Source organism: Campylobacter sp. JH23 (assembly GCF_017846595.1).
In the GTDB taxonomy this organism is placed as follows: domain Bacteria; phylum Campylobacterota; class Campylobacteria; order Campylobacterales; family Campylobacteraceae; genus Campylobacter_D; species Campylobacter_D coli.
In genome coordinates, this window is sequence record NZ_JAEQBP010000001.1 from 115,343 (window position 1) to 230,685 (window position 115,343).

Consider the following 115,343-nt stretch of genomic DNA (forward strand, 5'->3'; position numbering starts at 1 on the left):
CTTAGCACAAATCATTGCCGCAAAAATAAAACCTCTGCTTTCAGTTCCTGCTATAAAATCTAAATTCATAGTTTGATAACGCTTACTTAAATGATCCAGTAAAAAAGATAAGGCTTTTTGATTGTTAAGTAGAGTTGTAATATCTCGAAAGATAATACCTTCTTTTGGAAAATTTGGAATAACGCGTATGCTTTCTGATAAAAATTGCTGTTCGTTTTGTGTAAGTTTTGTCATAATAATGCCTCGATTTTTGCTTCTAGCTCTTTAATTCTTTGTCTTAGTTTATCATTTTCTAAACGGTATTGAGAATTTCTTGTTCTTAGAGAAGTTAAATCCGCTTTTATTTTATTGAGCTCTTCGGTTAAAATATCGATATTCCCAAGACTGCGTTGAAGTTGAATTTGTAGTTTTCTAATGACTATTTCAGTATCATCAAGATTGTTTTTTATAAAATCTTTTGAAGTTTTTTCTTTATTAAGCAGGGTTTTATAATAAAACAACATAACAACTAGATAAATAGTAGCACAAATAAGTGCAGTTAAAATAAACCAATTTGCAAACATTAACAATCTACCTCAATTTTTTGAATTCTTTTTACATGTCTACCTTGATCAAAAGGGGTTTGAATAAAATTTTCTATCATATCGATAGCTGCATCAATGCCTATTAATCTACCTCCAAAAGCTAAAACATTTGCATCATTGTGTTTTCTAGCAAGTTTAGCACTAAGGCTTTCATTACATAAGGCACAGCGAATGTTTTTATGACGATTAGCAGCGATGGAAATTCCTATCCCTGAACCACAAATTAAAATTCCAAAGCTTTGTTCATCTATTTTAGAAGCTAACAAATGTGCATAATCTGGATAATCACAACTAGTAGGATCATTTGTCCCAAGATCATCAAAAGGAATTTGCTTTTCTTTAAGAAAGGTACAAATTTTTTCTTTAAGCATAAAACCCGCATGATCGCTAGCAATATAAATTTTTTTTCTAAGCATAAAAAATCCAAAATTTAAAAATTAAAGCATCTATATTAACATAACAAATCATAAAAAAAGCTTTTTGTTTTCAAAATAAATTTAAAACTAAGCTTTATTTTTTGTATATATGTTACAATATACATTTTAAGAATTTTAATCCATTTTAACAAATAGAAGGAAAATTAAATGAAACTCCTATTGATAGGATCATCTACCGGAGGCCCTAATCAGCTGAAGTTTTTATTAAAAGATGTGGATATAAAAAATACTTGCGTAGTTATAGCTCAACATATGAGTGCAAGTTTTATACCTTCTTTTGTAAATCAGTTTAATAAAGAAGCCTTAAGCGAAGTAAGTCTTTTAAACGACAAAGAGGTTTTGGCAAATAAAATTTATATTTGTCAAAAAAATACTATTTTATCAGGAAATTTAAATCTTATGGCAAACTGGAAAGAAGTTGTCACAAGCTTTAAACCAAATGTAGATTTGTTGTTTCACTCAGCTGTACCTTTGGTAAAGACAAACAAAATTTTAGCTGTAATACTAACAGGCATGGGAGATGATGGGGCTAAGGGATTGTTTGAATTGTATAAAGTAGGAGTTAAATGTTTGTGTGAAAATGAGGCTGATAGTATTGTATATGGTATGCCAAAAAAAGCAAAAGATATAAATCCAAAACTAAGGCCTATGAGTTTAAAAGAAATTAAACAAGAAATTTTAAATTTTATAAATGAAGAATGAGGGTTTAAATTTATGGAAGAAAAAATTAATCCTAGCGAATTAGAGCTTAATGAATTTATTAAGATTATTAATGAAATCAGCGGTATAGATTTAAATGAAAAAAGAAATATTTTAGTTTTAAAATTATCAAAATTTGTTTCAAGTACGGGTGTAAAAACCTTTGCTGAATTTTTAAGCAAACTTCAAATAAATAGACAGCTTAGACAAGATACTTTAGATTTTGTTACTATAGGGGAAACATACTTTTTAAGAGAATTGTCGCAATTAAAAGAAATTATTTTTTATGCTAAAAGTCTTGAAAAAACAGTAAATATTTTAAGTGCTCCTTGTTCTAGTGGCGAAGAGGTGTATTCTATGGCGATTTTGGGAGCTCAAAATTTCCTTAAGGATATGATGATCTTAGGAATTGATATAAATTCAAATGTCATCGAAAAAGCAAAGGTGGGTAAATATCAAGGTAGAACTTTACAGCGTTTAAGCGAAAGTGAAAAAAGAAGATTTTTCACAGATATTGGAGAGCAAACATTTAGCATTAATAAAAGCGAGCTTTGCACATGTAGATTTGAATTATGTAATGTTTTTGAAGATAAATTTTTAAGACTGGGTAAATTTGATATTATTGTCTCTAGGAACATGATGATTTATTTTGACTATGATTCTAGAATTAAATTAATGGAGCGTTTTTATCAAATTTTAGCTGATAACGGTAGGTTGTATGTGGGCAATGCCGATTTGATTCCTGAAACCACATTTTTTAAGAAAGTTTTTTCACCTCGAGGTGTGTACTATGAAAAAATTTGATTATATTTTCTTAAATTTTACAAAAAGTTACACTTTTTTATATCTTCGCTAAAATAAAGTTACTATTTTTAGCTTAAATTTTGATTTTGGTGCTATAATATTGTCAATATAATAAACCCTTGTTATTATTAATTTTTAAGTTTAATCAAAAAAGGAAAGATTTTGATAGAGTTAAGAAATGTAAATAAATATTATGGAACCCATCATGTTCTTAAAAATATTAACCTTTGTGTTAAAGAAGGTGAAAAACTTGTTATCATAGGCCCTAGCGGAAGTGGAAAAAGTACTACTATTCGCTGCATGAATGGACTTGAAGAGGTGAGTTCGGGTGAAGTTGTTGTAAATAATCTTGTTTTAAATCATAAAAATAAGATTGAAATTTGTAGGAAATATTGTGCTATGGTTTTTCAACATTTCAATCTTTATCCTCATATGACTGTTTTGCAAAATTTAACTTTAGCTCCTATGAAACTTCAAAAAAAATTACGCCAAGAAGCCGAAGAAACAGCCTATCAATATCTTAAGGTGGTTGGACTTGTAGACAAGGCAAATGTTTATCCAGCCACGCTTTCAGGTGGTCAGCAACAACGTGTTGCTATCGCAAGAGCGCTATGTACTAAAAAACCTTATATCTTGTTTGATGAACCTACTTCAGCACTTGATCCTGAGACTATACAAGAAGTTTTAGATGTAATGAAAGAAATTTCTACACAAAGAAATACAACTATGGTTGTGGTAACTCATGAAATGGGTTTTGCTAAAGAAGTTGCCGATAGAATTATTTTCATGGAAGATGGTGCTATTGTGGAAGAAAATGTTCCTAGTGAGTTTTTTTCCAATCCTAAAACTGAAAGAGCAAGACTCTTTTTAGGAAAAATTCTTAAAAATTAAACCAAATTTTAAAAGGAGAGAACAATGGTTTTTAGAAATTCTTTATTAAAATTAGCAGCACTTGCTTTAGGAGCTTGTATGGCTTTTACTAGTGCAAATGCAGCTGAAGGAAAACTTGAAGCTATCAAGGCTAAAGGAGAGTTGGTTATAGGTGTAAAAAATGATGTACCACACTATGCTTTACTTGATCAAGCTACAGGCGAAATTAAAGGCTTTGAAGTTGATGTTGCTAAAATGCTTGCTAAGAGTATTTTAGGAGATGAAAATAAAGTTAAACTTATAGCAGTAAATGCTAAAACAAGAGGTCCATTACTTGATAATGGTAGCGTTGATGCGGTTATAGCAACTTTTACTATCACTCCAGAGAGAAAAAGAGTGTATAATTTTTCAGAGCCGTATTATCAAGATGCTGTAGGGCTTTTAGTTTTAAAAGAGAAAAATTATAAATCTTTAGCAGATATGAATGGTGCTACTATAGGGGTAGCTCAAGCAGCAACTACTAAAAAAGTTATCAATACTGCGGCTAAAAAAATAGGTGTTAAAGTAAAATTCAGCGAATTTCCTGATTATCCTAGCATAAAAGCAGCTTTAGATGCAAAAAGAATTGATGCGTTTTCAGTTGATAAATCTATTTTACTAGGTTATAAAGATGAGAATAATGAAATTTTACCTGATAGTTTCGATCCTCAAAGTTATGGCATAGTTACAAAAAAAGATGATGCAAATTTTTCAAATTATGTCAATGATTTTGTAAAACAAAACAAAACTGAAATCGACGCTTTAGCTAAAAAATGGGGTTTATAAAATGAATGAGAGTGTAGGCTTTGTGGATAAATTAAGGCAACTCCTTAGTTCTTGGGGTTTGTATGATGAAAGTAGTACAAATCCTTTTGCAATTTGGAAATTTCTAGACGCTTTGGACAATGGAGATGCTTTTATTAGCGGTTTTATTTATACTTTAGAAGTGAGCATTCTTGCATTACTTATAGCGATTGTTTTTGGAACTATAGGTGGTGTGATGGCCACAAGTAAAATTAAAATCCTAAGAGCCTACACTCGAGTGTATGTTGAGCTTTTTCAAAATATTCCCTTGGTAATACAAATTTTCTTTTTATATTTTGCTTTGCCTGGCTTAGGAATTCATCTTGATATTTTTACCATCGGTGTTTTGGGTATAGGTGCTTATCATGGTGCTTATGTAAGTGAGGTAGTTAGAAGTGGAATTTTATCTGTTCCTAGGGGACAATTCGAAGCTTCAGCCTCTCAAGGTTTTACCTATGTACAGCAAATGCGTTATATTATAGTTCCACAAACTATAAAAATTATCCTGCCGCCTATGACAAATCAAATGGTAAATTTGATTAAAAATACTTCTGTATTATTGATTATAGGTGGAGCAGAGCTTATGCATTCTGCAGATAGTTATGCTGCTGACTATGGAAATTACGCACCTGCATATATTTTTGCGGCGATTTTATATTTTATCATTTGTTATCCTTTGGCATATTTTGCAAAAGTTTACGAAGACAAGCTTAAGAAAGCTCATTTAACAAGATAAGGGGTTTGGTATGGAAAATGTTTTTAATGCTCAAAATATTGAATTTTTAATGCAAGGTCTAGTCCTTACCCTTAAAATTGCCTTGGCGACTTGTATTATATCTATCATTTTTGGAACTTTTTTAGCTATTACTAAAAATTATGGAGATAGATTCAGCAGGTTATTAGCAACTTGTTACATTGATATATTTAGAAATACTCCATTGCTTTTATGGATGCTTGCTGCTTGTTTTGTTTTGCCATCATTTTTTCCACAAATGCCACAAGCTTTTTGGGGAACTATAGGATTTTCGCTATACACAAGTTCAGTTATGGCTGAGATTATACGTGGTGGTTTAAATTCTATTCCAAAAGGACAATTTGAAGCAGCTTATTCTCAAGGATTTAGTAAATTTTTTACTCTTTTTTATATTATTTTACCTCAAACTTTTAGAAAGGTTGTTCCGTCTTTGCTTTCTCAAATTGTTACCACTGTAAAAGATACGGCCTATTTGGCGGGTTTACAAATAGCAGAACTGACTTATAATTCTAAAAATATTTTGGCTAGACTTACGAGTTTTGATGAAATTTTAGCTACTATAGGTTTTGTTGCTGTGATTTATTTTGCTATATGCTTTTCATTATCCATGCTTGTAAGATATTATGCTAAAAAAACCGCTTATGTTTCTTAGAAAATATGTATTTTAATTAAAAGAGAATGGAATTTACAGCATTTTTTAAATTTTATTTTATTAAAATCTTATTTTAATATTATTTAGTAAAAGGTCTTTTATGCGCGGTTATAAAATTTTTTCAGGTTCGGCTAATGTAGAATTTGCAAAACAGATTTCTAAATATCTTTCTTTGCCTTTAAGTGATGCTGGAGTAAAGCGTTTTAGCGATGGAGAAATTAGCGTTCAAATTGATGAAAGCGTACGTGGTAAAGATGTTTTCATTATCCAAAGCACCTGTGTACCTACCAATGATAATTTAATGGAGCTTTTAATCTTAACAGATGCTTTGCGACGCTCAAGTGCAAATTCTATTACAGCTATTATTCCTTATTTTGGTTATGCAAGACAAGATAGAAAAGCAAATCCAAGGGTACCTATTACTGCTAAACTTGTTGCCAATTTAATCGAAGCAGCAGGGATTGATCGTGTGGCTACTATCGATCTACACGCGGGGCAAATTCAAGGTTTTTTTGATATACCTGTTGATAATCTTTATGGAAGTATAGTATTTAATGATTATATCAAAACCAAGCATTTTAAAAATGCAATTGTTGGAAGTCCTGATATAGGGGGTGTAGCAAGAGCTAGAAGTGTGGCTAAAAATTTAGGACTTGATATAGTGATAGTAGATAAAAGACGCGAAAAAGCTAATGAGAGCGAAGTTATGAATATTATCGGAGATGTTAAAGATAAAGAGGTGATTTTAGTCGATGATATTATTGATACTGCAGGTACTATTGTAAAGGCTGCTGAAGCTTTAAAAAACAAAGGTGCAAAATCCGTTATGGCTTGTTGTACTCACGCGGTTTTAAGTGGTAAAGCTTATGAAAGAATTGCTTCAGGGGCGCTCGATGAGCTTGTAGTTACTGATACCATTCCTTTAAGAGAGCAATTGCCTAATATAAAAGTTTTAAGCGTAGCTCCTGTATTTGCTGAAGTAATACGCCGCGTTTACCACAATGAAAGTGTAAATTCTCTTTTTATTTAATTTTCTATATTTTTTTAAATATCTTATATTAATATAAAATAAATCAGAACTATCTCTTTGATAGTTCTATGATTTTTTTACTTTTACTAATGACAAAAAATATTTGATAGTGCATCTTTAAATATAATAACGACTTAAAAAATAAAAGCAAACTTTTAACAAAATAAAGCAACATTCTATAAATATTTTTAACTTTAATAAAACTTGTCTTAAAAATAGTCATAAAAAATAATACAAGATTGCATGTTTATTTTTTTTGAAAATGTCACTTAAAGAAACAAAAAGAATATTTTTTTATACGATGTAAAAAAACTAAACAAACATTTTATTAAATTTATTTATAAATTTGGTATCCTTTGAAATATTTTTATTATTTTAGGAGAACTATGGCTCGTTTTGGAACTAAAATTTTATGGTTGTTTGTCGCAGCTTTAGGTGCTATTTGTTTTGCTCATTTAGCTTTACAAAATGGCGAGAGTGTATCAGCAATTTATCTAGTAGTTGCTGCTGTGTGTATCTATATGATAGGATATAGATTTTATGGACGCTTTGTAGCGTATAAGGTTTTAGAACTTGACAAAAATCGTGCTACACCTGCAGTTTTAGAAAATGATGGACGCGATTTTGTTCCTACAAATAGAACAGTTTTGTTTGGACATCATTTTGCTGCTATTGCAGGTGCTGGTCCTTTAGTGGGTCCTATTTTGGCTGCTCAGATGGGATATTTACCTTCTATGCTTTGGATTTTAGTGGGAGGTGTTTTAGCAGGTGCGGTTCATGACTTTGTTGTGCTTTTTATATCCACTCGTAGAAGAGGTAGAAGTTTAGGCGAAATTATCAAAGATGAAATGGGTAAATTTACCGGTGGTGTTGCAATGGTAGCAATTTTTGGTATCATGCTTATTATCATCGCTATTTTAGCTATGGTAGTTGTAAAAGCTCTCGCAGAGTCACCTTGGGGATTATTTACCATTGCAATGACTATTCCTATAGCAATTTTTATGGGAGTATATATGCGCTTTATTCGTCCAGGTAGAGTAGGTGAGGCTTCAGTTATAGGTTTTATACTTTTGATTCTAGCGATTCATTATGGTAGTGTTATAGCTTCTGATCCTTATTGGGCGAAAATATTCACATTAGAAGCTCCAACTTTGGCAATTATTATGATGGCTTATGGCTTTATCGCAGCTGTTTTACCTGTATGGTTTTTATTGGCTCCAAGAGATTATCTTTCTACTTTCTTAAAGATTGGTGTTATTGTTGTAATGGCTGTAGCTATTATTATCGTTGCACCTGATTTGCAAATGCCAAAAGCAAATACTCAGTATTTTGATGGAACAGGTCCTGTATTTGCGGGTGCTATTTTTCCATTTTTGTTTATAACCATTGCTTGTGGTGCTATTAGTGGTTTTCATGCTCTTATTTCAAGTGGAACTACTCCAAAAATGCTTGAAAATGAAACTCATGCTTTGCCTGTTGGATATGGCTCTATGCTTGCAGAAAGTGCTGTAGCAATTATGGCTTTAATTTGTGCTTGTATTTTACATCCTGGACTTTATTTTGCTATAAATTCAAGTTCTGCTTTAATAGGATCTGATGTTGCAAGTGCGGCGCAAGCTATTTCAAGTTGGGGATTTAGTATCACTCCTGAAGAAATTTCTACTTTAACTGCAAATATAGGAGAATACACTATACTTTCTAGAACAGGTGGGGCTCCAACTTTTGCTATAGGTGTAGCTTTAATTTTACATGAGCTTTTTGGTGGTATTGATCTAATGGCTTTTTGGTATCATTTTGCTATATTGTTTGAAGCTTTATTTATCTTAACAGCTGTGGATGCTGGAACTAGAGCTTGCCGTTTTATGGTGCAAGATATCTTAGGTAATGTCTATAAACCTTTGGGAAATATTCATAATTATCCAGCTGGACTTTTAGCAACCGCATTGAGTGTTGCAGGATGGGGATATTTTCTTTATCAAGGTGCGATTGATCCTAAAGGCGGTATTTATACCCTTTGGCCTCTCTTTGGTGTAAGCAATCAAATGCTTGCAGGTATGGCTTTACTTCTTGCTACAGCCATACTTGTAAAAATGGGCAAGGCAAAATACACTTGGGTAACTTTAATTCCTGCTACATTTGTTTTGGTAGCAACCCTATATGGAGGAATACAAAAAGTTATGCCTTACGAAGAAGGAAATAAAGTAGGAAATGCTGTAAGCCATGTGGCAGCAGTTACTATACAAAGTCAAAAAATTCAAGATTTAGAATTGAAATTAAACAATGCCAAAGATGAAAATGAAATTGCAGCAATTGAAAAAGAAATTTCCGTAGCTACTCAAAGTAAGATCGGAAATTTAATCAATGCCATTCTTTGTGTGTTTTTCATGTTGGCCACATTGCTTGTCATACTCTCTTGCATAGGAATTTGCCTAGGTAAGATTAAAATTCCACTAAAAGAAACCAAATATATTAAACTTGATGAATTTCAAAAAGTTTAAACACTACTATGAAAAAGCCGAAAGGTTTTTTCATCCCTTAGTGGGACTTTCGAGTTATGATAAGTATTTAGAACACATGAAACACAAACATCCTGAAAAAACCCCAAAAACTAGAGGAGAATTTTTCAAGGAATGTTTAGATAAAAAATATAACAGCGGCGGTTTAAATAAATGCTGATAAGCTTAACAAGGATAAAGTTTTTATCATACAAAAAATTAAGCTTTAAGTATTTGTAAATCCATGAATTTTCTTTAATTCTTCACTAATAGGCTTTTTCTTTCCTTCTCTTGTAACGCTAACATAAGTAACTAAGGCAGAGGTTACGTTTATGCAAGAAGTACAGCCTTGTGAATCCACTCTTTGAGCACTAACTTCTACTTCTACACCTATAGAAGTCTTTCCTACGCTAACAATCTTAGAATAGCAAGAAATTATATCACCTATAAAAACAGGCTCTTTAAAAACTACCTTATCCATAGATATAGTTACGACGCGTTCAGGAGAAAGTTCTCTAGCTGCTATTGCGCCTGCTAAATCAATTTGTGAAAGTATCCATCCACCAAAAATATTACCTGCGGGATTGGTATCACTTGGCATTGCAACAATTTTTAATTTTGGTTCTCCCATATCTCTCATTTTTTACTCCTTATTTTAAAAAATGAATTATAATTCAATAAAGTTAAAAAAGGAGAATAAAAGTATGAATAATTTCAAAGAATTAGCAAAACTTGTAAAAAATCGTAAAGAAAATATCAATCTTTTTTATGATCTTTTAGATTCTGAGCAATGGGGCGAGTATTTTGAGAGACTTTTAACTCTTAGTGAGTTGAAAAGAGATAAAACAACTCTTTTGGCTATATTAAGACGCTTAGTAGATCTTAAAGAGGAAAATTTGATACAGGAGTGGAAAAAAAATAATTTCAAAGAAGAAAAAATTACCAAGCTTAAGCATAAATTCTATGAAGAGATAAGAAAATTTTATGAAAAAGAGCATCAAGAGCTAATCTATGAGATCAAAGAAAGAAAAATCGTAAATGATTTTTATCAAGTTCTTATCCAAGGAGTGCATAATATAGGCTTAGTTATCAATGCTTTTGAAGTTTCTTGGACTAAAGAGATTATAGAAAAAAACAATAAAATTTTAGCAACTCAATTTCCAAATTTAAACGATGCGATGGAATTTTTACGAAAAAATCAACTCTATCAAACAACTCCAAAGGGTGATATTTGCGAAAGAAGCTATGGTGTTTTGGTAAGAATAGGAAATATGTGGAAATTTGTTCCTTATGCAAGATTTTTTGAAGATGAAATTTTAAAACTTGAATTTGCTTTTGATGATATGATTGATAAATTAAAACAAATAGCTAAAAATGAAGATGAGTTAGCTTATATAGAGTATTTTCAAAAGCTAAAACTAGCTTTTTGTGAAAAGGAAGAAGAAAAGGTTATAGGAGCGTGGCAAGAGGCTGAATTTGCATGGATGAAAGTCAAATCTCCATTACAAGTAGGTCATCCTTTAGAATACTATGAAGATAATTACACTCATGCTGTAGCTTTAGAGTGGGATATAAGAATAGAAGATGAGAGTGATTTTGATGCCTTGAAATTTTCAAAAGATATCAAGCAAAGCTTTATGCGCGTATATGAAAATATCGGAAGTCAAGATGAGCAACTTAAAAATGAAGTTTTGCATAATATTGATAAAACACAGCTTTATGTTTGCGCACCGATGATTTATTATGGAGCTGAGCTTAAGGGTTTGTTTTCTGCGCAAGTTGTTCCTAATGATGAATTTGTAAGTTCTATTGCAGGCAAAAAAATCTTTGCTTTTTTAAATTTTGTCTATGAAAATGCTAAAACAAAACCTTTTATGAGAATTGCTAGTGAAATTTTTAATAAAGATTTTTTGGATTATGGAAGAGATATTTTATTTTTCAAAGAAAAAATTTGGAAAAGAGTTTATGAGGTTTCTACTATAGGACATGAATTTGGTCATATATTTTTTATCGCTAAAGACAGTGAAAAACTTATGAATCAAAGTGGTTTTTTTAAAAATATCGAAGAATATAAGGCAACAAGTGGCGGACTTGTTAATTTCTTTTATCATGAACAAGAGGATTTGAAATTACCTGTTTTTCATGAACTTATTAAAAGAGCTGTATCTTTGATAGCTTGGCAAAGAGTTGAAGAGGTTAAGCCTTATTATACAGAAGGACTTATTCATTTATCACTATTATTTCAAAGTGGAGTTTTGAAATTTGAAAACAATAGATTAAATGTTAATTTTAATCTGGAATATTATGAAAATTTTAAAGATGCAACTTTAAAAAATTATCATGATTTAGCTAAACATTATGCTTTAAAGCTTGATGCTAAAGAATTTTTAAATCGTTTTTGTGCTTTAAAAAACGATATTTTTATGCCTCTTCATCCAGAATGCAAAGAATTTGTTCAATTCTACTATGATCTATATGAAAAAATAGGCAATGAAATTGACAATAGTGGGGAATTTGAGCGCTATAAAATGCAAAAAAAATCCTAAAAAACATGTTTTTACTTGATATTGTTTTCTAAATATGCTAGAATTAGGCGTTTCAATATAAAACAAAGGAGCTTTTATGACTAAAGCAGATTTCATTTCGCAAGTTGCTCAAACTGCTGGGCTAACAAAAAAAGATGCTACTGCTGCTACTGATGCAGTTATTTCTACTATCACTGATGTATTGGCTAAAGGTGATAGCGTTAGCTTTATAGGTTTTGGTACTTTCTCAACAGCCGAAAGAGCCGCAAGAGAAGCAAGAGTGCCAAGTACTGGTAAAACCATTAAGGTTCCTGCAACAAGAGTTGCTAAATTTAAAGTGGGTAAAAACCTTAAAGACGCTGTTGCAAAAGCTAAAAAGAAAAAATAATATTAAGGCTAGAAATTTTTCTAGCCCTGCTTAAATAAAAAATTTAAATTAATCCGACAATTTATATCCTTTATTTACTTTATTTTTATAAACTTACTTGAAGCTAAATTTTTGAAAGGTTGGTTTTATGAGAGTTTATAAAAAAGTAAATGAACTTATAGGCAATACTCCTATAATACAATTAGAGAAATTTGGTGCAAATCTTTTTGCTAAATGCGAATTTTTAAATCCAAGTCATTCAATTAAAGACAGAGCAGCTTTTGCAATGATCCAAAGCGCTTTAAATGAGGGCAAAATCGATTCTAAGACTGTTATAGTCGAAGCTACAAGCGGAAATACAGGTATTGCATTAGCAATGATTTGTGCAGATTTAGGACTTCAATTTGTTGCCACTATGCCAGAATCTATGAGTATAGAAAGACGCAAAATGATAACTCTTTTTGGAGCACAACTTGAACTAACTCCTGCAAGTTTAGGTATGAAAGGTGCAGTGGATAAAGCTAATGAAATTTTAAAAAATACCCCAAATTCTTTTATGCCATCGCAGTTTGACAATTTGGCCAATAAAAATGCACACCGCAAAACTACTGCCTTAGAAATATTAAAAGATTTGGATAATGATCTTGATATTTTTGTAGCGGGTTTTGGAACAGGTGGAACTATCAGTGGAGTTGGTGAAATTTTAAAAGAAAAATTAGGAAAAATTCATGTCGTTGCTGTAGAACCTTTAGCCTCTCCGCTACTTAGTAAGGGTGAAGCTGGAAGTCATAAGATACAAGGTATAGGTGCAAATTTTATCCCTGCTATCTTAAATAAAGATGTTATAGATGAAATCATCACAGTTAGCAATGAAGATGCTATAAATACAGCTAAAGAGCTTGCTAAAAACGGTCTTATGGTAGGAATTTCAAGTGGTGCAAATGTGTTTGCAGCAAGTGTTTTGGCTAAAAAATTTCCAGATAAAAAAATTCTTACTATGCTAAATGATACAGCTGAAAGATATCTTTCAACCGATCTTTTTGCTTAAAAATTTTATTTAGAGCTTAGAAAATTTTTAAGCTCTTTTGCAACTTCTTCAGGATTCAAATCTCTAATGATCTTTTGTAGCTTTCCGTTTTCATCGATGAGAAAAATTTCGCTACTATGCGCAACGGAATATTTCATCACAGAATCATTGATATCTATTTTTTGATATTGAACTCCATAATTTTTAGCCACTTTCTTTAAAACGCTATCATTTTTTGCAATAAGAGCGTCCGCATTGGGATAAAAATATCTTAACCATTCGTTAGTTGAAGTTAAATTACCATCTCTAGAAATATCTAAAGAAATAAAAAGAACATGAGCTTTTGGATCTTTAAGGGCTTTTAAATTTTTACCGATTAAAGAGAGAGTAGAGGGGCAAATATCAGGACAAAAAGTATAACCAAAATAAACTATAAGTTTCTTGCCCTTAAAATCCTCTAAAGTAGTTTGCTCTTTAAAGGCAGATCTTAGATTAAAGTCGTATTGGTTTTTATTTATCAAACAAAAAGCTAGTATACCCATCGCAACAAAGGCGACTGCAAATAAAAAAACCTTTTTCATCTTTTTAGATCAAAATCAAAATGAAAACCTATAGGTTTATCATCTTCAAAAACTTCAGCTCTAAAACGCATAACTTCAAGAACACATGCAGCTAAAACCAATCTTGACTCATAATCTGTTTCATTTATTTTAGTAACTCTAGGCATTATATCTCCCATAAACATATTTAAGCCATAAATTTTAATTTTTAAATTTTTATAATTTCCTAAATTTTTAATTTTTAAATTGGTGATTTCTAAGGATTGGAGAGGTTTTGGATCCATAGAAATCAAAACCTCTCTATCCTTAAAACTATAAGTGCAATTTTCGATATTTAAATCACAGCTTAGAGGTGATAAAACCTCAGTTTGACTTAAAGTCGTTCTATCTTTTAAAACATAAAAATCAAATATGATATAAAGAATTAAAAGAGATAGGCCTGAGGCCAAAATAAAAAATATTTTTTTCATTATCTATAACTTTTTTGATCCTATGTCACGAACTTCTAAACTTTGATTATTGTCAAAAGTTAAAGTCAAATTCGCTTTAGTATTTTCATCAATAGCTTGATTAAGCTTAAAAAGCATAATATGATAACTTCCAGGTTTTAACTCGGTACTAGAATGTGCTTTAACAGGTATCTCAGGAATTTGTATCATAGCTTTCATACCATGTTTATGTTCATGAGTGTGTAATTCGCTCACTTGATTGATATCAGTTTTTGCATCTATTAAAGAGATGTCCTTATCGGTATTGTTAACAATGGTAAGAAATATAGCACTATTAACAGCATTAGGTGGAGTTTGTTTAATAAATGCATCTTTGATTTCTATATCTTTAGCATAAAGACTTAATGCAAGCAAAGCGCTTAAAGTGATAATTTTTTTCATATTTTATCCTTATTATTTTAGTATTAAATAATTATTAATTATATCAAAACAAAAGAAAATAATCAATTATTTTTTTAAAAAATGAAATTTTTTATTAAATTTAATTTTGAGGCAAGATTGCACTATTGTATATTTTTTGCAAAGTAACATCAAAATCAAAGAAAAAGCCTATGGGTTTATCATTGTTTAAAAACTCAACCCTAAAGCGAGAATCATCTGTAACACTTTTTCCTGTAAAATTTATAATAATTGAATCCTTTGTGTTTGTAAATTGTGGGATAATGTTTCCTATATATGAGTTTAAACTATAAATTTTAATTTTTAAATTTGGATCAAAGGGAAAATTACTTACTTTAATGGCGGTATTTTTAAAGATTTTTATAGGTTTAGGATAAGCAGATACCAAAATTTATTTTCCTTTAAACAAAAAGGTGCAATCTTGAGAATTTAAATCACATTTTAATGGAAGGCAGGTATTGAGTTTAAACACATTATCCTTTTTTTTATCATATAAAATATAAAAGGTTAATGAAAATATAATCAGAAATATTGCTGCTATAAAAAATTTTTCATGATAATAAAACAATGCCTTTAAAATTGATTTTTTCGTGATTTGGGATATTCTACAATTATAGCATAATAAAATTTAATATAATTAATATTTTTTAAGAAAAAAAATAATATAATCACAGACATTTTTGTCAAAAAATATTATAAATACAGTTTTAAGGAAAAGCATTGCTTAAAAAGATTTTAGCATTTTACTTTATATGCATTTCAGCTCTTGGGGCTTCTGATTTGGTAAAAATTTATTTAAATCAGGGTTTAGATGCTGTAGGTGTAGCAATTGAAAAAGAATTAACAAATAAAGATTTTTGGTTAGATGAAATAGGCGATAGAAATATCTCTTTAGGATATTACAATGATGATGTTGCTATTGTGCTTACAAATAAGACAGATAAAATTCTCCGTGTTTATTCTTATAGTGATGGGAAGATTAAACAAGACTTTGAACAAAAAGCTATCATTACAGGACTTATGGGGGATAAACAAGTTGAGGGGGATTTAAAAACTCCAGTAGGCTTTTATGAACTTGGACGCAAATTTAATCCAGGGGATCCTTATTATGGTCCTTTTGCGTTTGCAACAACTTATCCTAATTTACTTGATAAAGTTCAAGGCAAAACAGGCGGAGGGATTTGGATACATGGCTATCCTTTAGATGGAACAAGATTGGATGAATTTAAAACGCGTGGTTGCATAGCCTTATTTAATGAAAATCTTGAAGAATTTGCAAAAGTAGTACAAGATAAAAAAGTATTTGCTATGACAGAGGAAAAAGAAAAAGTAAGAGCCAAAAAAGAAGATATAGCTGCTTTACTTGCAGATCTTTTTGCTTGGAAGCTAGCTTGGACAGATAGCGATATAAATACTTATTTAAATTTCTACGATGAGAAACAATTTAAGCGTTTTGATAAAATGAAATTTGAACAATTTGCTTCTATGAAAAAGTCTATTTTTTCTAGAAAAGAAGACAAAAAGATTAAATTTTCGGATATAAATATCAGCCCTTATCCGAATGTAGAAAATGAGACTATGTATAGAATTTCATTTTATGAGGATTATTATACTAAAAACTATCAATTTAAAGGGGATAAAATCTTATATGTTAAAATTGATAGCAAGGGAAAAATGAAAATCTTAGCAGAACAATAATGTCTTTAATTAAAATCAATCAAAAAGCTTATGAAAGCAATTTAAAAATTATAGCTGAAAAAATAGGTAGCTTTTCAAGATTGATTTGCGTTTTTAAAGATAATGCTTATGGGCATGGAGCAAAAATTTTAGCTCCGATTGCTAGTACTTTGGGCGTTAATTTTGTAGCAGTTAAAAATGAAAAAGAAGCTTATGAGCTCGAAGATTTTTTTGATAATATTTTAATTCTTTCTCACCATCCACATGGCAAAGAAAATTCTAAATTTATTTATGCTCTAAATGATATAGATAAAATCAATGCTTATCAAAACGATACAAGAATACATCTTAAAATAGACACAGGAATGCATCGCAATGGAGTTTGCGTTGAGGATTTAAATGAAGCTTTGTTGAAAATCAAATGTTCTGCATTGAAGCTAGAGGGTATATTTACACATTTTGCAGGTGCAGATGAAATGGATGCAAGTTTTTTTATTCAAAGGGAAAAATTTTCTAAAGCTAAAGATATTGCTAAACAAATTTATAAAAATTTGATATTTCACTCGCATAATTCCCCGGCTTTATTTAGAGCTGTAAAAATACCCGAAGATGAGCTTTGTAGAACAGGCTTAGCGCAATTTGGTTATGGTGATGAAAGTCTAAAAAAAGTTTTAAGTTTATATGCTCATAGATTAAGTCATAGAGAATTACAAATAGGTCAAAGTGTAGGTTATGGTGGAGCTTTTAGTGCGACAGAAAAAATCAAAATAGCTACCTATGATTTGGGTTATGCAGATGGTTTGTTTCGTTATGATGGCAAGGGAGATTTATTGCTAGCCAATAAACAAAAAATTTTAGGTAAAATTTCAATGGATAGTTTTTCTTGTCAAGATTTTGGAAAGGAAATATGTGTGTTTGATAATGCAGATGTTTGGGCAGATTTTTTCAATACTATCAATTATGAAATTTTAGTAAAACTCCATCCTGATATCCCAAGAGTATTGGTGTAAATATGTTTAATATTGTTTTAGTTCATCCTAGAATTCCTCAAAATACTGGCAGTATAGGTAGAATGTGTTTTAATGCGGGTTTTAAATTGCATATTGTCAAACCCATAGTTTTTGATATTTCTCAAAAAGCAGTGCGTAGAGCAGGGCTTGATTATTGGGAAAAGCTTGAGCCTGTAATTTGGGAAAGTTTAGATATCTTTCTTGAACACAATCTCATTTACAAAGATCGTTTTTTCTTTGCGACAACAAAAAGTAATAAATTTTATTTTCAAGCCAAATTTCAAGAAAATGATTTTTTATTTTTTGGTAGCGAGAGCTATGGTTTACCGATGGAATTAATGCAGCTTAACTGGGATAATGCCATTACAATCCCTATGAAAGCTTGTGGTAGAAGTTTAAATTTGGCCACAAGTGTCGGCATTGTTTCTTATGAAGCCTTGCGTCAAAATTTTGATCGTTTTAGTTTATAATCTTACTTAACTTTATATTTTTTTAAATATTTTGTAAATTATCAATATTTTTTCATAAAAAATATGCTAAAGTTGTAGCGAATTTTACTTTTTTAAAGGAGAAATATGGGTGAGCAAAATTTAACTTTAAACCCCTCAGTTCCATTCGATGAAAAGATATTAAAAATTCTCGAATATGTTCTGCCATATACTGATACTATAATGGTAGTTTTACTTATAATCTGCGGAATTTACTATAGTTTCTTAACTAGATTTGTACAATTTCGCATGTTAAAATCCGTTTTTAAAATTCTAACTGAAAGAAATGAAAACCATACCAAAGAGCACATATCTCCTTTTCAAGCTTTGATGATATCAACAGCTTCTAGGGTAGGTATAGGAAATATTGCAGGCATCTCTATCGCGATCGCTGCAGGAGGAGCGGGTGCTTTATTTTGGATGTGGTTTATGGCGTTTTTTGGTGGTGCTTCAGCTTTTGCAGAAAGCACTTTAGCACAAATTTACAAGTCTAAAGATAATACAGGAGGATTTAAAGGTGGTCCTGCTTATTATATAAAAAAAGCTTTAGGTTCTCATTTTTTTGGAGCTTTTTTTGCTTTTATTCTTATTATTACTTATGCTTATGGATTTAACGGACTTCAAAGTCAAACTATGACTTCGGCTTTTAAAGTTTATTATGATATGTTTAATCCTAATGCTACAACAGATTTTGCTTCAAGTTCTTGGCCTATGATTATTGGTATTATTTTAACCCTTTTTGGAATTTGGATGTTTTTTTCACATCATACAAAAATAGGTAAAGTAAGCTCTTTAATCGTCCCTTTTATGGCATTAGCTTATATCTTACTTGCCTTTATAGCTGTTTTGATTAATTTTGAAAAAATTCCTTCTGTAATAGTGCTTATATTTGAAAGTGCTTTTGATTTTAAAGCGATTTTGGGTGGATTTGCTGGTTCTGCTTTGGTTATAGGAATTAAAAGAGGACTCTTTTCAAATGAGGCGGGCATGGGTTCTGCTCCAAATGCTGCCGCTGCTGCTCTTACAAGTCACCCTGCAAAACAAGGTATTATACAAGCGTTTTCGGTTTTGATTGATGTTATTGTTTGTACAAGTTCAGGATTTTTGGTTCTTTTTTCTATGGCATATTTTAATGTTGGAGCCGATGGAAAACCTCTTTTAACCGCAATGCCTTTAGTACAAGAAGCAATGCGTGAATATTATGGCGGTTTTGGAGTCCATTTTATTACTATAGCTATTGTTTTATTTGCTATCACTTCTTTGATAGGGAATTACTATTATGCCCAAGCTAATGTAAAATATCTTACAAATTCCAAATTAGTCATGAATTTGTTTAGAATTACTGCTGTAGCAATGATTTTTATAGGTTCTCAAATGAATTTAAAACTTGCTTGGAGTTTAGCGGATTTAACTATGGCGTTTATGGCAGTTACAAATATTGTTTCTTTACTTCTTTTAGGGGGTATAGTCAATAAAGTATTGAAAGATTTCAACACCCAACAAGACTCTAAAATAAATCCAAAATTCAGCGCTTCAAAACTAGGTATTAAAAATGCTGAATGCTGGGACTGATTAAAAAGCCTTAATTTTAAGGCTTTTTAGTGATTTAAAACCTTATTTAAAAATTCTTTCAATCTTTCATTTTTTGGATTTTCAAATACTTCTTTAGGGCTTGCATCCACTGCAAGTTCTCCTTTATTCATGAAAAAAATGCGATTAGCGACATTTCTGGCAAAACCCATTTCATGAGTAACTACTATCATAGTAAGCCCTTCAGCGGCCAAATCCTTCATGATACTTAAAACTTCTCCTATCATTTCAGGATCAAGTGCTGAAGTAGGCTCATCAAATAAAATTACATCAGGATTCATCATCAAACTTCTTGCTATGGCAATGCGTTGCTTTTGTCCGCCTGAAAGTTTGTGCGGTATTACCTCTTTTTTATCGGATAATCCTACTTTTTTAAGTAAAATTTCAGCTTTATTTATAGCTTCATCTTCGCTTAAGATTCCTGTTTTTACTGGGGCTAAGCATAAGTTTTGCAATACATTTTTATTGGCAAAAAGATTAAAATGTTGAAATACCATGCTGACTTTTTGACGAATTTTATTAATATCAGTTTGTTCATCTAAGATATTGCGTCCTTTGATAAGAATTTCTCCACTGTCTGCAAGTTCCAAGCGGTTAATACAACGCAAAAAAGTACTTTTTCCACCCCCACTTGGACCTATGATGGATATAATATCGCCTTTGGAAATTTTGGTGCTGATATTTTTAATAACTTCTAAATTTCCATATTTTTTATTTAAATTTTTAATCTCAATCATTTTTGCTCATCCTTAACTCAAGTTTTTTAGCAAAATAACTAAAAATTTTTACACTTACATAATACACAAGTCCTGTAAAAATAAGAGGTTTTGGATTGTATAATACCGCTTGAAGGCTTTGGCTTTGCATAGTAATATCAATAACGCTTATAAATCCAACCACGGAAGTTTCTTTAAACAAAGAAATAAATTCATTAGCCAAAGCGGGTAAAATGTTTTTGGTCGCTTGTGGTAATATAATTTCTTTCATTGAAGTTTTATAATCAAGCCCCATAGCACGCGCTGCTTCCATTTGTCCTTTATCGACACTATTAATCCCGCTTCTTACGATTTCTGCTATATAAGCAGAGCTATTAAGCCCTAGGGCAAATATTGCTGCATAAAGATTATCAATAAAAGTAAAAATTACAAAAGCAAAAATCATAAGTTGTAATATTACAGGGGTTCCTCTTATAATATCAATATATTCATCTATGATAAAATTTAAGACTTTAATTTTAGAAAAGCGCAAGATAGCAAGACTAAAACCAACAACTACACCAATAATTGCCGAGCAAGCAGTAAGTAAAAGAGTGATAAAATAACTTTTTATGTAAGCTTGCGCATTTGGAGTGTATCCGTAATTTATAGCCCCATCCGCTTCTTTAATTTGTAAAATTTCAATAGGAAAAGAAAAATATCCCCAAAAAAGAATGATGGCGAAAAATACAAATATTCTTATATTTTTTTGATTCAAATCTTAACCTTTATTCAAAAATTTTTAACTTAAATTCTATAAAATTATCGTTTGATTTTTCTTTAAAGATTTGTAATAATATGATAGAATTTTAAAAAAGGTTTTGCGATATGATAGTTTTAGATTTTATTTTAATCGTAGCTTTTGTGCTTTTTATGATATTTTTGATAGTGGGATTTAACTATCAAATGAATGAAAAAGCTAAAATTCGGGAAGAAAAATTTAAAAATAAGGAGAGAAAAAAATGAGTAAAAAAGTATTGATTCCTTTGGCTCAAGGATTTGAAGAAGCTGAGTTTATAGGTATAGCAGATGTATTAAAAAGAGCTGCGGAATTAAGTGGGAATTTGGAAGTTATTATCGCTTCTTTGGATAATGAACTTTTGGTAAAAGGTGCAAATGGGATCAGCATAAAAGCGGATTGTTCTTTAGAAGCTGTAGACACTAAAAATCTCGATGCAATAGCCTTGGCGGGTGGTTTTGATGGTATGAATAATCTTAAAAATTCAAATGAAATTTTAAGTATTATTAAAAAACTACACAGTGAAGGCAAGATTGTTTCTGCAATTTGTGCTTCTCCTATAGTATTAAATGCTGCTGGAGTTTTAGAGGGTGAATTTACTTGCTATCCAAGTTGCGAAACAGGTCTTCAAGGAAATAGAGTGAATAAAGCTGTAGTTGTAAATAAAAATGTTATTACAAGTGCAGGTCCTGCAACGGCTATTTTATTTGGATTAGAGCTTGCAAAGCAACTATGCGGTGATGAAATTTATAATTCATTATATGAAGGTTTGCTTATTCCTTTAACAAAATAAGCATTTTGTTATGATAGTGTAAAAAACACTATCATAAATTAAAATAAAGCTTGAGGATTTTCATTCTCATCTTTTTCTTTAGGAAGTCTAAAGCCACCCAACATATGAAAATGTAGATGAAAAACTTCTTGACCGCTGTTTTTGCCACAATTTGTTACCAAGCGATATCCACTTTTATCCACTCCTAAAAGTACAGCCAATTCTTGTATAAAACTTGTCATTTTTTCCATAAGCTTAGGATCAAATTCTTGAAAATCTTTAAAATGTTTTTTCGGGATAATAAGTATATGAATGGGCGCCTTAGGAGCTATATCATGAAAAGCTAAAAAATCATTATTTTCAAGTACTTTATTGCAAGGAATTTTTCCTTCAACAATGAGTTCAAAAACAGTTTTTTCTTTCATTATTTATCCTTCTTTAGTGTTAATTTTATACAATTATATCTTTAAACTTTAGTTTTTATGCTGAATTTAAAATAGTTTTTAATAAAATTAAAACTAAAAATAACTTATTAAGGTAGAAAATTGCAAAATTTTATCGAACAAATTCAAGAATGTAAAAATTTAAATGACTTAGAGGCTCTTCGAGTTGCTGTCCTTGGAAAAAAAGGTATCTTAACAGAGAGTTTTGCAAAACTAAAAGATTTAGCGGGCGAAGAAAAGAAAGAATTTGCAGCTAAATTAAATTCTCAAAAAGATGCTTTTAATGAGGCTTATTTATCAAAATTTAAAATTTTGGAAAATCTTGCTTTAGAAGAAAAAATGAAGCAAGATGCTCTTGATTTTAACTATTTTGATGAAAGTCCTACAAATGGTGCTTTACATCCTGTTATGAGTACTATGGATAGAATTATAGAGTATTTTGTAAATTTAAATTTTAGCATAGAAAAAGGCCCTTTAATAGAAGATGATTTTCATAATTTTGAAGCTTTAAATTTACCAAAATCTCATCCGGCAAGAGATATGCAAGATACTTTTTATTTTGACGATAAAAGACTTTTAAGAACTCAAACTTCTCCTGTGCAGATTCGAACCATGCTTGCACAAAAACCACCCATTAGAATGATAGCTCCAGGAGCAGTTTTTAGAAGAGATTTTGATATCACCCATACTCCTATGTTTCATCAAGTAGAAGGGCTTGTAGTAGAAGAAGGGCAAAGAGTAAGTTTTGCAAATTTAAAAAGTATTTTAGAGGACTTTTTGCGTTATATGTTTGGAGATGTAAAAGTGCGTTTTCGTCCTAGTTTTTTCCCATTTACAGAACCATCAGCAGAAGTTGATATTTCGTGTGTATTTTGCAAGGGTTGTGGATGTAGGGTTTGTAAGCAAACGGGTTGGCTTGAGGTTTTAGGATGCGGGGTTGTAGATCCTAATGTATTTAATTTTGTAGGTTATAAAGATGTAAGTGGCTATGCTTTTGGTCTTGGTGTAGAACGCTTTGCAATGCTTTTACATCAAATTCCTGATCTAAGATCTTTATTTGAAGGTGATTTAAGACTATTGGAGCAATTTAGATGATAATTACTAAAAGTTGGTTAAATGATTGGTTAGATTTTGAAGATAAAAGTTTAGATGATATAGCGCATACATTAAATTCTATAGGTATAGAAGTAGATAAAATTTGCACCTTAAAAGTGCCGGATAAAATCGTAGTGGGTTTTGTCAAAGAAAAAGTAAAGCATGAAAATTCTGACAAATTAAGCATTTGTCAAGTTGATGTTGGAAATGAAATCTTGCAAATAGTTTGCGGAGCCCAAAATGTCGCACAAGGGCAATTTGTCGCAGTGGCCTTAAAAGGTGCTTTAATGCCAAATGGTATGGAGATCAAAGAGGCTAAATTACGAGGAGTAGATTCTTGCGGTATGCTTTGTTCTAGCACAGAATTAGGCTTTGAAAAAATCAATGATGGCATTATGCTTTTAGACGATAGTATAGGCAAATTAGAGCTTGGAAAAGCTTTAAATTCCTATGAAATTTTTAATGATGGTTTGATCGAAGTTGAATTAACTCCAAATAGGGGAGATTGTCTTAGTATTTATGGTATAGCACGCGATTTAGCAGTGGCTTTGAATTTAAACTTAAAAGAAAAACCACCTTTTAAAGAAGGGGAAAATGTTTTAGGCATAGGTCGTATTTTACGCTTGAGTGCTGAAAAAGAATTAAACAGTCTTTATAATTACAGAGCTATAGAATTAAAAGAAAAAATTCAAACCAATCTACTCATTAGTTTAAGATTGGCACAAATAGAAAATTTTGGAAAAAACCCTATAGAAAATTTATTAAATTACGCAACACACTCTACGGGTGTACTCTTTAATGCTTATGATCTCAATTCTTTTTATAAGGAAAATGAAGAATTTACTTTTAGCTTAGTCAAAGAAACACGGGGTGAGACTAAAATTTCTTACCAAGATGAACTTCTTAGTGTAAGCGGAATTTACCAAGAAGAAAAATTTAAATGCAAAGAAGATTCTAAGATAATCATCATCGAGGCAAATTATACTGATCCAATGATTATTGCAGATGCAAAAATGGCTTATAAAAAGCAAGATGAGCAAACTATTTATAGAAGTTTTAGAGGAAGTGAGCCTAAATTGAATTTAGGTATGGATTTTTTATTGAGCGTTTTAGAAAAAAATCCAAATTTGATTATTTATAGCTCCTCACAACAAATTATAACAAATAAGGAATTGTCTAACATAGCAATCAGTATTGAAAGCATTAATAAGACTATAGGTCAAGAAATCGATAAGGATGAAGTTTTAAAAATTCTTAAAAAACTAGGTTTTGAACTTATAATTTCCGCTGATGGACTTGTTAATGTTAAAGCCCCTATGCATCGCCCTGATATAAAAAATCTAGCTGATATTTGTGAAGAAGTAGTGCGTATTATAGGTATTGATAATATCGCTTCAAAAGGTTTGGAATTTGTAGAAAAAAATCGTTTAAATTCCACTTATAAAAATTATAAAGAGCTAGTAGAACTTAGAAAAAAAGCGGTAGCTAACGGATATTTTGAAAGTTTGCATTATGTTTTAGATAATGAAGAGGAGCTAAAATCTCTTGGTTTTAATCCTATAAAATTAAAACTTATCAATCCAATTACTGCAGAGTTAAACACTCTAAGAACAACGCTTTTAAACCATCTTTTAAACGCAGCAAGTTTAAATGCGAAAAATTCTAAAAAGATTATTAAGCTTTTTGAACTTGGAGTAGTTTTTGGAACTAATAATGAAGAACTCAATCATATAGCTTTTGTACATTCAGGCTATCAGGAAGAGCCTAAAATTTCGAATAAAGCAAAGCCTGAATTGGTAAATTTTTATGATTTTCTTTTAGATCTTAAAAATATCATAGGAGATTTTAAATTAAAAGCTTCAAAGCATGATATTTTAAGTCCTTACGAGCAAGCTGATATTTACTTAAAAGATTTAAAAATAGGTTTTGCAGGTCGCTTGCATTTAAAAATAGAAAACGAAAGAGATTTGCTAAAAACATATATTTGCGAACTTGATTTAAATTTGATTAAACATCATTTTAAATTGGCTAAACCTTATTCTAAATTCCCAAGCATTAGCAGAGATCTTAGCATACTTATACCTAAGGGTTTTGAATATGAAAAAATTAAAAATTGCATAGAAGAATTAGATTTAGAAAATTTAGAAAATTTCCGCTTGGTTGATTTGTATAGCGACGCAAACCTTGAAAATTCTTATAGTTTAACTCTTAAATTTGTTTTTAGAGATATGAATAAAACCTTAGAAGAGGCTCAAGTTGCAGAACATATGGATAAAATTTTACAAAGCTTTAAAGAAATGGGGCTTGAATTAAGATGAAAATAAATGCCTTAGAATCTTTTAATACTGAAATTTCTGATATAGCAGCAGATAAAAGCATATCTCATCGTTTTGCTATTTTTTCACTTTTAACCCAAAGTGAAAATAGGGCTAAAAATTATCTTTTAGCTGAAGATACTTTAAATACTCTGAAAATAATAGAAAATTTAGGAGCTAAAGTAAAGCGAGAAGGTTCTAGTGTAAGTATTATGCCGCCTAGTGAGATACTTTCTCCTAATTGTGTTTTAGAATGCGGAAATTCAGGCACTGCAATGCGTTTGATGATAGGATTTTTAGCGGGTGTTTCAGGCTTTTTTGTTTTAAGTGGCGATAAATATCTTAACAATCGCCCCATGAAAAGAATTTGTAAACCTTTAAGTGAAATTGGTGCAAAAATTTACGGCAGAGAACAAGCAAATTTAGCTCCACTTTGTATAGAAGGACAAAAACTAAAAGCTTTTGATTATAAAAGTGAAATTTCTTCAGCTCAAGTTAAAACAGCTATGATTTTATCTGCTTTTAGAGCGGATAAAACTTCCAAATTTAGCGAGATATCTTTAAGTAGAAATCATAGTGAAAACATGCTAAAAGCTATGAATGCACCTTTAAAAATCAGTGATGATTATTTAAGCCTTGAAATTTCTCCTTTAAATCAAGCTTTAAAAGCTCAAGATATTCTTATACCTAACGATCCTTCTTCGGCTTTTTATTTTGCTTTAGCTGCGATTATTTTACCTAATTCTAAAGTAGTTTTAAAAAATATTTTACTCAATCCTACACGTATTGAGGCTTACAAAATTTTGCAAAAAATGGGTGCAAAACTTGAAATAAAAATTACACAAAATGATTTTGAAACCATAGGCGAAATTCATGCAAGCTCAAGCGAGTTAAAAGCAGTAGAAGTTAAAGAAAATATAGCTTGGCTTATAGATGAAGCACCCGCTTTAGCTATAGCATTTGCTTTAGCAAAGGGTAAATCTAAACTCATCAATGCTAAAGAACTTCGGGTAAAAGAAAGCGATAGAATTGCTGCTACGGTTGAAAATTTAAAACTTTGTGGAGTAAATGCTAAAGAACTTGAAGATGGTTTTGAAATCGAAGGCTCTCAAATCAAAAAAGCTAAAATAAAAAGCTATGGGGATCACCGTATTGCCATGAGTTTTGCGATTTTAGGCTTACTTTGCGGAATGGAGATTGATGAAAGTGAGTGTATTAAAACTTCTTTTCCTAACTTTATGGATATTCTTACAAAAATAGGAGCTAGGATTGATTATTGAATTAGCTAAAAATTATGGCTTTTGTTTTGGTGTAAAAAGAGCAATTAAAAAAGCTGAACAAATTAAAGATGCGGCAACCATAGGGCCGCTTATCCATAATAATGAAGAAATTGCTCGCTTGCAAAAGAATTTCAATGTTAAAACCTTAGAGAACATAAGAGCTTTAAGTGATGAAAAAAAAGCCATTATAAGAACACATGGAATTACTAAGCAAGATTTAGAAGAGCTTAAAAAGAAAGATATTGAAATTTTTGATGCAACTTGTCCTTTTGTAACCAAACCACAGCAAATTTGTGAACAAATGAGTGCAGAAGGCTACGATGTGGTAATTTTTGGCGATGAAAATCATCCTGAAGTTAAGGGTGTAAGAAGCTATGTAGCCACAAAAGCTTATGTAGTTTTAGATAAAAAAGATCTTGAAAATATTAAATTACCTAATAAAATAGCAGTTGTAAGTCAAACGACTAAAAAACCTGAACATTTTATGGAAATAGTTAATTTTTTAATTCTTAGGGTTAAAGAAGTAAGAGTTTTTAATACAATTTGTGACGCAACTTTTAAAAATCAAGATGCTATTAAAGAACTTTCTGTCAAAAGTGATGTGATGGTAGTTGTCGGAGGTAAAAATTCAGCCAATACCAAACAACTTTTTTTAATAGCTAAGGCAAACTGCGAAGATAGCTATTTGATCGAAACCGAAGAAGAATTGCAAAAAGAATGGTTTTTAAATAAAACACATTGCGGAATTAGCGCTGGAGCTAGTACGCCTGATTGGATTATTAAAAAAGTTATAGCCAAAATAGAATCGTTTAAGTGCTAAAATTGTGATATTTTATTTTTTCAAAAAGTAAATAAAACTACAATTTAAAAAAAATTAATAAAAATTAAAATTCTTAACACTAATTAAAGAAAAATAAGGTAAAATCAGTCAAATTTTAATTTTTTTTCAAAAGGACCATGATGAGCGAGGTGAACAAAAAAGTTCAAAACAATTTAGAGGACTATCTTGAAGATGAAGACTTTGGGCAGCTTTTAGAAGCTTTTGACAAGTCAAGAGAAGAAACTATAACTGAAGGTGTAATCGTAGAGATTAAAAATGATGAAGTCTATGTAGATATAGGCAGAAAATCAGAAGGTATTTTAGCATTAAATGAAATTCAAGATGAAAATGCTAATTTGTTATTTAAAGTAGGTGATAGCATTAAAGTTGCTGTTGTAGGCTCTCGTGGTGGTAGATCTTTACTTTCTCACAAAAAAGCTTTAAGAAAAGAAAAAGTTATCGATTTTATTCAAAATTATAAAGAAGATGATGAGTATATTTTTGAAGTAAAAGTAGTAGGAAAGAATAAAGGCGGACTTGTTGTTGTAAATGATGATGATGTAGAATTTTTCTTACCAAAATCACAATACGGCTTCAAAGAAAATAACAATCTTATAGGTAAAACTTTTAAGGTTAAAATCATCAAAGTTGATAAAGAAGAGCAAAGCATTATTGTATCTAGAAAGAAAACTTTAGATGATGAAAGAAAAAAACGCAAAGAACTTATTAATAATATCGCTCAGCAAGAAGGGCTTATCGAAGGTGTTGTAAAAAAAATTACAACTTATGGTATGTTTGTTGATGTGGGTGGTGTTGATGGACTTGTTCACTATAGTGAAATTTCATATAAAGGACCTGTAAATCCTAGTATTTTATACAAAGAAGGAGATAAAGTTCCTGTCAAAGTAGTAAAATATGACAAAGATCGCAAACATTTATCCCTTTCTATCAAAGCGGCTTTACCTGATCCTTGGGGAGAAATTAAAGACAGCTTAGAAGTGGGTGATACCATTAAGGTTATTGTTTCAAATATAGAGCCATATGGTGCTTTTGTTGATTTGGGTAACGATATAGAAGGATTTTTGCATATTAGCGAAATTTCTTGGGATAAAAATATAAAAAATCCAAAAGATTATATTAGCAAGGGTCAAGAAATCGATGTTGAAGTTATTGAAATCAATTCAGATGAAAGACGCTTAAGAGTATCTTTAAGAAATTTACTTTCTAAACCTTTTGACGAATTTATGAAAAATCACAAAATTGGTGATGTGATAGAAGGAGAAGTTACTTCAACGACTTCTTTTGGTGCTTTTGTAAAAATTGGTTCTGTAGAGGGTCTTTTGCATAATGAAGATGCATCTTGGGACAGAAATGAAAAATGTAAAGATAAATTTAACAATGGTGATATTATCAAAGTTAAGATTATCAAAATCGACGAAGAGGGTCAAAAAATTTCTTTAAGCATTAAAGAACTTAGCGAATCACCTGTTCAAGAATATGCTAAAAATCATAAAGTAGGCGATATCGTTAAAGGAAAAATTAGAGATATCAAAGATTTTGGAGTATTTGTAGAACTCAATAAAAATGTAGATGCGCTTATTCATAAAGAAGATATTAGTGCTTCAACTCTTGAGAATTTAAAAATTGGTGATGAAATTGAAGCTGCAATTGCATTTATCGATGAAAAGAAAAACAGAATTCGCCTAAGTGTTAAGAATTTGGTTAGAATTAAAGAGCGAGAAGTATTAAATGAAATCAATAGCGACGATAAAGTAACTTTAGGTGATATCATTAAAGATCAGTTAGCTTAATGATGAAAAAATATGCAACTATAAGCATTTTGAGTATTTTATTACTCATCTTGCTTATTGTCGTTTTTGTACTGCTTTGGAAATTTAAAGCAAATTCTAACTTTATTCCCGAATTTGCTAAAGATACAAATACGCATCAGATTGAAGAAAGGCAAACCCAAGAACTCACTTGGCGAGAAGAATTAGCCAAATGGCCTAGTAAAGATTTTACTCCAGCCGTAGAGCAATTTACTCTACATTTTGATGCAGATACTAGTGAGCTTAAAGAAAAAAACAAATACTATCAACTTGTTGTTAATAAGCATGATATTTACTCCATGTTTTGTTTAAGACAGACTTTAAATTCTTTTAACGTGAAGTATTTTTTATTAAAATCCGGCGAAAGTCCTGAAATCTTTTTAGATACGGGCAATAAAAATTTAATTGATGATATTATCAAAGAACTTAAAAAATATAAAATTAACACAGAAGCGAAGGAGATTTGGTTATGAAAAAAAAGATTATTGTTTGTGATGCAATTTTAGATAAGGGTGTAGAGCTTTTAAGAAAAGCTGAGGATATTGAGCTTATAGAAGCTGCTAAAGTTCCAAAGAATGAGTTAATGGATATGCTTGCAGATGTAGAAGTCGCTATTACTAGAAGTTCTACTGATGTAGATGTCAATTTTTTAAATCATGCTAAAAAACTCAAAGCTCTTATACGCGCAGGAGTAGGGGTGGATAATGTTGATATCCCTGAATGTTCCAAACGCGGTGTTATAGTAATGAATGTCCCAACTGCTAATACCATTGCTGCAGTAGAGCTTACTATGGCTCATCTTCTAAGTTCTGCTAGAAGTTTTGTTAATGCACATAATTTTTTAAAGAATGAAAGAAAATGGGAAAGAGAAAAGTGGTATGGCGTAGAGCTCATGGGTAAAACCTTGGGTGTTATCGGTTTTGGAAATATAGGTTCGCGTGTAGCCATCCGTGCCAAAGCTTTTGGTATGAAAATTCTAGCCTACGATCCATATATTTCAGCTTCTAAAATCACAGACTTAGATATGGAGCAAGCAAAAAGTTTGGATGAAATTCTTACTCAAAGCGATTTTATCACCATCCATACGCCAAAAACTAAAGAAACTGATGGTATGATTGGTGCTAATGAAATCGCAAAAATGAAAGATGGTATAAGACTTATTAATTGTGCTCGCGGGGGCTTATATACAGAAGAAGCTCTATGCGAAGGCTTAAAAAGTGGTAAAATAGCTTGGCTTGGTATCGATGTTTTCAAAAAAGAACCTGCTACCAACCATCCTCTTTTAGATTTTGAAAATGTTTCAGTAACCTCTCATCTTGGAGCTAATACTCTAGAAAGTCAAGACAATATTGCAAGAGAAGCTTGTGAACAAGCCCTAAATGCGGCTAGAGGTGTGGCATATCCTAATGCTCTTAATTTACCTATTAAAACTGAGGATTTACCACCTTTTGTAGCACCTTACATCGAGCTTGTTTCTAAGATGGCATTTTTAGCAGTTCAAATTGATAAAAATCCTATAAAAAGTATTAAATTAGAAGCAGAAGGGGTGATAGGCGAATATGCTACTTCAATGCTTACATTTGCTGCTGTAGGAGCTTTAAGTGGAATTTTAGGTGAAAAAATAAATTATGTTAATGCTGAATTTGTTGCCAAAGAAAAAGGTGTAGATTTATCTTGCGAAACCCTTCCAAATAGCGGTTATAACAACAAACTTAGTGTTAAAATCATCACAGAGAATTCAAATATTAATGTTTCAGGAACTGTATTTAATGAAAATGAACAACGCATAGTTGGATTAAATGGCTTTCAAACTGATTTCAAGCCAAAAGGAAAAATGATTATTTTCAAAAATAAAGATATCCCAGGGGTTATTGCTAAAATCAGCTCTGTCTTAGCATCTAAAAATATCAATATCGCTGATTTTAGATTGGGTAGAGATGGTTTTGGATATGCTTTAGCAGTGGTATTGATCGACGAAAAAGTGCAAAAAGAAGTTTTAGAAGAATTAAGACAACTAGAGGCGTGTATATTTGTACAATATGTCGAAATCTAAAATTCTTATCATAGAAGATGATATAGATTTAAATGATTTGCTTAGTTTAAGACTTAAGGCTTGCGATTATCAAATTTTTTCCTTGTTAGATTTTAAAGGAGTTGAAGATTTGCTAGATAGTGAGCAAATCGATCTTTTGATAGTTGATAGAAATCTTCCAAGCGGGGATTCTTTAGATAGGATTAAAGAGCTAAGAAAGCAAGGTTATAAAGAAGCGGTGATTTTTCTAACCGCTAAAACCTTGCATCAAGATTTACTTGAAGGTTTTGAGAGTGGCTGCGATGATTATATGTGCAAACCTTTTGATTTTAATGAATTGTTACTTCGTATTAAAGCTATTTTAAAACGCCACAAAAGAGAAGAAGAAAAGCTAGTTTTTAAAGATTTTTCTTTGGATTTGATCAATTATGAATTTTTCTACAAGAATGAGAAATTAGATGTTTCAAATTTGGAATATGAGCTTTTAAAATGTTTTTTTGAAAATCCCAATACTTTATTGACACGACAATTTTTAAGTGAAAATGTATGGAAAGATGATACCACAAGTGACAAGACGATCAATATAGCATTAACAAGACTAAGAAACAAATTTCCAAAGCTTAAAGAGCATATTATAAGCGTTAGGGGCATTGGTTATAAGATATGTTGAAAACTAAAAATATTTTTATAACTTTTTTTGTTTTGTTGATTTTGTGTTTTGGTGTGATATTTTATACGCTTACAAATTCTTATTTGAATTTTTTACTCTTAAAACAATACGAACAAAAAATCAAAAGCCTTGATGATGTTTTAAAATTTTCTCTTTTAGAAGATTTAAATTCTAACAATATCAAAGAATTTGCACAAGATACAAGGGCGGATTTTATTATTTTGAAAGATGATTTTGAGATTTCTTCGGTTTTAAATGCGGATTTATTTTTAAATTTAGAAGAAAACAAAATTTATGATTTAAATTCAAAAAGAGTTCTTGTAAAAAAATTTACCTATAAAGACTATAAATATATGATCATTGTTTATCCAAGATTTTTAAATTTGCAAATTTTTTGGCTAAAAATCAGCATAAGTTTTGGGATTTATTTCATGCTTGTTTTTATTTTAGTATTTTTTATGGGAAGAAAACTAGCAAAAAGTTTTAAAAAAATTTTAGAATTTTTAAATTTTATCAACGATTCAAAACCCATTATTTTAGAAAAGAGTATTTTTAAAGAGCTAAATTTACTAAACAAAAAACTTTTAAAAACAAAGGAAAAAATCTTAAAAAATACTCAAAAAAACAAAAAACAAAGTGATAAGATTTCTCTTAAAAATACTCAATTAGCAAGTGTTATTTCTGCTATCTCTCATGAGCTTAAAAATCCTTTAAGTGTGATTGATCTTAGCTTAGAAATGCTTAAGGATGAGAATTTAAAAGATGAAAAACTCAAAAACGAATTACTAGAAAAAATTTCACGCCAAAGCCTAAAGTTGAATGCTTTAACACATAAGCTTAATTTTGTTTTTAATCTCAACCACGAAGCCTTGCAAATGCAAGAATTTGATCTTTTTACTTTGTGTGAAAAAATTGTTAAAAACCCAGGTTTTGAAAGAGTGATTTTACGCGGAAAAAGCACTAGAGTAAAAGCGGATGAGTTTTTAATCGAGCAAGTGATTATTAACTTACTTTCTAATGCTCTAAAATACAGCCAAAAAGAGGTTATTTTGATTGCGCAAGATCAAAAGATTAGTGTTTTGGATTTTGGCAAGGGTATAGAAAAGAATCAATTAAAATTTATTACGAAAAAATTTTATAAAATTGACACTAAGAGCAATAATTCTTTTGGACTTGGGCTTTTTTTGGTAAAAAAAATTTTAAGCATACATAAAAGCTATTTAGAAATTTCTAGCACTGTATCGCAGGGTTCTAAATTCAGTTTTAAACTTCATTAAGGAAAAAAATGGCACTTATTGATTTAATTGACGCTTCAAAAAAATTTGGGGAAAAAATTGTTTTAAATGAGGCAAATTTTAGCGCTAATGAAGGCGAAAAAATAGCCATCATAGGAAAAAATGGAGAAGGAAAATCAAGTCTTTTAAAAGCACTTTTAGGCACTCTAGCTCTAGATAGCGGCAGAGTGGTAAGGCAAAATGGAAAAAGTATAGCCATGCTTTCGCAAACCGTTGATTTTAACGCAAATTTAAGCGTTAAAGAAGCCATAAAAATCGAACTTGAAGAAATTTATAATACTTTAAAAGAATATGAAGCATCGCAAAGCAAACTCGAAAAAGAGCCTACAAACAAAGAGTATTTAAAACAGATGGATGATTTAATTGCTTTAATCGATAGTAAAGATGCTTGGAATATCGAAGCTAAAATCACGCGTGTTTTAAAAGAATTCAGCCTATTAGATTACTCTGATCGTTTGGTTTGCACTTTAAGCGGTGGTGAAATTCGCAGAGTAGGTCTTTGTATACTTTTACTTAAAAATCCTGATATTTTATTGCTTGATGAGCCTACAAACCACCTTGATGTTTATATGACAAGCTTTTTGGAGGATTTGTTAAAAAATTCAAAAATGTGTGTGATTTTTATCTCGCATGATAGATATTTCATCGATGCAATTGCGCATAAATGTGTAGAAGTTGATCAAGGTAAACTTAGTGTGTTTAAGGGTGGTTATACGAATTACCTAGAGAAAAAAACTCAAATTTTAGAAAGTTTAGCTAAAAGCCATGAAACACTTTTAAAGCATTTAAAAAGCGAGGAAGAATGGCTTAGAAGAGGTGTTAAAGCAAGACTTAAAAGAAATGAAGGGCGCAAGGAGCGTATTTTTAAAATGCGTGAAGAAGCTAAAAAAAATCCTGGTGCCATCAAGCGTTTAAAGCTTGAAATTTCAAGGGCAGCTTTAAATTTTACAGGAGAAAAAATTCCTAATCATAAAAAAATGCTTTTTGAGCTTAAAAATGTAAGTAAAAATTTAGGAGAAAAAGCTCTTTTTGCAGATTTTTCAAGTCGTATTTTACAAGGTGAACGCATTGCTATAGTAGGCAAAAATGGTTGTGGAAAGTCTACTTTTTTAAAAATGCTTTTAGGAGAATTAAAGCAAGATAGTGGAGAGATCAAGCGTGGAGAGATTAAAATAGGGTATTTTGATCAAGCTAGAAGTCTTGTAAATTCAGATAAAACCTTGCTTGAAATTTTTTGCCCTAATGGAGGCGACAGGGTTGAAGTACGCGGAAAAAATATGCATGTTTATGGGTATTTAAAAAATTTCTTATTTCCTAAAGAATTTTTAGATAAAAGCGTTTCCATTTTAAGTGGCGGAGAAAAAAATCGCGTTGCTTTGGCTTTACTTTTTACAGAAGAATATGATGTTTTAATCCTAGATGAGCCTACAAATGATCTTGATATAGCGACTATTAATATTTTAGAAGAGTACTTGCTTAGCTTTGAAGGAGCCATTTTGCTAGTATCTCATGATAGATATTTTGTAGATAAAATTGCTACCAAACTTTATGCTTTTGAGAACGGCGCTAAGATCAATATTTTGCATACGCTTTATACTGAATATCTTGAAAATGAAAAAGAAATGCAAGAATTTGATGATTATGTTTCAAGTCTTGATTTGCAAGAGCAAACTCGTATGCAAAAAGAAAAAAGTAGCAAAAAACTAAGCTATAAAGAAAATGAAATTTTAAAAAATCATCCCGAAAAAATCGAAATGCTTGAAAAACAAATTTCTAAACTCAATAGTGATCTTTCAAACCCAAGCGTATATCAAGAAATAGGCATAAACACTCTTTATGAAGAGCTAGAACAAGCACAAAAAGAATTAGAAAAATTAGAAAGCGAATATTTTGAAGTTTTGGAAAAAAGTGAAAATCTATAAATTTTTATCAATAAAATATGAAATTTATTGACAAAAATTATTAAAATTTATTATAATTTGACTTCAAATTGCGGGAATAGCTCAGGGGTAGAGCACAACCTTGCCAAGGTTGGGGTCGCGAGTTCGAATCTCGTTTCCCGCTCCATACTTCACAAATTTATTTTTCTTTTCATTTATCTAAAATATCTTTTAAAATAAATCCACTTTTTAAAATAACCATCTTAATATATTAAAGTTTAAAAAGCATGATTCTTTCATCTTTTTGAAAATCTACTTTTTCTTCTTCACTGATGAGTAAAAATTCGCTTTGAATCAGAGGCAGTATCATCCCTGAACCAAATTTATTATCATTAAAAGGATAAAAAATACCCTTTTCTAAATTCCCTAAGATAAGATTATTTCTTCCACTTTTTACTTTTAAATCACTCCCCATAAAAGCTTGAATTTGTAAAGGATTTTCTAAATTCCCGTAAAGTAAAGCGATGATTTTTCTAGCAAAGATAAAAGCAGAAAGATAAGCTGCCATAGGATTTCCTGGTAAAATCAATACTAAAGTTTTATCTTTTTGATAAAGCTTAGTTGGTCTTGCAGGGCGTGCTTTTAAACCCTTAAAAAGTGGAGTAAAGCCTAATTCATTTAAAGCCTTTTCCATAAAATCAGCTTCTCCTACACTCGCACCACCTGAAGTGATTAAAAGATCAAAATTAGCATTTTCTAAAGCTTTTTTAGTTGCATTAAAATCATCTTTAATAATACCAAGATAACTTGTAGCGCAATCTTTAAATAAAGCAAGCAAAGGCAAAGCATTAGCATTATAGATATTTTCCTCATCACAATCTTGCCAAGGTTCTTTTAACTCATCTCCACTTGAAAAAATTCCAATACGAATTTTTCTTACAACTTCTATTTTATAAAGCCCTTGAGAGGAGAGCAGAGCGATATGTCTAGCATTAAGCCTTGTGCCTTTTTTTAGCAAAAGCTCATCTTTTTTTAATTCTTCGCCCTTATAACGATAAGCGTTGTATTGTTTAGGTGGCTTTTTGATGACAAGCTTGCCTTCTTCTATACACTCATCTTCTATCATTAAAATAGTATCGGCATTTTTGGGCATTTTTGCACCTGTCATGATCTTAAAACACTCATTTTTATAGATCTCATAAGTGTTTTTATCTCCAGCTAAAATCGTACCTTTTATATCTAAAGCTTGATTTACATCCGCATAATTAAAAGCATAGCCATCAAGCGCAGCATTATCAAAGCTAGGTAAATTTTTTACAGCATAGAGATCTTTAGCCAAAACCCTATCTTTAGCTTCTTCAAGACTGATTAATTCAAACTCATTAAGAGCCTTAATTTGATCTTGTAAATGCGCTAAAGTTTGAAAAATGTTTTTCATTCTTCAAGCCTTGTGATTTTAGCGCCTAAGGCTTTAAATTTTTCTTCTAATTTTTCATAACCACGATCAAGATGATAAATTCTATGTATTCTACTTGTGCCCTTAGCCACAAGTGCTGCTAAAATCAAAGCCGAAGAAGCACGCAAATCCGTAGCCATAACATCTGCAGCATTTAATTCTTTACCACCCACTATAGTAGCAATATGCCCATTTAATTTAATATCCGCACCCATTCTTAAAAGCTCGCTTACATGCATAAAGCGATTTTCAAAAAGTCTTTCATCGATGATGCTTGTACCCTTTGCCATTAGGGCTAAAGCCATAAATTGTGCTTGCATATCGGTTGGAAAACCAGGATATTCACTAGTCATGATCTCCGTAGCTTTGATTTCTTTTGCAGGAAATAAGGTGATATTATCATTGTCTACCAAAGTTTCAAAACCCATTTGATGGAGTTTTGCTAAAACCGCTCCTAAATGCTCGGCATTTACTTTTTTAAGTGTGATTTTAGAATTTGTAATAGCTCCTGCACACAAATAAGTTCCCGCTTCAATCCTATCAGGAATCACACTAAATTCTTTAAAATCCAAAAGTTCTTTATCTGTGCCATAAATTTCAAGCTCATCTGTGCCTATGCCTTTTATATCAAGCCCAGCCTTGGCTAAAACTTCACAAAGCTGCACGACTTCAGGCTCTTTGGCAACATTTACAAGCTTAGTTTTTCCCTTAGCTAAAGCTGCTGCCATAATGATATTTTCGCTGCCTGTAACGGTAATTTTATCAAAAAGAATTTGAGCTCCTTTTAAATTCCCACTTGCTACGACATAACCTTGTTTTATTTCTATATTTGCACCCATTTTTTCTAAAGCACTTAGGTGTAAATCGATAGGTCTTTGTCCTATAGCACATCCTCCAGGCAATGAAACTTCACAATGATTAAAACGAGCAAGCAAGGGTCCTAAAGTAAGGATAGAAGCGCGCATTTTACGCACGATATCATATTTGGCCACGGTTTTATCAAGTGTTGATGTATCTAAATATGCTGTATTTTCTTTAAAGTCAGTTTTTGCGCCTAAATTTTCAAGCAAAGAAATGAGTGTTTTAATGTCTGCAACATTAGGAACATTATTTATTTTAACTTCATTTTTTGCAAGTATACTAGAAGCGATTAGGGGTAAAGCGGCATTTTTTGCACCACTTATTATAACTTCACCTTGAAGTTTTTGGGAGCCTTGTATTTCTAAATAAGTCATTATGATAAACCTTATTTTAAATTTCAAAGCTTAATTATACCTTTTTAAACTTTGTAAAAGTTTATTGCTTGGGCTTTTCGTTTTGAAATTTGTGATTTATTTGGAGCTTAAATTTTTCCGAGTTTGATGATTTTTATTGTATTATTTTAAATTTAAAAAGTAATGATAAATATTTTATTTTTCAAGGTGATATCATGGGTGTTTTTCTGGTTTTACTGGGTGGAATTTTTTGGGCTATAAGTGGAGTTTTGGCTGAGTATTTGTTTAAAAATAATTATGGGGTAGATTGGGTAAGTTTTTATAGATTGTTTTGTACAGGTATAGTGCTTATTTTATATAGCTTAAAGAAAATAAAAATATTTCAATTTAAAAAAGATGAGCTTTTATCCTTTTTGATTTTTGCTTTCTTTGGTTTATTGATGACTCAATATGGATATTTTAAAGCTATTTTTTATACCGATGCGGGTACTGCTACTATGATACAATACTGTGCTCCTTTGCTTATCATGATTTATGTATGTTTAAAAGATAAAAAAATGCCTAAAATTTTTGAAAGTATGGCTTTAATTTTTATAATTCTAGCTCTATTTTTGCTTGCAAGTGGTGGAGATATAAGCAATTTAAACCTAAATTTATGGGGAATTTTTTGGGCTATTTTAGGAGCTTTTGGGGTTGCTTTTTATTCTTTAGGTGCAAGAAAAATCATTGCAAAATATGGAATTTTCTTTGTTATGGGTTGGTCTAGTTTAATCGCTTCTTTTATACTTTTTGGGATACTTGAATTTAAAGAAGGTTTAGCGCATTATGATTTTGCTCTTAATTTGTATTTAGCCCAAGCAGGTATAATATTTATAGGAACTATAGGGGCTTTTTGTCTATATCTTAAAGGGGTTGAATACATAGGAGCTTTAAGAGCAAGCATGATAGCATGTATCGAGCCTGTAGCAGCTGCTTTTATGAGCTTTTTATTTTTAGGAACAAGATACAGCTTTTTAGATCTTTTTGCCTTTGCTTTAATTATCTTAAGCGTGATTTTAAATGCTAAAAAAAGTTAAATTTTCATAAAATTTTTAAGTAATTTTTTGCCATTTTGGCTTAAAATTGCTTCGGGGTGAAATTGCACCCCATAAATCTCGTATTTTTTATGCTTGATTGCCATGATGATATTTTTATCATTTAAAGCCAAAATTTCACAGCTTTTTGGCATTTTGCTAATATGTAAAGAATGATACAAACAAATTTTACTTTTATTTTTAATACCTTTAAAAAGCAGGCTTTTTTTAGCATTTTTCTTAAGATGCAATCTTGAAATTTTACCTTGCATAGGGTAGGGCATCGGAGTGATTTTTCCACCAAAAATCTCGCCTATACACTGATGTCCTAAACAAATTCCTAGTATTTTTTTATCTTTTTTAAAGTATTGAATTGCTTTTAAACTTAATTTTGATTCAGTAGGAGAATTTGGACCTGGAGAGATGATAAGATGAGAAAAATCAAAGCGAGCTAAATCTTTAGCTTTTTTAAATTCATCATTTTTTATAATTTTACATTGATAGCCCAATTCTTTAAGATAAAAAACTATAGTATAGCTGAAAGAATCATAATTATCTATGAGTAAAATTTTTTTCATTTTACACTCACTTTTTGCAATCCTCTAACCGAATTGATACAATAAATCTCATCTGCATTTAACAAATCCTCTTTAAAAAGTTTTTTTTCTTTTATAAGTCCTAAATCAAGCAAAAATTGCCTATAAATTCCATTTAAAAGTCCACTTTGTAGGGTAGGGGTATAAAGGACTTTATCTTTTTTAATGATGATATTACTTCTTGAACCTTCGCATAATTCATTTTTTTCATTAAAAAAAGCTATATCAAAGCATTGATTTTCTTTCCATAAAAAAGCTTTTTGATCATAAATTTGTCTTAAAGAACTTTTATGATATAAAGAATCGCTTTGTGAATTTAAGGGTTTATCACTTAAAAGCAAGATATTATTATCACTTGTTTTGATATGATTTTCTAAGATAGTATAGTTGCCATCTTTTTGCAAGATAAGTTTAAAAATAGCCTGTTTGTGATGACTTTTAATGATGCTTGGATAAAAAAAGCTATGATTTTTATGAAAAAGTTTTTCATTTAAAGCTTGGATATTGAAATTTTTAAATTCTTTTAAATTGGATTTGTAGCTTAACACTTCTTGAAAATCTTTAATGAGTTTTTGTGTGTTAAAATTCAATTTTAAGGCAGAATTTAAAATTCTTTGCAAATGTTCTTTAAAAAATAAAATTTTACCCTTTTTATAATACATAGTTTCAAAAAGATAAAAATTTTTAGGCATTAAAAATTGAGTTTTTAACTCCAATTCTTTAATTTCTTCCTCAAGCTTAGAATCCCACACCAAACCACTTCCCACGCTGTATTGATAATCTTGTTTTTTCTCAAGAGTGCGTATAGCAACACTAAATTTGCTTTTATTTTTATGGATACAACCTATAGCACCGCAATAAATTCCGCGTTTTCTTGCTTCAAGTTCTTCTATAAGTTTTATGGTTTCAAGTTTAGGAGCTCCTGTGATCGAACCGCAGGGAAATAAAGCTTTGAAAATTTGAAAATAATCAATATCTTTTTTAAGCTTGCCTTTTATAATGGAAGTCATTTGATGTAAAGTAGGGTAACTTTGAATTTTAAAAAGCTTTGTTTTCATGCTGTTTTTAACGATAAGTTTTGAAAGATCGTTTCTTAAAAGATCGACTATCATTACATTTTCGCTTAAATTTTTAACATCTTTTTGCAAAAAAAGTTTGTTTTTCTTATCTTGATTTAAATCCTTAGATCTTGCACTTGTGCCTTTCATAGGCTGGGTGATTATTTTTCTTTTATGGATTTTAAAAAATAATTCAGGAGAAAAGGAAAGAATTTCGCGTCCTTCATCTTTAATATACGCTTTAAATTCAGTATCTTGTCTTTTGGATAAAAGATTAAACAAAGAAAATCCATCAAGCAAGCTATCAAAATGAAAACTTTGGGTGAGATTGACCTGATAGCTTCGTCCTTTTGCTATAGCGGATTTTACTTGCAAAAAGTTTTTTTCATAGTTTTTAAAATCTAAATGATTTTTAAAAATAGGCATAAAATTTTCTTCATCAACCTTCATCGCAGTGAATTTTTTTCTTTTTTTATAAGCATAAAAGCTCAAATAAGCCTCTTTGCTAGTGAAGTTTTTATCTTGTAAGTATTTATAAAATTCATAATCCACAAGAGTTAAAAAATAATATTTATCTTTATGTTTTTGCACAAATTTAAAGTATTTTTTACTTTGTTTTTTATTATAGGCTTTAAGAACAAATTTTAAGTCATAATAAAAATATTTACCAAAAATGGCAAATTTTGTTTCAGCGCTCACTTAATTCCTTTGCTACTTGTGCAGCAAGCTTTAATTTATCATTGTCAAAATGTGTATAAATTCTTGAAGTATTTAAACTTGCATGACCTAAAGCTTCTTGCACCAAAACCAAATCTTTTTGTTTTTTATAGAGTAGGGTAGCAAAAGTATGGCGAAGCATATGAGCGCCGTTTTTTTGCTTGCGAATTCCTGCGCGAAATAAAATTTGCTCTACAATACGACTTACATAAGCTTGTGTTAAAGCTTTTCCATTGCGATTGACAAAAAGTAAGCCATCTTCACTTAAATAATTAACTCTTACATCCTTTAACAAATGCTCGATTAATTCTTTTTTTATCATCACAACGCGGTATTTATTTCCTTTGGCGCGAATTCTTATAATGTAAAGTTCGTTTTCTTCGCTAATATCCTTGAGTTTGATATTGATAGCCTCACTTACACGAATTCCTGTAAAAATGATGATTTTTATAATAAGCTTGTTGCGTATGGTATTGTTTTTAAAATCTGAATTTTCTATGGCTTCAAGGAATTTTTTTAACTCATCTTCGTTCATGAATTCAGGCAGTTTTGCTCCCTTGCTTCCTGTAATACCTCCCCAATTTTTAAGTACAATATTAAAAATATGCGCCTTTTCATCCTCTTCGTTTTGTTTATCTAAAAAATCAAAAAAAATAATCACTGCAATACGGTAGTTTTTTTTACTCGCATCCGATAAAGCTCCAGTAATACTTGCTAAAACCTCCACTATAAGCTCTTCATCGATTTGCTTTAAGGAGTGTAATTTATAAAAATTAAGATATTCAAAAACTTTTTTTAAGGGATTAAAATAAGTATTAACCCCATTTAAACCCGCATTTCTTGCTTTTTTAGCCAAGGCATCAAGCTCTTCTATATTTTTAACGCCCCTTGTAAGTGCAAAATTAACCTCTGCTAGGGCTTTTGGATTTTTAAGTTCTTTATTGGAAAGAGAGTTGAGTTTAAATTTAACATATTTTGCAAGCCAAAATAAAAAAGACTTTTCAAAATTTTCTTCACAATCTAAAGGATATTTCATAAAAACTTTTCCTAAAATCTTATAATTTTTGTTTTTAATCAATTTTAACTAAAAAAGGTATTTTAGTATCAACTTAGTAAAAAAAAGCTTTTCTAGCTCATTTTAACTTTAAAAAATAAATTTAAATTCCTTATATAAAATATATTAAATAATTCTTAATAATATTTGTATAATTGTATGATAAAAGGTAAAAATACATAAAATTAATTATTTTGTATTGAAAACTATAATTTTCAAACTTTTATATTTATACTCTAATCCTATAAAGTATTATGCCAATATATAAGCTATATTATAGGCATTATAAGCATATTTACTTTTTGTATTTTAATAACTTATCCATAAAATTTAATGTATAAAAATGATTATTTTATTTTGTAATTTGAAAACTATAATTTATCTTTTTTTCAAATAGTCAAGATAATATGCATTGACATATCATTATATATTTTTATCAAAATAATATAATAAATGATAATTTATAAAATAAAAATAAATACCCTATTCTTTTGAATTTACACATCAAAACATTTTCCAAATTTTAAAATTTTTAAGAATGTATTTATTATTAAGCTTTTATAATGATTGCTTGTCTGTAAGTATTATTTAAGGAGTAAAAAATAAGGTGAAAAATTTATATTGGTTTGTTTATTTTTCTAAATGGCAAGATATGCGTAATCCTTGGTTTATTATGAGTATTATAATGATAAGCCTTGTTTTAATAGCGCATTTTTTATTTCAAGAGTATCTTTATATGAGACCTTGTGAACAATGTGTTTATATAAGGTTAGATATGTTAATTATAGCTTTAGGAGGCATCATTGCGCTGATAAATCCTAAAAATACCATTATTAAAATCCTTGCCTATACTTTAGCTTTTTATGGAATTTGGCTTGGATTAGAACATTCGTTGAATTTAAATCGCATTCATGAAGCTATTAGCACGGAAAACCCTTTCAGTGGTGTTAATGGATGTCGCGATATTCCACTCTACCCTTTTAATCTGCCTTTACACGAACGGTTTCCTTCTTGGTTTAAACCCGTAGGACAATGCGGAATGGATTTTCCCATGGTTCCAAAGTCTGCTTATTTAAATGCTTTCCAAGAATTTTTTGTAGGAAAAAATGGAATTTATAATAATGGCTGGTATTTAATCCCTAGTTTGAAATTTATGAATATGGCTACTTGCTGTTTTATAGCATTTTTATGCTCTTTTATTTTACTTTTTATAATGTTTGTAAGCTATGTTTTTAGTCAAAGAAAAATTGTTTTTACTATCATTACTATAAGCTTAGTTGTAGCGCTTAAGATATTGGGTTAAAAAATACTTATTTTAAAGATTAAATTTTTTACTTGTTTATCCTTTTTAAATAGAATTACTTTTTATATCAAATTAAGGATAAACAATCATGTTTAAAAAAATGACAAAAATTTTGACAAGCTTGAGTCTTGTTTGCACTTTTGCGATGGCAGATGATTTTATCACCCTATCAGAAACTTTGCCTGATTCTAAAAATTCTGTTGTGGAGGCTTTTTCCTATAAGTGTATACATTGTTACAATCACCATAAATTTGGCACCTTAGAAAAACTTAGAGAGGCTTTTCCAAATTTGCATTTTAAACTCTATCCTGTGAGCCTTATGAATGGAGAATACGCAAATGAACTTAACGAGCTTTTTGCCTTTGCCCAATTTAAAGATGAGCAAAATGGCAAAGATGCTAGTTATAGTGATAGTTTATCACATAAACTTGCCGATGTTTATTTTGTAGTTTATTTTATAAACAAGCAGGACAATTTTTCAAGCTCGGATGAATTTTATGATATAGGCTTAAAGGCTATGAATGTCGATAAAAATGAAGTATTGAATTTTTTAAGCACCCCTAAAGCCAAAGAAATTTTAAACGAATTTAAAAGAGCAAATGATATAGCTAGGACTTATGGCACTCCTGCTTTTGTTGTAAATGGTAAATATCAAATCAATCCTAGCGCCATCAGTTCAATGCAAGCTTTAGAAGATATCGTCAAAAAACTTAGTAATATGCCATAAAATAAAACAATGCATTTTCTAACACTAGATAATGCATTGAAATTTAATATTAATTTTTCTTTTAATGCAAAAATAAAGTTCTTTAGTTATAATTAGTTCGCAATATTTTTAAAGGTTGTTTTTAATGAAAAATTTAAGCGTTCAAGAAAAAAAAGATCTTGATAATTGTGTTTTCAAAACTCTTGGTAAAAAAGAACCCTCTGCTTTAGTGCTTTTATTTAAAAAAATACTTTTAAAATTAAAGACTTTCTTTTATTCTAAATAATACCATTTAAAATCATTTTTTGTAAAAGAAATATTCTTAAAAGATGGAGCCTGTATAAATAATTTGCATTCTTTATCTAAATTTTCCATTCCATAGACTTTCATAGCCATTCTAGAATTGTGTCTTGCTAGCTCTATGGCTACGCAAGCTTGATTGTTGATTTTATAAAGAAGTGTGCCTCCTTCTTTTTCATCTATATTTAAAATGCTTAAATTTTTATTTTTACTCATATCTTGTATATTTTTACTAAAAGCGAAACGCAATTTATAATATATCATAATATCTTGCATAGCCTTTTTAAGATCTTGCAAATTTTCATTGATAGAATATCCATTGTTTTTATACAATCTTAAAAAATCTTCATTAAGAAATTTTTGAAAGTCAGCATCCTTGCTTAATTTTTGACACTCATTATAGCTTTTAAGAATTCTTACCCGCCCTGCTTCTATCAAAAGCTCAAGGCAATTTTTATCATCTTGTAAAAATTGCACCAATTTAACTTCTTGAATTTTAAAATCTTTATTAGGCTTTTTTTCATATGCAAAATCATTGAGCTTTTCATAAACATTAGCAAGTGATAAAGAACAAAGACTAATAAGTATCGGAAATACTTTTTTCATTGAAAAAGCTCTGAATGTTGATTTTTTAAAAATTCTACCACTTCTAAAACTTCATCAACCCCTTCTTTGTTTGAATTTTCCAAGACACTGTCTATATTATCTATATAAGCTTCTATAGCACTTTCTAGCTTCTCTCTTTTAACACCTGCATATAAAAGCATAGCTTCTAAAACTATGCTTAATTCATATCTTAGATCTTCTAATTCATTTTTTAAATTTTTATTGTGTGTTTGTGGCATCTGAATTTCCTTTTTTAAGTTCTTTACTTTTTATCAAATCAACGATTTGAGCTTTGATATAGTTATAATTTGCTCCATCTTTATAAGCTGCAAAAAGCCCACCACTAGCATTTTTATGCCCTCCTCCACCTACTAGCTTTTTAGCCATCAAGCTTACATCAATCTTACCATTTGCACGAAAACTTAAGGTTTTTCTAGAGCTTACATCGATGAAAAAATCATAGTCAGGATTTTTAACTAAAAATTCATTACCTATGATAGAGGTATTGCCTATATTTGAGGTAAGAATTCCCTTATGACCCTCATATTCTATACTGAATTCTTCTTTTAACTCGCTAAGCTTTTCTACTACAAAATAAGAGATGAGATTAGAAAGAGTGTCATCATGATTTTTAGCAAAAAAATCTTTTTTAATAAAATGGATAGCATTATCTAGTAAAATATGTGAATTGGGTTGGTTTATAAATTTTCTTGCTCTTTCAAGCAAGAAAAACATATAAAAAACTTGAGCTTCTTTAAACATCACACGATTGATTTCTTTTGCATTGGCAATCAAACCCAAAAAAACTTTTCCAAGCTCAAAATTCGTATCCTCACTTAGCCAAATATCAACAGCATTTACAACCTGAGCAAAATTTAAAAGTTCTAAATCAGGCTTACAAATTTTAGAGAAAAAATCATAAGTGATTTTAGTCGCACATCTTTGATTATCCAGTAGATACCACGCGTATTTTTGAGCACACTCTTCACCGCTTTGATGATGATCTAATAAAAAGATTTTGATATTTTTTTCTTTACAAATTTTATCAAATTCTTCACACTGGTTTAAATTTAAATTCAAGTCAGTGATTAAAATAATAGCCTGCCCAAAACTATTATCTTTTTCTATATCTGCTAAAATTGCATTAAAATTTTCATTGATCTCTTTACCATAATTAGAATTATAAAAATTTACATTTTTAAAATAAAAATTGACTATATATTGACAGGCATAGCCATCAAGATCAGTATGTGAAAGATGATAAATTTTCATTGATTTCCTTAAAGTTCTATCCTAATAATACCTTCGGTATTAAAATTTGTATTTTCTGCTATTTCTGCAAAACTGAGTACAACTATATTGATATTAAAATTATAGCAAATATCAGCAATGAATTTTCTAAGTTGTGGCTCAACACAAAGTATAAAAGGCTTGATACGCCCATTTGCTACTGCGGCAACTTCAGCTCTTAAAGTGTCTACCAAAGTTCCTGTTTGCGCTACACTTAAAGGTAGATGGTAGCTACCATCTCTAAATTGCACATTTTCCATTAAAACTGCAGAACTAGCAGAGTCTAAAATGAAAATATCTAAATTTCCTTTATCGTCAAGATACATATTAGTAATCATTCTAGCCAAAGACGCCCTTACATGCTCTATAATCATATCAAAGCTTTTGCTTACTTCAGCAATATCGCTTATGGATTCTAAAATAGTCAGCATGTCTTTAATAGGTATATTGTGCTTGAGTAAATCTTTAAGAATTTTTTGAATAAGACTCACAGGAGCTACACCTAAAGCACCCTCTACTATGATTGGATAATCATTTTTAACCTTATCAAGAAGATTTTGCACCTCTTGGCGTGTAAGAAGTTCGCTTGCATGTGCTTTGATAAGCTCGCTCATATGCGTTGAGATCACACTTGCTGGATCTATAACGATATAGCCATTTAAAGTTGCTTCATCTTTTAAATTTGCATCTATCCAAAGTGCATCAGAGTTAAAAGCAGGTTCTTTTGTAGCAATCCCTTCAATCTCTTCTGTGATAAAGCCACTATCCATAGCCAAATATTTATCAGGATAAATTTCAGCACTTGCTATAGATACGCCCTTTAGTTTAAAGCTGTATTCATTGGGCTTAAGTCGTAAATTATCTCGAATTCTAATTTTTGGCATTAAAAAGCCCAAGCTTTCGGCAATACTTCTTCTCATGGAGCGAATTCTTTCGGTTAATTCGCTTTCGGCAAGTTTTATCAAACCATAACCTAGCTCAAGCTCTAAAATTTCAACCTTGAGTATATCGTTTATTTTATGCTCTTCTTCTTTTAAAATTTCTTCTTCGCTTTTTTTAGCAGGAGCAGTAACTCCGCCAGCCCCACCCGCTCCACTTGCAGCATTGGCCGCACTTGCTTTTGCTTTTTTAGGTGCATTAACTTCGATTTTACCCTCTTTTACCTGTTTGGTTAGATAACCAAGTCCTAAAAATACCAAAGCCATAAAACCTAGTGATAAATGTGGCAAACCTGGAACAAGAGCAAAGATAAAAAGGACAAAACCTACGATTAAAAGCGTTCGGTATTCGCTTAAAAGCTGTGTCAATGTCCCTTCGGCAAAATTTTCCTCATCCTTACTTGCGCGGGTAATGATAATAGCTGTTGCTGTAGAAGTGATAAGTCCTGGAATTTGTGATACAAGACCATCGCCTATGGTAAGTATAGTATAGGTGGAAGCTGCATCAGATAAGGCCATATCGTGCTGAAAAGCACCTATTAAAAAGCCGCCTATAATATTTATAATGGTTATAATAATACCTGCAACCGCATCCCCTTTGATAAATTTAGAAGAACCATCCATTGCACCATAGAAATTGGCTTCAGCGATAATTTCTTGACGCCTCGCTCTTGCAGTTTGCTCATCAATAAGTCCTGCATTTAAATCCGCATCGATAGCCATTTGTTTTCCTGGCATCGCATCAAGGGTAAATCTTGCTTGTACTTCAGAGACCCTTGTACTACCTTTGGTTACAACCATAAAGTTGATCAAAACCAAAATACAAAATACAATCACCCCAATGACCATATTTCCACCCACAACAAATTCTCCAAAGGCTGCGATGATCTCACTCACTGCTGCTGGACCATTCTGCCCTTCGCTTAGAATCATTCTTGTAGTGGCTATATTTAAAGAAAGTCTAAAAAGCGTAATGATGAGGATAAGAGTTGGAAAAGTGGTTAAATCCGTTGGTTTAGGGATATAAATAGAAATTAAAATAATAAGCACTGACAAAGCAATACTTAAAGCTAAAAAAAAGTCCAAAATAGGACTTGGCAAAGGAACGATAATAATAGCTAAAATACATACTATAAATCCAACTATAGTAAGGCTTTTAGCCCTTAATACAGGACCAATTAAAGGCCCCAAAAAAGGAAAAACAAGATCGACTAATTTATTTTTTGCCATTATGATTCATAATATCCGCTAGGGTAAGGGAGTCTAAAAATTCATCTACTTTGTTTTGTAAATTTACAAGCATTGGCATAAGAGTACAATTTTCTTCTTTGTTATTAGGGCATACTCCACCACTGCATTCAAAAACACTTACTTCTTTCTTTTCTGCACTATTGACAATTTCTTTTATGCTGTATTGACTTGGCTCTTTAATAAGAGCAAAACCACCTTTAGCGCCTTTGAAGGATTTTAATAAATTGTCTTTAGCTAGAGTTTGTAAAATTTTCGCTAAAAAACTTTTAGGAATATTAAGTTCTAATGCTAAAGAATCAACATCTTGAGGATTTTCTTTATGAGCGATATAAATCAAAGAAAGTAAAGCATACTCGCTAGCTTTGGTAAATAGCACGGATTTCTCCTTTTATTTAATAAAAAAATAGTTTTAATTATAATAAAAAAACCTTAGAAAATGGCTTAAAAAATGATGATTGAAATAAAAATATAAAATTCAGCTTATTTTTTGTTTTATTTGATATAATCTTAGCTTTTAAAATCACCAATCAGGAGGTCTATCATGGCTTTGGATTCGGCTAAAAAAGCAGAAATTGTTGCGAAATTCGCTAGAAAAGCGGGCGATACTGGCTCGACAGAAGTTCAAGTAGCACTTTTAAGTGCAAGAATTGCAGAACTTACAGAACATTTAAAAATCTACAAAAAAGATTTTTCTTCAAGATTAGGACTTTTAAAACTTGTAGGTCAAAGAAAAAGACTTTTAGCTTATCTAAAAAGAAAAGATTACAATTCTTATAGTAAATTAATTACAGAATTAAATCTCAGAGATAAATAAAATTTCACAAGCCCTTTTTTTCAGGGCTTGATCTTCAAATCATTCTTTAATCTTTTAAATTACCAAAGATTTATAAAATTTCTCTTTGTCCTTTAGAGTTTGGTTCGCTGAGCACTCCGCTTTCTGTAAGCTGATCAATAATATTGGCTGCGCGGTTGTATCCGATATTAAGCTTTCTTTGCAGATAAGAAATACTTGTTTTTCCATCGCTTAGTATAACGCGTTTGGCATCTTCATAAAGTTCATCATATTCGCCATTATTCATACTTTCACTACTTGTTACGCCCATACTTTGTTGATCTTTTAAAAAGCTTTCATCGTATTCTACGCTTTGTTGATCTTTTAAAAAGTCTACGATTTTTTCTATCTCAAATTCGCTTGCAAATGGAGCATGTAAACGAACGATAGAGCTTGTTCCAGGAGGAGTAAACAAACAATCCCCTCTACCTAACAAACTTTCAGCCCCCATAGCATCTAAGATAACTTTAGAGTCAATTTTTTGCCCTACTTTATAAGAAATTCTACTTGGTAAATTGGCCTTGATAAGCCCTGTTACAACATCTACCGATGGGCGTTGTGTCGCAACGATCAAATGAATTCCACTTGCTCTTGCCATTTGCGCTAAACGACCTATATAAAATTCCACATCCTTACCTGCAGTCATCATCAAATCAGCCAGTTCATCGATAATCACAACAATAAAAGGAAGTTCTTCTTCCCCTAGCTCTTTCATCTTTTCATTATAATTTTCTATGTTTTTAGTTTTTGCTTCAGCCATTAAACGATAGCGTCTTTCCATTTCTGCAACCATATTTGAAAGAGCATTAACTGCTTTTTTTGGATCGGTGATTACTGGTGTTAAAAGATGAGGGATGTCATTATAAATACTAAATTCAAGCATTTTTGGATCTATCATCATTAAGCGTAGAGTTTTTGGAGAGTTGCGATATAAAAGGCTTAAAAGCATAGAATTTATACCCACACTCTTTCCACTTCCTGTGGTTCCTGCAATGAGTAAATGTGGAAGTTTCTTAAGATCAGTTACAAAAGCATTTCCTACTATATCTTTACCCAAAGCTATGGTTAAAGGACTTTTTGCGTTTTTAAAGACTTCGCTTTCTAAAATTTCTCTTAAATAAATAGTTTGAATTTCATCATTTGGCACTTCTATACCCACTACATCTTTTCCAGGAATAGGCGCTTGGATACGGATTGACTTTGCCATTAAAGCCATGGTTAAATCATCTTGCAAATTTAAAATACGACTGACTTTCACATCTGCACTCGGACGAAATTCAAAAGTAGTTACAACAGGTCCTATGTAAGTGCTGATAACATCACCCCCTATTTTAAAACGACGCAATTTTTCAAGTAGATTATAGATTTTTTTATCAATTTCACTTTCATTAATCTCTTGCTTGTTGTGACTAGGGTTTGTTAGAAACTCAAGCGGTGGAAGCTCAAAATCTTTAGGTTTTTCCATTTCGCCCTGCTCTATTTCCCTAAGTAAAGCTTTGTTAAGCTCGATTTCTTTAGCTAAAATTGCTTTTTGCCTAGTGATTTCTTGGCTTGGTTCTTGTGAAATTTGCTCCTTGCTAAAGCTATTGTCTTGCTCTGTGATTTCATCTTTCTCTTGAATTGGGATTTGTTTATTTATTTGATTATTTAAAGGCTCTAGCTCTTCAATTTTTACAATAGGAGTAGGCTCTATATAAGGATGTTCCAATTCTTCAACTATGGGTATAAAATCATGGATGCTTTTATTTATGCTTTCCATTTTTTTGATTTCAATTTCACTTTCATCAAAGTCTATAATTTCAACCTCATTTGTCTTTTCTAAGATAGAAGGAATTGGTGCATTTTGTGTTTTTATTTCTTCTTTTGCGCTTGATACTTCTTGCAAAGGTGTACCAAAATTGTATTTACTTCCTTGTATGATATGATTTAAATTGGGCTCTAAACTATCCTTTTTTTCTAATTCTTTAATTTCTTCTTGAACTTTATTTTCTAAAATTTCATTTTGATAAGCTTTGTATTCTTGTTCTAATTTTGCCTCTTTCATTAAATTTTCTCTAAGCTCTAATTCTTTGGTAAAAATTTTTGGTTTTATTTCTTGCTTAGGTATAGAAATTTCAATATTTTTTCTTTTATAGCTTGGCTCATCTAAATTTTTATTGCTTGTGTCAATTTGTTTAATATCCTCAAGCTTTTTAGGTTTTAAAAATCGTTCTGGGATCATATCTACCTCTTCTTCTGAAATAAAATTAAAATCTTCATCAAGTTTTATACTCATTCTACTCGCTTTTTGGGCAAAATTTCTTACTTGTTGCGAGTTTTCATAAATGAAACTTTTAGCTTCTTTTATGCTTTCTTTATCTATCTCTACTTTTTCGTCTAAAATTTGGTTTTTGAGTTTTTCAAAGTTCTCTTTTGCGGTGATTATGGAATTTTTGCTTGCGTTTATATTGCTATATTTAACAAGCTCTTCTGTTGGATTTAAGTTTAAATTTTCGTTCTCATGTTGAATTTTTTCTTGAACGAAAGCTGTATTCTTTTCTAAAGTAACAATAGGTGCTTTAGGCTCTATCTTGCTTAAATCATCTTTTTCATTTTCTCCACCAAAAACTCTCATTAATAATACTTTTAAAGCATTTTCTATTTTGAGTAAAATATTAAAATTGATTTCAATTTTAAAAAGCTCTTTTGTAGTTTTTGGAAACAATAAAATAAAAGAAAAAAACAAAAGTAAAAGAGCGAAAATTCCGCTCCCAGTATGTCCCAAAATAGCAGAAAAAATCGCATAAGCAAGCTCTAGTATATAGCCTGAATTAGGATAAAAAACTGCAAATAAAAGCAAACTCGAGAAAAAGGCAAATCCTATACCAAAAAGCTCTCTTCTTGTAAAATTAGCTAATTTGTAATTTCTTTTATAATAAACATAATTTAAAATAAATAAGAAAAAAGGATAATAATACGCAAATTCTCCAAACAAAAACAAATTTGCCTTATAAAGCCAAACTCCCATATCTGGAGCTAGCATACAAAGACACAGATAAAAGATACCAAAAGTAGAACTTGTAAAGATGGCTTCTTTTTTGATGATTTTTCCTTGAAAATAATTTTTTAAGAAGCCATTATAGCATAGTTTTTTTACATATAATTTAATAAGCTAAGTTGAGAAATTGTTGTACTAGCTTTAAGAGAAGCTTGATAAGCAAGCTGTGTTTGCATTAAATTCATCATCGCCTCACCATAATCTACATCAATCACATTTGATTTTATACTTTGGACATTAACGCTTAAAAAGGATGTGCGTGTATTAACACCTTCGATAGTATTATGATATGCTCCCATAGTTGTATTAAGCTTGCTAACATGATCTGCTAAATGATCAAGTCTTTCTAAAGCTCCTTGCATACCTGTATTTCTAGGGTTTTCACTTTCGGAGTCTGCTCTCATATTGCCTTTTAAAACAGCATCAATCATTGAATCTAAATCTTTAATAATATCCACATTTGGCTCATCTATAGTTAAAGAATTATTCGCGCTAAAACTAAAATTTGGACCATTTTGTACAGTAGAAGTTGTGGTAAAAGGAGGTGCTGGAAATTGGCCACTTTGAGAATCACTAAGAGAAATTTCTATATTAGTGCCTGAAGAAAGTTTATCAGTAACACTAATACGACCTTTATAATCCATACTTACATCAACAGTAGCTTGTGAATCTTTCATGAGTTGTTGTATTTGGGTATAATCTGCATTATTAATTTGACCATTATTGGCTTGTATGGTTGTTGTAGGAATTTTATCTGCAGCAAACATACCTATAATATCATTAATTTGACCATAAGTAATATCATTTGATCCTGTAACAACCCCACTATTTCCAGTTGCAGGATTAGTATGCATAATAGGAAAGCTTATGGTTTGACCTGGATTATTAGGATCAGGATAGCTTACAGTTGAAGTTTGTAAATTTATAGTAACATCGTAAGAATTTCCACCTTTGGAATTGACTTTTAAATTTAAAGTAGTACCATTTAGGCTATCTCCTGCCATTACCTCGCTAAGTTTGGTTGAATCAGTGGCATAAGCATTGCTTCCTTTGATAACTTGAGAAACATTACCATAAACAGTATTGCCATTTTTTTCAAAATACACATTATCGTAATCAGCTCCATTAGCAGCATTTCCATCTGTATCTGTCATTTTACTTTTGATAAAATCAGTTTGTTTTAAATCAATTTCAAAGTTTTGTCCGTTAATTTGAATGGTTACAGGATTATTTAAATTTGTAATATCTCCATTACTAGGAGCAGCCGTAGCAGCTTGCATAACCCTATTTGTAACTTCATTCATTGAAATACCCTCTTGATTAGCAGCTTCAATAATATTTTTAAGTTCATCTTTGGTATCAGCTTGTGGTGTGAAAGCTACAGCATGAAAATCGAGTTTATTATTACCTTGCTTTAGATCTGTAATTTGAATTTGACCACTATCATTCATACTTACTTCTACTACTTTATTATTTGGAGTATTACCATAAAGAGCTCCAATATTTTCCATTACATCTTCTAAAGTATCTTCGGGTTTGACGAGTACAGCACTTTTAAAACTTGTTCCATCGGGTCTTGTACCTTGAACATAAAGAGTTGTTGGAGGAAAATCTAGTTTGCTATCATCATACTCAAAGTCTTTGTCAGCATCTAAGCTATTATCTTTTACATAACTTTGTCCGATAAGTTGTTGCCATTTAGAATCTCCTGTGAGATATTTAGTTTTATCAGGGTCTTTATTTAAATCCCAACGATTATCTGTAAAACTAACATTAGTGCTTATTTGTTTTTTATAGTCTCCATCTGCTTTAAAAAATAAATCCCAACCTGGTATATTGTATGGGCTTTCAGTTCCAGCTCCAGTTACTACATTAATATTATTTTTATCTCCATAATAATTTCCATTAGAATCAAAAGGTTTGTTTGCAACTTGAGAACCCGCAAAAAGATATTGTCCATTAACGCTAGTATTAGCAAGCTGAACTATGCTTTCTTTAATGCGTTCTAATTCTTTGGCTATAGCCTCTCTTGAAGTTTGAGAATTACTATCGCTTGCTGCTTGAGTAACCTTTACTTTAAAATCCTCAAGAAGCTTAACCATATCTTGTAAAGCTTTCATGCTATTTTGCGTCATTTCTTTAGCTGAGTTTGTAGCTTGTTTAACTTGCTCTAAAGTTTTGAGTTCATATTCAAGGCGAGTATTATCTATATAAACACTTGCATCTTCATAAGAATTTTGGATTTTAATCCCTGATGAAAGTTGCTGCGAAATCTGATACAAAGAGCTTTGAGCGCCCATAGAAGTGCTTATAGAATTTGTAAAGTTGAGTTTATTTGTAATTCTCATATTCATCCTTGGAGTTTTGATTTAAATAAATCTTTTCAAACATTGCTTTGTAAATACAAGCAATAATTGTTCCAATTTTATTTTTACAATATCGGCATCAATAAAAATTTAATAATATTTTATCCTTAAAAAATTTTGATATTTTTCATACAAAACTCCATTTAAGCAAATAAAAAATAAATTTTAAAATATTTTATATATTTTTAAAGTCTTTTTTAGTCTAAAATAGATATAATTACACCTTTATAAAGCCTGAGTGGTGAAACTGGTAGACGCGCCAGACTCAAAATCTGGTAAGGGTAACCTTGTGTCGGTTCGAGTCCGACCTCAGGCACCATTCCACTTGAATTTAACTAACTTCAAAGATTTTATTATAAAAATATTTATCATTTGTATTTTTATTGTTTCCATTTGTTTTGAAAAATTCATTTAATATTAGTTTTTCCCAGTTAAAGCATTTATTATAATATATGAAGAATATTTTTATGCAAGCAAATATGCTTTAAATTATGTTAAACATTTAATTATAAATTATTTAAAAACAATAAGCTCACTCTCTTAAAATAAGATAAAAATAGCCCTATATTCTTAAATAAGATTAAAAATGTATGATTAAACTTAAATTAAATTAAAATTTGATGTAGTTCGCGCAATAGAGAAAGTTTAAATAAAAAATTAAAAAGTCATATTTATTTAAACTGAAATATTTGTATTATTTTTCATAAAAAAATTATGATACAAATAAAAATCTATTACCAATAACTAAAAAAAAAGGGGGGGGGTTATGGAAGCAAAAGGAATAGCGATATTTCCTGCAAATGTTGCATTTAATAAAAAAACAAATGCTTTTTTTTACTGAATTGGAAGATCAGTTTTTAAAAGGAGAAGTCGGCAAAAGTAGCATAAAATTAGACTTCGAATACTATATTTTATATTCTCAATTTTTACAAAATAGATAGAGAATCCTTAATTTCTGGAAGAAACTATGAACTTGTGTTTTGCTTTTTACTTTATTATAGAGCTTTATTAAATAAAAACAATACTCAAAAAATCGTAGCAAAAATAATCAATGCTATACGCTGTCAAGAAAGATTACCAGAGAAAATACATTATAAAGAAAAAATAATTTGCATGGATAATCACCATAGAGATCTTTCTCAAATATTAAGCTCGTGTGTTGTGGAATTTTATAATTCAATTGATCTATACAATACCTTCAGAAAAAATATAGGATTTGAAAATAGAAAAAAATAGCGATAGAAATGCTAAATCGCGCATCAGAGCACTATGGTTTTTTTGGATTAAATAGAGGAGGAATAACATATAAAGAAACAAAAATCTCTTGTGCCCCCATACCAGTTTTAAATGAATTTCATCATGCCATGTCGCATTTATGCGAAGTATTTTTAAAAGATGATGCACGATATACCAATCTAGAAAGAGCAATCCCTCACTTTAAACGCGGAATGATGGATATATATAAAACAATCATCAGAGATTTTCTTATATTAAACCAAGATGCTTTAGGAGTCAAACAAGAAGCTCTAAAAATAAGAGAATTAGAATATCAAACCATAGGAAAACCCAAAAAAGTAACAAAAAATCCTACCTCAAACCTAATCAGCAAAAAAGAAGAAAAAGTTATCCCAGGATATAAAGAATTATGTGAAAGAATTGTCAGACAAAGTAAAAATACAAACTAAAAGCGATATGAATTAAGCTTTAGTATGCAGTTTTGGCTTATTGACTTGCTATTTTGTATACTTAAAGCTATCTTTGATATTTAATTTCAAATTTTAACAATTAAAAAATTAAAAATTTTATAAGATTTAATTATTATCAATGCAAAGGTAAAACAAAATAAAAATTTTTAGGCCAAATTTCAAATTTTAATTCTCCTTTATGAGTATTAATGATTTCTTTAGAAAGTGATAAGCCTAATCCATTGCCTTTAAGTTTAGTTGTCTTAAAAGCTTCAAAAACTGCATTTTCATCTTTGATTTCACAACCATTATCATAAACTCTAATGTATAAATTTTGCTCATCACAGCTTGCTTGAATTTTGATTTTAGGATTTTCACACTCGCTTTCTTCAATCGCATCTATGGCATTATAAATTAAATTTTGCAAAACCAAAGACAAAAGTGCTTTATCTCCATAAATTTTCATATCTAAAAACTTAATTTCAAAATCAATTTGAGATGAGTAGTTGTAAGAATTTATGGCACTTTCGCACTCTTCTGTTAATTCTAAAAGATTAAACTCATTTGCATTGATGTGCACACCTTTAGTAAAAAGTAAAGTAGAATTTACGATACGCTCTACCCTAGCAATAGCCTTTTGAATTTCAAGTACGATATGTTTGTTTTTAAGTTCGCTACGAGAAAAAAGTGTAGAAGCAAGCAAGGATATAGATCCTATAGGATTTCTTATCTCATGTGCTAAATGCGCCGCCACACTTCCCATACTAGCAAGTCTTTCATTACGCTTTTCATCGCTAATATCCGTAGCTGAAACTATGGTTTTTTCATTATGAGCGATAATTTTAACCGCATAAAATCTATTCTCAAATTCAAGCTCATCACGATTTTTTTCAAGACTGATAATATCAAGCAATTTAGGTTTTTTCAAGGCTTCTTGATTTTGCAAAATAATATTTTTTTCTTTATCTAAAATCCAAAGCGCACTAGGCAAAACCTCGATAATCTCATCTACCATAGCACGCAAAGAATTGTAATTTTCATTTAAAATTTTATATTCATTTTCTACGATATAAGTTTGCTCTATAAGGCTTTGTAAGCCTTTTTGTAAGGTTTCTTTTTCACTTGAATCAAGACTTTTTAAAATATTTTCATTCATTTATCTTCCTCTAATAAAATTTTAAAATCATTTAAATCTAGCAAAAGTAAATCTTGCTTGCAAATTTTATAAAATTCTTTACTAAAACCATTTTTTGAAATGATAATATAATTATTTGGTTCTAACTTTAAAGATTTTGCTTTTGATTCTAAAAGATTTAAAATATTTCTACAAATTTTTTTATTTTTAAATTTAACTTCACCGATAAAACTTATCTCATCATCCTTATAATAAAGATCAAGTTCTAAATTTTTATCCCAATAACTTTGCACCCCACTCACTTGAAATTTTTTCTCAAGTAATTCCCTAGAGAGCTGTTCAAAACAAAAACTTTGATAAAGCTCAAATTTCTCTTTAATCAATCCCAAAACTTCTTCATAACGATTTTGTAAAATCAACTTTTCATTGGGCTTTAAAAAATAAAAAAAGAAACGGGTGAAGTGATTGGCAAAGATAATTTTATCTTGTATCACATAAGATCTCAATTCTTTTTTAAGTTTTTGTCGTTTATCTTTTATCCTTTTTGCTTCTTTGCTATGCTCAAGTTTTATAATCCCCGCTCTTAAAAGATATTTTAAAGTTGATAAAGCTTTAAAATGCTGAATTTTTCTATTGATAGAAAAACGCTTACGATTGTTTTTAGCCAGTAAGCTAAGAGCATAAGAAGCGGTTTCATCAAGCTTAAAATAATCTTTAATATGTAAGTAATTTTTCAATAAAAGATATTCTATATTCTCAAACACATCTTCTTCAAAATTTAAACTATCTAAACTCTCAAAACCCTCAAAAACACTATAAAAATCAAAAATTTTAGCTAAAGCTGAAGTATTGCAAAATTTTGCAAAGTGATTAAAATTTATATTTTTCCTTTTTAAAAGTATTTTTATAGTATAATTTTAGCAAATTTTTAAAGGATTGTGCTTGCAAATTTCAGATTTAAAAAAAGAAATAATTTTAAAAAAAGGCACCTTGCATTTTGACTTTACAGCTAGTGCTTTAGCGCTAAAATGCGTGGAAAAAGAAATTGCTAAAATACTACCAAGCTATGCCAATACTCATTCTGATAGCTCTTTAAACTCTTTTAAAACTCAACAAATTTATGAACAAGCACGCAAAGATATCAAAACAAGCCTTGATTTAAGCGATGAATTTGCACTTATTGCTTGTGGATCAGGCTCTAGCAGCGCCATTAAAAAATTTCAAGAATTGCTTGGAATTTACATCCCGCCACTTATCAAAGAAAAGTATTTTGATAAAGTGGATAAAAACACCCTACCCTTAGTTATCGTAGGGCCTTACGAACATCATTCTAACGAGCTTTCTTTTCGCGAAGGTTTGTGTGAATGCATAAGAATTCCCCTAGATAAAAAAGGAAATATAGACTTTGAAATCTTAGAAAAAGTTTTAAAAGAAAATCAACACAGAAAAATCATTGCTAGTTTTTCCCTCGCTTCAAATGTTACAGGTATATTAAGTGATTATAAACGCATTTCTAAGTTAGTGCGTAAATTTAAAGGCATAGTCGCTTTTGATGCGTCAAGCTTTATCCCTTATAAAAATATAGCCTGCAAGTATTATGATGCTTTATTTATAAGCTCTCATAAATTAATCGGCGGCATAGGAGGTTCTGGTCTTTTAGCAATTAAAAAAGAACTTTGCGGAAGTAAACCTAGTTTTGCCGCAGGAGGGACTGTAGGCTATGTTTCGCGTACCTCTCAATGCTATCTTTGCAATGAAGAGGCTTTAGAAGAAGGAGGGACTCCTGGAATTTTACAACTCATTCGTGCGAGCTTAGCTTTTAAAATAAAGGATGAAATAGGCATAGAAGAAATAGAAAAAAAAGAAGAAATTTTAAAAGAATACTTCTTTGAAAAACTAAAAATAATACCTCATTTAATCCTATATGCTAATAATATAAAAACTCGCTTACCTATCTTTGCTTTTAATATTAAAAATATTTCTCCTTTTGACTTAGCCTATGAACTGAGTAAAAAATACCACATAGAAACACGTGCGGGATGTGCTTGCGCTGGTCCTTATGGGCATGATTTATTGGGCTTAAAGGACAATGAGGAATTAAAAACTAAACCGGGTTGGCTAAGAATTAGTTTGCATTATACTCATGAAAAAGAAGATATTGATTATTTCTTTGAAGCACTGCAAAAAAGTATCGCTAAATTAAAATTTTAAAGATGGCGCAGCGGACGGGGCTCGAACCCGCGACCTCCGCCGTGACAGGGCGGCATTCTAACCAGCTGAACTACCGCTGCACCTAAGAAGTAATAATTGAATGGTGGTCACTATAAGACTCGAACTTATGACATCCACCTTGTAAGGGTGGCGCTCTACCAACTGAGCTAAGCGACCTTAATTTTTGGCGACCCCTAGAGGATTTGAACCTCTGTTTCCACACAGAGAGAGTGTTGTCCTGGGCCACTAGACGAAAGGGTCTAAACCCGATAAGTGGTGTCCCGTGTTGGATTCGAACCAACGGCCCCCTCCTTAAAAGGGAGATGCTCTACCGGCTGAGCTAACGAGACATATGGCGCAGCGGACGGGGCTCGAACCCGCGACCTCCGCCGTGACAGGGCGGCATTCTAACCAGCTGAACTACCGCTGCACCTAAGAAGTAATAATTTAATGGTGGTCACTATAAGACTCGAACTTATGACATCCACCTTGTAAGGGTGGCGCTCTACCAACTGAGCTAAGCGACCTTAAAAAATAAATGGTGTCCCGTGTTGGATTCGAACCAACGGCCCCCTCCTTAAAAGGGAGATGCTCTACCGGCTGAGCTAACGAGACATTTTTTAAATGAAAATGTGATTATGCCAAAATATATATCGATTTGTCAAGGAAATTTAGCTTATTTTTGATATTTTCTTTCTAAATAGCGTGAAAATACACCTATAGGTAAGGTTAAGATAAGATATGCAAAAGCTAAAACGATATATCCTTCCAAGGTTGCAAAGATATATGAATTCACTTCTTGTATACTTTGGGTAAGCTCATTAAGTGCAATCACGCTTAATAAAGAACTGTCTTTGATAAGGTTAGCAAGTTGCCCACTAATAGGAGCTAAAATATTTTTAATAGCTTGAGGAAAAATGATGTATAAAAAAATTTGCCTTTCGCTAAGTCCTAAAGCCCTAGCGCTTTCTATTTGAATGATAGGTACACTTAAAATCCCTGCTCTAAAAATTTCAGATAAATAAGCTGCTGAAAACATGGAAAGGATAAATATCCCTACGATGTAGCGATCATCAAATCCTAAGCTATTTGCAATGATATAAAAAACTAAAAGCACTTGCACAAGCAAGGGGGTTCCTCGTATAAGCTCCACATATAAAGTAGCAAAAAATCTCAAAATAATAATCTTACTTAAAGAAAAAAAGCAAATTACAATCCCCAAAAATATACTGCATATTAAAGCAAAAAAACTAACAGATAGGGTTTGAAAAAAACCATAGATAATTTTATTTTTATATTCTAGTAAAGAAACAAAATTGAAATGATAAGCACTCACACTAAAGCTAAAATAAAAAAATAAGCTTAAAATAAAAATTAAAACCAAAGAATTAAAAAATATCGTTTTTTTAGAAAGTGGTGCTTGAAATTTAAAATTTTTACATTTTTGTATAAATAAAGACAAGTTTTCTCCTTTTATTGTAGATATTTTAGCCAAAGTCTAATTAAATTTAATTAAGCTCTAATTTTAAAATTTTTTATAAGTTAAACTTAACTATGATTATAAAAACAAAATAAGGAAACTAAAATGCTGATTTTAGGACACTATTTATTAACACAAAATTCAAATTTTTGCTTTATTGATGAAAGCAAAAAACTAAAAAAAGATCAAATTTCTTGCTTTTTGTATAATGAAGAAATCATCCAAAATGCAAAAAATGAAAATTTGGATTTTGCTGTTTTGATACAAGATAAAAATGAAATTTTTCTAAGCAATGCTTTAGGGGCTAAATTTTTACTTTTTGATGATGAAAATTTAGCTCGTTTTGCTTCTGAAGTAGCGGAATTTTATCTCTTTGATAGCAAAATTTTACTCCTAGTAGAAAATTTACATAAGCTTGAAAAAGCTTATGAATTAAGACTTGATGGAGTGATTTTAAAAAGTCTAATACAAGATTATCATTAAGAAAAAAAATCATCCTTGATGATAATCTTTATTTAAATTTCTAGTAAAATACATAGCTGCATAAATTCCAAACATAGCTATAAAGGTTCCTATCAATAATGCATATTCATCTTGCTTTAACATAATAAACAAACATAAATATAAAATAAATAAAATCGTAGCCATTACTATAGCAAAACGCTTTTGCCCCATGATGCTTAAAGTGTAAAGTGATAAAGGTATAATTATAGCCAAGCTTGAAAAAAGATAAGCAAAATTAAATCCTATGCGCTCGCTAAAACTTAAAAGCATAAGGTAAAATACTATCAAACTTGCTCCTAAAATCGCGTATTGAAGTAAAATAACATTTTTCTTTGAAGCAAGCTCGCATAAAAACAACACCAAGAAAGTTAAAATAATAAACAAATACCCATATTTTATCATACGATCGATCAAGCGATACTCATCCACCCCTTGATAAAACTCAACACTCAATCTTCTTTTCTCCACCCTATCATTTGAGATGCTATTTTGAAATTCATAAAAAGCACTAAAGCCCTTTTTATCGATAGAATAATCATTTGGCAAAGCATATTCAAAGGAAGGGTTTGTAGCATTTGAGTTTATATGTATGATATTTTCTTTAGCTTGCATATTAGCATCAAAAGAGTCATAACCTTTTAATTGTAAAGTTCCACTTACCCATAAAACATCTTTTAAGATATTAAATTGTAAATCTTTTAAATTTCCATTTGAAAATTGGATAGAATTTTCATCAAAATTGCTTAAATTTTCCATATTAAAACTTGCATTAAAATCCACGAAAGCAGTATAAAGCGGAATTTTATAAATACCCTTAATGCGTTCTTGATATTTTAAATCCACCCAAAGCTCTAATTTATTAGGCAAAATTTTTTCATTTAAACTTGGCGTATAAAACTCATCACTACCCCAAGCTTTTCCCATCAATGAAATAACATTTTGTGCATTATATTTTCTATCTTCTACTAAGGTTTTTAACATCAATAAAGGAATAAGTAAAACTATGCTTATAATAAAAATCAAAACACCTTTTAAAGTAAGAGATTTTAATCTTTGATTTCTAGCATACTCTTGCATGAATTTATTTTCGTCAAATTTTTGCTCCATCTTTTTTCCCTATTCGTTTCTTAAAGTATCTAAAACATTGATTTGTGTTGCTTTTTTAGCAGGATAATAAGAAGATAAAGCAATGATTATCAAAGCACCCACCAAGGTTAAAGAAAAATCCATCACAGATAAATCAAGCGGTAATTTGCTCGTACCATAAACATCTGCGGGCAAGGTGACAATATCAAAATTTCCTAAAAGCCACAAAACAAAAAATGCGAGTATGATTCCTATGATCATACCGCCACCACCTATTAGCATGCCTAAGGCAAAAAAGCTTTTCTTAACTTCTAATTTACTAGCACCTAAAGCAAGTAAAAGTGCGATTTCGGTGCGACGATTCATTACTATCATCAGTAAAGAACTCACTATATTTAAGCTTGCCACCAAGATAATAAGCATCAAAACAATAAAAAGCGCTCTTTTTTCAAGCTTAAGAGCAGAAAAGAAGTTTTGATTTTGTTCCCACCAGCCTACAACAGCATAATCACTCTTTAGGTAGGATTTAAGTTTTTCTACATCCTTAAATGCATTTTCGCTATAAACATGTACGCCATCATAACTTTGTTGATTGCTAATACCAAGTACTTTTCGAAGTGCGTTTACATCCGTATACATATAAGCTTTATCATAAAATATAAGCCCTGAAGTAAAACGCGCTTTCACATCAAAGCGTTTAGCTTGTGGAACCAAAGAAAATCCACTGGGGCTAAGATTTGAAAAGATAAGTGAAAGTTTGTCGTTTTTATGTAAATTAAGTTCATCTGCAAGCACCGAACCCACAAGTATATCAAAGCCGCTTAAATTCTCATCTTTTAAAGCTTTAGCTACCACTTCATTGATCTTAACTTCATCGTTGAAATTCACGCCAAAAAGGACACCTCCTTCAAAGCGATTGTCTGCTTTTGCTACAACTTGAGTGCTAATATACGGACTAAAAAGCAAATGAGGAAATTCTCTTTTAAGCTCTGTTAGCAAATCATCATTCATAGGAGAATAAAATTTTGGCACTATGGTAATAGGATAATTCATCACAAAAAAACGCTTTTCAAATTCTTTATCAAAACCATTCATGATAGCCATTGCCACAAGTAAAACACAAAGTCCTACACAAACTCCTAAAAAAGCTAAAAGCATAGAGAGATTGATAAAGGGTTGCTCTTTATCAAATCTTAAGTATTTAAAAAGTAGATATTTTAAAACGCTTTTTTTCAAGCTAAAATTCCTTGTTTAGGCCCACTTTTTCCATGACATTCTTTAAATTTTTTACCGCTTCCACAAGGACAAGGAGCATTGCGTGGAACTTTTTTAAATTCAGCTTCGCCTAAATTATCCTCACTAGCACCCATTTCTACTGATTTTTCAAATAAAGCTTCATTTTCTTGATTTGCTTTTTCTTCTAAATTTTGTGCTTCTTCTTGGTTAAATTTCACACTAAAAAGCAATTTGATGCTATCAAATTTGATACGATTAACAAGCTCTAAAAAAAGATTATAACTTTCTTTTTTGTATTCTACTAAAGGATCTTTTTGATTATATCCGCGAAGTCCTATACCTGTTTTTAAAATATCCATTTGATATAAATGCTCACGCCAAGCATTGTCTAAAACTTGCAAATATAAAATGCGCTCTATGTGATGAAGCTGTTTAGAATCCAATTTTGACATTTTTTCATCGTATGATTTTTCTAGTATTTCGCTTAGTTTTTTTTGCATTTCAATCAAGCTAAGATTTTCAAAATCACTTTGTTTAAGTTCAATGGAACATTCATCCAAAATTTTAGCTTTTAAATTTTCAAAATTTAATTCTGTTCCACTTTCTTCGATCATAAAATCATTCATGACATAAGCACTATATTCTGCAATATTTTGTGAAATTTTAGTTTTAATATCGTATTCTTCATCTAAAAGTTCATTGCGGTAACGATAGATGGTCTTTCTTTGTTCATTGGCCACATCATCATACTCAAGCAAATGTTTTCTACTTTCAAAATGTAAGCTTTCAACCTTTTTTTGCGCATTTTCAACTGCTCTTGTTACAATCCTTGATTCTATATGCTCGCCCTCTTGTATTCCCAAGCGCTCCATAATATTTTTGATACGATCACCACCAAAAATTCTTAAAAGATTATCTTCCAAACTCAAATAAAAACGGCTAATACCTGGATCACCCTGCCTTCCTGCACGACCACGAAGTTGATTATCAATACGGCGGCTTTCATGTCTTTCTGTACCGATGATATAAAGTCCACCCAAAGCTCTTATCTCATCATCGATTTTTATATCCACGCCACGACCTGCCATATTTGTAGCGATAGTCACTGCACCTTTTTTTCCCGCATCTTGAATAATTAAAGCCTCTTGTTCATGATTTTTAGCATTTAAAACATGATGAGGAATTTTTTCTTTTACAAGCATATTGTGAAAAACTTCACTTCTTTCAATGCTCGCAGTTCCTACAAGTACAGGTTGTCCTTTAGCGTTTGCTTTTTTGATTTCTTCGATTACAGCTTTAAATTTTTCATTTTGAGTTTTATAAATCAAATCATCCTTATCCTGTCTTTTGATAGGGATATTTGTAGGTATAGAAACAACATCTAAGCTGTAAATTTGGGAAAATTCAGTTGCTTCTGTTTGTGCCGTTCCTGTCATACCGGCTAATTTTTCATACATTCTAAAATAGTTTTGAAATGTAATATCAGCTAAAGTCTGGCTTTCTTCTTGAATTTTTACATTTTCCTTAGCCTCTAAAGCTTGATGAAGTCCTTCGCTAAATCGGCGACCCTCGCTTAAACGACCCGTAAATTCATCAACGATGATTACTTCGTTATTTCTTAGAACATAATGCACATCTTTTTCAAAAAGATTGTGTGCCTTTAAAGCTTGATCAAGCTGATGAGCCAAGATAGCATTATCAAGACTGTATAAATTTTCCACACCAAATAATTTTTCAGCCTTGGCAATTCCTGCTTCTGTGATTAAGATATTACGATTTTTTTCATCCACTATAAAATCACCCTCAGGCTTAGCAGGAGGTAAAACTGCTTCCCCTCTTTGCATTTGCTTAGCCACTTCATTTGCCTTGATATAACCGTCTAAAGTACGATTTGTAGGACCGCTGATGATAAGCGGGGTTCTTGCTTCGTCAATTAAAATGCTATCTACTTCATCCACGATAACAAAATGGTGTTCTCTTTGTACCTTTTCAGCCTTTGAGAATTTCATATTATCACGCAAATAATCAAAACCAAATTCATTATTTGTCCCATAAGTAATATCACAATCATAGGCTTTTTTATGTTCTAAATCACTATTTTGAGATGAAAGAATCACGCCTACACTAAAGCCTAAAAAATTATAAATCGCACTCATTTGTTCTGCATCTCTTTTAGCCAAATAATCATTGACTGTAACCACATGCACGCCTTTTCCACTCATAGCATTTAGCACAACAGGTAGAGTTGCCACAAGAGTTTTACCCTCCCCTGTTTTCATTTCTGCGATTTTTCCATCGTGCAAAACCATACCGCCGATTAATTGCACATCAAAATGGCGCATATTTAAAGTTCTTTTTCCCACTTCTCTAACTATGGCAAAAACATCGTTTAAGATATCGCTTTCTTTTTTTTCTCCGCTTAGAATTTGCTCTTTAAATTTTCCAAATTCAGCCTTTAATTCATCATCACTTAAATTTTGATATTTACTCTCAAGAGCATTTATTTGTGCTACTCGTTTAAGATATTTTTTTACCTCACGATCATTTTTTGTCCCAAATACGGCTTTTAAGGTATTTAAAAACATTTTTAAACCTCTTTTGATATTTTTTTCAAGCTATGATTATAACGATTATTTAATTAAAATTAGCTAGAATGCTACAAAAATTCCAAAATAAATTTATAAGGCAATTGTATGAAAAAAATATTTTGTTTATTTTTCTTTTTTTTAAGTCATATTTTAGCTACTGATCTTAATTTTAATACCTATTCTAGCCATTTCACACAGTCAGTAAAATCAAAAAATTCGGCGCTTTCCTACTCAGGACATTTTACTTTAAGTCAAGAACAAGCTTATTGGAGCTACGACACTCCAAGCAAAAAAGAAATATATATCAATAAAAATCAAATTGTTTTAGTAGAGCATGATTTAGAACAAGTTGTTTTTTCACATCTTGATAACATCCCTAACCTTAATGAAATTTTTAAAAAAGCAAAGCATTTAAATGACAATCAACTGATCGCAAAATATGAAAATATAAATTATACTATCACGCTCAAAGATAATGAAATTCAAAGTATTGCTTATAAGGATGAATTTGAAAACGATATTTTAATCACTCTAAACCATCAAATCAAAAATCCTACTATCAATCCTGAAGTTTTTAAACCCAAATTTCCTAATTATTACGATATGGTTCGCTAAGATTAAGGCATTGTTGAATTTGTATCCAAATTCAACTCAAAGCCTTTTTCTTCAGAGCTATTATTTTCTTTAAAAATTTGCGGTGGATTTGCAATCAAATCTCGCTTTATCTTCTCTTCTATATCTGAAGTCATTTTAGGGATATTAAGAGTATTGATATCGATTTCTCCATTGTCATATTGATTTTGTGTATTATCATCTTGAAAAAGTTGATCTATTTGTGGAGTTTCTATATTGGAAATATTTGGAACCGCGGGAGTTTGAGGAAGTTCTAAATTATCAAGAGCTTTTTTAACTTCGCTACCTACATTTTTTTCCTTAGCTTCAGTACTTGCCAAGAAACGCTTAAATTCTTCTAAATCAAATTTTTCTACTCCGCTTAGAGATAAGATATAAATCTCGTTGATTTTAATTTTGTATTTTTTATCTATAAATTTTTCTAAAGTTTTTTTAAAATTATTTTTTCCAAGCTCTGTAAAAATATCTTCATAAAAAAATCCAGAAATCACGGTATTTACCGCATCTGTAAGCTTGTTTTCATTTTCTTTTAATTTCTCGCCTTCAAATTCTAAAGAAATTTCAATTTTTTTAAGTACATTTGCTCCGCTTTTTGAGTATAAATCTGTTCTTATTTTATCAAGCTCTAAACTTTGTGCATTAAGGCTTAAAGATAAAAAAGCAAGTAAAAATATTTTTTTCATTCTCATCCTTTTAAATGATATTATTTTCCAATTCAAGATCTAAAAAATCATTATTTTGATAAAATTCTCTCACACTTATATCAAATTTTAAAATACTAGCAAAATAGGCTTTAAAATTTATTCTTTTTGTAAAATAAATTTTAAGAGTAGCAGGATTTATAGCACGCGATAAAGCCACATAAAGTTGTCCGTTTTCAAAAATATGATCAATATCGCATACTAATTTTTCTATACTCATACCCTGTGATTTATGTATGGTAATAGCATAAGCTAGTTTGATAGGAAATTGACTTACGCTTGCAAGTACATTGATAAACATTTCATTATTATTTTGCTCAAGCTCTTCCATAAAAAATACATAGGGTTCAAGCATAATTTTAATACCATTGTTTTTCATGATACCAATATAAGTCTTATCCTCTTCATAAGTGATACTTTCGATGATGCCTTGCTCGCCATTATAATATCCCTTATCCCAATTATTCACACAAAAAATAACGCGTGCGCCTATTTTGAGTTTAAGCTCGTCTAAAATATTTAAACTTTTTATCCAAGTTTGAATTTTGTGCTCATCTATATCTTTAGATTCTTTGCAAATTTCAGCTTTAAAACAAACAAGCGGACTTTCAAGCTTGCTTAATCTATCATCATTGACAGCATTTACCTTTTTATTTATACTACAAAGCAAGGTATAATCATCATCTAATTCTTCTAATTCTTTTGTATTGATACATAAATTTTCAAAAAAATTTAAAATTTTATCATCTAAAAATCCTTGCCTAATCAAGGATAAATTTCCATAAAATTCTAAATTATGCGTTCTTTTTGGTTGAGTTAATTTGATATTTTTAAATTTTAATTCTTTCCAAAAAAAGGAAGAAAAAGCATAGGTAGAATTTAAAAAAAGATTTTCTTTTTTCTCTTTAATCACGGGCGGTAATTGAAAAAAATCACCCACAACTAAAATTTTACCATCAAATTGCGAATTTTTCAATCTAAAACCTATCATCTCAAAAATATCAGCACTTACCATAGAAATTTCATCGATGATGATTAAATCAATTTTTTTAAGATTTTCTTTTAACTTTAAAATCTTCTCTCTTTGTTTTTGATTGCGATCAAAAACGCTAAGCGTATCCATATCTTGACAATAACCCAAACAAAAAAAACTATGCAAGGTTGCCCCTGCTATATTAAATGCTGAAAGTGCGCTAGAACCAAGAGCTATAACGACCTTGCCTTGTCTTTTGTAAGAGCGTATGAGTTCATTGGTTAAAAAACTTTTCCCAACGCCTGCGCCACCACTTAAAAAAACATTATCATAGACTAAAAATTTCTCTAGTTTATCAAGCATTATATTTCCTTGGCTTTAATTATAACTACTTTTTGTAAAAGGTTGATTATGAAAATTTGGCTATATCCTTGTCTTACAGCACTATTTTTTACCGCTTGTTCTATAAAAGAAACAAAATTAAGTCCAGCCCCATCTCAAACTATTTTAAATTTTAAAGATCAGCAAGACTCACACTATGCAAAACTCGAATTTGATCAAAATATCAGCATTTTATCCAAAATGAATCAAAATATAAATTTTGATTCTCAAAAATACAAACAACTTTTTTTTAGCCCATGGCACAGCTCTTTTAAAACTTTAAAAAATCAAAATCTTTTTTGGTCATTTTCTTTATATACAAATCCTAAAAATACTTATTATTTCTTTAACAAGCAAGTAATTCCTTTATCATGGTTTGAAAAAACTATAGATAATGCAAACACTAAAGAGCTAGGCAAGTTTGATAAAAAAGCTTTAGTAATACAAAACACCCTTATTAAAAATATCCCTACGCAAAGAGCGATTTTAAAAAATCCTTTTCTTGAAAATGAAGGAATTCCTTTTGATTATGCAAGCGATAGTATTTTAAATGCGGGTACTCCTATTTTAGTTTCGCATTTTAGCAAGGATAAGCGTTATGCTTTTGTATTAAGCGAAGCAGGGGTGGGTTTTATAGAAAGCAAAGATTTGGAATTTTTCTCTAACAATAGAGCGCAAATTTATGAAAAGCTTAACTTTCTTACACCCCTAAAAGAAAAACTAGCTATTTTAGATGAGGATGGAAATTTTTTCTTTGAAAGCAGAATCGGAGCGCTTTATCCTTATTATAAGGAAGATAAGAATTATTTTTACGGAAAAATAGGCCCTAAAAAATACAAGATATCTAAAGATAATGCAAGTAATTTTCCTCTAAACTTCAATGATGAAAATTTAAAAAATCAAATTTCTGAAGTTTTAAATTTGCCTTATGGCTGGGGTGGTTATAATTTTGAAAGAGATTGCTCTTTACTTACTCGTGATGTCTTTTCAGCTTTTGGGCTTTATTTGCCAAGAAATTCAGCTGCGCAAAAAAATTCTTTTACGCATTTTGATATAAACACTCTTGATAATTCTCAAAAAAAAGATTTCTTAGATCGTTTTGGAAAAGCTTATTTAAATTTACTCTATTTGCCTGGTCACATAATGCTTTATGCAGGAAAAATTTCAGATAAAAACGTCGCTGTGCACAATATATGGGGATTAAGAAAAGACGAAACCCAAAGACTGCTTATAAGCTCGAGCGTTATTACTAGCTTAGAAATTGGAAAAGATGAAATTTCAAAAGAAAATTTATTGCTTTCAAGACTTAAAGAGGTAAGTTTTATTTATTTGAGTAAAGAAGAAAAAGAACAAATTACAAATTATTTAGAAAAGCTAAAAAACAAAGCGGACTAATTTTAAAAAGCCCTTATTAAAGAGCTTTTTAAATTTTTAATCAATAAATCTTTTCGATAAATCACCAAAATACTCTATGCGTCTATCGCGTAAAAAAGGCCACCAACGACGCACATTTTCACTTCTTTGTAAGTCAATATCGACAAGCTTTATGCATTCATTTTCACTATCTAAAATACAAATTTCTTCACCTTGTGGTCCAAAAACAAAAGAATTTCCCCAAAATCTTATCCCCTCTTCTACACCACTTTTATCCTCTTCAAAACCCACTCTATTGACTGCTATAGTATATAAACCATTAGCAATAGCATGTCCTTTTTGAACCCCTAGCCAAGCGCCAAGTTGCCTTTGTTTTTCTTCTTTTTCATCCTTGTCAAACCAACCAATAGCAGTAGGATAAATCAGAATTTGAGCTCCTTTTAAAGCCATAAGTCTAGCTGCTTCAGGATACCACTGATCCCAACAAACAAGCACTCCAAGCTTTCCTAAACTTGTATTTATAGGCTCAAAACCCAAATCACCTGGGGTAAAATAGAATTTTTCATAAAAACAAGGATCATCAGGTATATGCATCTTGCGATATTTTCCTGCTATACTTCCGTCTTTTTCAAAAACTACAGCAGTATTATGATAAAGCCCCGCGCTTCTTTTTTCAAAAAGTGAAGTAAGCAAAACTACACCGTGCTTCTTTGCTATACTCGACCAAAACTGCACATCTTTTTCATAATCATTTGCCAAATCAAAAAAATCTACATTTTCACTTTGGCAAAAATACTCGCTTTGATGAAGCTCTCCTAAGCAAACAAGCTCGGCTCCTTGCTTGGCGGCTTGTTCGATAAATTCGCAAGTTTTTTCTATGGTTTTTTCTTTAGTAAAATGAAATTTTTGTTGAATTAGTGCAATTTTCATTGTCTTTGCCTTTCTTGTTCTTCATCATCATAAGGATCTAGGTGAATTTGTATATCCCATTTTTCCCCATTAAACATTTCACGCACACCATTTTCTATCTCATCTGAAACTTTATGTGCGCTTAAAAGCGAAATTATAGGACAAAACACCAAATGAACGCTTAAATAATTGCAATTTGGAGTTTTACGCGTTTTTAACTCATGATAAGAAATCACTTCAGGATTACTAGATATTAAAGCGCAAATTTGATTAACCTGCTCCTTAGGCAAAGCCTCATCCATTAAAAAAGCTAAAGCTTTTTTGATAATTTTAAAAGCAGAAAATGCAGTATAAAGACTCACGACTATGCCAAAAATCGCATCAATAATATGCAAATTTGTAAAATAAATCAAAACCAAAGCTGCTAAAGTAAAAGCATTAGTCAAGCAATCTGTTTTATAATGTAAAGCATCGCTTTCTATAATTAAGCTTTTAGTTTTTTTAACCACATAATTTAAAAAAAGTACAAGTAGAAAAGTAAGTATTAAAGCAAAAATCATTACATAAATACTTGCATTTAAATTAATAATTTCTTCTTTATAATAAATTTTTAAAATACTTTCATAAAAAATAAAAATCCCTACTGATACGATGAAAACACCTTCTAAAAGTCCCATTAAAGCTTCGATTTTAGAAAAACCAAAATTATAATTTTCGTTTGCTTTTTGAGAACTTTTTTTTAAGGCTAAAAAGTTAAAAGCCGATATTGCAAAGTCCATCAAAGAATCAATCGCACTTGAAAGTACAGCTACTGAACCGCTTGTTATACCCACTACAAATTTAATCAAAGCCAATACTATAGCGCATAAACTTGCTATAAGCGTTGCCTTTTTTTGTAAATTCATCTTAGACCCTTGAAGCGGTTTTGACAAGAGCAGTGTAAAGAGCCATTTTGGCGTAAAAACACTCTTGCATCTACGCCTATAATCTTGCGTTTAGGTAAAGCCTTAGCCAATCTTTGCCTTATGATTTCATCATTTTCATCCTTATAAAAAGGCATAATCAAGGCATCATTTACAAAAACAAAATTTGCATAAGTGGCTCCAAGTCTTCTTTCTTCATAATACAAAGGCTTTGGCAAGGGTAGCTCTACTAAATTAAACCCTGTGGCTTCAAGTTCTTTTTTCATCTTTTGCAAGGGTATATAATGCTCATCTTTTTCATCTTCGCAAATAGAATGCGCTATAGTATTTTTATCGATAAATCTTGCTAAAGTATCGATATGATGATCTGTATCATCACCTTTTATAAAACCATTTTCTAGCCAAATAATTTGTTTTAAGCCAAAAATTTCTTTTAATTTTGCTTCAATTTGGCTTTTGTCTAAATGAGAATTTCTGTTTTCATTTAAAAGACAATTGGAGCTTGTAAGCATTACGCCTTCACCATTAAAATCAATACTTCCACCCTCTAAAATAAAATCGATTTTTGTAAGCTTTTCATTAAATTTTTCTTTAAAAAGTTTAGAATTTACTTCATTATCTAGCTCGCTTTGAAATTTATTTCCCCAAGCATTAAAAGTAAAATCAAGAGCTTTTAAACGATTGTCTTCTAAAATATCAATAGCACCAAAATCGCGTATCCATGTATCATTAGTATCACATACAAAAAATTCTACATTTGCTATATTTTCAAATGGAGCAAAGTCGCTTTTACTAGGAGCGATAAGTAAAACCTTTTGAAATTCACTTGCTGCTTTAACAAAATCCTTATAAGCCTGTATAATCTCTCCTAAATAAGGCTTCCAATCACTCTTTTCATGAGGTAAAGAAAGCATTAAATATTCTTGCTCACTCCATTCGGGAATTGATTTTATCATTTAACTACCTTTTTTGATAATAAAATTATAATTGTATCATTTTTTAGTTTTTTGTCAAGTCGAAGAAAAACACTCCTAACTAAGGAGTGTGGCATGTTATTTAAAGAATATTTCCATCTCGCCGTTGTTAAGGATTAATTTGCCATTTTTATTTGAAATTGTAAAACTTCCTTTAAAATTTGAAAGAAAAGCATTTTCAAATTCCATAACATCCAAAGGATGGCAAAGCATTTGAGTTGAAGCGACACGATCTCCTTGAATTTCTAAAGTATTTTCATTACTTTGATAAGAACCAAAGAAACGATTACATCCTGCATAACCATAAAATTTATTATTTTCAAAACTGATATTTGGGTTTTCTTCAGCATTTTTAGGATCAAAGGTTTTACCATTAACTACGATTTTATCTATTTCAAAAAGCTGATTTTGCATAAATTCATTGCTGATTTTAGAAGTTGACTTTGAATTTACAGAAGTGCTAGCACAACCAGCAAAAAAAGCTGCAGTTAAAACAATTTGCAAAGTTTTTTTCATATTTTTCCTTTAAATTTGAAATTGACTCAATTCACTTTCTAAATTATGACACACTATTTTTAACTCATCTGCGACTTGAAGTAGAATTTTAGAGATTTCCTCATTTTTACCGCTTGCTTCAACATTTTCTCGCATATGTATAAGCAAATTTTGAATATTTTCTTGCGAAATTTTAATCCTCTGAGTGCATTGGGTCACAAGATTTTTAGAATTTTGATTGCAAAGTTTTACTTCGTTTGCACTACTTGCAAGCAAATGGGTATTTTCATTGAGTGAAAAAATACTATGAGAATTTTCCTTAAGTTCCTTAGTAACCTCTTGTATGCTCTCTAGGAGTTCTTTGATTATAAGCTCTACATTGTGTAAAAATTCCTCACTATTATTAGCCAAAGCTCTAATATCTTCAGCAATGACAGAAAAACCTTTACCATAACTACCCGCTCTAGCAGATTCTATACCTGCATTTAAAGATAAAAGATTAGTTTTGTCTGCTATTTCGCCCATCATTTGTGTAGCTTTTTGTATATTTTGTGCATATTTGACCATATTTTCAATTTTTAGTGCCAAGTTGTTTTCATTTTGCACTAAATCACTTACTTTTTTATCAATTTCAAGAAGTGAGTGTATCATCTGATCTAAGAGCTGATAAGATTTATCATTTGCTTTATTTGCATCGCTAGAAAGATTAGATATTTCATCCAAATCCGCCCCTATATCAACGCCTAGCTTAAAACTAGAATCTATCTTTTGATGACTAGAAGTTGAAATTTCATTAAGCTCTATAGCATTAGAATTTAAAAGTATGCTTTGTTTTTCTACATTTTTGGAGTTAAGACTTGCACTGCTTACTGTTTTTTGAGTTTTCTCTATAAATTGGTTAATATACTCGCATGCTTTAGCGATTTCATCACGCCCTTTAACCCTTATCCTAGCTCTTAAATTCCCACTTCCTTGTGCTAATTCTTTGGCATGGCTTAAAAGTTCCATAATAGGATTTCCTACAACCATTTTAAGCACAAAAAGTACCACTACAAGCGTAAAAATTAAAGCTATAGTAAAAATCACTATATAAGATCTACTCGTTTTTGCAATATCTTTTTCTATGTTTTCTAAAGAATGATATACATCCATAACACCCAAAACACTACCCAAATTTGCATTGGCATGACAAGCTATACAACTCTCATCTGCGATCAAAGGACGAATAAGCCTTAGGTGATTAATATTATCAAGCTTTTGCTCTAAAGAAATTAAATTAGGCTGTGTAAATTGATCTATAATGAGCTTTTCTTGTGAAATTTTAGGGTTTTTAATCTCAAAAAGTTCTATGGTTTCTTTCGAAGGGTAAATTTTAATATCACTAATACCTTCTATCGTTTTAGCATCTTCAATGGCTTCTTGAATTTTTTCAGGATCACCTAAATTCATAGCCATTCTCATGGTTTGAAAGACAGAAGAACTAACGGTATTTAAATTAGATTTACTCATCTTATCTGCGGTATTTTTAAAGTCTAAATTTAAAATCAATTGCATAGCAATAAAACTCAACACCAAAACAACAAAAATCGCCGCAGAAACTTTAAAACCTATAGTTCTAAACATTTTTTTCTTTCTTTAAAAATTTATTTTATTTTACTTTATTTTTGTTTAAAATTATTTAAATAATATAAATTATATCTTATTTTAACACACTCAATTAATGTAAAAAATGTCTCACTCCTGTAAAATAAAGCGCTATACCATACTCATTTGCTGCTTGTATCACTTCATCATCTCTTATGCTTCCACCTGGTTCTACTATGGCTTTAACCCCTACTTTACTTGCTTCGTCTATGCTATCTCTGAAAGGAAAAAAGGCTTCACTAGCTAAAACGCAACCTTGCAAATCAAGCCCCATTTCTTGTGCTTTGACAATAGCTGCTTTAGCCGCATCAATCCTACTTGTCATACCCATTCCTATGGCTACCATAGCGCCATTTTTTACATAAACAACATTGTTTGATTTTGTAAGAGCTGCAACTTTCATAGCAATCTCAAGATCTTGAATTTCTACTTGACTTGCTTCTCTTTGGCTTACAAGCTTGGCATTTTTAAGCTCGTCTTCACCCACTTCATCGCTATTTTGATATACAAAGCCCCCATCAATATGTTTAAAATCATAGCTATCAAAACTTCTAATCAAATAAGGACTTTCTTGAGTAAAGATTTTAATACGCTTTTTACCCTCAAATACAGCCAAAGCTTTTTCATCTACATTGGCTGCGATGATTACTTCTACATAAATTTCATTGATCTTATTTGCTAAAGCCTCATCAAGGGTTCCATTTACAGCAACCACTCCTCCATAAGCACTTATACTATCGCATTTTAAAGCATGTATATAGCTTTGTACTAAATTTTCTTTTATCGCAAAACCGCAAGGATTGCCATGTTTTACGATAGCAATAGCAGGAGCCTTATCAAAACTACTTGCTAAATTTAAAGCTGCGTTAATATCAGTAAGATTGTTAAAACTTGCCTCGCCTTTTAGAGCCTTAAAATTGGTACTAAAAAAGGCATCAAATTCATACAAAGCTCCTTTTTGATGTGGATTTTCGCCATATTTTGTATCAAAAACTTTTTGACCTACTATGAATTTACTCGCTCCAAACCCCCTATTAAATCTTTCATTCATATAATTTGCAATATAAGCATCATAATTTGCCGTATGCTCATAAGCTTTTATCATCAAATTTAGGCGAAATTTCTCATCATTTTCACCCTTTTTTAAAGCTTCAATCGTCTTTTCATAATCAAGCGGATCGCAAAGCACCATCACATCTTTATAATTTTTAGCCGCACTTCTTATCATCGCAGGGCCGCCTATATCGATATTTTCGATAATTTCATCAAAATCATCGCTCATTATAGTGGTTTTTTTAAAAGGATATAAATTTACACAAACTAAATCAATGCCTAAAATTCCATTTTCTTTTGCTTGCTTGATATGACTTTCATCGCTTCTTTTATGTAAAATTCCGCCGTGAATTTTTGGATGCAAAGTTTTTACGCGCCCTTCAAAAAGCTCAGGACTTTTTGTAAATTCACTTACTTCTACAACCTTTACTCCATTTTCTTTTAAAAGCTTAAAAGTACCGCCCGTTGAAAGTAGCTCAAAACCTAGATTTTCAAGTTCTTTTCCAAATTCTACTATACCTTCTTTATCGCTCACACTTAATAACGCTCTCATATTCACTCCTTTTTTAAATTTCGTTTGAAATATTTTTATAAATTTAATTTATACTAGATAAAGTCCACTCATTCTTAGATAAGATTCTTAAAGGAAAATATTTTTCTTTTAAAATCATTTTTCTAAATGCTTTTTAATTTTTTCATAAGCTTCGTTGATTTTTTGAAATTTTTCTACACCTTTTTTAAGCTCTTCTTCGCTGACATTGTTTGCATTTAAAATATCAGGGTGATATTTTTTAGCTAAAGCTCTATATTGTTTTTTTACCGCGTTTAAATCCGCATTATTTGAAAGCTCTAAAATACGATAAGCCTCATCAAGGCTTAGTTCTTTTTTAGTACTTTTTAAATTTGAAATACTCGCAATAAAATTATCAAGCTCACTTTTTGCAATATCAAAAGCTTTTGCAATCTGCTCTAAAATTTCACGCTTTTTTGCACTAAAATCTGCATCAACCAAGGCCATAAACACAAGTACGCGAAGCACATTAAAGCGTTCATTTTTCGGTAAAGGAACTTCTTTTAAAAAATCCTTTGCCACATAAAAAGCATCGTGGATATTTTCTTTATGCTCATTAAAGCTTGCTTTTAAAAAAGCCCTTTCTCTTTCGTCTTTGGCGTTTGCATCTAAAATTTGACTGATCATTTCTGCTTCATTTTCGCTTACCCTACCATCACTTTTTGCTATCTTTGCCAAAAGTGCGATGACATAGTAATTCATACACCTTTTAAATTCATCTATCCTCTCTTCCATAACTCCGCGAGCAAAGCCTTTAGCAAAACCTTTGGCTCCTCGCGTGGCTGAATTTAAAAAATCTTGCTTTCCCCAAGTTTTATAATACCAATAAAACACTAAGATAGTTAAAATAATTAAAACAAATATCATTGAATTTGCTCTTTAAAGCTATCAAAATAAAGTTTATTAAGTTCGTCTTTGCTTAAATTTATACTATCAAGTTTAAAACTTTGCTCTTTAGTGCTAAAACCTAGTTTTGTAGCTTTTACACCCAATTCATGTGCTAGTTTTAAAAATGCTTCTTCATTTTCTTTATCAAGGCCTACGATAGCACGACTAGCACTTTCATCAAAAATCATTTTTTCATCACTAAAGCCACTATTTAAATTTGCACCCATACTAGAAATAGCAAACATTTTTGCTAAAGTCATAGCAATACCCCCTATTCCTACGCTATTGGCACACTCAAGTAAAGAATTTTGATTGGCTTTATAAAGCAAATTCCAAAGTGCAAGTTCAGCCTTATAATCAAGCTCTTTGAGACTACCTGCTACCTTTTTATCCTGTATTTTCATAGCCATTGAAGCCGCAAATTCTCCAAAACTTTCACCTAAAAGATAAACGATAGTATTTTCTTTTTCAAAATTTGCTTTTAGGGTTTTATTTGCATCTTCTAAAACGCCCACATTAACTATAGTTGGACTTGGAAATATGCTAACACCTTCAGTTTCATTATAAAGCGAAACATTACCACTTACTACGGGAGTGTTTAATTCTTTACAAGCTTGTTTAATCCCTTCACAACCCTGCGCAAACTGCCACATTACTTCAGGATTTTGAGGATTACCATAATTTAAACAATCGCTAATCGCTAAAGGTTTTGCGCCCGTACAAGCTACCTTTCTACCTGCTGCTGCGACTGCTAAAGCGGCTCCAGTTTTAGGATTTACATAATTTAAACGCGAATTACACTCTATAGCCATTGCTACACTTGCACCATTTTCTTTGATGCGTATCACACTCGCACCTAAAGCTCCATCTGCTTTTATAGTATTTGTTTGCACACTAGAATCAAACTGATCATAAATAAAGGCTTTGTTGTTAATGTTTTCATTTTTTAGCATTTTTTCAAAAAGCTCTTGTTGAGACATTTTAAGCGTGAAGTTATAATCTTTAATTTCATTTAAATACTTTGGTTCACTCACAGGACGATCCAAAATCGGCGCTTTTTCACTCAAAGGATCAATAGGTATAAGCCCTACAAGCTCATCATGCCAAAAAAGCTCCATTTTTCCAGTATCAGTTACTTCACCCATAACCACAGCATCCAAATTCCATTTTTTAAAGATTTCTATAACCTTATCTTCATAGCCTTTTTTAGCACAAATTAACATTCTTTCTTGAGACTCACTCAGCATTAATTCATAAGGCGTCATACCGCTTTCTCGCATAGGAGTTTGATCAAGATAAAGCTTCATACCGCTACCACTTCTTCCTGCCATTTCAAAAGAGCTTGAAGTAAGTCCTGCTGCACCCATATCTTGAATACCTACAATATAATCTGTTTTAAAAAGCTCCAAGCAAGCTTCCATTAAAAGTTTTTCACTGAAAGGATCGCCAATTTGAACAGTAGGTCTTAAACTTTTACTTTCTTCATTGAAGCTATCACTTGCCATTACAGCTCCACCTAACCCATCTCGGCCCGTTTTAGAGCCTACATAAATCACAGGATTTCCTATGCCTTCGGCCTTAGCATAGAAGATATCTTCACTTTTACAAATACCCAAAGCAAAAGCATTGACTAAAATATTTCCATTAAAACACTCATCAAAAGCACATTCTCCACCTATAGTTGGCACTCCCATGCAATTTCCATAATGAGAAATTCCACTTACAACCCCTTTAACAAGGTATTTTTGATGTTTGCCACATTTCCCATCATGGATATCGCCAAATTTTAAAGAATTCAGCCCTGCAACCACTCTTGCACCCATGGTGAAAACATCACGCAAAATTCCCCCTACTCCCGTAGCCGCACCTGCAAAAGGCTCGATAAAGCTAGGATGATTGTGACTTTCTACCTTAAAAACTGCTGCCATACCTTGCCCAATATCAATAACCCCTGCGTTTTCTCCTGGCCCTTGAATCACCCAAGGTGCTTTAGTTGGAAAACCATTAAGATATTTTTTACTGGATTTATAAGAGCAATGCTCGCTCCACATCGCAGAAATAACCCCAAGTTCTAATAAATTTGGCTCGCGTCCTAAAATTTCTAATATTTGTTCATATTCTTCATCACTGATTTTATGTGCTTTTATGGTTTCTTTGTCCATTTTTATCCTTTCATTTTCCTAAACAAAAATTACCAAACATTTCATCTAAAATTTCATTTCTATCGAAATCTTTAGTAAATTTTGCAAGTTCGCCAATGGCTAAATTTAACTCAAAGGCAAACAACTCTAAAGAATTTTCACTGAGTAATTCTTTAGCCCTTAAAATCGCTTCGCTTGAAATTTTACAAGCATTAATAAGAGCGATAGAACTAACTAAAAATCCATCACTATCTAGCGAATTTAAATATTTTTCAAGCTTTTCTTTTAAAATTTGAATATCGTTTTGAACACTAAGTTCTATAAAATCAATATCGCAAGGTTTATCAAATTGAGTTTTTAAATCACTTTTATTTAAAAGATAAAAAATCTTTTTATCGCTTTGACTTAAAAGCTTAAAAATATTTTCATCCTCTTCATCTTTTTTTCTTGAATTATCAAAAATAGCTAAGATAATATCTGCATCTTCAATGCTCTTTTTGCTAAGCTCTATACCGATTTGCTCAATCTCATCTTTACTTTCTCGAATTCCTGCAGTATCAATAATACGCAATAGATGCGTACCTAGTTTAAAACTCTCTTCTATGGTATCACGAGTCGTTCCAGCTATATCAGAAACAATAGCTCTTTTATAAGAAAGCAAGGCATTTAAAAGAGAAGATTTTCCAACATTAGGCTTACCCACAATAGCGATTTTAAAACCCTCTATCAATCCTTTTTTACTTTCTGAAAGTGTATAAATTTCTTTTAGAATTTTAGAATTTTCTTCACACATTGTGCTAATTTGTTCTAGTAAATCAGAAGGCAAATCATCATCAGCATAATCAATACTCGTTTCCACAAAAGCTAAAGTTTTTACCAAATCTGTGCGAATTTTATCAAGAAGTTCTCCCAAGCTTCCTTGCATATTTCTTGCGATAATCTTTGCTGCATTTGCAGATTTTGCTAAGATTAAATCCTGTATATTTAAAGCCTTTAAGGGACTCATTTTACCCCTTAAACAAGCTCTTTTACTGAATTCTCCAGGTTCTGCTAGTCTTGCTCCTAAGCTTATCAACTCTTCAAGCAAAATTTCACTTACACTAAAACCACCATGCACTTGAAATTCAACTATATCTTCACCTGTAAAACTAAAAGGGGCTTTAAAATAGATCACTATGGCTTCATCAAGGAATTCATTTTTTTGATTAAAAAGCTTTGTAAAAGTTGCATAGCGGGGGCAAAGTTCATTTTTTTTGCTTAATTTTAAAGCAATTTCAAGCGCTCTTTCTCCGCTTAATCTTATAATCGAGATAGAACCCACTCCATGGGCAGTTGCAATAGCTACTATAGTATCATTCATCTTTTTTAAAAAAATCGTTAATTACAACATATCTTTGATCGTTGTTTTGTTTGATACCTACATATTTATTTGGAAATTCAGCCCTTAATTTTTCTAAAGCAATTTTAATCAAAACTCCGTCTAAAGGTTTTGTCTGACCTCTTCCATTGATTTTAACTTTTTCAATTACACCTTGAAGATAAATTTGCATTCCTTGAATTTGATTTTCTAAAAATTGTGCAATTTCAAGACGAACTAAAAGATTGTATTTGAGGTTGATCCAATTATGCAAAAGATAAGAAATAGCCTTGTAACGATGAGCCTCTTTGCCAATTAGCAAGGCTGCATCATCACCATCTAAACGGATAAAAACGCTTTCTTCATCATACATTCTTAACTCCACTAAAGAGATATTAAAACAAGTTGCTTTTAATAAATTCTCTAGCTGTATGCGAATTTCATCTAAAATATCTTCCTTATTGCGAGTTCCTCCGCTTTCTTTGTGAAAGCTATCAAAAATTCCATCGCTTTTGACAACATATTTCTCTTTAGGTTTAACTTCTCTAGCCTCTACTTCAAATTCTTTTTTATTGTCTATTTTACTTCTATCATCGAATTTGCGGTAAGGTTTTTCATAATTTCTATGAACATCATTTTTGGACGCATTAAAATCTTTTCTAGAATTTTTTTTACTATAAGGCTGTTTTTTAGCTCTAGCTTCGATGATAGCATTTTTGCGCCAAAAGCCTAAAAATCCATTTTTGGAATACTGAATGATTTCATATTCTAAATCTATAACCGAGCATTCAAGGCTTTTTGAAGCTTCTGTTAATGCACTTTGAAGATCTTTTGCTTCAATTCTCATTTTTTCACTCCGCTTGTTTTTTATGATGTTCTTTTGCAAACATTTTATTGATTACCCATTGTTGTACCAAAGAACAAAGATTATTAACAAACCAATAAAGAGTAAGACCCGCTGGAAAAGTAATAAAGAAAAAGGTAAAAATGATAGGCAAGAATTTCATAATTTTTGCTTGCATAGGATCTTGTATGGTCATAGGGGTGATTAATTGCTGTATAAACATTGTTACACCCATTAAAATAGGTAAAATAAAATAAGGATCCATTACTGATAAGTCGTGTATCCAAAACGCCCAAGGGGCAGCTTTTAGCTCTATAGCATTGAGTAATACGCGATAAATAGCAAAGAAAATAGGAATTTGTAAAAGTATAGGCAAACATCCGCTCATAGGATTTGCACCATGTTTTTTATAAAGCTCCATCATATGCATATTCATTTTTTGAGGATCGCCTTTATAGCGCTCTCTTAATTCTTTCATTTTAGGTGCTAAGTCTTTAAGTTTATTCATGGAAATCATAGATTTATAGGTTAATGGGAATAAAATTATACGAATAATTAAAACCATTATAACAATAGCCCAACCCCAATTTCCTATATGATTATGTAAAAAATTTAAAAATTCAAACATAGGCTTAGCTATAAAAGTAAACCAACCATACTCTACAACAGCTTCAAGACGCGGATCTATAGATCTTAAAATCACATGTTCTTTAGGGCCCATATAACCACCGGCTTTAAATTCATTATCACTCATCACAAATACCAAAGGATTATTTTGAGCATCTTTACTGATAGTTACATTTAAAGGTTTTTCAAAATTATAAAAGAAGGCAGCATAATATCTATCAAAAGCCGAAGTCATCCAAGCATTTTTAATATTCTCATCCTTGTCCATATCGCCATCTTCATAAGTATGGATGGTTTCTTGATCATCCATAACCAAAGCTCCATGAACTGTATAGCTATCTACTGCTATGCTTGGACGATAACCTGGACTTATGAAATAATTTATATTTTTACTTAATTTAACTTCAATATCGTAATTACCCTTAGAATAAAAAGTGATTTTCTTTTCAACAATTAAATCTGAAAGCTGTTGGGTAAGTTTTAGTGTCTTACTGCCATTTTCATCGATAAAAACTTCACTCATATCCGCAGCATAAGGCACGCTAAAGGCTTGCGTATTGATAGCAGGATCGCTAAAACGCATCTCTAAAGGATAAGGCAAATTTCCTTTGCTTATAAGATTGATAGCTTCGCCTTTTTCATTTTGGTATTTTTTATCTTGAAGATAAAAATTTACAATTCTGCCTAAAGAGTCAATCTGCGCTTCAAAATGCTCGCTTTTAATATCGGCAATGATTTTATCTTGAGGTATTGTATTGCTAGTTGCAGCTACATTTAAATTCGCTTGTGGATTTTGTTGTGGAGCATTGATATTGGTTGCGTTTTGAGAATCAGCTTGTGTAGTAGTAATGTTTTGCTCTAATTTTATTTGTTGCTTAGGTATAAAAAAATAATCATACACAACAAAAAATAAAAAAGAAATAACTACAGCTAAAAGAATGCGTTTTTGCTGAAAAATATTATTCGAATTATTCACTTATTTGTCCTTTGAAAGATAATTTTAACAAGATAAAAACTTTTATCCTGATGGTGGGGTATATATAAAAAATAAAGCTGTTTTTGCGCCAAAAAAATAGGCTTAAAACATAGATTACAAGAAGTAATATTTTTAGTAATTTTTGGATAGTCAAATCCCCCTTTAAAAAAAGGATTGCATTTTAAAATTCTAAAAAAACTTGAAAAAAATGCAAGAATACAATTTCTTTTTTGAAATTGCCAAAAGGCGTATTCTGAACATGTGGGATAATATCTACAAACAGGGGGTTTTAAAGGGCTTAAAAATTTTTGATAAAAGCGAAGAGTTTTTAAACATACTATTTTAAACATTCTAGTTTTTTTAATCCCCATTTTAGATTTTTTTCTAATCTAGAAAAAGGAAATTGAGTGATTTCACTTTTGGCAACAAAAATATATTTTCCATTTTGAAGTTTGTTTTCAAATTGAGTAAATAAAGCTCTTAAAATACGTTTTGAGCGATTTCTAATCACTGCTTTTCCAACTTTTTTACTAGCAACAACTGCCATTTTTTGCTCATCATTTTTAAGATAAAAGATGATAATGCCATCGCAATACCACTTTTTACCTGTTTTATATACGGCTGAAAATTCTTCGTTTTCGCTGAATTTACCAAAAGTTTTCACACAGCGAGTCTTTTTCTACCTTTAGCGCGTCTTGCGTTGATCACCTTGCGACCATTTTTAGTCTTCATACGAACGCGAAAACCATGAGTGCGTTTTCTTGGAGTACCATGTGGCTGATAAGTTCTTTTCATTTCAATTTTCCTTAAAAAAATATAAAATAAGCTTGTATTTTATCTTAATCTTACTTATAAATTGCTTTTAATTAAGAGTATTTTTTATTTTATTTTGATAAATTTGCAAAATCAAATCAACAAAGGAATATTTAAAAAATGCCAAAATTTGAAATTACAACACTCAAGCGTGAAGAATTGGATATTTTGCTTGAAATGATTAAAGAATTTGCGCAATACGAAGAGATGGAAGATTCTTTACAATGTTCAAAAGAAAAACTTGAAACTTCTTTATTTGATAATCAATTTGCCCGAGCATTTTTACTTAAAGAAGATGAAAATATCATAGGATATATGATTTATTTTTATACTTTTTCATCCTTTTTGGGAAATGGTGGAATTTATTTAGAAGATATTTACATAAGAAAAAATTTTCGCAAGAAAGGTTATGGGCGAGCAGTTTTTAAATTTTTGGGACAAATATGCAAAAAAGAGAATTTAAAAAGACTTGATTGGGTGTGTTTAAATGAAAATATTTTAGGTATAAATTTTTATGAGGGTTTGAAAGCGCAGCATTTAAAACAATGGCGTAACTATCGTTTAAGTGGAGAAAATTTAGAAAAACTTTGTGAGCTATGATAAGAACTTTACATTATCTAAAGGCCATGGGTTATGATTTTACGGATGAAAATTTAAAACTCCATTCAAAAATAGAAAATTTTAAAGATTTAAGAAAAAACATTCAAGAATGTACTCTGTGTCATTTTTCCAAATCACGCTGCTTTACGCTTATGGAAAATGAGATAAAAAATGCCTCTCTTATGATCGTTGATACACTAGCGCATAAAAATGAAAATGAAAAAGGAGTTTTGTTAAATTCAAAAAAAGGAGAAAGATTAAAATTTTATCTCAAAGAAATTTTAGGACTTTGCGAGAAAGAATTTTATTTTTCTTATCTTTTTAAATGTTTTTCTAATGGAAAATTTGATGATTTTTCGCTACAATCTTGCTTGCCATTTTTTTGGAATGAGTTAGAACTTGTCCAGCCTAAAATGATTCTTTGTTTAGGTGAGTATCCTTTTAAAAGCTTGGGTTTTTCAGACTTTAACGCTCTTAGAGGAGAAATCTTTGCTTATAAAAATTTCTTTATAATGGCAAGTTTTGAGCTTGAATTTATAGAAAAAAATCCAAGCTGTGAAAAAATTTTTATACAAGATCTAAAAAAAATTAAAGGATTTTTATGAAGAAAATATTTTTAATCTTATGTTTATGCTTTGGCTTTGTTTTTGCCAAGGAGCAAAAATTAGTCGATGTTAAACCTGCTGAAAATTTTTATCCAAAAATAAGCACACAAGAATGTGACTCAAACTGCCTACTAGAACTTTTAGAAGCAAGGCTTTATCTTAGTTTTTTGAGCGAATTTGTTGATCAACATGATCAATTTTTATCAAATATTTATGCCAAACTTTTAAATTCTATTACGGATTTTGACAAAAATTTACAAAAAATCACTTCTGTAAAGCTTGCCATCATCATACCTGAAAAAACTATAAAAAGTTATTCTAATACCATAATCAACTCAAGCATTGCCTATCTTTTAAGCCAAAGGGCCGAAATTAAAGTTAAAGTTTTTTTAACCGGCACAGAAGACAATGATAAAATTCGTTCAACACTCGAGCAAGTTCAAGCTCAAGGCTATCAATACGCTATTGCTGCACTAACACTTAAAGGCGTGAATCAATTAAAAGATTATTCAGGAGATATGAAAATTTTCATCCCTACTCTTCATAAAAATAATGTTTCTTTTTCAAATTTAAACAAAAATATAATCTTTGGAAGCATAGATTATGATGCTCAAGTGTTAGCACTTTTAAACAAGGCAAATTCCGATATAGCAGCCTTTAGCGATGGATCTATGCTTTCGAGTAATTTAAATTCTCGCGTACTTGAACAAAATGCAAATACAAGATTTTATCGTGTTGAGGGAGAAAAACTTGATTTTTATAGACTCTTACGCTCGCAAGGCAGTTTAAATAATGCTTCAATATTTCTCAACACTCCTTTAATCAAAACAGCACTTATAAGCTCTCAATTACGCGTATATAACATCCAACCTTTTGTGCTCTTATCAACTCAAATCAATTATAATCCTACATTTTTAAGTCTTACTCAAGAAGGGGACCGTAAAAATTTTATTCTTGCAAATTCTATTGATAATCACGATGATAATCTATCATATCTAAACGAAATTTTTAATCAAAGCATAGATTACAACTGGATAGCATATGCTACGAGCATAGGAACAGATTATTTTTACACTCAATTTTTAAATACCAAAAGCGATAGCCTTTTTGATGAAAAAATTCAAAATTCTCAAATTTTATATAAAGTTCGCCTCATGAAAGGATCTAAAGCTAGTTTTGAAGAATTAAAATAATTCTTCAAAAAGCTTTTTAATTCCCGCATCTATCTTAGCAGGCTTCTCATTTTGAATATACGCAAGGGTAAGTTCAACCTTAAAAAGCAAAATCTCATCTCTATAAATCTCTTGCGCAATATCAACTGAAGCATTTTTTATTTTTAAAAGCTTTGTTTTAACCTCTATAATATCACCAAGTTTAGCTGACTTTATAAAAAAACAATTTGCTTTTGTTAATAAAAAATGTCCCTTATTAGCATCAAAAATCGGTGCATTTTTAGCAAAAAAAATTTCACTTCTTGCTCTTTCACAAAATTTTAAATAATTACTATGATACACTACTCCTCCAGCATCTGTATCTTCATAATATATGCGTATTTTCATTTTAGAATCCTTTTGTCAAAAATTCAATCAAAAACTAATGTATCAAAAAATATGTTAAATTTTTCTAATTTTAAACATATCTAAATGAAATTTTATCCATATTTAAAAAGTAATCAAGCTTTACATTATTATAAAAATTAAAATTAAAATGCAGTTTTACTTTTTAAGATATCTTGAAGCTGCCATACAAAACAATATTAAAGAAGATAAGATTCTTTTTGAGAATCTTACCCTGAAAGCATTGGAAAAGTATATTAAAGATTTTGAGTGATTTTTTAATCTTTAATGCCATTTTCTTCACCAAATTTTAGTATCTTAGCTCTAAGCTCCTTTGGGAAATTATATCTATAAATAGCAGGGATTCTTGGATCAAGGAGTTTGTCTAAATATCCTCTTTTATAAATCCATTCCAATCTTTCAGGCGTAAAATAATAAGGGGCATTAGGATAGCCTTGAGGAGGAGTGAGGGCTGCGAGTTTGGCACTTAATATTAGGGTATCCATAGTCAGTTTAGCAGATCTTTCATCTCTTTCGTTTCTAATATCTACATCAAAATTAGTTTTCATCCCATTTCTATATCCATCCATAGCATCATCAAATTCATTTCTACTTTCAGGAGTAGAATCCACATCTCTTGGATCTTTTAATTTACCTTTTTCAATATCATTATATAAAGCCCAAATGATTCTGCCTTCTTCATCATAGGCAAAATCATATTTATTTAAATCAATCACCCAATCTGCTCCCATAATCTCATCTATAAAAGGTAGCATACCAAATTCATTAGGCTGTATAGTTTTAGCTAATTCTTTTACCAATTTAGCCCTTAAAGGATTTTTTTATGTATCCCTGCCATACCTATACCTATTTCTAAAAGATTATCAGCATAATTATAAATTCCTCTTTTTATACCTAATTCTTCATATCCTCCACCTGTGAGTTGAATATATAAAATAAAACATTGTATCATTCTGGCATTAAAGCCATGATTTTTAGAACGCACAAAATATTCAGGTTTTCCTAGTATTCCTGCTGCTATACCCCATTCTTGTCTAAAAAGAGAAGATTTTAAGGTTTCTTTATTATTGTTAACTTCATCATAAATATAGGCGTATTCTTCATTGATTAAATATCCTTTTTCATCTACATTAGCATAAGCATCATAGGGTATATCTATAACTGTACTTCTTATACCACTTCTTATAATTAGATATTTATATCTTTCTCTTTTAGTTTTTAAAGATTTATAATAAGCTTTTTCTGCTTTAGTCCAAGGAGCTATGCTTCCTTTGATAGGATCTTTTAAATATATGCTTTGCCATTCTGTAAATTCAAGTAAAGTAGAAGCTTTACCTGTATAAAAGTTAGGATCTAGATACTTGGGTTGATAGTCTTTGTAGGGGGAGTTTTTCATAATATAATAAGATTTAAAAACCGCTTTGGAATATTCTTCGGTATAATTGCCTGTGGGTTTAATATTTTCTTTAAATAGTATTTTATTGGTATCTTTTTCCACATCTAATGTTAATCCATCGGGTGTATAAATCTCATAAGTTTCGCTCATTATTTATCCTTCGTAAAATCCAATGTAAAATCCAAATAAACTCATCTATTAATTTTTCCTATCCATCTTGTAATATTACCCTTATCATCAATCTCTACTTCTAAATCTTTGTATTTGTTGTAAAATTTAGGAGCTAAAATTTCATTAAAGTATTTTGTGCCTTTGGGGGTTGTTGCTACCCAGATATTGTATTGTGACCAATATTGTGGCGTATCCCAAGAAACATCATTTAAAATAAGACTATATCCACCCTCGTCTAATGTTTCAGGATCGTCCAAATCTCTAATAAATTTGTCTTGATAAAAGAAATTATCTCTAAAATATATCCAAGCTTGGTATTTATCTTCTTTATAATAAGATAAGTTTGAGGGATAGTCTATTTTATTTCTATCTTCTTCATCGCAATAAGAACCAAAGTCTATATATCCTGCTAAGAATAGTTGTCCTAAGATGTTTATATATTCACTTATATAGGTAGGTTTGGGTGTATTTAAAGAGAAAGGGTTGCTAAGATTGTCAATGTTACAAGTACCCAATAAAATTAAATTATTACATTCCCATCTTGATACGCCCATGCTTTTTCCACAAATAAATAAAATATAATACTCAAATAACTCTAAAATATCCATTTTTGTTATCAGGCAAGAAGATATAATTAAAGAGGGATTATTGTAGGCATTTTCTTTTAATTGTGTTTTCTTCCATAAGCTATAATCTATATCAGGAAAAAATATAGCACATTTTTCTTCTTTATTCCATTTGATATAATTATACTTCATTTTTCACCCCATTTTCTATATGTATTGTTCTAAGATTTCCTCTTGGTTTATTAGAAATTACCTCTATGGTCTCACCTCCACTTTTAGAAGCTTTTTTATATTGTATAATAGTTTGATCATCTAATTTTCTCATTTTTATAGTACCTCCAAGTTTATCTTGATTTATATCTTTTAATATGTCTGCCCCATCTGCAATCTCTTCCCAAATTTCTTTTATTTGTTTATTATCCTTAACCCAGAAAACATTCTTGCTTCTACCAAGTCCTAATTCTTTAGAAGTCTTAAGATTGTATTTATTTTTTAACACCTCTATCACTTCTTGTTTAGTGGCATATTTGGATTTTTTCTTAATAATATTTTTTGCATTTTTAGGATTTTTCACTGCACCAAGCATTGCTAAGGCATCACCGATAATGCTGACATTTTCAAGTGAATTTGAAATATCTTCCACTATACCTTCTAATGGGGTAAATAAAGGCTTTATAGCTCCGCTTGATGATTTTTCCCATTCTTTAAATTCATCAAATATTATCTCAATAAACTCTCCACTACCATCTTGTGTTTGTATTCTTATAACATTATCAGGGATGATTTCTTGAGTATTGTTATAGTTTTCATTGGTGTGAGCTTGTGTGGTATTTGTATCATCTTTTATATTATCACTTATAAGCATATCTTTATCATTTGCGTTAAAATAATCCTTAGTATAAACATTAAAGCGACACACATTTTCATTATCAAGCCACTCATCTAAACCTTTTGCAATTTCAAAACCAATCTTTTGCATTTTAGCAGGAGCTAAAAAACTCTATGATGGATGATGTTTTCATTTTCTCTATAATCTTTATCATATTCATGTAGCTGTGTAAAATACCCTACTCCTAGATCTTTGTTTTTAAATTCTTTATAAGCACTTTTATAAACTTTGGCAATGTTTTTGGGGATAACAAAGATTAATTTTAACAAATGCATACCAAGTCTAATCTCACACTCTTTAAATTCATAATCTTTACTAAAGTCTTGTTTAAGAGTATTTAGTACATTAATATCATTTAGATTGAATAAATCATTTTTAGATAATTCTAATTTATCTAAACCTTGTTCGTTTTGATATAGGGTATCGTTTAGATATAAATTAGTGAAAAGATTGTCTTTTTGATATTTGTGCTCTTTATAATACATTCTTAATCTAGCTTCTTTTAACTCTATTTGATTTTTGCTTTGTTCTCCTAAGCCCTCCTCAGGATCAAAGCTGTGATCAAATTTAAACTTAGTAGGAGTAAAGCTTACTTTTAAAGCAAAGCCTTTATCTGTTTTACAAGCTGAGATGAGTTCTTGTAAGATTACATATTCATTATTGACTTTCTTTTGAGATAAGGATCCTTTTACATTAACAACTTTAGTACAAGGAACACTTACACCTGCTATAGTGTGAGGACAAGCTACTATACTAGAGTTTAATAAATCACTTTCTAGCATTATAGGGATACCATCACTTTTAAAGGATTTTCCTTTGTTTGATTTAAGTATGACTTTGCCTCCATGGATACATTCTAGGTTTTGATTTTCTAAAAGAGCGTGAAGTTTGGCTATGCTTTGTTTTTTATCTACTTGTGTGGTTTTTTGTTCTTTTAGAGTGTTTGAAATTAAATCTTTGTATTCTAAGCTTTGTTTGCTTAAGCATTCTAATTTGATATTTAAAGAATTTTCTATAATAGAATAATTAAGCAAGCAAAGTTCATCATTTTTATAAAAGATACTAAGTCTTCCTAAACCACTGCCTTCATCTTTAGGAGAAAAATAATAACTGGGTATATCTTGTTTTATAAGATTATCTTGATCTAATTCTCCAAAGTAAAAAGGATTATTAGGAAGTTCGGTGGAGCCTGTAAGGAGGGTGGAGTTTCGGAAGATATAAGCTTGATAGCTTTGGAGTTCTTCAAAAGTAAAATCTGTCGTTGCTTCTAATTTATAAAGTTCTTCATAAATGCTTTGACAATCAATGATGCTTTTATTTTCACAAAATAAATACTTTTTTTATCTTTATGAATAGAATATAAAAAGTCTCTACCTATCATAATTTTCCTAAATAATACCTATTTTGGCTTTTCCACTAAAATATAAAGCTTGCGATATTTTACAAACTCCACCTAAATACCGCTCATCCCAAATTTGATCTTTTAGCCTATAAACTTTTGAATTATATCCATATATTTTTGTTATATTGTTAATATTTTCAAGACATTTCATATCTTTATAAACTGCAATGAAAATTCTAAATTCCCCAATGGCAATTTTATGGGCTAAATTTTCTTGATTATTAATAAAGGAACAATCTTTTCTGTATTTATTAAAATCATTTTTATCAAGAATTAAAATATATTTTTCTTTTTCTTGCACCTTTAAAATAAAATCTATAATTTCTGTTTAACTAATAATAGGAACTTTATAACTTGTATAATAACTATCTCCAAGCTCTTCTAAAATACCATTGGTTTCTTGCATTATAGTGGCTATTAATGAAAGAGAATACTCAAAGTGGTTAATCTTTTCTGGATGGTTTTTATTGAACCCAAAAGAGCTATTTTTATTAGTAGCATTATTTTTTAACACAAAAGTTTCTGTATAAATTTGAATATTTTTCATAAAATGATTAAGATACTCTATACACTCACTAAGGCTTTTATCTTTAACTTTGTTATAGTTAGCATCTAATTCTAAAAGATAAGAATAAAAATAGAGAGTATTAACAAGAGGTTTTATGGAGTGATCGTTTTTTCCTGTATATATACCTAAGGCATTATAATTAAGCCTATGCTTCCAAGAAAGACTAAAAACCTTGAAACGCTTTTTGTAGATTTAAAGATGATTTTATAAATAAATTTTTAATATAAGATAAGAAAGAATAGTAGAAATTATAATAAGAAGTAATATGTATGTCATGGGTTATCTCCTTAGACTCTCTATTTTATTAAAATTAAGATATAGTTTATAAGTTATATTCAGCAGTATAACTTTTTCTTTATCATTAAAATAATAGAGCTTGTTTTTTCATATATTTTTATCCTTTATAGTTTATATTTTTAGTCTTTGATTTGAGAGATAAGTTCTTTAGGATTCATCAGTAACTTTGTCCTGTATATTTTTCATCACTTTTTATAAATTTACCATTGGTAAAATAATGAAAAGATCCTCCGCCTGCACTTTTACGACTTATGCTTGAAAAGCTAAATCCTCTTCCTTCATCTCCAAATAAACCATAGTTTTTTACTTTATAATCTATCATGGTAGAAAAAACAACAGGATATTTTTTACCCTCACACACATAATAAGTTGTCATACCTAAATAAGGTCTTAATTTTTTATAGTTTTCTTCACCCATATATGCTTTAAATTGATCTTCATAGTATGCAAATTCGGGTTTATCTTTGAAGTTGAAGTTTGATTCTCCTATTTTATAATTATAATCATTACGATAATATTTACAACCATTAGAAAGGATTTGGGGGAATTTTTTCTTCAAATAAGAAAAATTCACAAAATGAGTTTCATTTCCTACTTTAATTTCACTACCCAAATACTTACTACGAAATTCTTCTTTTTTTTCTAATTCCAATATCTCTTCTCTTATTTTTTTATCAAAGATATAAATTCCACCATAATTACTTGCAAGAGTTTTTATTTCACTTGCTTTTTTTCTTTAAAAGCACATGCACTTAAAAATACTAAAGAAAATAAGCTTAGAATTATCATTGTGATTTTCATTTAATGCTCCTTTGTTTAAAATAAGCATATTATAAAATAATTTTTATATGAATTGATTTTAAACACTAAGCATTTTTTCATAGTTTATAAACTACATGCTTGCTTGTTAATTATGTATGATTTGAAAAATCTAGATTTAGATAAAAAATATTTTACCCATTTTATCTAGAAATTTCTTTTATAGTGCATTTGTTTTTATATTGATAAACAAAAACAAACCAAATAAAAACATAACAATAAGTCCAAAATATTCTAAAAAGATTCTTATTTTTGTATGTGAAATGCTTTTATAAAATTGATTTGCTCCTAATGCAAAAGCAAACAATACTAAACACATTCCCAAAGTGATAAAAATAGCAGAGCTTAACGCATACCAAAAACTAAACTCATAGGCAAATACTATAAGTAAAACAACCCCGGGACAAGGCACTAAAGCAGCACTAAGTATAATACCCCATTCATTGCTTTTATGATGAGCACAGCAGCATTGCTTTTTATCGCTTAATATCTTTTTACTAATCATAAATAAAGCAATAAAAATAATAAACAAACTCGTAATCTTAGTCAATACAAAGCCAGCTTCATTATTGACATCTTTTAATAAATGCTCAAGTAAAACCACTCCAACACTTACCAATAAAAACGCACTCAATATGTGAATAACTCCTATCCTAGATACAAAGTACAATATCTTTAAGGGTGTACTTTTATGGGTTAAAAAATACGAACTTGTCAGCATTTTAGCATGACCTGGAGCACTAGCATGAAAAACACCATACGCAAAAGAAATCACTAATAAAATCAAAAAGGATTTAAAATCAAATTCTTTTCTTAATATATCTTTAATATGGGCAAAAAGTGTATTATTAAATTCAATCAATTTTTCTAAAAAATTTTTTGAAGGAGAAGGACTTGGAGTATTATCTATATATACATCTTGAGGTAATTGCCCTTGATATACTTCAAAAGATGCAGTGCTTGAATCAATACTAGAAATGATATAATTTTGCGAATTTAGGCTTATAGAATTTTGATTTTTTATATTAAAATTAAAAAATCCTCCATCATCGTGAATTTTTATGCTAAAGGTGTTATAATCTTTAATGGGCATATCTAAAACAACTTGATAACTAAAGAACAAACGAGGAGACTTTATCTGCAATTTAGGATTTTTAAATTGCTTGATATTTATATTTTCTTCCAAGCCATCAAAGCTAAATTGAGTTAAAAAATGCTTAGGTTTTATGTAGTCTAAAAGTGTGTATTTTACAATTTCAAGTTCATCAGGATCAAATTTATCATTATAATTAAAGTCATAATTTTCAAGCAAAACATTAAAAAATTCTTCTGAAAATTCCCAGCTTATATCTACTTGTTTGATTTTTTCATTGCTCATATTAAAATCTAAATTTACATCTACATTTGGGGTGTAAGTTGCGCACAAGGCGCAAGAATATAAGTTGCTTAAAGCTAGAAATATTAAAACAAAAATCGCTCTCATTGCAAGGCCGAACTTAAAGCTTGGATACTTTTTAGAAGCTCCTCATCCCAATTTCTAGCCAAATGATTAATAGAAACAATTTGAGCATTTAATTCTTTAGCTAACACTTTTGCAGAATTTTCTGGAAAGCCAGGCTGAACAAAGATAACGCGTATATCTTTTTCTTTTGCAAGCTTGATAAGATTTTGCAAATCTTTACTTTTAGGCTCTTTACCATCAATTTCTACAGGAATTTGCACAAGATTGTATCTTTTAGCCAAATAAGCCCAACTTGGATGATAAACTATAAATTCATTTCTTTTAATATTTTTAAGTTTCTCTGCGATTTGAGCATCCATTTGATCAAGCTCTTTTAAAAAGTTAGCCAAATTTGCTTCATAAAATTCTTTATTGTTTGGAAAACTTTGCACTAAAGCTTGGGTAATATTTTGTGCCAATTTTTTAACCAAAATAGGATCAAGCCAAACATGAGGGTCATTATGCTCATCATGCTCTTCTGCGTGATGTCTATCGTGATCATGATCGTGTTCATGCTCATGATCATGCCCTCCTTCAAGAAGATGAATACCTTCATTAATATTAACAATTTTTACATTTTTTAATACACTTTTAAATTTTTTTTCCAAAATTTTTTCAAGCTCTAAATCTGCTAAGAAATAAATTTCACTTTGCTCTAATTTTTTCAATGCTTGAGGCTTAAACTCCATAGTATGCTCATCTGAATTTGGTGGTATGAGTATATTTATTTCAACACTATCTTTAGCTATTTTTTCCACAAAAAAAGCTTGAGGTGGAATGCTGACACTAATTATGGGCTTTCCAAAAGCAAAAACACATAATACACTTAATAATAAAATTCTCAACATAGATTTTCCTTATAATAAAATATTTTGAAATTATACAAAATGCAACTTAGTTGCAACTTAAACATAAAGTTGCAAACATAAAGCTTTTTTATGCTACAATAAAATATAATTTATATTTTAAAGGTAAATCTTATGGAAGCTCTTGAATTATTAAAAAAACACGATATAGCTATAACAGACCTACGCGTAGAATTACTACAAATTTTATCCCTTGCAAAGACTCCATTAAGTTACGATCATTTTGATATCAAAGCCAATAAAACCAGTTTTTATCGTAATATGGAACTTTTTGAAAAAAAGGGTATTGTTAGTAAAAGTGAGTTAAACCGCAAAAGTTTTTATGAATTAGCAGATCACGCTAAGGCACATTTTGTTTGTGATAAATGCCATAAAATTAGCGATGTTCAAATGCCAAAAGTAAAAGGTACGATTAAAAGTGTGCTTATAAAAGGCATTTGTAGTGATTGTGAAAAATAAAATAAGCCAAATTTAAGAAAGTGATTTTATTTACTGCTTATACAGAAAACAAAATCAACTCAATTTATCCTCATCATCATGATCATGAATGTATTCTTCTTCATTTTCCAAAGTATCAACAAAACGCCCTATCCTTTCCCAGCGAACATTTTTATCTTGATCCCATGAAAAATAAACAAACCAAGGCTTTCCTACTATCAAACGATAAGGAACAGAGCCCCAAAAACGGCTGTCATAAGAATAATCTCTATTGTCCCCTACCATAAAATATTCTTCTTCGGCCACATCAAAAACATAGGCATTACCACCACTAAAGCCTATATTATTTCCAAGTTCTTTAAAATAAGTTGGCGACATAGCAAATTTGCCCACACTAAGAAAACGCAAAATATCACTTTCTATATCTTTGTTTAAATCATAATGAATCCCTTTTTGCCTATAAGGCTCTTTAACATAAATTTGCCCTCCAAGGGTTGCCAAATCATCAGGATAATGTTCTTTCATAAATTCATCACCCTCATGCATTCTTACATAAAGTGTTTTATTGGCATAAACGATTCTATCTCCGCCCACTCCTACACAGCGTTTTACAAAATGCTCTTTTTCATTTTTAGGGTTTCTAAAAACCACTATATCGCCTCTTTGGGGGCTTTGCCCTTTGATTAAATGTCCATCTTTATCAAAATCCGGTAAAACTGGAATTTCAAGCCACGGAATATGTGGAGTTGGAATTCCATAGCTGAATTTTTTAACAAATAAAAAATCACCTACAAGCAAGGTATTTTTCATCGAACCTGAAGGTATAACAAAGGCTTGTATAAAGAAAAAGATTACTAAAAGAACGATGACAACCGTTCCTGTCCATGATTGTGAAAATTTATAAAGTTTTTTTAAAAAATTCATTTATATTCCTGATTTTAAACTATTTTTAGCTGATTTTACTGTGTTTTCCAAAAGCATCGCTATAGTCATAGGGCCTACACCGCCTGGAACAGGGGTTATAAAACTGGCTTTTTTTGAAACCTCTTCAAAATCCACATCGCCTACTATTTTGCCATTTTCAAGGCGATTAATTCCTACATCAATTATAATAGCACCCTCTTTAACCATATCTGCACGAAGCAAATTAACACATCCTGCTGCTACTATAATCAAATCTGCTTTTTGAGTATAAGCGCTCAAATCTTTTGTTTTTATATGACAAATACTTACCGTACAACCCGCATTTAAAAGCATGGTAGCCATAGGACGACCTACTATATTTGAAGCACCGATTACAACGCTATCTAGTCCTTCAAGATTGATATCATAAGCTTTTAAAAGCTTCATAACGCCAAGTGGAGTGCAAGGTAAAAATCCACTTTCCAAACCTAAATTTAAATAACCCACATTAATAGGATGAAAGCCATCCACATCCTTACTACTGATGATACTTTCTAAAATTAAATCCTTGCTGATATGTTTTGGTAAAGGAAGCTGAACTAAAATTCCGTGGACACTATCATCGTGATTTAAGGTATTAATAAGAGCTAAAAGCTCATTTTGAGTTGTATTTTCATCCAAACGATAAACCAAAGATTTTATATCACATTCTTCGCAAGCTTTAGCTTTAGAATTGACATAAGTTTGACTTGCTGGATCATTACCTACTAAAATTACCGCAAGGCAAGTTTCTACTCCATTTTCTTTTAACATTTTGTTTTTTTCTTTAAGTTCTTGTTTAATCTTGGCGCTTAAAGCTTTACCATCAAGCAAAGTCATTCTTTTCCTTTATAAATTTATCACTTTTTTAAAGTAAAAATTGTATCATATTAAAACTTCATTAACAAGGTGAAATTTTGAAAGCTGTTTTAATATTTCTAGGAGCCATTTTAAATCTTTTTGCTTCTGATTTCATAACACTTAAAGAGTATTCGAAAATGCTCTATGAAAACCCAAGGGGTATTAGTTGTAAAAAATGCCATGGTAACGATGGAAGCGAACAAACTCTAGGTTTTTATATGAAAAATGGAGTTAAAACAGCCTATAAAGTCCCAAGTATTCAAAATCTTAGTTTTGAAGAATTTCAAAATTCTCTTAATCAAGACAAAGATGCAAAATCGATCATGCCAAATTACTCATTAACCAATGATGAAATTATAACCTTATATAATTACATCAAGCAATCTAAAAAGGAGCAAAAATGACAAACAAAAAAGCTTTTAAAATAGCTTGCAGTCTTATTGCAGGAGGTGTAAATTCTCCTGTTCGTGCTTTTGCCAATGTGCAAAGTGAGCCTAGATTTATATCCCATGGAAAGGGAGCTCATATTTTTGATATAGAAGGCAATAGCTATATTGATTATATGCAAAGTTGGGGACCTTTGCTTTTTGGGCATTGCGATAAAGATATATTAAAAGCTTGCAATGAGGCTTTAAAAAAGGGTTCAAGCTTTGGTGCGCCGACTTTGCTAGAAACACAACTGGCCGAGCTTGTTTTAGAAGACTTTCCGCATTTAGATAAAATTCGCTTTGTAAGCAGTGGTACAGAAGCGACCATGAGTGCCATACGCCTTGCTCGCGGTTTTACCAAAAAAGATAAAATTCTAAAATTTGAAGGTTGCTATCACGGGCATTCAGATTCTTTACTTGTAAGTGCTGGAAGTGGCGCTGCTACTTTTAATTCACCGAGCTCTTTAGGGGTTTTAGCAGATGTAGCAAAGCATACTCTAGTAGCAACTTATAACGATATAGAAAGCGTAAAAGAGCTTTTTGAGAAAAATAAAGACATTGCTTGTGTTATTATCGAACCTATTGCAGGAAATATGGGATTAGTTCCTGGCAAGCAAGATTTCTTAGAAGAGCTTGTCAAAATTTGCAAAGAAAACGATACCTTGCTCATCTTTGATGAAGTGATGAGTGGATACAGAGCTTCATATCTTGGCTCTTATGGTATCAATCACATACAAGCAGATATCGTTACTTTTGGCAAGGTTATAGGTGGAGGCTTACCTGCAGCAGCTTTTGCAGCTAGAGCAGAAATCATGGATATTTTAAGTCCATTAGGAGGAGTTTATCAAGCAGGAACACTCAGTGGAAATCCTTTGGCAATGGCTGCAGGAATTGCTAGTTTATCTAAAGCCAAAAAGAAAAAAGATCTTTATACTAAACTTGGAAAATTAGCCAAAAGGCTTACTAAGGGAATGAAAGAACTTGCAAATGAAAGAGGTGTTGCTTTACAAACTTGCTATATAGGCTCTATGTTTGGATATTTTTTCACACAAGATCCAGTGTATAATTATAAAGATGCTCTAAAATCTGATCTTAAACTCTTTTCTAAATTTCATCAAAATATGCTTAAAAATGGAATTTATCTAGCTCCTTCTCAATTTGAAACAGGATTTATCTGCGCTAAAATGAATAAAGAGCATATCGATAAAACCCTACAAAGTACACATGAAAGCTTTAAGAAACTATGAGTGAGAATTCTAATAAAAGACAAAAAATCATTCGCAAGACTATAGAAGCCGCAGATGGGCTTAGTCTTGGAATTTCCATGGTCGTTGCTATTTTAATCGGGATTGGCGTGGGGTATTTGTTAAAAAAATTTACACCCTACCCTTGGCTTTTTTGGCTGGGTGTATTTTGGGGTGTTGCAGCAGCAATACTTAATGTTTATAAAACCTATAAATCACAAGTTAAAAGCTATGGAGAATTTCAACAAAGAGACGAGTTTATAAAAGAGAAAATTCGCCAAAAAGAACAAGATAATGGAAAATAAAAAAGCTTTTTTTATTATCTTGTGCTTAATTCACGTCTTGTTTTATTGCATTCTTGTTATTTTTAAATGGATAAATTTAAATATAATTTTAAGCTATGAATTTGCTTTTTTTAGCATTTTATTGATCGTTTTTACTTCTTATTCTAATTATAAGAAATTTATCCTAGCTCAAGCAAAAAACCATCAAAAAGATTTCATTTATCCGAGTTTATTTTATATAAAAAAGATAGAAAAGTTACCTAGAATTGTTAAATTTATTTCCATTAAAGACGATTTATCTCTAAATTTTAAAGATAGGTTACGCTTTTTTACTTTGTTTTTTGCCTTATTTAAATTGATAGCCTATGGGGTTTTAGTTGCGGGATTTTTATTTTTACATCGTCAAGATAAATTAGATATTTTATCCTATATATGTGGAATTTCATCCTTGCTAGTATGTGTTTTTATTTTTATGCTGTATATAAGAAGATATGAGTCCAAAAAAAATCATTAGATCCATGACAGCACTTTTTGCCAGTATGACATTTTTGTTTGCAGGCAATGCCTTGATCGTAAGCTCCATAGGTGTTATTTTAAAAGAAAATAAAGAAAGCTCCTTGGCTGTTGGAGTGCTAAGCTCTTGCTTTTTTATAGGAGCCCTTATAGGCACCATCGGAGCACATAAAATCATCTCTCGCATAGGACATATAAGATCTTTTGGTTTATTTGGTGCGGTGTTTGGAATTTCTGCTATGCTTCATACCCTTAGTGAAAATCTTGTTTTTTGGGCGATTTTAAGATTTTTTATAGGAATTTGCTATTATGGGCTTTTAATGGTAATAGAATCATGGCTTAATGAAAAAAGCAAAAACGCCGTTCGTTCTAGAATTTTAGGTTTTTATGAAATCGTATTTTATCTTGCGTTTGGTATTGGGATTTTGATTATTGCTTTAGATTTAAACAAGCATAATATATTTATTTTAAGTGCAGCACTTATCTTGCTTTCATCATTGCCTTTAAATTTAATCAAGATCAAAGAACCCGTCTTGCCCGCACCAAGTCCTATTTCTATACCTAAAATTTTTGATATAGCTCCTTTAGCTATTGTTACAAGTTTTATAGCTGGAATGCTTATTAATGGGTTTTTTTCTATGGCGTCTTTGTTTATACTTTTACAAGGCTTTGGAGCTCAAGAAGTTTCTTATTTTATGTTTTGTGGGGTGCTGGGTGGATTTTTAGCCCAAATTGTAGTAGGAAGTATTTCTGATAAAATGGGACGAAAATTCGCAATCATCACTTGCTCAAGCATAGGTTTTTTTACCATGCTTATCTTTGCTTTTTTTAAACTTCATTTGTATATGCAATATTTTTTAGGCATTTTACTTGGTATAGGAGTTTTTTGTCTTTATGCTCTAGCTCTTGCAAGGGCTAATGATATGCTAACAAACAAAAATCAAGGCGTTGAACTGGGTCGTGGGGTTTTATTTTGTTATTCTTTAGGCTCTTTGTTTGGTCCTTTAATTTTAGGATTTTTAATACAATATTTTAATACAGATGGTTTTGTTTGGTTTTATATAGCCTCTCTTGGATTTCTTATCCTTTTTGCAGTTAATAAACCCAATATTTTAAATAAAAAATTTAAGAAAAAACCAGGAAATATGGTGATGCTTGATGATTAATACTCAACTTACAAGCCAAATTGCAAATGCACAAAAAAATGACATAAAAACCGATAGTGGGATAAGTAAAGATAAATTAAATTCTAAAGATAATCCTAAAGAAGCACTTTCTCAAGCCTTAAAACAAAATTTGGGACTAAGTAAAAATGCAAGCGATGAAGAAGTTTTAACTCGTTTTGTTCAAAATGAAACAAGCGCAAAATTAAAAGAACTTGTCAATAAGCTCTTAGATCAAATCAATGCACAAAAAAATCCTGACTCACCTATGCTTAAACAAGGAAAAAATCTAAATTTAGCTCCTAATTTTGCCAATGAATTAAAAGTCTTAAGCACAGAACTTGCAAAAAGCGATACCTTTACTCAAGTTTTGGATAAATTAAACCAAATTTTAAAACCCGCAAGTGAAATAAAAAATAGTAATTTAGCGCCATTGTTAAAAAATTCGGGTATCTTTTTTGAAGCGAAATTAAAAGACGCTTTAAACGAGGAATTATTACCCAAAAGTTTTCATTCTCTTATAAGCATGATTAAAAGTCTTAGCAGTGAAAAGATTGGTGCGCAAATTGCACAGCTTGCAAATGCAAATTTAAGTCCTAAAGACACCTTAAAAGAATTAAGAAATATTATTTATTCTAATAAAAATGAAAATAAGCAAATTTTAAATCAAAGCTCTTTTAAAGCTCTTTTAAATTTAAGCTCAAAACTAGAGAATTTTAAAAACTATATCGCTAAAAATCCAAGCCATACTCAAGAAAAAATTCTTCCTATAGCTAGTAAAATTGCAAAAGAATTAAATGCGATAAAAAATGATTTTTTTAAAGCTTTAAACAGACCAGAAAATTTAATGATAAAAGATACCGAGCTTTTAAAACAAAGTGCAAAAGCTTTTGAAAAATTAGAAAATACCTTAAAAAATATCCTAGGTGATCATTTTCCTAAAACACCCCAAAAAGAAAGTATTTTAGAAAGTCTTTTAAATCATAAAGAAAACATTAAAAATGAAAATATTAAAAACGAAAATATCAAAGAAGATATAAAAGCTCAAAACGAAGACATTAACAAGAATGATGAATATACCAAAGATGAAAGCCCCGACTCTAGCATCAAACAAGAAGAAAGTGAAGAAAAATCCCCTCAAGTACCAAAAAAAGAAAATTCATTAGATGATAATGATGCGGATATAAAACAAGATATCAAAAAAGAAAATTTAGAATCTCAAGAAGATTTTCATCCAAAAGAGGATCAAAATTTGGATTCTAAAACGGAAAATCGTAAAGACAATACTCAAGATTCAAAAAATAAAACAGAAGAAAATCAAGCAGAAAACAATACAAAAAATTCCACCTCAAACCAGGATAAAATCAAAGATGAAAAACAAGAAAAAATTAAAGAAAATATAACCAAAGAAAATCCTAAATTTTACGAAACAAAAACAGAAAACAAAACTTCAGCAAACACTCATAATCCAAACAATACTCAAAATACACAACAATTAAACAATCAAACCGCCCAAAATATCATAAAAAATCAAGAATTTATAAAACAAAATATTGTAAAGAATTTGGCCTTTAGCGTAGAAAATTTGGACTTAGAGCAAGTGCAGGATTTAAGCAAAAGCTTAAGCAATCTTTCAAGAAAAGTCAATGAAAGCCTAAAAGAACTCGAACCCCATACTCAAAATGCCAAACTCAATCAAGCAGAATTAAAAACCTTAGAACATAAATTAAATTTATCCATAAAAGATTTAGCACAAATTAAACCAAAAACCGAGCAGGATATAGCCGAATCTTTACATCATGATGTAAAATCAACCCTTTTGCAAATTTCAAATTTAGCCAAAAATGAAGGTAACGAAGCTGTATACAATCAAGCCAATCGTCTTTTAGCGCAAATTGAACTCAATCAACTCATGTCTTTAGCTAATGATTCTATCAATACCTATCTGCCCTTTTCTTGGGAGGATTTAGATGATTCTAAGATCATGTTTAGGCGCGGAAAAAAGGATAAATTTTTTGCTCAAATCAAACTTGAATTTGCCAAGCTTGGCGATTTGGAAATTCTTATCTCTTTAAACAATGATAAATACATAGATATTAATATCATGGCAGAAAATGTTGAATTTAGAAAAACCATCTATGAAAATGCTCACGAACTTAAAAGAAATATCAATAAAGCGGGACTTTTAAGTGCAAATTTCTTTGTAGGAGATATCATAAGAAGCAAATTTGATACAAGAAATGTCAAAAATTTAGATCTTGAAATGGGTATGGATAAAAAAGTATGAGCAAGATAAAAAAATCAATCAAAAAAGCTGTCGCTCTAGGCTATCAAAAAGAAAAAAATTCAGCACCTAAAGTTCTTGCTAGCGGCAAAGGAGAAAGTGCTGCTAAAATTATCTCTTTAGCTAAAGAACACGGAGTTCCTATCAAAGAAGATGAGGATTTGATAGAAATTTTAAGTAAATTAGACTTAGGAGATGAAATTCCACCCAATATGTATAAAGCTGTGGCTGAAGTTTTTGCTTTTATTTATCAAATGGCAAATAAAACACCTAAAAATTAATCTGCTATTTTTTCTCCAAATTTAACATTCTGCCCTGCTTTAAGCTTGATATCTAAAAGTCCTTTTTGAGCAATTAAAACTATGGTAGAACCTAATTCAAAATTTCCCAATTCTTCACCTTTTTTAAGCTCTAAATTTTCATATTTTCTAGTAAAATTATGAGAAAATTTTGCATTAGTTTGTATGCTTGTATCAAATTTAAAACGCATTTTTCCTACATTTTGAGCTCCTACAAACACAAGCCAAAAAATACCCTTTTCATTTTGACATTTTAAACTCACTCTTTCATTTTTTACATATAAATTACTAATACGCTCTAAATGCTTTTCATTAACACTATAAAGTGCCCCGCTTGTATAAGTTGCACTTAAAATTTGCATATTGCAAGGACTATGATAGCGGTGATAATCTCTTGGAGAAAGATAGATATTAACATAATCAAGCCCATTTTCCAATTCTTCTTTTTTAAAACTATCCTTTAAAAGCTCTTCTATGCTATAAGTATGCCCTTTAATCGAAAAAGCAAAGAGTGCATTATCTGCTAAAAAAGCACTTCCGCACTCTAAAATTTTCCCATCACTTGGACTTATAAAACCCTCATTTATCTCTCTTGGAATTTGCAAAGATCTTGTAAAAAGTGCATTTAAGCTTTCATATTCACAAGGAGCTTTAAATTCGCTCATATCGATCTTAAAATAATTGACATATTTTTCATTGATTATTTTTTGTATAAAACTAGGAAATTCAACCCCTGCTATAAGTCCAAAAATTCTTGAACTCTCATTAGAAAAACTCATTTTTCACCTTTCAAATTTAAAATTACAATTTCATTGGGAGCAAAAACTCTTAAACTAGGCCCCCAAAAACCTGCCCCACTGCTAACAAAAAGTTTGGTATTTTCTCCTAAATCATAAAGCCCACGTATAAAACCTTGATGAAGCTTTACTAAAAACATAAAAGGGAAAATTTGTCCCCCATGCGTATGACCACTTAAAATAAGATCAAAATCACTTAAATTATAGAGCAAGGCTGTTTTAGGCTGATGAGCAAGCAAAATACTAGCTTTACTTGTGTTTAAATCTACCTTAACCCTTGCTAAATCAGGAGCGTACAAACCCTTACTAAGCCCTGCTAAATCTCCAAGTCCTGCGATATTTATAAAACCTAGGTCTAAATTTTGGTTAAGTAAAATTTTCATATTGGTGTATTCTTTAAGTAAATTTAAAACTTCATCTACTCCATGATAATACTCATGATTACCCAAAGCATAAAAAGTTCCATAGGTGGATTTTAAATCATTAAGCCTTGAAATATAATTTTGCAATTCTTTAGGATTTGTATCTACTAAATCCCCCACTATAACCACCATATCAGGCTTTTGCAAATTTACTTCAACGATGAGCCTATCCAAAAAATCCTTATGCAAATTTTTACCCAAATGTATATCTGTAAGCATAGCTATTTTTAAGTCGCGATCAAGTTTGGCAAGATAGATATCCGTACTTTGAATTTCAGGCACTCTTATAGCGTTATTTATACTTGTATAAATCAATACTACTGCTAAGCTTATGATAGTTAAATCAAAAACCGAGCGCAGGGCAAGACTATATTTTTTATGCATCTTACCCATTAACATTAAAATAAGCCTTATAAAATCAAGCCCCAAAGTTATAAAAAATAAACAATAAGTCGGTGCATACAATGCAGCCAAAAATTCGTACCAAGTATCGCTTAGGTATTCATTTCTGCGAAAGATTAAAAATATCGCTTGAGCTAGAAAAAGCAGAGTAAAAACAAAGGCAAAAATTTTATAAAGATACTTAAAGATAAAAATTTTCTTAATCAATCTTTTATAAATATAAATATTTGCCAAACCAAAAATCAATAACGTAACGAAAGAAAAAATAAAAAATATCATAATCCTAATTATAGCAAAGCAAATTAAATATCCATATAAATTTTTCTGTTATAATAAGCTTTTAATAAAATCAAAGGTTATCAAATGTATCGTTTTGCACCTTCTCCAACAGGCGATATGCATATAGGAAATTTACGCGCGGCTTTATTTAATTATATATGCGCTAGACAAAAAAATATGGATTTCATTTTGCGTATCGAAGACACCGATAAGGCTAGAAATATAACAGGAAAAGAAGAAGAGATTAAAGAAATTTTGCATCTTTTTGGCATTTCATGGCAGCATTATTATGTACAAAGTGAAAATTTAAAATTTCATCGTCAAATGGCTTTAAAGCTTGTAAGTGAAAAAAAAGCTTTTGCTTGTTTTTGCACCGAAGAAGAGCTTGAAGCAAAAAAAGAACTCGCCAAAAAGCAAGGCAAGGCCTATCGCTACGATGGCACTTGTCAGAATTTAGCAGATATTGATGTTTTAAAATGTGAAAAACCCTTTGTAATTCGCCTTAAAAAACCTACTCACACTATGAAATTTACAGATTTTATCAAAGGGGAGTTAAGTTTTGAGCCTGAAAATATCGATTCTTTTGTGATTATGCGAACAGATAAAACCCCTACTTACAATTTTGCTTGTGCGGTAGATGATATGCTTGAAAATGTAAGTTGCATCATACGCGGTGAAGATCATGTTTCAAATACCCCAAAACAAGAACATATTCGTGCAAGTTTAGGTTATGATAAAGCTATGACTTATGCACATTTACCTATTATCTTAAATGAAGAGGGTGTAAAAATGAGCAAAAGAGAGGCTCATTCTTCAGTAAAATGGTTACTTGAGAGTGGAATTTTACCTAGTGCGATCGCAAATTATCTTATCATGCTAGGCAATAAAACTCCTTGTGAAATTTTTACCTTAGAAGAAGCGATTGAGTGGTTTGATATTAGCAAAATTTCTAAAGCTCCAGCGAGATTTGATCTTAAAAAACTTTTGCAAATCAATCGCGAACATATAAAAATGATGGCAGATAATGAACTCAATACTGCTTTAAATTTAAATAAAGATCTAGCACAACTTGCCAAATTTTATACCCAAGAAGCAAGCACCATCAAAGAAATCAAAGAAAAACTAGAAGCTATCTTTGGTGCTAAAGATTTTAACGAATTTGAACCAGAATGTAAAATTTTAAAAGATCTTTTAAGTCAAATCGAACCTTTTGAGAGTTATGAAGAGTTTAAAAGCTATCTCTTAGAAAAAAGTCAACTAAAGGGTAAAAAATTTTTTATGCCTCTAAGAATTATCCTAACTGGAAATACTCATGGCCCTGAATTAAATGATCTTTACCCTTATATAAAAAATTATATTAACGAATTAGCAAGGATATAAATAATGGTTGTAGATTCTTTGATTATTTCTATTTTTCAAGTGATTCAAATTATTATCAATATTTACACTTGGATTATCATCATCACAGCACTTTTAAGTTGGGTAAATCCTGATCCTTACAATCCTATCGTTCAAATTTTATATAAGCTAAGCTCTCCTGCTTATGCTTTAGTGAGAAAAATTCCAACACGCATAGGAAGCATAGATCTTGCGCCTTTGATTATCGTTTTAGCCTTACAATTTCTTAGTATTTTTCTTGGAAATATCCTAAGGAGCTTATTGTGAGAAAAATACTTATCTTACTTAGCTTAAGCTTAGTATTTTTAAATGCTAGCCCCTATAATTTAGAAAGATTAAAACAAGAGGAAAATTCCATAGCTAAAGATTATTATATCTATCGTCTTTTAGAAAAAAAAACAATAAGTAAAAAAGAGGCTGAAGGCTTAAATTCTCATATCTTCCGCTATGTAGGTAAAATCAAATCCGAACTTGAAAAAATAATTCCTGTAAAAATTTTCATCGATCCTAAATACGCTCCATGCTACAACTACACGAAGGTTAATATACTCGATGCAAATCAAACTTGCCAAAGTATAAGATTAAACTCAATAGCCTTTATAGCAAGCCTTGATAATGCTAGCCGAAGTGCCTTAGCTCAAAAACTTAGTCATCAAAGAGGCGATTTGGCTAATTTACTTTTAGCTTTTAACACTCCCGAACCTATAGCTTATATCATTCAAAAAGAAGATGTTAATGGTTTTTTTAGACTTCGTAATTATTCTAAAAAATATGATTTTGATTTGAATGCTAGTTTTGCTAATAAGCTGCCAACTCATGTAGGATTTAAGAATTTTGCACAAAATATTATCATAAAAAAAGAAAATCCCAAATTTAGGGCTTCAATGCTAAAAATAGATCCAACATTTGTAAATGAGGATTCTGCTTTTTATTTAGGCATTAATGCCTTAGCCTACAACAAAGAAGAACTGGCTTACAATTTCTTTGCCAAAGCAGCGCAAACTTTTAAAATGCAAAGCAACAAAGACAATGCTATATTTTGGATGTGGATGATTAAAAAAGATGATAAAGATTTGCAAACTTTAGCCAAAAGCTCTTCTTTAAATATCTATAGTCTTTACGCTAAAGAATTAACAAATTCTGAATTTCTTAAAATCGAAGTCATAGATTCTACAAATAAGAAAAAAAACAATTTCAATATGCAAGATCCTTTTGCATGGCAAAAACTCAACAAACAAATTCGCGAAGCTGATGCAAGCGAACTTGATAGATTGGCTAAAGAATTTGACTCAAAAGAAACTCTGCCTATCTATGCTTATATCTTAGAAAGGAAATCAAAATTTAAAAACCATTATTTTATAATGCCTTATTATGAATACATTAAAGATTATAGCGCCCCAAGACAAGCGCTTATCTTAGCCATTGCTAGACAAGAAAGCCGTTTTATCCCTACTGCGATATCGGTTTCTTATGCTTTAGGTATGATGCAATTTATGCCATTTTTAGCCAATCATATCGGCGAGAAAGAATTAAAAATTCCAAATTTTGATCAAGATTTTATGTTTGAGCCAAAAAATGCCTATTATTTTGGAAATCATCATTTAAATTATTTAGAAAAACATTTAAAATCTCCTCTTTTTATTGCTTATGCTTATAATGGAGGCATAGGCTTTACCAATCGTATGCTTGCAAGAGATGATATGTTTAAGACAGGCAAATTCGAACCTTTCTTGTCTATGGAATTTGTTCCTTATCAAGAAAGTCGAATTTATGGAAAAAAAGTATTGGCTAATTATATTGTGTATCGACGTCTTCTGAACGATAGTATAAAGATTTCGGATATTTTTGAAAATTTAACTCAAAACAAGGCAGGTGATTTAAACAAATCTTAGCGATAATTTTGTCTTCTTTTTTTACGCTTGGAAGAGTTATTTTTAGATAACGGGTATAATGATTTTGTATCAAGTATTTAAAAAACTCTTCATCAAGTTCTTCTATATTAGCCTTTCTTTCATTGATAAAAATTTCTAAATTTTCTATCTTCAAAGTATCAGGAGTGATAGTCAAAGCAAAAATATCCTCCTCGCTAGCTTTATCTAAAATAGGATTTAAATAAGACAGGGTAATTATAGCATTCATTTTATCTTGAGTAATTTTATATTTTTGAGCAAACATTAAAGTTTGAGTTTTCAAATTCGCATCCACAACCGCTTCTTCCTTTAAAGAACAAGCACCAAAAATTAACGCTGCAAGGGCTAAGGTATAAATCTTCATATTTTTCCTAATTTTTTTCTATATTTTAACCTTTTAACTCTATTTTTTGGTTTAAAATACTATAATTTACATTTTATTTTAGGAAAATGGTAATGAAAAAATCAATCATAGCTTTTAGCGGTCCTTCAAATTCAGGCAAAACAACACTGATCACAAAAATTGCAAATGAATTTATAAAACAAAACCTAAAAGTTTTGATTATCAAACACGATCCTGCAGATAAAGCTCAATTTGATGTCAATGGCAAGGATAGTTTTAAGTTTTTTCAAAGTGGTGCTGAAGTGATGGTTTTAAGTCCTACTCGCACGACTTTTTTCTCTCATGAAAAAAGAGATATTTTAAGCGCGTTAAAAATAGCGCCTGATTTTGATTTATGTTTGGTTGAAGGATTAAAAACCTTAGATTTACCACGCATAAGTGTTTTTTATAAAGAAATTGATGAAAGTTATTTTGCTTTTTCTAATGCTATTGCAAGCTATGAAAAAATTGATTCTTATCCGAATTTAACTTGGCTTGATTTAAATGACGTGCAAGGAATTTGCAATTATATTTTAAAAAATGCGAAAAATTTACAAGGAGAATTATAAAATGCAAGAACTTATTTCCTACATACAAAAAGCAGTAATTGAAATTTCAAATGCTTTAAAATTTCCCGATACAAGCTATAGTCAAAACCAAAACTCCACAGGCGATACTCAACTTAAATTTGATGTTTTAAGTGATGAGATTATCACAAATACTTTAAGTCAGTGCCCTAGCATTAAAGCTATTATCAGCGAAGAAAAAGATGAGATTTTAAATATCAATGAAAATGCGAAATTTATCGTCGCTTACGATCCGCTTGATGGCTCAAGTTTAATGGATGTTAATTTTGCTATAGGTTCTATTTTTGCTATTTATGAAGAAAAAGCAAGTGCTAAAAATTTAAAAGCTGCGCTTTATAGCATGTATGGAGCTCGCTTGGAACTTGTTATTTGCGAAGATAAGCCAAAACTCTACCGTCTTGATAAAAACAACGAATTTGTTTTTGTAAAAGACCTTCAAATGCAAGAAAAAGGTAAAATCAATGCTACAGGCGGTACTCAAAAATTTTGGGAAGAAAAGCATGCTAAGTTTATCAAAAAATTATTCGATGAGGGTTATCGCCTAAGATATTCAGGAGCTATGGTAAGTGATATCAATCAAATTTTGCTCAAAGGTGGTGGACTTTTTAGCTATCCAGCAACTAGTGATGCGCCTAAGGGTAAATTGCGCGCTTTTTTTGAAGTATTTCCTTTAGCTTTTATTATAGAAAAAGCAGGAGGTAAAACCACAAATGGAAAAAATCATTCCTTGTTAGAACTTGATTTTGATGAAATTCACGCAACCACACCTTGCTTTTTTGGCTCAAAATATGAAATTTCAGAGCTTTTAAAGGCTTATAATGAGTGAAATAAGAGATGAGTTTGAGCAAGACTTAGATAAAAAAAAAGAAATTTTAAGCTCTTGCCAAAGCTCAAAAGGCTTAAAGTCTTGCTATAATTGCGATGAAATTTTTAATTGCTCTACAAGAAAAGATTATGTAGATGCAGTTTACAATAGTATGTCTAAGGGTAAAACCGAAGGCGGATTTGATTTTTAAAGGAATAAAATGCGTTATCTTACAACTCCAATTTATTATGTAAATGATGTGCCTCACTTAGGACATGCTTATACCACTATCATTGCGGACACTTTAGCTAGATTTTATCGTTTGCAAGGGCATGAGACTAGATTGTTAACAGGTACTGATGAACACGGACAAAAAATAGAACAAGCAGCAAAAATAAGAAACTCAACCCCAAAAGAATACGCTGATAAAATCAGTTCTGAATTTAAAAAACTTTGGGATGAGTTTGAAATCACTTATGATATATATGCAAGAACAACCGATACTAGGCATGTTGAATTTGTTAAAGCTATGTTTTTAAAAATGTGGCAAAAAGGAGATATTTATAAGGATGAATATGAGGGACATTATTGTATTTCATGTGAAAGTTTTTTTGCAAAAAGTCAACTTATAAACGAATGTGGATGTCCTGATTGTGGCAAAGATACTTCTTTATTAAAAGAAGAAAGTTATTTTTTTAAGCTTTCAAAATATCAAGATAAGATTCTTCAATGGTATGATAAAGAAGATCCTATCTTGCCTAAAAATAAAAAAAATGAATTGATTAATTTTGTCCAAAGTGGACTTAAAGATCTTTCTATTACTCGAACAAGCTTTGATTGGGGTATTGAAATCCCAGAAGAAATTAAAGACGATAAACACATTATTTATGTATGGCTTGATGCGCTTTTTATTTATATAAGCTCGCTTGATTATCAAAGCCAAGGAGAAAATGCTAAATTTTGGCCAGCCCACATACACTTAGTAGGCAAAGACATCTTGCGTTTTCATGCGATTTATTGGCCAGCCTTTTTAATGAGTGTGGATTTACCTTTGCCTAAATTTATCGGCGCACACGGTTGGTGGACTAAAGAGGGTGAAAAAATGAGCAAGTCTAAAGGTAATGTCGTAAAACCTAAAGAAGTGGTAGATGCTTATGGCTTAGAGGCTTTTAGATACTTTCTGCTAAGAGAAGTTCCTTTTGGGAATGATGGTGATTTTAGCGAAAGTGTTTTGATTAATAGAATCAATACAGAACTAGGCAATGAATTTGGCAATTTACTCAACCGCATCATAGGAATGAGTATAAAATATAATCAAGGTAATATTTCTCAAGAAGGCGTTTTAGAATTTTATAAAAACGAACTTGATACGGCTAAAGAGCACTTAGATAACGCTATAAACTTTTTAGAAAACCTACAATGTAATCGCTATCTAGAAGAGCTTTTTAAAGCCTTAAGTGTTGCAAATTTAGCCATTAGCAAATACGAACCTTGGAATTTAATCAAAGCAAATAAAATCAAAGAAGCCAATGCTCTTATAGGACTTTGTGCAAATATCTTAGCTAAAACAAGTCTTTTATTAAGCCCTACTTTGCCAAAATCTTGTCAAAAAGTAGGTTTGGCTTTAAATTTTGAAATTTCTCCTACAAACTATCAAAAACTTATCTTACAAAATGAACTTTTAGATTTTAAGGCTAGCGCCTGTGAAGCTTTATTTCCAAAAATAGAAAAACCTCTCTTATCTCAAGAAGAAAAACAAGAAGTCAAAAAAGAAGAAAAGTCTAAAATTAAAATCGATGATTTTGCAAAAATAGAGATTAAGGTAGCCAAGGTGATTGATTGTCAAAATATAGAAGGCAGTGAAAAACTTTTAAAATTTAAACTCGAACTTGACAATAAAGAAATTCGTCAAGTGCTTTCAGGTATTGCTAAGTATTATAAAGCAAGCGATTTGATAGGAAAGCAAGTTTGTGTTATAAGCAATCTTAAAAAAGCTAAGATTTTTGGACATGAAAGCGATGGTATGATACTTTCTGCAAAAAGCGGGGATAAACTTGTGCTCATAAGCCCTGAACAACTTGTAGAAAACGGCTCTTTAGTAGGCTAGGATGAATATTAGCAATCTAAGCGAACTCATTCATGCAAATATGCTTAATGAAGGCAGTGTTTTAAGCGTTACAGGCTTTGCATTAAGTCTTCATGAGCTTAAAAATGGCTTCGCTTTTTTTAGCAATAATAAAAAAGAGATAATCCAAGCAGTGCAAAAAGGCGCATTTGCTATTATTTCAGAGCATGAGCTTTGTATTGATGATAAAGAAATTTATTATCTTCAGGTGGATAATCTAGAATCAGCCTTAATTAAACTCTTGCGTTTTTTATGCGAAGAAAAAGAGTGTGAATTTATAGCACTTCAAGCTTATGAGCTAGGAATTTGCAAAGCATTTTCTTTAAACATTTTAAAAGGAAATATATTTGTAGATTTTAACTCACTTATCAAGGCTAAAAAGGGTGAAATTTTTTGTTTTAGCGATGAGAATTACTTACTTCAACTTTGCGCATCTTTAACAATCCTAAAAGAAGCAAATTTTACCCTACTTTCTCGCTCTAGCTTTTTTTTTACGACTCTAGTTTGTGATAATTTGTATTTTAAAAACTTAAATCTTCCCTTTATTTATGCCAAAATTTTTGCAAAAATTATGTTTTATCTTAAAGAAAAAAATACAAAAATGAGTTTTGATTTTAATAAGATAGATGATTTTAAAATTTATTTCATGGATGAAAATTTTAATATTTCTGAATTTGGCTCAAGTGCAAGAGCATTTATCATCGTAAGCAATCAAAATACCTTTGATTTTTGGCAAGAAAATTTTAAAAATATAAAGGGTTTTAAAACCGCTTTGCATAATTCATTATTCTGCGATTTTTCATACGACAAACTTTTAGATCTTAAAAACTTAAAAAATTTTAAATACTGCCTGCTTTTAGAAGATTATGAAGCTTTTGAGCGTGAATTTAAAAATGAAGAAAATCAATCTCCAAGCTTATTTTTAAACTGACTTAAATCAACCCCCTCACATTCTAACAAAAATCTTTTTATAGCAAGACCGCCATTATATCCACCCAAGCCATTACTAGCTATAACCCTATGACAAGGAATAAAAATAGGAATTAAATTTTTAGAGTTTGCATTACCCACTGCGCGAAAAGCTTTGGGATGGTTGATATTTATAGCTATTTCTTTGTAAGTAACAAGCTTTGCATAAGGGATATTTATCAATTCTTTATATACTTTTTGTTCAAAATCACCCCCTTGTATCCATAAAGGTGTTTGAAATTTTTGAAGCTTTTTAGCAAAATAAAGTCTGAGTTCTTCTTTGGCAAATTCAAGCAGGGGACAAGTATTT

General features: G+C 30.6%; 117 protein-coding genes, 9 tRNA genes and 1 pseudogene (2 of these 127 running past the window's edge). 59 read left to right on the forward strand and 68 right to left on the reverse strand.

Going from position 1 to position 115,343, the window contains the following annotated elements:
- The 3 genes in view from apt to rpiB are tightly spaced (each overlapping or abutting the next) and all read right to left on the reverse strand, a layout consistent with a single transcriptional unit that may run on beyond the window.
- Positions 1-234, reverse strand: partial view of an adenine phosphoribosyltransferase gene (gene apt / locus KAR88_RS00560; RefSeq protein ID WP_002779611.1) — the 5' end (the start) only. Its footprint begins 315 nt before the window's first position; 234 of the gene's 549 nt are visible here — the first part of the coding sequence; the start codon lies at positions 232-234; its stop codon lies off the left edge, out of view.
- Complete coding sequence (locus tag KAR88_RS00565; RefSeq protein WP_002779610.1) at positions 231-563, reverse strand: hypothetical protein; 333 nt, start codon at positions 561-563, stop codon at positions 231-233. Before KAR88_RS00565 ends, apt begins: the two co-directional genes overlap by 4 nt.
- Positions 563-1,000: a ribose 5-phosphate isomerase B gene (gene rpiB, locus KAR88_RS00570; RefSeq protein WP_002781710.1), complete on the reverse strand. Its 438-nt coding sequence runs from the start codon at positions 998-1,000 to the stop codon at positions 563-565. The genes KAR88_RS00565 and rpiB overlap by 1 nt, the downstream gene beginning before the upstream one ends.
- Before the next feature lie 168 nt (positions 1,001-1,168).
- Here rpiB and KAR88_RS00575 point away from each other — a divergent pair, with 168 nt between their 5' ends.
- The 9 genes from KAR88_RS00575 (at position 1,169) to kcuS (ending at position 9,349) form a co-directional block, all read left to right on the forward strand.
- Positions 1,169-1,723 (forward strand): chemotaxis protein CheB, encoded by a 555-nt coding sequence (locus KAR88_RS00575; protein ID WP_002779608.1) that lies wholly within the window; start codon positions 1,169-1,171, stop codon positions 1,721-1,723.
- Between the two features lie 12 nt (positions 1,724-1,735).
- Positions 1,736-2,524, forward strand: coding sequence for a CheR family methyltransferase (locus KAR88_RS00580; protein WP_002781712.1), 789 nt, complete (start codon positions 1,736-1,738; stop codon positions 2,522-2,524).
- 162 nt (positions 2,525-2,686) lie between these two features.
- Positions 2,687-3,415 carry an amino acid ABC transporter ATP-binding protein gene (locus tag KAR88_RS00585; protein WP_002784344.1) on the forward strand — a complete coding sequence of 243 codons (729 nt, stop codon included), beginning with the start codon at positions 2,687-2,689 and terminating at the stop codon, positions 3,413-3,415.
- Positions 3,416-3,439: 24 nt separating this feature from the next.
- On the forward strand, positions 3,440-4,219 hold the full coding sequence (gene peb1A, locus KAR88_RS00590; RefSeq protein ID WP_002781720.1) for a bifunctional adhesin/ABC transporter aspartate/glutamate-binding protein PEB1a: 780 nt from the start codon (positions 3,440-3,442) through the stop codon (positions 4,217-4,219).
- A gap of 1 nt (position 4,220) precedes the next feature.
- The gene (locus tag KAR88_RS00595; protein ID WP_002779604.1) at positions 4,221-4,973 is read left to right on the forward strand and encodes an amino acid ABC transporter permease; all 753 of its coding nucleotides are present in this window, start codon (positions 4,221-4,223) and stop codon (positions 4,971-4,973) included.
- Between the two features lie 10 nt (positions 4,974-4,983).
- Positions 4,984-5,643 (forward strand): amino acid ABC transporter permease, encoded by a 660-nt coding sequence (locus tag KAR88_RS00600; RefSeq protein ID WP_002779603.1) that lies wholly within the window; start codon positions 4,984-4,986, stop codon positions 5,641-5,643.
- Between the two features lie 100 nt (positions 5,644-5,743).
- Positions 5,744-6,673, forward strand: a complete 930-nt coding sequence (locus tag KAR88_RS00605) for a ribose-phosphate pyrophosphokinase (protein WP_002779602.1) — start codon at positions 5,744-5,746, stop codon at positions 6,671-6,673.
- A 386-nt stretch (positions 6,674-7,059) separates the two neighbouring features.
- Complete coding sequence (locus KAR88_RS00610; protein ID WP_192801218.1) at positions 7,060-9,171, forward strand: carbon starvation CstA family protein; 2,112 nt, start codon at positions 7,060-7,062, stop codon at positions 9,169-9,171.
- The gene (gene kcuS / locus KAR88_RS00615; protein WP_002779600.1) at positions 9,152-9,349 is read left to right on the forward strand and encodes a KCU-star family selenoprotein; all 198 of its coding nucleotides are present in this window, start codon (positions 9,152-9,154) and stop codon (positions 9,347-9,349) included. The genes KAR88_RS00610 and kcuS overlap by 20 nt, the downstream gene beginning before the upstream one ends.
- Positions 9,350-9,394: 45 nt before the next feature.
- On the opposite strand, the gene KAR88_RS00620 is transcribed toward kcuS, so the two are convergent.
- A complete protein-coding gene (locus KAR88_RS00620; RefSeq protein WP_002781726.1) occupies positions 9,395-9,808 on the reverse strand; it encodes an acyl-CoA thioesterase in 414 nt (137 codons plus the stop codon).
- A gap of 64 nt (positions 9,809-9,872) precedes the next feature.
- On the opposite strand from KAR88_RS00620, the gene ciaB reads away from it, so the two are divergent.
- From ciaB to cysK, 3 genes are all read left to right on the forward strand, one after another.
- Positions 9,873-11,714: an invasion protein CiaB gene (gene ciaB / locus KAR88_RS00625; RefSeq protein WP_060785280.1), complete on the forward strand. Its 1,842-nt coding sequence runs from the start codon at positions 9,873-9,875 to the stop codon at positions 11,712-11,714.
- Between the two features lie 76 nt (positions 11,715-11,790).
- On the forward strand, positions 11,791-12,081 hold the full coding sequence (locus KAR88_RS00630) for an HU family DNA-binding protein (RefSeq protein WP_002779597.1): 291 nt from the start codon (positions 11,791-11,793) through the stop codon (positions 12,079-12,081).
- Positions 12,082-12,208: 127 nt separating this feature from the next.
- Positions 12,209-13,108, forward strand: a complete 900-nt coding sequence (gene cysK, locus KAR88_RS00635) for a cysteine synthase A (RefSeq protein ID WP_002779596.1) — start codon at positions 12,209-12,211, stop codon at positions 13,106-13,108.
- Between the two features lie 5 nt (positions 13,109-13,113).
- Here the strand turns inward: cysK and KAR88_RS00640 are convergent, their stop codons facing one another.
- The 4 genes from KAR88_RS00640 to KAR88_RS00655 form a co-directional block, all read right to left on the reverse strand.
- A complete protein-coding gene (locus tag KAR88_RS00640) occupies positions 13,114-13,668 on the reverse strand; it encodes an SCO family protein (RefSeq protein WP_002779595.1) in 555 nt (184 codons plus the stop codon).
- Positions 13,665-14,117: a hypothetical protein gene (locus KAR88_RS00645; protein ID WP_002779594.1), complete on the reverse strand. Its 453-nt coding sequence runs from the start codon at positions 14,115-14,117 to the stop codon at positions 13,665-13,667. Before KAR88_RS00645 ends, KAR88_RS00640 begins: the two co-directional genes overlap by 4 nt.
- Before the next feature lie 3 nt (positions 14,118-14,120).
- A complete protein-coding gene (locus KAR88_RS00650) occupies positions 14,121-14,537 on the reverse strand; it encodes a copper chaperone PCu(A)C (RefSeq protein ID WP_002779593.1) in 417 nt (138 codons plus the stop codon).
- Between the two features lie 100 nt (positions 14,538-14,637).
- The gene (locus KAR88_RS00655; protein ID WP_002779592.1) at positions 14,638-14,943 is read right to left on the reverse strand and encodes a hypothetical protein; all 306 of its coding nucleotides are present in this window, start codon (positions 14,941-14,943) and stop codon (positions 14,638-14,640) included.
- A 332-nt stretch (positions 14,944-15,275) separates the two neighbouring features.
- Between KAR88_RS00655 and KAR88_RS00660 the strand changes: the two genes are divergently transcribed.
- From KAR88_RS00660 to KAR88_RS00675, 4 genes are all read left to right on the forward strand, one after another.
- A complete protein-coding gene (locus KAR88_RS00660) occupies positions 15,276-16,253 on the forward strand; it encodes a murein L,D-transpeptidase family protein (RefSeq protein ID WP_002784342.1) in 978 nt (325 codons plus the stop codon).
- Entirely contained in the window at positions 16,253-17,242 is a 990-nt protein-coding gene (locus KAR88_RS00665; protein ID WP_002779590.1) for an alanine racemase, read from the forward strand. The genes KAR88_RS00660 and KAR88_RS00665 overlap by 1 nt, the downstream gene beginning before the upstream one ends.
- A gap of 2 nt (positions 17,243-17,244) precedes the next feature.
- Entirely contained in the window at positions 17,245-17,712 is a 468-nt protein-coding gene (locus KAR88_RS00670) for a tRNA (cytidine(34)-2'-O)-methyltransferase (protein WP_002786427.1), read from the forward strand.
- A 201-nt stretch (positions 17,713-17,913) separates the two neighbouring features.
- Positions 17,914-19,302 (forward strand): sodium:alanine symporter family protein, encoded by a 1,389-nt coding sequence (locus tag KAR88_RS00675; protein ID WP_079727732.1) that lies wholly within the window; start codon positions 17,914-17,916, stop codon positions 19,300-19,302.
- A gap of 26 nt (positions 19,303-19,328) precedes the next feature.
- On the opposite strand, the gene KAR88_RS00680 is transcribed toward KAR88_RS00675, so the two are convergent.
- On the reverse strand, positions 19,329-20,057 hold the full coding sequence (locus tag KAR88_RS00680; RefSeq protein WP_002776993.1) for an amino acid ABC transporter ATP-binding protein: 729 nt from the start codon (positions 20,055-20,057) through the stop codon (positions 19,329-19,331).
- Complete coding sequence (locus tag KAR88_RS00685) at positions 20,050-20,793, reverse strand: amino acid ABC transporter permease (protein ID WP_002776991.1); 744 nt, start codon at positions 20,791-20,793, stop codon at positions 20,050-20,052. Before KAR88_RS00685 ends, KAR88_RS00680 begins: the two co-directional genes overlap by 8 nt.
- 110 nt (positions 20,794-20,903) lie before the next feature.
- Between KAR88_RS00685 and KAR88_RS00690 the strand changes: the two genes are divergently transcribed.
- Both KAR88_RS00690 and KAR88_RS00695 read left to right on the forward strand, forming a co-directional pair.
- Positions 20,904-21,041, forward strand: a complete 138-nt coding sequence (locus KAR88_RS00690) for a hypothetical protein (protein WP_002776989.1) — start codon at positions 20,904-20,906, stop codon at positions 21,039-21,041.
- Entirely contained in the window at positions 21,038-21,607 is a 570-nt protein-coding gene (locus KAR88_RS00695; RefSeq protein WP_002776988.1) for a DJ-1 family glyoxalase III, read from the forward strand. Before KAR88_RS00690 ends, KAR88_RS00695 begins: the two co-directional genes overlap by 4 nt.
- Before the next feature lie 38 nt (positions 21,608-21,645).
- On the opposite strand, the gene KAR88_RS00700 is transcribed toward KAR88_RS00695, so the two are convergent.
- A complete protein-coding gene (locus KAR88_RS00700) occupies positions 21,646-22,011 on the reverse strand; it encodes a histidine triad nucleotide-binding protein (RefSeq protein WP_002776987.1) in 366 nt (121 codons plus the stop codon).
- Positions 22,012-22,131: 120 nt separating this feature from the next.
- On the opposite strand from KAR88_RS00700, the gene pheS reads away from it, so the two are divergent.
- The 11 genes from pheS (at position 22,132) to KAR88_RS00755 (ending at position 35,432) form a co-directional block, all read left to right on the forward strand.
- On the forward strand, positions 22,132-23,124 hold the full coding sequence (gene pheS / locus KAR88_RS00705) for a phenylalanine--tRNA ligase subunit alpha (RefSeq protein WP_002776986.1): 993 nt from the start codon (positions 22,132-22,134) through the stop codon (positions 23,122-23,124).
- Entirely contained in the window at positions 23,121-25,442 is a 2,322-nt protein-coding gene (pheT, locus tag KAR88_RS00710) for a phenylalanine--tRNA ligase subunit beta (RefSeq protein ID WP_002790557.1), read from the forward strand. Before pheS ends, pheT begins: the two co-directional genes overlap by 4 nt.
- Entirely contained in the window at positions 25,439-26,719 is a 1,281-nt protein-coding gene (gene aroA, locus KAR88_RS00715; protein WP_002776983.1) for a 3-phosphoshikimate 1-carboxyvinyltransferase, read from the forward strand. The genes pheT and aroA overlap by 4 nt, the downstream gene beginning before the upstream one ends.
- A complete protein-coding gene (locus tag KAR88_RS00720; protein WP_002781744.1) occupies positions 26,709-27,539 on the forward strand; it encodes a 4-hydroxy-3-methylbut-2-enyl diphosphate reductase in 831 nt (276 codons plus the stop codon). The genes aroA and KAR88_RS00720 overlap by 11 nt, the downstream gene beginning before the upstream one ends.
- 140 nt (positions 27,540-27,679) lie before the next feature.
- The gene (locus tag KAR88_RS00725; protein ID WP_002776978.1) at positions 27,680-29,350 is read left to right on the forward strand and encodes a 30S ribosomal protein S1; all 1,671 of its coding nucleotides are present in this window, start codon (positions 27,680-27,682) and stop codon (positions 29,348-29,350) included.
- 2 nt (positions 29,351-29,352) lie between these two features.
- Positions 29,353-29,841, forward strand: a complete 489-nt coding sequence (locus tag KAR88_RS00730) for a hypothetical protein (RefSeq protein ID WP_002776976.1) — start codon at positions 29,353-29,355, stop codon at positions 29,839-29,841.
- Positions 29,838-31,421 (forward strand): phosphoglycerate dehydrogenase, encoded by a 1,584-nt coding sequence (gene serA / locus KAR88_RS00735; protein WP_002781748.1) that lies wholly within the window; start codon positions 29,838-29,840, stop codon positions 31,419-31,421. Before KAR88_RS00730 ends, serA begins: the two co-directional genes overlap by 4 nt.
- A complete protein-coding gene (locus KAR88_RS00740) occupies positions 31,408-32,070 on the forward strand; it encodes a response regulator transcription factor (protein ID WP_002776972.1) in 663 nt (220 codons plus the stop codon). Before serA ends, KAR88_RS00740 begins: the two co-directional genes overlap by 14 nt.
- Complete coding sequence (locus KAR88_RS00745; protein WP_002792457.1) at positions 32,064-33,347, forward strand: HAMP domain-containing sensor histidine kinase; 1,284 nt, start codon at positions 32,064-32,066, stop codon at positions 33,345-33,347. The genes KAR88_RS00740 and KAR88_RS00745 overlap by 7 nt, the downstream gene beginning before the upstream one ends.
- 8 nt (positions 33,348-33,355) lie before the next feature.
- A complete protein-coding gene (abc-f, locus tag KAR88_RS00750) occupies positions 33,356-35,287 on the forward strand; it encodes a ribosomal protection-like ABC-F family protein (protein ID WP_192801217.1) in 1,932 nt (643 codons plus the stop codon).
- Between the two features lie 70 nt (positions 35,288-35,357).
- A tRNA-Gly gene (locus KAR88_RS00755) sits at positions 35,358-35,432 on the forward strand.
- A gap of 84 nt (positions 35,433-35,516) precedes the next feature.
- Here KAR88_RS00755 and KAR88_RS00760 read toward each other — a convergent pair.
- Both KAR88_RS00760 and murA read right to left on the reverse strand, forming a co-directional pair.
- Positions 35,517-36,683, reverse strand: coding sequence for a molybdopterin molybdotransferase MoeA (locus KAR88_RS00760; RefSeq protein ID WP_002776957.1), 1,167 nt, complete (start codon positions 36,681-36,683; stop codon positions 35,517-35,519).
- Positions 36,680-37,936 carry a UDP-N-acetylglucosamine 1-carboxyvinyltransferase gene (gene murA, locus KAR88_RS00765; protein ID WP_002776956.1) on the reverse strand — a complete coding sequence of 419 codons (1,257 nt, stop codon included), beginning with the start codon at positions 37,934-37,936 and terminating at the stop codon, positions 36,680-36,682. The genes KAR88_RS00760 and murA overlap by 4 nt, the downstream gene beginning before the upstream one ends.
- Positions 37,937-38,130: 194 nt before the next feature.
- On the opposite strand from murA, the gene KAR88_RS00770 reads away from it, so the two are divergent.
- The gene (locus KAR88_RS00770) at positions 38,131-38,991 is read left to right on the forward strand and encodes a DMT family transporter (RefSeq protein WP_002795348.1); all 861 of its coding nucleotides are present in this window, start codon (positions 38,131-38,133) and stop codon (positions 38,989-38,991) included.
- On the opposite strand, the gene KAR88_RS00775 is transcribed toward KAR88_RS00770, so the two are convergent.
- The 3 genes from KAR88_RS00775 to KAR88_RS00785 are packed head-to-tail and all read right to left on the reverse strand — an operon-like array spanning position 38,988 to position 42,395.
- Entirely contained in the window at positions 38,988-39,566 is a 579-nt protein-coding gene (locus KAR88_RS00775) for an aminodeoxychorismate/anthranilate synthase component II (RefSeq protein ID WP_002776954.1), read from the reverse strand. The genes KAR88_RS00770 and KAR88_RS00775 overlap by 4 nt on opposite strands.
- Positions 39,563-41,341, reverse strand: coding sequence for a bifunctional anthranilate synthase component I family protein/aminotransferase class IV (locus KAR88_RS00780; protein ID WP_002784736.1), 1,779 nt, complete (start codon positions 41,339-41,341; stop codon positions 39,563-39,565). The genes KAR88_RS00775 and KAR88_RS00780 overlap by 4 nt, the downstream gene beginning before the upstream one ends.
- Positions 41,331-42,395, reverse strand: coding sequence for a tyrosine-type recombinase/integrase (locus tag KAR88_RS00785; protein WP_002776952.1), 1,065 nt, complete (start codon positions 42,393-42,395; stop codon positions 41,331-41,333). Before KAR88_RS00785 ends, KAR88_RS00780 begins: the two co-directional genes overlap by 11 nt.
- A 625-nt stretch (positions 42,396-43,020) precedes the next feature.
- Here KAR88_RS00785 and dsbI point away from each other — a divergent pair.
- The 3 genes from dsbI (at position 43,021) to KAR88_RS00800 (ending at position 44,708) form a co-directional block, all read left to right on the forward strand.
- Positions 43,021-43,716, forward strand: a complete 696-nt coding sequence (gene dsbI, locus KAR88_RS00790) for a protein-disulfide oxidoreductase DsbI (RefSeq protein WP_002784738.1) — start codon at positions 43,021-43,023, stop codon at positions 43,714-43,716.
- 88 nt (positions 43,717-43,804) lie between these two features.
- Positions 43,805-44,443, forward strand: coding sequence for a thiol:disulfide interchange protein DsbA/DsbL (locus tag KAR88_RS00795; RefSeq protein WP_002781375.1), 639 nt, complete (start codon positions 43,805-43,807; stop codon positions 44,441-44,443).
- Positions 44,444-44,567: 124 nt separating this feature from the next.
- Positions 44,568-44,708: a hypothetical protein gene (locus KAR88_RS00800; protein WP_002781373.1), complete on the forward strand. Its 141-nt coding sequence runs from the start codon at positions 44,568-44,570 to the stop codon at positions 44,706-44,708.
- Here KAR88_RS00800 and KAR88_RS00805 read toward each other — a convergent pair.
- The 5 genes from KAR88_RS00805 to KAR88_RS00825 are packed head-to-tail and all read right to left on the reverse strand — an operon-like array spanning position 44,696 to position 49,183.
- Positions 44,696-45,328 carry a hypothetical protein gene (locus KAR88_RS00805; protein WP_002776932.1) on the reverse strand — a complete coding sequence of 211 codons (633 nt, stop codon included), beginning with the start codon at positions 45,326-45,328 and terminating at the stop codon, positions 44,696-44,698. The two genes, KAR88_RS00800 and KAR88_RS00805, sit on opposite strands and share 13 nt — an antisense overlap.
- Positions 45,325-45,567, reverse strand: a complete 243-nt coding sequence (locus KAR88_RS00810; RefSeq protein ID WP_002776930.1) for a hypothetical protein — start codon at positions 45,565-45,567, stop codon at positions 45,325-45,327. Before KAR88_RS00810 ends, KAR88_RS00805 begins: the two co-directional genes overlap by 4 nt.
- On the reverse strand, positions 45,548-46,600 hold the full coding sequence (locus tag KAR88_RS00815; protein WP_002795345.1) for a DHH family phosphoesterase: 1,053 nt from the start codon (positions 46,598-46,600) through the stop codon (positions 45,548-45,550). Before KAR88_RS00815 ends, KAR88_RS00810 begins: the two co-directional genes overlap by 20 nt.
- A gap of 8 nt (positions 46,601-46,608) precedes the next feature.
- A complete protein-coding gene (flhA, locus tag KAR88_RS00820; protein ID WP_002776926.1) occupies positions 46,609-48,786 on the reverse strand; it encodes a flagellar biosynthesis protein FlhA in 2,178 nt (725 codons plus the stop codon).
- Positions 48,773-49,183 (reverse strand): RrF2 family transcriptional regulator, encoded by a 411-nt coding sequence (locus KAR88_RS00825; RefSeq protein ID WP_002776925.1) that lies wholly within the window; start codon positions 49,181-49,183, stop codon positions 48,773-48,775. The genes flhA and KAR88_RS00825 overlap by 14 nt, the downstream gene beginning before the upstream one ends.
- 165 nt (positions 49,184-49,348) lie before the next feature.
- Between KAR88_RS00825 and rpsO the strand changes: the two genes are divergently transcribed.
- The gene (gene rpsO, locus KAR88_RS00830) at positions 49,349-49,621 is read left to right on the forward strand and encodes a 30S ribosomal protein S15 (RefSeq protein WP_002781371.1); all 273 of its coding nucleotides are present in this window, start codon (positions 49,349-49,351) and stop codon (positions 49,619-49,621) included.
- 70 nt (positions 49,622-49,691) lie between these two features.
- Here the strand turns inward: rpsO and KAR88_RS00835 are convergent, their stop codons facing one another.
- Positions 49,692-52,661 (reverse strand): DNA translocase FtsK, encoded by a 2,970-nt coding sequence (locus KAR88_RS00835; RefSeq protein WP_002784742.1) that lies wholly within the window; start codon positions 52,659-52,661, stop codon positions 49,692-49,694.
- Between the two features lie 110 nt (positions 52,662-52,771).
- Positions 52,772-55,024, reverse strand: coding sequence for a flagellar hook-associated protein FlgL (gene flgL / locus KAR88_RS00840; RefSeq protein ID WP_057037223.1), 2,253 nt, complete (start codon positions 55,022-55,024; stop codon positions 52,772-52,774).
- 250 nt (positions 55,025-55,274) lie between these two features.
- On the opposite strand from flgL, the gene KAR88_RS00845 reads away from it, so the two are divergent.
- A tRNA-Leu gene (locus KAR88_RS00845) sits at positions 55,275-55,361 on the forward strand.
- 925 nt (positions 55,362-56,286) lie between these two features.
- Positions 56,287-56,727, forward strand: coding sequence for a hypothetical protein (locus KAR88_RS08780; RefSeq protein WP_225982159.1), 441 nt, complete (start codon positions 56,287-56,289; stop codon positions 56,725-56,727).
- Between the two features lie 136 nt (positions 56,728-56,863).
- On the opposite strand, the gene KAR88_RS00855 is transcribed toward KAR88_RS08780, so the two are convergent.
- Complete coding sequence (locus KAR88_RS00855; protein ID WP_002784756.1) at positions 56,864-57,883, reverse strand: HAMP domain-containing sensor histidine kinase; 1,020 nt, start codon at positions 57,881-57,883, stop codon at positions 56,864-56,866.
- Positions 57,880-58,764, reverse strand: coding sequence for a DUF234 domain-containing protein (locus tag KAR88_RS00860; RefSeq protein WP_025431512.1), 885 nt, complete (start codon positions 58,762-58,764; stop codon positions 57,880-57,882). Before KAR88_RS00860 ends, KAR88_RS00855 begins: the two co-directional genes overlap by 4 nt.
- Positions 58,765-58,798: 34 nt before the next feature.
- Here KAR88_RS00860 and KAR88_RS00865 point away from each other — a divergent pair, with 34 nt between their 5' ends.
- Entirely contained in the window at positions 58,799-60,073 is a 1,275-nt protein-coding gene (locus KAR88_RS00865) for an aminotransferase class V-fold PLP-dependent enzyme (RefSeq protein WP_072213556.1), read from the forward strand.
- A 3-nt stretch (positions 60,074-60,076) separates the two neighbouring features.
- On the opposite strand, the gene KAR88_RS00870 is transcribed toward KAR88_RS00865, so the two are convergent.
- From KAR88_RS00870 to KAR88_RS00905, 8 genes are all read right to left on the reverse strand, one after another.
- A tRNA-Asp gene (locus tag KAR88_RS00870) sits at positions 60,077-60,153 on the reverse strand.
- A 21-nt stretch (positions 60,154-60,174) separates the two neighbouring features.
- Positions 60,175-60,250, reverse strand: a tRNA-Val gene (locus KAR88_RS00875).
- Positions 60,251-60,258: 8 nt separating this feature from the next.
- Positions 60,259-60,334, reverse strand: a tRNA-Arg gene (locus KAR88_RS00880).
- Between the two features lie 13 nt (positions 60,335-60,347).
- Positions 60,348-60,423: transfer RNA gene (locus tag KAR88_RS00885), tRNA-Lys, on the reverse strand.
- A gap of 3 nt (positions 60,424-60,426) precedes the next feature.
- Positions 60,427-60,503 (reverse strand) — tRNA-Asp (locus tag KAR88_RS00890).
- A gap of 21 nt (positions 60,504-60,524) precedes the next feature.
- Positions 60,525-60,600: transfer RNA gene (locus KAR88_RS00895), tRNA-Val, on the reverse strand.
- A 12-nt stretch (positions 60,601-60,612) separates the two neighbouring features.
- A tRNA-Lys gene (locus KAR88_RS00900) sits at positions 60,613-60,688 on the reverse strand.
- Between the two features lie 61 nt (positions 60,689-60,749).
- A complete protein-coding gene (locus tag KAR88_RS00905; protein ID WP_002776916.1) occupies positions 60,750-61,535 on the reverse strand; it encodes an amino acid ABC transporter permease in 786 nt (261 codons plus the stop codon).
- Between the two features lie 123 nt (positions 61,536-61,658).
- Between KAR88_RS00905 and KAR88_RS00910 the strand changes: the two genes are divergently transcribed.
- Entirely contained in the window at positions 61,659-62,036 is a 378-nt protein-coding gene (locus tag KAR88_RS00910; RefSeq protein ID WP_002776914.1) for a hypothetical protein, read from the forward strand.
- Between the two features lie 9 nt (positions 62,037-62,045).
- Here KAR88_RS00910 and KAR88_RS00915 read toward each other — a convergent pair whose 3' ends face one another.
- Genes KAR88_RS00915 through secA form a run of 3 tightly spaced genes read right to left on the reverse strand, consistent with a single transcriptional unit; the run spans position 62,046 to position 66,964 of the window.
- Positions 62,046-63,164, reverse strand: coding sequence for an inner membrane CreD family protein (locus KAR88_RS00915; RefSeq protein ID WP_002829989.1), 1,119 nt, complete (start codon positions 63,162-63,164; stop codon positions 62,046-62,048).
- 9 nt (positions 63,165-63,173) lie between these two features.
- The gene (locus KAR88_RS00920; protein WP_002784757.1) at positions 63,174-64,379 is read right to left on the reverse strand and encodes an ABC transporter permease; all 1,206 of its coding nucleotides are present in this window, start codon (positions 64,377-64,379) and stop codon (positions 63,174-63,176) included.
- On the reverse strand, positions 64,376-66,964 hold the full coding sequence (gene secA / locus KAR88_RS00925; protein ID WP_002776908.1) for a preprotein translocase subunit SecA: 2,589 nt from the start codon (positions 66,962-66,964) through the stop codon (positions 64,376-64,378). The genes KAR88_RS00920 and secA overlap by 4 nt, the downstream gene beginning before the upstream one ends.
- Before the next feature lie 108 nt (positions 66,965-67,072).
- Here secA and lolA point away from each other — a divergent pair, with 108 nt between their 5' ends.
- On the forward strand, positions 67,073-67,582 hold the full coding sequence (lolA, locus tag KAR88_RS00930) for a LolA-like outer membrane lipoprotein chaperone (protein ID WP_002776906.1): 510 nt from the start codon (positions 67,073-67,075) through the stop codon (positions 67,580-67,582).
- A gap of 2 nt (positions 67,583-67,584) precedes the next feature.
- On the opposite strand, the gene KAR88_RS00935 is transcribed toward lolA, so the two are convergent.
- Positions 67,585-68,283, reverse strand: a complete 699-nt coding sequence (locus tag KAR88_RS00935) for a hypothetical protein (protein WP_002776904.1) — start codon at positions 68,281-68,283, stop codon at positions 67,585-67,587.
- A 10-nt stretch (positions 68,284-68,293) separates the two neighbouring features.
- Positions 68,294-69,637, reverse strand: a complete 1,344-nt coding sequence (locus KAR88_RS00940) for a DEAD/DEAH box helicase (RefSeq protein ID WP_002786184.1) — start codon at positions 69,635-69,637, stop codon at positions 68,294-68,296.
- A gap of 48 nt (positions 69,638-69,685) precedes the next feature.
- On the opposite strand from KAR88_RS00940, the gene KAR88_RS00945 reads away from it, so the two are divergent.
- Positions 69,686-71,050 (forward strand): SH3 domain-containing C40 family peptidase, encoded by a 1,365-nt coding sequence (locus KAR88_RS00945; RefSeq protein ID WP_002795388.1) that lies wholly within the window; start codon positions 69,686-69,688, stop codon positions 71,048-71,050.
- A 36-nt stretch (positions 71,051-71,086) separates the two neighbouring features.
- Here the strand turns inward: KAR88_RS00945 and KAR88_RS00950 are convergent, their stop codons facing one another.
- From KAR88_RS00950 to rpmH, 14 genes are all read right to left on the reverse strand, one after another.
- Entirely contained in the window at positions 71,087-71,959 is an 873-nt protein-coding gene (locus KAR88_RS00950) for an N-carbamoylputrescine amidohydrolase (RefSeq protein WP_002782288.1), read from the reverse strand.
- Entirely contained in the window at positions 71,956-72,843 is an 888-nt protein-coding gene (locus KAR88_RS00955) for a cation diffusion facilitator family transporter (protein ID WP_002784760.1), read from the reverse strand. Before KAR88_RS00955 ends, KAR88_RS00950 begins: the two co-directional genes overlap by 4 nt.
- Positions 72,840-73,817, reverse strand: a complete 978-nt coding sequence (locus KAR88_RS00960) for an agmatine deiminase family protein (RefSeq protein ID WP_002776887.1) — start codon at positions 73,815-73,817, stop codon at positions 72,840-72,842. Before KAR88_RS00960 ends, KAR88_RS00955 begins: the two co-directional genes overlap by 4 nt.
- Before the next feature lie 96 nt (positions 73,818-73,913).
- Positions 73,914-74,351 carry an META domain-containing protein gene (locus tag KAR88_RS00965; protein ID WP_002791776.1) on the reverse strand — a complete coding sequence of 146 codons (438 nt, stop codon included), beginning with the start codon at positions 74,349-74,351 and terminating at the stop codon, positions 73,914-73,916.
- 9 nt (positions 74,352-74,360) lie between these two features.
- On the reverse strand, positions 74,361-75,953 hold the full coding sequence (locus KAR88_RS00970; RefSeq protein WP_002793730.1) for a methyl-accepting chemotaxis protein: 1,593 nt from the start codon (positions 75,951-75,953) through the stop codon (positions 74,361-74,363).
- Positions 75,954-76,047: 94 nt separating this feature from the next.
- Positions 76,048-77,580, reverse strand: a complete 1,533-nt coding sequence (gene purH, locus KAR88_RS00975; RefSeq protein WP_002786197.1) for a bifunctional phosphoribosylaminoimidazolecarboxamide formyltransferase/IMP cyclohydrolase — start codon at positions 77,578-77,580, stop codon at positions 76,048-76,050.
- Between the two features lie 114 nt (positions 77,581-77,694).
- Complete coding sequence (locus tag KAR88_RS00980; RefSeq protein ID WP_002786199.1) at positions 77,695-78,465, reverse strand: DnaJ family molecular chaperone; 771 nt, start codon at positions 78,463-78,465, stop codon at positions 77,695-77,697.
- The gene (gene purL, locus KAR88_RS00985) at positions 78,462-80,648 is read right to left on the reverse strand and encodes a phosphoribosylformylglycinamidine synthase subunit PurL (protein ID WP_002792825.1); all 2,187 of its coding nucleotides are present in this window, start codon (positions 80,646-80,648) and stop codon (positions 78,462-78,464) included. The genes KAR88_RS00980 and purL overlap by 4 nt, the downstream gene beginning before the upstream one ends.
- A gap of 10 nt (positions 80,649-80,658) precedes the next feature.
- Entirely contained in the window at positions 80,659-81,987 is a 1,329-nt protein-coding gene (gene mnmE, locus KAR88_RS00990) for a tRNA uridine-5-carboxymethylaminomethyl(34) synthesis GTPase MnmE (protein ID WP_002776871.1), read from the reverse strand.
- Positions 81,980-82,831, reverse strand: coding sequence for a Jag N-terminal domain-containing protein (locus KAR88_RS00995; RefSeq protein WP_002776870.1), 852 nt, complete (start codon positions 82,829-82,831; stop codon positions 81,980-81,982). The genes mnmE and KAR88_RS00995 overlap by 8 nt, the downstream gene beginning before the upstream one ends.
- A 4-nt stretch (positions 82,832-82,835) precedes the next feature.
- Entirely contained in the window at positions 82,836-84,431 is a 1,596-nt protein-coding gene (gene yidC, locus KAR88_RS01000) for a membrane protein insertase YidC (RefSeq protein ID WP_002830278.1), read from the reverse strand.
- Positions 84,428-84,772, reverse strand: a complete 345-nt coding sequence (gene yidD / locus KAR88_RS01005; RefSeq protein WP_072212086.1) for a membrane protein insertion efficiency factor YidD — start codon at positions 84,770-84,772, stop codon at positions 84,428-84,430. The genes yidC and yidD overlap by 4 nt, the downstream gene beginning before the upstream one ends.
- Positions 84,769-85,095: a ribonuclease P protein component gene (gene rnpA / locus KAR88_RS01010; RefSeq protein ID WP_002776865.1), complete on the reverse strand. Its 327-nt coding sequence runs from the start codon at positions 85,093-85,095 to the stop codon at positions 84,769-84,771. The genes yidD and rnpA overlap by 4 nt, the downstream gene beginning before the upstream one ends.
- Positions 85,092-85,226 (reverse strand): 50S ribosomal protein L34, encoded by a 135-nt coding sequence (rpmH, locus tag KAR88_RS01015; RefSeq protein WP_002776864.1) that lies wholly within the window; start codon positions 85,224-85,226, stop codon positions 85,092-85,094. The genes rnpA and rpmH overlap by 4 nt, the downstream gene beginning before the upstream one ends.
- Before the next feature lie 138 nt (positions 85,227-85,364).
- Here rpmH and KAR88_RS01020 point away from each other — a divergent pair, with 138 nt between their 5' ends.
- The 3 genes from KAR88_RS01020 to KAR88_RS01030 are packed head-to-tail and all read left to right on the forward strand — an operon-like array spanning position 85,365 to position 87,642.
- Entirely contained in the window at positions 85,365-85,844 is a 480-nt protein-coding gene (locus KAR88_RS01020; RefSeq protein WP_002776833.1) for a GNAT family N-acetyltransferase, read from the forward strand.
- The gene (locus tag KAR88_RS01025; protein ID WP_002776832.1) at positions 85,841-86,449 is read left to right on the forward strand and encodes a uracil-DNA glycosylase family protein; all 609 of its coding nucleotides are present in this window, start codon (positions 85,841-85,843) and stop codon (positions 86,447-86,449) included. Before KAR88_RS01020 ends, KAR88_RS01025 begins: the two co-directional genes overlap by 4 nt.
- Positions 86,446-87,642 (forward strand): hypothetical protein, encoded by a 1,197-nt coding sequence (locus KAR88_RS01030; RefSeq protein ID WP_002784768.1) that lies wholly within the window; start codon positions 86,446-86,448, stop codon positions 87,640-87,642. The genes KAR88_RS01025 and KAR88_RS01030 overlap by 4 nt, the downstream gene beginning before the upstream one ends.
- Here KAR88_RS01030 and KAR88_RS01035 read toward each other — a convergent pair.
- The 10 genes and pseudogenes from KAR88_RS01035 to KAR88_RS01075 form a co-directional block, all read right to left on the reverse strand.
- Positions 87,634-88,008: a YbgC/FadM family acyl-CoA thioesterase gene (locus KAR88_RS01035; RefSeq protein ID WP_002776830.1), complete on the reverse strand. Its 375-nt coding sequence runs from the start codon at positions 88,006-88,008 to the stop codon at positions 87,634-87,636. The genes KAR88_RS01030 and KAR88_RS01035 overlap by 9 nt on opposite strands.
- A gap of 275 nt (positions 88,009-88,283) precedes the next feature.
- A complete protein-coding gene (locus KAR88_RS08785; protein WP_223208520.1) occupies positions 88,284-88,826 on the reverse strand; it encodes a hypothetical protein in 543 nt (180 codons plus the stop codon).
- 8 nt (positions 88,827-88,834) lie between these two features.
- Complete coding sequence (locus KAR88_RS08790) at positions 88,835-89,572, reverse strand: hypothetical protein (RefSeq protein ID WP_052788585.1); 738 nt, start codon at positions 89,570-89,572, stop codon at positions 88,835-88,837.
- Between the two features lie 41 nt (positions 89,573-89,613).
- Positions 89,614-90,351, reverse strand: a complete 738-nt coding sequence (locus KAR88_RS01045; protein WP_192801216.1) for a hypothetical protein — start codon at positions 90,349-90,351, stop codon at positions 89,614-89,616.
- The gene (locus KAR88_RS01050; protein ID WP_002830527.1) at positions 90,341-91,138 is read right to left on the reverse strand and encodes a hypothetical protein; all 798 of its coding nucleotides are present in this window, start codon (positions 91,136-91,138) and stop codon (positions 90,341-90,343) included. Before KAR88_RS01050 ends, KAR88_RS01045 begins: the two co-directional genes overlap by 11 nt.
- An 11-nt stretch (positions 91,139-91,149) precedes the next feature.
- The gene (locus KAR88_RS01055; protein ID WP_057037235.1) at positions 91,150-92,082 is read right to left on the reverse strand and encodes a hypothetical protein; all 933 of its coding nucleotides are present in this window, start codon (positions 92,080-92,082) and stop codon (positions 91,150-91,152) included.
- 354 nt (positions 92,083-92,436) lie between these two features.
- Positions 92,437-93,177: pseudogene (locus KAR88_RS08990) on the reverse strand (hypothetical protein); the annotation flags it as partial.
- Positions 93,178-93,472: 295 nt separating this feature from the next.
- Complete coding sequence (locus tag KAR88_RS01065; RefSeq protein ID WP_002786814.1) at positions 93,473-93,928, reverse strand: hypothetical protein; 456 nt, start codon at positions 93,926-93,928, stop codon at positions 93,473-93,475.
- 366 nt (positions 93,929-94,294) lie between these two features.
- Positions 94,295-95,617 carry a DUF1007 family protein gene (locus KAR88_RS01070; protein WP_192801215.1) on the reverse strand — a complete coding sequence of 441 codons (1,323 nt, stop codon included), beginning with the start codon at positions 95,615-95,617 and terminating at the stop codon, positions 94,295-94,297.
- Positions 95,614-96,483: a zinc ABC transporter substrate-binding protein gene (locus KAR88_RS01075; RefSeq protein WP_002790402.1), complete on the reverse strand. Its 870-nt coding sequence runs from the start codon at positions 96,481-96,483 to the stop codon at positions 95,614-95,616. Before KAR88_RS01075 ends, KAR88_RS01070 begins: the two co-directional genes overlap by 4 nt.
- 132 nt (positions 96,484-96,615) lie before the next feature.
- Between KAR88_RS01075 and KAR88_RS01080 the strand changes: the two genes are divergently transcribed.
- Positions 96,616-96,960 (forward strand): transcriptional repressor, encoded by a 345-nt coding sequence (locus KAR88_RS01080; RefSeq protein ID WP_002776808.1) that lies wholly within the window; start codon positions 96,616-96,618, stop codon positions 96,958-96,960.
- 54 nt (positions 96,961-97,014) lie between these two features.
- On the opposite strand, the gene lepB is transcribed toward KAR88_RS01080, so the two are convergent.
- Together lepB and folD are read right to left on the reverse strand one after the other, a co-directional pair.
- Positions 97,015-97,863 (reverse strand): signal peptidase I, encoded by an 849-nt coding sequence (lepB, locus tag KAR88_RS01085; RefSeq protein ID WP_002822877.1) that lies wholly within the window; start codon positions 97,861-97,863, stop codon positions 97,015-97,017.
- Positions 97,864-98,721 (reverse strand): bifunctional methylenetetrahydrofolate dehydrogenase/methenyltetrahydrofolate cyclohydrolase FolD, encoded by an 858-nt coding sequence (folD, locus tag KAR88_RS01090; RefSeq protein ID WP_002776802.1) that lies wholly within the window; start codon positions 98,719-98,721, stop codon positions 97,864-97,866. It lies immediately after the preceding gene.
- 77 nt (positions 98,722-98,798) lie between these two features.
- Here folD and KAR88_RS01095 point away from each other — a divergent pair, with 77 nt between their 5' ends.
- The 7 genes from KAR88_RS01095 to KAR88_RS01125 are packed head-to-tail and all read left to right on the forward strand — an operon-like array spanning position 98,799 to position 104,939.
- Positions 98,799-99,146, forward strand: a complete 348-nt coding sequence (locus tag KAR88_RS01095; RefSeq protein WP_002776800.1) for a c-type cytochrome — start codon at positions 98,799-98,801, stop codon at positions 99,144-99,146.
- Complete coding sequence (gene hemL / locus KAR88_RS01100; RefSeq protein ID WP_002790403.1) at positions 99,143-100,417, forward strand: glutamate-1-semialdehyde 2,1-aminomutase; 1,275 nt, start codon at positions 99,143-99,145, stop codon at positions 100,415-100,417. The genes KAR88_RS01095 and hemL overlap by 4 nt, the downstream gene beginning before the upstream one ends.
- Positions 100,414-100,719 (forward strand): AtpZ/AtpI family protein, encoded by a 306-nt coding sequence (locus KAR88_RS01105; protein WP_002783745.1) that lies wholly within the window; start codon positions 100,414-100,416, stop codon positions 100,717-100,719. The genes hemL and KAR88_RS01105 overlap by 4 nt, the downstream gene beginning before the upstream one ends.
- Positions 100,709-101,212: a hypothetical protein gene (locus tag KAR88_RS01110; protein WP_002776794.1), complete on the forward strand. Its 504-nt coding sequence runs from the start codon at positions 100,709-100,711 to the stop codon at positions 101,210-101,212. Before KAR88_RS01105 ends, KAR88_RS01110 begins: the two co-directional genes overlap by 11 nt.
- Positions 101,190-102,377, forward strand: a complete 1,188-nt coding sequence (locus KAR88_RS01115; RefSeq protein ID WP_002776792.1) for an MFS transporter — start codon at positions 101,190-101,192, stop codon at positions 102,375-102,377. Before KAR88_RS01110 ends, KAR88_RS01115 begins: the two co-directional genes overlap by 23 nt.
- A complete protein-coding gene (locus tag KAR88_RS01120) occupies positions 102,370-104,661 on the forward strand; it encodes a flagellar hook-length control protein FliK (protein WP_002822875.1) in 2,292 nt (763 codons plus the stop codon). Before KAR88_RS01115 ends, KAR88_RS01120 begins: the two co-directional genes overlap by 8 nt.
- A complete protein-coding gene (locus KAR88_RS01125; RefSeq protein ID WP_002776788.1) occupies positions 104,658-104,939 on the forward strand; it encodes a FlhB-like flagellar biosynthesis protein in 282 nt (93 codons plus the stop codon). Before KAR88_RS01120 ends, KAR88_RS01125 begins: the two co-directional genes overlap by 4 nt.
- On the opposite strand, the gene KAR88_RS01130 is transcribed toward KAR88_RS01125, so the two are convergent.
- Both KAR88_RS01130 and KAR88_RS01135 read right to left on the reverse strand, forming a co-directional pair.
- The gene (locus KAR88_RS01130) at positions 104,936-105,736 is read right to left on the reverse strand and encodes a phosphatidylserine decarboxylase (protein WP_002776781.1); all 801 of its coding nucleotides are present in this window, start codon (positions 105,734-105,736) and stop codon (positions 104,936-104,938) included. The two genes, KAR88_RS01125 and KAR88_RS01130, sit on opposite strands and share 4 nt — an antisense overlap.
- Positions 105,733-106,857, reverse strand: a complete 1,125-nt coding sequence (locus tag KAR88_RS01135; protein ID WP_002776779.1) for a metallophosphoesterase — start codon at positions 106,855-106,857, stop codon at positions 105,733-105,735. Before KAR88_RS01135 ends, KAR88_RS01130 begins: the two co-directional genes overlap by 4 nt.
- A gap of 84 nt (positions 106,858-106,941) precedes the next feature.
- Here KAR88_RS01135 and gltX point away from each other — a divergent pair, with 84 nt between their 5' ends.
- The 3 genes from gltX to KAR88_RS01150 are packed head-to-tail and all read left to right on the forward strand — an operon-like array spanning position 106,942 to position 110,147.
- Entirely contained in the window at positions 106,942-108,237 is a 1,296-nt protein-coding gene (gene gltX, locus KAR88_RS01140; protein ID WP_002788552.1) for a glutamate--tRNA ligase, read from the forward strand.
- Between the two features lie 3 nt (positions 108,238-108,240).
- Positions 108,241-108,522 carry a YggT family protein gene (locus KAR88_RS01145; RefSeq protein WP_002788553.1) on the forward strand — a complete coding sequence of 94 codons (282 nt, stop codon included), beginning with the start codon at positions 108,241-108,243 and terminating at the stop codon, positions 108,520-108,522.
- The gene (locus KAR88_RS01150; protein WP_032684800.1) at positions 108,516-110,147 is read left to right on the forward strand and encodes a lytic transglycosylase domain-containing protein; all 1,632 of its coding nucleotides are present in this window, start codon (positions 108,516-108,518) and stop codon (positions 110,145-110,147) included. The genes KAR88_RS01145 and KAR88_RS01150 overlap by 7 nt, the downstream gene beginning before the upstream one ends.
- On the opposite strand, the gene KAR88_RS01155 is transcribed toward KAR88_RS01150, so the two are convergent.
- Positions 110,044-110,529, reverse strand: a complete 486-nt coding sequence (locus KAR88_RS01155; protein ID WP_192801214.1) for a hypothetical protein — start codon at positions 110,527-110,529, stop codon at positions 110,044-110,046. The genes KAR88_RS01150 and KAR88_RS01155 overlap by 104 nt on opposite strands.
- 92 nt (positions 110,530-110,621) lie before the next feature.
- Here KAR88_RS01155 and mobB point away from each other — a divergent pair, with 92 nt between their 5' ends.
- From mobB to KAR88_RS01180, 5 genes are read left to right on the forward strand one after another with little or no spacing between them, the layout of a single operon-like run.
- On the forward strand, positions 110,622-111,116 hold the full coding sequence (gene mobB, locus KAR88_RS01160; RefSeq protein ID WP_002776772.1) for a molybdopterin-guanine dinucleotide biosynthesis protein B: 495 nt from the start codon (positions 110,622-110,624) through the stop codon (positions 111,114-111,116).
- Between the two features lies 1 nt (position 111,117).
- Entirely contained in the window at positions 111,118-111,960 is an 843-nt protein-coding gene (locus tag KAR88_RS01165; RefSeq protein WP_002780373.1) for a class 1 fructose-bisphosphatase, read from the forward strand.
- The gene (locus tag KAR88_RS01170) at positions 111,953-112,150 is read left to right on the forward strand and encodes a hypothetical protein (protein WP_002776770.1); all 198 of its coding nucleotides are present in this window, start codon (positions 111,953-111,955) and stop codon (positions 112,148-112,150) included. Before KAR88_RS01165 ends, KAR88_RS01170 begins: the two co-directional genes overlap by 8 nt.
- Positions 112,151-112,159: 9 nt before the next feature.
- Positions 112,160-114,046, forward strand: coding sequence for a methionine--tRNA ligase (gene metG, locus KAR88_RS01175; protein WP_070253235.1), 1,887 nt, complete (start codon positions 112,160-112,162; stop codon positions 114,044-114,046).
- 1 nt (position 114,047) lies between these two features.
- A complete protein-coding gene (locus KAR88_RS01180; protein WP_002800035.1) occupies positions 114,048-114,995 on the forward strand; it encodes a hypothetical protein in 948 nt (315 codons plus the stop codon).
- On the opposite strand, the gene KAR88_RS01185 is transcribed toward KAR88_RS01180, so the two are convergent.
- Positions 114,968-115,343: the 3' portion of a methylated-DNA--[protein]-cysteine S-methyltransferase gene (locus KAR88_RS01185; protein WP_002788559.1), read on the reverse strand. Its footprint extends 101 nt past the window's final position; 376 of the gene's 477 nt are visible here — the last part of the coding sequence; its start codon lies off the right edge, out of view; its stop codon occupies positions 114,968-114,970. The genes KAR88_RS01180 and KAR88_RS01185 overlap by 28 nt on opposite strands.

Excerpts from the sequence above, each read along its gene's own strand:
- KAR88_RS00565 (WP_002779610.1), bottom strand. The coding sequence starts at position 563 with ATGTTTGCAAATTGGTTTATTTTAACTGCACTTATTTGTGCTACTATT.
- rpiB (WP_002781710.1), bottom strand. The coding sequence starts at position 1,000 with ATGCTTAGAAAAAAAATTTATATTGCTAGCGATCATGCGGGTTTTATG.
- KAR88_RS00575 (WP_002779608.1), top strand. The coding sequence starts at position 1,169 with ATGAAACTCCTATTGATAGGATCATCTACCGGAGGCCCTAATCAGCTG.
- KAR88_RS00580 (WP_002781712.1), top strand. The coding sequence starts at position 1,736 with ATGGAAGAAAAAATTAATCCTAGCGAATTAGAGCTTAATGAATTTATT.
- peb1A (WP_002781720.1), top strand. The coding sequence starts at position 3,440 with ATGGTTTTTAGAAATTCTTTATTAAAATTAGCAGCACTTGCTTTAGGA.
- KAR88_RS00595 (WP_002779604.1), top strand. The coding sequence starts at position 4,221 with ATGAATGAGAGTGTAGGCTTTGTGGATAAATTAAGGCAACTCCTTAGT.
- KAR88_RS00600 (WP_002779603.1), top strand. The coding sequence starts at position 4,984 with ATGGAAAATGTTTTTAATGCTCAAAATATTGAATTTTTAATGCAAGGT.
- KAR88_RS00605 (WP_002779602.1), top strand. The coding sequence starts at position 5,744 with ATGCGCGGTTATAAAATTTTTTCAGGTTCGGCTAATGTAGAATTTGCA.
- KAR88_RS00610 (WP_192801218.1), top strand. The coding sequence starts at position 7,060 with ATGGCTCGTTTTGGAACTAAAATTTTATGGTTGTTTGTCGCAGCTTTA.
- kcuS (WP_002779600.1), top strand. The coding sequence starts at position 9,152 with ATGAATTTCAAAAAGTTTAAACACTACTATGAAAAAGCCGAAAGGTTT.
- KAR88_RS00620 (WP_002781726.1), bottom strand. The coding sequence starts at position 9,808 with ATGAGAGATATGGGAGAACCAAAATTAAAAATTGTTGCAATGCCAAGT.
- ciaB (WP_060785280.1), top strand. The coding sequence starts at position 9,873 with ATGAATAATTTCAAAGAATTAGCAAAACTTGTAAAAAATCGTAAAGAA.
- KAR88_RS00630 (WP_002779597.1), top strand. The coding sequence starts at position 11,791 with ATGACTAAAGCAGATTTCATTTCGCAAGTTGCTCAAACTGCTGGGCTA.
- cysK (WP_002779596.1), top strand. The coding sequence starts at position 12,209 with ATGAGAGTTTATAAAAAAGTAAATGAACTTATAGGCAATACTCCTATA.
- KAR88_RS00640 (WP_002779595.1), bottom strand. The coding sequence starts at position 13,668 with ATGAAAAAGGTTTTTTTATTTGCAGTCGCCTTTGTTGCGATGGGTATA.
- KAR88_RS00645 (WP_002779594.1), bottom strand. The coding sequence starts at position 14,117 with ATGAAAAAAATATTTTTTATTTTGGCCTCAGGCCTATCTCTTTTAATT.
- KAR88_RS00650 (WP_002779593.1), bottom strand. The coding sequence starts at position 14,537 with ATGAAAAAAATTATCACTTTAAGCGCTTTGCTTGCATTAAGTCTTTAT.
- KAR88_RS00665 (WP_002779590.1), top strand. The coding sequence starts at position 16,253 with ATGTCTTTAATTAAAATCAATCAAAAAGCTTATGAAAGCAATTTAAAA.
- KAR88_RS00670 (WP_002786427.1), top strand. The coding sequence starts at position 17,245 with ATGTTTAATATTGTTTTAGTTCATCCTAGAATTCCTCAAAATACTGGC.
- KAR88_RS00675 (WP_079727732.1), top strand. The coding sequence starts at position 17,914 with ATGGTAGTTTTACTTATAATCTGCGGAATTTACTATAGTTTCTTAACT.
- KAR88_RS00680 (WP_002776993.1), bottom strand. The coding sequence starts at position 20,057 with ATGATTGAGATTAAAAATTTAAATAAAAAATATGGAAATTTAGAAGTT.
- KAR88_RS00690 (WP_002776989.1), top strand. The coding sequence starts at position 20,904 with ATGATAGTTTTAGATTTTATTTTAATCGTAGCTTTTGTGCTTTTTATG.
- KAR88_RS00695 (WP_002776988.1), top strand. The coding sequence starts at position 21,038 with ATGAGTAAAAAAGTATTGATTCCTTTGGCTCAAGGATTTGAAGAAGCT.
- KAR88_RS00700 (WP_002776987.1), bottom strand. The coding sequence starts at position 22,011 with ATGAAAGAAAAAACTGTTTTTGAACTCATTGTTGAAGGAAAAATTCCT.
- pheT (WP_002790557.1), top strand. The coding sequence starts at position 23,121 with ATGATAATTACTAAAAGTTGGTTAAATGATTGGTTAGATTTTGAAGAT.
- aroA (WP_002776983.1), top strand. The coding sequence starts at position 25,439 with ATGAAAATAAATGCCTTAGAATCTTTTAATACTGAAATTTCTGATATA.
- KAR88_RS00725 (WP_002776978.1), top strand. The coding sequence starts at position 27,680 with ATGAGCGAGGTGAACAAAAAAGTTCAAAACAATTTAGAGGACTATCTT.
- KAR88_RS00730 (WP_002776976.1), top strand. The coding sequence starts at position 29,353 with ATGAAAAAATATGCAACTATAAGCATTTTGAGTATTTTATTACTCATC.
- serA (WP_002781748.1), top strand. The coding sequence starts at position 29,838 with ATGAAAAAAAAGATTATTGTTTGTGATGCAATTTTAGATAAGGGTGTA.
- KAR88_RS00740 (WP_002776972.1), top strand. The coding sequence starts at position 31,408 with ATGTCGAAATCTAAAATTCTTATCATAGAAGATGATATAGATTTAAAT.
- KAR88_RS00745 (WP_002792457.1), top strand. The coding sequence starts at position 32,064 with ATGTTGAAAACTAAAAATATTTTTATAACTTTTTTTGTTTTGTTGATT.
- abc-f (WP_192801217.1), top strand. The coding sequence starts at position 33,356 with ATGGCACTTATTGATTTAATTGACGCTTCAAAAAAATTTGGGGAAAAA.
- KAR88_RS00760 (WP_002776957.1), bottom strand. The coding sequence starts at position 36,683 with ATGAAAAACATTTTTCAAACTTTAGCGCATTTACAAGATCAAATTAAG.
- murA (WP_002776956.1), bottom strand. The coding sequence starts at position 37,936 with ATGACTTATTTAGAAATACAAGGCTCCCAAAAACTTCAAGGTGAAGTT.
- KAR88_RS00770 (WP_002795348.1), top strand. The coding sequence starts at position 38,131 with ATGGGTGTTTTTCTGGTTTTACTGGGTGGAATTTTTTGGGCTATAAGT.
- KAR88_RS00775 (WP_002776954.1), bottom strand. The coding sequence starts at position 39,566 with ATGAAAAAAATTTTACTCATAGATAATTATGATTCTTTCAGCTATACT.
- KAR88_RS00785 (WP_002776952.1), bottom strand. The coding sequence starts at position 42,395 with ATGAAATATCCTTTAGATTGTGAAGAAAATTTTGAAAAGTCTTTTTTA.
- KAR88_RS00795 (WP_002781375.1), top strand. The coding sequence starts at position 43,805 with ATGTTTAAAAAAATGACAAAAATTTTGACAAGCTTGAGTCTTGTTTGC.
- KAR88_RS00800 (WP_002781373.1), top strand. The coding sequence starts at position 44,568 with ATGAAAAATTTAAGCGTTCAAGAAAAAAAAGATCTTGATAATTGTGTT.
- KAR88_RS00805 (WP_002776932.1), bottom strand. The coding sequence starts at position 45,328 with ATGAAAAAAGTATTTCCGATACTTATTAGTCTTTGTTCTTTATCACTT.
- KAR88_RS00810 (WP_002776930.1), bottom strand. The coding sequence starts at position 45,567 with ATGCCACAAACACACAATAAAAATTTAAAAAATGAATTAGAAGATCTA.
- KAR88_RS00815 (WP_002795345.1), bottom strand. The coding sequence starts at position 46,600 with ATGAAAATTTATCATCTTTCACATACTGATCTTGATGGCTATGCCTGT.
- flhA (WP_002776926.1), bottom strand. The coding sequence starts at position 48,786 with ATGGCAAAAAATAAATTAGTCGATCTTGTTTTTCCTTTTTTGGGGCCT.
- rpsO (WP_002781371.1), top strand. The coding sequence starts at position 49,349 with ATGGCTTTGGATTCGGCTAAAAAAGCAGAAATTGTTGCGAAATTCGCT.
- KAR88_RS00835 (WP_002784742.1), bottom strand. The coding sequence starts at position 52,661 with ATGCTAGCTCCAGATATGGGAGTTTGGCTTTATAAGGCAAATTTGTTT.
- flgL (WP_057037223.1), bottom strand. The coding sequence starts at position 55,024 with ATGAGAATTACAAATAAACTCAACTTTACAAATTCTATAAGCACTTCT.
- KAR88_RS08780 (WP_225982159.1), top strand. The coding sequence starts at position 56,287 with ATGCTAAATCGCGCATCAGAGCACTATGGTTTTTTTGGATTAAATAGA.
- KAR88_RS00855 (WP_002784756.1), bottom strand. The coding sequence starts at position 57,883 with ATGAATGAAAATATTTTAAAAAGTCTTGATTCAAGTGAAAAAGAAACC.
- KAR88_RS00910 (WP_002776914.1), top strand. The coding sequence starts at position 61,659 with ATGCTGATTTTAGGACACTATTTATTAACACAAAATTCAAATTTTTGC.
- KAR88_RS00915 (WP_002829989.1), bottom strand. The coding sequence starts at position 63,164 with ATGGAGCAAAAATTTGACGAAAATAAATTCATGCAAGAGTATGCTAGA.
- secA (WP_002776908.1), bottom strand. The coding sequence starts at position 66,964 with ATGTTTTTAAATACCTTAAAAGCCGTATTTGGGACAAAAAATGATCGT.
- lolA (WP_002776906.1), top strand. The coding sequence starts at position 67,073 with ATGAAAAAAATATTTTGTTTATTTTTCTTTTTTTTAAGTCATATTTTA.
- KAR88_RS00935 (WP_002776904.1), bottom strand. The coding sequence starts at position 68,283 with ATGAAAAAAATATTTTTACTTGCTTTTTTATCTTTAAGCCTTAATGCA.
- KAR88_RS00940 (WP_002786184.1), bottom strand. The coding sequence starts at position 69,637 with ATGCTTGATAAACTAGAGAAATTTTTAGTCTATGATAATGTTTTTTTA.
- KAR88_RS00945 (WP_002795388.1), top strand. The coding sequence starts at position 69,686 with ATGAAAATTTGGCTATATCCTTGTCTTACAGCACTATTTTTTACCGCT.
- KAR88_RS00950 (WP_002782288.1), bottom strand. The coding sequence starts at position 71,959 with ATGAAAATTGCACTAATTCAACAAAAATTTCATTTTACTAAAGAAAAA.
- KAR88_RS00955 (WP_002784760.1), bottom strand. The coding sequence starts at position 72,843 with ATGAATTTACAAAAAAAGGCAACGCTTATAGCAAGTTTATGCGCTATA.
- KAR88_RS00960 (WP_002776887.1), bottom strand. The coding sequence starts at position 73,817 with ATGATAAAATCAATTCCCGAATGGAGTGAGCAAGAATATTTAATGCTT.
- KAR88_RS00965 (WP_002791776.1), bottom strand. The coding sequence starts at position 74,351 with ATGAAAAAAACTTTGCAAATTGTTTTAACTGCAGCTTTTTTTGCTGGT.
- KAR88_RS00970 (WP_002793730.1), bottom strand. The coding sequence starts at position 75,953 with ATGTTTAGAACTATAGGTTTTAAAGTTTCTGCGGCGATTTTTGTTGTT.
- purH (WP_002786197.1), bottom strand. The coding sequence starts at position 77,580 with ATGAGAGCGTTATTAAGTGTGAGCGATAAAGAAGGTATAGTAGAATTT.
- KAR88_RS00980 (WP_002786199.1), bottom strand. The coding sequence starts at position 78,465 with ATGATATTTGTTTTAATTATTTTAACTATCTTAGTGTTTTATTGGTAT.
- purL (WP_002792825.1), bottom strand. The coding sequence starts at position 80,648 with ATGGACAAAGAAACCATAAAAGCACATAAAATCAGTGATGAAGAATAT.
- mnmE (WP_002776871.1), bottom strand. The coding sequence starts at position 81,987 with ATGAATGATACTATAGTAGCTATTGCAACTGCCCATGGAGTGGGTTCT.
- KAR88_RS00995 (WP_002776870.1), bottom strand. The coding sequence starts at position 82,831 with ATGAGAATTGAAGCAAAAGATCTTCAAAGTGCATTAACAGAAGCTTCA.
- rpmH (WP_002776864.1), bottom strand. The coding sequence starts at position 85,226 with ATGAAAAGAACTTATCAGCCACATGGTACTCCAAGAAAACGCACTCAT.
- KAR88_RS01020 (WP_002776833.1), top strand. The coding sequence starts at position 85,365 with ATGCCAAAATTTGAAATTACAACACTCAAGCGTGAAGAATTGGATATT.
- KAR88_RS01025 (WP_002776832.1), top strand. The coding sequence starts at position 85,841 with ATGATAAGAACTTTACATTATCTAAAGGCCATGGGTTATGATTTTACG.
- KAR88_RS01030 (WP_002784768.1), top strand. The coding sequence starts at position 86,446 with ATGAAGAAAATATTTTTAATCTTATGTTTATGCTTTGGCTTTGTTTTT.
- KAR88_RS01035 (WP_002776830.1), bottom strand. The coding sequence starts at position 88,008 with ATGAAAATACGCATATATTATGAAGATACAGATGCTGGAGGAGTAGTG.
- KAR88_RS08790 (WP_052788585.1), bottom strand. The coding sequence starts at position 89,572 with ATGAGCGAAACTTATGAGATTTATACACCCGATGGATTAACATTAGAT.
- KAR88_RS01045 (WP_192801216.1), bottom strand. The coding sequence starts at position 90,351 with ATGAAGTATAATTATATCAAATGGAATAAAGAAGAAAAATGTGCTATA.
- KAR88_RS01050 (WP_002830527.1), bottom strand. The coding sequence starts at position 91,138 with ATGCAAAAGATTGGTTTTGAAATTGCAAAAGGTTTAGATGAGTGGCTT.
- KAR88_RS01070 (WP_192801215.1), bottom strand. The coding sequence starts at position 95,617 with ATGAGAGCGATTTTTGTTTTAATATTTCTAGCTTTAAGCAACTTATAT.
- KAR88_RS01075 (WP_002790402.1), bottom strand. The coding sequence starts at position 96,483 with ATGTTGAGAATTTTATTATTAAGTGTATTATGTGTTTTTGCTTTTGGA.
- KAR88_RS01080 (WP_002776808.1), top strand. The coding sequence starts at position 96,616 with ATGGAAGCTCTTGAATTATTAAAAAAACACGATATAGCTATAACAGAC.
- lepB (WP_002822877.1), bottom strand. The coding sequence starts at position 97,863 with ATGAATTTTTTAAAAAAACTTTATAAATTTTCACAATCATGGACAGGA.
- folD (WP_002776802.1), bottom strand. The coding sequence starts at position 98,721 with ATGACTTTGCTTGATGGTAAAGCTTTAAGCGCCAAGATTAAACAAGAA.
- hemL (WP_002790403.1), top strand. The coding sequence starts at position 99,143 with ATGACAAACAAAAAAGCTTTTAAAATAGCTTGCAGTCTTATTGCAGGA.
- KAR88_RS01105 (WP_002783745.1), top strand. The coding sequence starts at position 100,414 with ATGAGTGAGAATTCTAATAAAAGACAAAAAATCATTCGCAAGACTATA.
- KAR88_RS01110 (WP_002776794.1), top strand. The coding sequence starts at position 100,709 with ATGGAAAATAAAAAAGCTTTTTTTATTATCTTGTGCTTAATTCACGTC.
- KAR88_RS01115 (WP_002776792.1), top strand. The coding sequence starts at position 101,190 with ATGAGTCCAAAAAAAATCATTAGATCCATGACAGCACTTTTTGCCAGT.
- KAR88_RS01120 (WP_002822875.1), top strand. The coding sequence starts at position 102,370 with ATGATTAATACTCAACTTACAAGCCAAATTGCAAATGCACAAAAAAAT.
- KAR88_RS01125 (WP_002776788.1), top strand. The coding sequence starts at position 104,658 with ATGAGCAAGATAAAAAAATCAATCAAAAAAGCTGTCGCTCTAGGCTAT.
- KAR88_RS01130 (WP_002776781.1), bottom strand. The coding sequence starts at position 105,736 with ATGAGTTTTTCTAATGAGAGTTCAAGAATTTTTGGACTTATAGCAGGG.
- KAR88_RS01135 (WP_002776779.1), bottom strand. The coding sequence starts at position 106,857 with ATGATATTTTTTATTTTTTCTTTCGTTACGTTATTGATTTTTGGTTTG.
- gltX (WP_002788552.1), top strand. The coding sequence starts at position 106,942 with ATGTATCGTTTTGCACCTTCTCCAACAGGCGATATGCATATAGGAAAT.
- KAR88_RS01145 (WP_002788553.1), top strand. The coding sequence starts at position 108,241 with ATGGTTGTAGATTCTTTGATTATTTCTATTTTTCAAGTGATTCAAATT.
- KAR88_RS01155 (WP_192801214.1), bottom strand. The coding sequence starts at position 110,529 with ATGAAGATTTATACCTTAGCCCTTGCAGCGTTAATTTTTGGTGCTTGT.
- mobB (WP_002776772.1), top strand. The coding sequence starts at position 110,622 with ATGAAAAAATCAATCATAGCTTTTAGCGGTCCTTCAAATTCAGGCAAA.
- KAR88_RS01165 (WP_002780373.1), top strand. The coding sequence starts at position 111,118 with ATGCAAGAACTTATTTCCTACATACAAAAAGCAGTAATTGAAATTTCA.
- KAR88_RS01170 (WP_002776770.1), top strand. The coding sequence starts at position 111,953 with ATGAGTGAAATAAGAGATGAGTTTGAGCAAGACTTAGATAAAAAAAAA.
- metG (WP_070253235.1), top strand. The coding sequence starts at position 112,160 with ATGCGTTATCTTACAACTCCAATTTATTATGTAAATGATGTGCCTCAC.
- KAR88_RS01180 (WP_002800035.1), top strand. The coding sequence starts at position 114,048 with ATGAATATTAGCAATCTAAGCGAACTCATTCATGCAAATATGCTTAAT.